This is a genomic window from Riemerella columbina (assembly GCF_030517065.1).
GTDB lineage: Bacteria > Bacteroidota > Bacteroidia > Flavobacteriales > Weeksellaceae > Riemerella > Riemerella columbina_A.
In genome coordinates this window covers 1,441,090-1,556,432 of the sequence record NZ_CP103950.1, presented here as the reverse complement: position 1 = coordinate 1,556,432, position 115,343 = coordinate 1,441,090, and the positions used below count along the sequence as shown (strand labels likewise).

At 41.1% G+C, this 115,343-nt stretch carries 108 protein-coding genes, 1 tRNA gene and 1 riboswitch (2 of these 110 only partly in view); of the genes, 75 read left to right on the top strand and 34 right to left on the bottom strand.

Annotation, left to right across the window (positions count from 1 at the left end):
• The 12 genes from polA to NYR17_RS07345 form a co-directional block, all read left to right on the top strand.
• A protein-coding gene (gene polA, locus NYR17_RS07400; protein WP_302505084.1) for a DNA polymerase I crosses the window boundary here: on the top strand, window positions 1-153 show its 3' end. The gene continues 2,658 nt to the left of window position 1, outside the view; only the last 153 of its 2,811 coding nucleotides appear in the window; its start codon lies off the left edge, out of view; the stop codon is at window positions 151-153.
• Window positions 154-226: 73 nt separating this feature from the next.
• Entirely contained in the window at window positions 227-919 is a 693-nt protein-coding gene (locus tag NYR17_RS07395; protein WP_302505083.1) for a porin family protein, read from the top strand.
• Window positions 920-985: 66 nt separating this feature from the next.
• A complete protein-coding gene (locus NYR17_RS07390; protein WP_302505082.1) occupies window positions 986-1,672 on the top strand; it encodes a hypothetical protein in 687 nt (228 codons plus the stop codon).
• A gap of 486 nt (window positions 1,673-2,158) precedes the next feature.
• Entirely contained in the window at window positions 2,159-2,338 is a 180-nt protein-coding gene (locus NYR17_RS07385) for a hypothetical protein (RefSeq protein ID WP_302505081.1), read from the top strand.
• A gap of 33 nt (window positions 2,339-2,371) precedes the next feature.
• Entirely contained in the window at window positions 2,372-3,385 is a 1,014-nt protein-coding gene (locus tag NYR17_RS07380; protein WP_302505080.1) for a hypothetical protein, read from the top strand.
• Between the two features lie 11 nt (window positions 3,386-3,396).
• Window positions 3,397-4,419 carry a GTPase domain-containing protein gene (locus tag NYR17_RS07375; RefSeq protein ID WP_302505079.1) on the top strand — a complete coding sequence of 341 codons (1,023 nt, stop codon included), beginning with the start codon at window positions 3,397-3,399 and terminating at the stop codon, window positions 4,417-4,419.
• 9 nt (window positions 4,420-4,428) lie between these two features.
• On the top strand, window positions 4,429-6,042 hold the full coding sequence (locus NYR17_RS07370; protein ID WP_302505078.1) for a hypothetical protein: 1,614 nt from the start codon (window positions 4,429-4,431) through the stop codon (window positions 6,040-6,042).
• A 12-nt stretch (window positions 6,043-6,054) separates the two neighbouring features.
• Window positions 6,055-6,645 (top strand): retropepsin-like aspartic protease family protein, encoded by a 591-nt coding sequence (locus NYR17_RS07365; RefSeq protein WP_302505077.1) that lies wholly within the window; start codon window positions 6,055-6,057, stop codon window positions 6,643-6,645.
• A 124-nt stretch (window positions 6,646-6,769) separates the two neighbouring features.
• On the top strand, window positions 6,770-6,946 hold the full coding sequence (locus tag NYR17_RS07360; RefSeq protein WP_302505076.1) for a hypothetical protein: 177 nt from the start codon (window positions 6,770-6,772) through the stop codon (window positions 6,944-6,946).
• A gap of 141 nt (window positions 6,947-7,087) precedes the next feature.
• Entirely contained in the window at window positions 7,088-7,570 is a 483-nt protein-coding gene (locus NYR17_RS07355) for a hypothetical protein (RefSeq protein WP_302505075.1), read from the top strand.
• Window positions 7,571-7,574: 4 nt separating this feature from the next.
• Window positions 7,575-7,784 carry a hypothetical protein gene (locus NYR17_RS07350; RefSeq protein ID WP_302505074.1) on the top strand — a complete coding sequence of 70 codons (210 nt, stop codon included), beginning with the start codon at window positions 7,575-7,577 and terminating at the stop codon, window positions 7,782-7,784.
• 66 nt (window positions 7,785-7,850) lie between these two features.
• Window positions 7,851-8,354, top strand: a complete 504-nt coding sequence (locus NYR17_RS07345) for a thermonuclease family protein (protein WP_302505073.1) — start codon at window positions 7,851-7,853, stop codon at window positions 8,352-8,354.
• Here the strand turns inward: NYR17_RS07345 and NYR17_RS07340 are convergent.
• The 4 genes from NYR17_RS07340 to NYR17_RS07325 are packed head-to-tail and all read right to left on the bottom strand — an operon-like array spanning window position 8,341 to window position 13,478.
• Complete coding sequence (locus NYR17_RS07340) at window positions 8,341-9,321, bottom strand: FAD:protein FMN transferase (protein WP_302505072.1); 981 nt, start codon at window positions 9,319-9,321, stop codon at window positions 8,341-8,343. The genes NYR17_RS07345 and NYR17_RS07340 overlap by 14 nt on opposite strands.
• 1 nt (window position 9,322) lies before the next feature.
• Window positions 9,323-11,494, bottom strand: a complete 2,172-nt coding sequence (locus tag NYR17_RS07335; RefSeq protein ID WP_302505071.1) for a PepSY domain-containing protein — start codon at window positions 11,492-11,494, stop codon at window positions 9,323-9,325.
• 15 nt (window positions 11,495-11,509) lie between these two features.
• Entirely contained in the window at window positions 11,510-11,986 is a 477-nt protein-coding gene (locus NYR17_RS07330) for a DUF2271 domain-containing protein (protein WP_302505070.1), read from the bottom strand.
• A 7-nt stretch (window positions 11,987-11,993) separates the two neighbouring features.
• The gene (locus NYR17_RS07325) at window positions 11,994-13,478 is read right to left on the bottom strand and encodes an ankyrin repeat domain-containing protein (RefSeq protein ID WP_302505069.1); all 1,485 of its coding nucleotides are present in this window, start codon (window positions 13,476-13,478) and stop codon (window positions 11,994-11,996) included.
• A gap of 400 nt (window positions 13,479-13,878) precedes the next feature.
• Here NYR17_RS07325 and NYR17_RS07320 point away from each other — a divergent pair, with 400 nt between their 5' ends.
• Together NYR17_RS07320 and NYR17_RS07315 are read left to right on the top strand one after the other, a co-directional pair.
• Window positions 13,879-14,052: a hypothetical protein gene (locus NYR17_RS07320; protein WP_302505068.1), complete on the top strand. Its 174-nt coding sequence runs from the start codon at window positions 13,879-13,881 to the stop codon at window positions 14,050-14,052.
• A 543-nt stretch (window positions 14,053-14,595) separates the two neighbouring features.
• Complete coding sequence (locus NYR17_RS07315; RefSeq protein ID WP_302505067.1) at window positions 14,596-16,737, top strand: M3 family metallopeptidase; 2,142 nt, start codon at window positions 14,596-14,598, stop codon at window positions 16,735-16,737.
• Window positions 16,738-17,127: 390 nt separating this feature from the next.
• Here the strand turns inward: NYR17_RS07315 and NYR17_RS07310 are convergent, their stop codons facing one another.
• Window positions 17,128-17,646, bottom strand: a complete 519-nt coding sequence (locus tag NYR17_RS07310; protein WP_302505066.1) for a nitroreductase family protein — start codon at window positions 17,644-17,646, stop codon at window positions 17,128-17,130.
• A 21-nt stretch (window positions 17,647-17,667) separates the two neighbouring features.
• The gene (locus NYR17_RS07305) at window positions 17,668-18,141 is read right to left on the bottom strand and encodes a 23S rRNA (pseudouridine(1915)-N(3))-methyltransferase RlmH (protein ID WP_302505065.1); all 474 of its coding nucleotides are present in this window, start codon (window positions 18,139-18,141) and stop codon (window positions 17,668-17,670) included.
• A 58-nt stretch (window positions 18,142-18,199) separates the two neighbouring features.
• Here NYR17_RS07305 and NYR17_RS07300 point away from each other — a divergent pair, with 58 nt between their 5' ends.
• On the top strand, window positions 18,200-19,123 hold the full coding sequence (locus NYR17_RS07300) for a YihY/virulence factor BrkB family protein (protein WP_302505064.1): 924 nt from the start codon (window positions 18,200-18,202) through the stop codon (window positions 19,121-19,123).
• Between the two features lie 174 nt (window positions 19,124-19,297).
• On the opposite strand, the gene NYR17_RS07295 is transcribed toward NYR17_RS07300, so the two are convergent.
• Together NYR17_RS07295 and NYR17_RS07290 are read right to left on the bottom strand one after the other, a co-directional pair.
• Window positions 19,298-20,359 carry a YncE family protein gene (locus tag NYR17_RS07295; RefSeq protein ID WP_302505063.1) on the bottom strand — a complete coding sequence of 354 codons (1,062 nt, stop codon included), beginning with the start codon at window positions 20,357-20,359 and terminating at the stop codon, window positions 19,298-19,300.
• A gap of 11 nt (window positions 20,360-20,370) precedes the next feature.
• Window positions 20,371-22,191 (bottom strand): TonB-dependent receptor, encoded by a 1,821-nt coding sequence (locus NYR17_RS07290; protein ID WP_302505062.1) that lies wholly within the window; start codon window positions 22,189-22,191, stop codon window positions 20,371-20,373.
• Window positions 22,192-22,225: 34 nt separating this feature from the next.
• A riboswitch (cobalamin riboswitch) is annotated at window positions 22,226-22,439 on the bottom strand.
• A 69-nt stretch (window positions 22,440-22,508) separates the two neighbouring features.
• Here NYR17_RS07290 and NYR17_RS07285 point away from each other — a divergent pair.
• The 3 genes from NYR17_RS07285 to NYR17_RS07275 all read left to right on the top strand — a co-directional run bounded on the left by NYR17_RS07285 (window position 22,509) and on the right by NYR17_RS07275 (window position 24,760).
• Entirely contained in the window at window positions 22,509-22,856 is a 348-nt protein-coding gene (locus tag NYR17_RS07285; RefSeq protein ID WP_302505061.1) for a MerR family transcriptional regulator, read from the top strand.
• A gap of 21 nt (window positions 22,857-22,877) precedes the next feature.
• Complete coding sequence (locus NYR17_RS07280) at window positions 22,878-24,206, top strand: helix-hairpin-helix domain-containing protein (protein ID WP_302505060.1); 1,329 nt, start codon at window positions 22,878-22,880, stop codon at window positions 24,204-24,206.
• A 74-nt stretch (window positions 24,207-24,280) separates the two neighbouring features.
• Window positions 24,281-24,760: a cytidine deaminase gene (locus tag NYR17_RS07275; RefSeq protein ID WP_302505059.1), complete on the top strand. Its 480-nt coding sequence runs from the start codon at window positions 24,281-24,283 to the stop codon at window positions 24,758-24,760.
• 3 nt (window positions 24,761-24,763) lie between these two features.
• Here NYR17_RS07275 and NYR17_RS07270 read toward each other — a convergent pair whose 3' ends face one another.
• A complete protein-coding gene (locus NYR17_RS07270; protein WP_302505058.1) occupies window positions 24,764-25,216 on the bottom strand; it encodes a type I restriction enzyme HsdR N-terminal domain-containing protein in 453 nt (150 codons plus the stop codon).
• A 4-nt stretch (window positions 25,217-25,220) separates the two neighbouring features.
• Between NYR17_RS07270 and holA the strand changes: the two genes are divergently transcribed.
• From holA to NYR17_RS07240, 6 genes are read left to right on the top strand one after another with little or no spacing between them, the layout of a single operon-like run.
• Window positions 25,221-26,258 (top strand): DNA polymerase III subunit delta, encoded by a 1,038-nt coding sequence (holA, locus tag NYR17_RS07265; protein WP_302505057.1) that lies wholly within the window; start codon window positions 25,221-25,223, stop codon window positions 26,256-26,258.
• A 55-nt stretch (window positions 26,259-26,313) separates the two neighbouring features.
• Window positions 26,314-27,336: a glutaminyl-peptide cyclotransferase gene (locus NYR17_RS07260; protein ID WP_302505056.1), complete on the top strand. Its 1,023-nt coding sequence runs from the start codon at window positions 26,314-26,316 to the stop codon at window positions 27,334-27,336.
• Between the two features lie 6 nt (window positions 27,337-27,342).
• Window positions 27,343-28,104 carry a hypothetical protein gene (locus NYR17_RS07255; protein WP_302505055.1) on the top strand — a complete coding sequence of 254 codons (762 nt, stop codon included), beginning with the start codon at window positions 27,343-27,345 and terminating at the stop codon, window positions 28,102-28,104.
• A gap of 27 nt (window positions 28,105-28,131) precedes the next feature.
• Entirely contained in the window at window positions 28,132-28,746 is a 615-nt protein-coding gene (locus NYR17_RS07250) for a deoxynucleoside kinase (protein WP_302505054.1), read from the top strand.
• Window positions 28,747-28,757: 11 nt separating this feature from the next.
• Complete coding sequence (gene arsC, locus NYR17_RS07245; protein ID WP_302505053.1) at window positions 28,758-29,102, top strand: arsenate reductase (glutaredoxin); 345 nt, start codon at window positions 28,758-28,760, stop codon at window positions 29,100-29,102.
• 31 nt (window positions 29,103-29,133) lie between these two features.
• Window positions 29,134-29,421 carry a hypothetical protein gene (locus NYR17_RS07240; RefSeq protein WP_302505052.1) on the top strand — a complete coding sequence of 96 codons (288 nt, stop codon included), beginning with the start codon at window positions 29,134-29,136 and terminating at the stop codon, window positions 29,419-29,421.
• Here the strand turns inward: NYR17_RS07240 and NYR17_RS07235 are convergent.
• Window positions 29,399-31,459 (bottom strand): recombinase, encoded by a 2,061-nt coding sequence (locus NYR17_RS07235; protein ID WP_302505051.1) that lies wholly within the window; start codon window positions 31,457-31,459, stop codon window positions 29,399-29,401. The genes NYR17_RS07240 and NYR17_RS07235 overlap by 23 nt on opposite strands.
• Window positions 31,460-31,463: 4 nt before the next feature.
• On the bottom strand, window positions 31,464-32,108 hold the full coding sequence (gene mtgA / locus NYR17_RS07230; protein ID WP_302505050.1) for a monofunctional biosynthetic peptidoglycan transglycosylase: 645 nt from the start codon (window positions 32,106-32,108) through the stop codon (window positions 31,464-31,466).
• 181 nt (window positions 32,109-32,289) lie between these two features.
• Here mtgA and NYR17_RS07225 point away from each other — a divergent pair, with 181 nt between their 5' ends.
• The 19 genes from NYR17_RS07225 (at window position 32,290) to NYR17_RS07135 (ending at window position 59,282) form a co-directional block, all read left to right on the top strand.
• Window positions 32,290-32,643: a hypothetical protein gene (locus tag NYR17_RS07225; protein WP_302505049.1), complete on the top strand. Its 354-nt coding sequence runs from the start codon at window positions 32,290-32,292 to the stop codon at window positions 32,641-32,643.
• Window positions 32,644-32,755: 112 nt separating this feature from the next.
• Complete coding sequence (locus NYR17_RS07220) at window positions 32,756-35,086, top strand: TonB-dependent receptor (RefSeq protein WP_302505048.1); 2,331 nt, start codon at window positions 32,756-32,758, stop codon at window positions 35,084-35,086.
• 33 nt (window positions 35,087-35,119) lie between these two features.
• Entirely contained in the window at window positions 35,120-35,692 is a 573-nt protein-coding gene (locus tag NYR17_RS07215; RefSeq protein WP_302505047.1) for a hypothetical protein, read from the top strand.
• 178 nt (window positions 35,693-35,870) lie between these two features.
• Window positions 35,871-39,419 (top strand): gliding motility-associated C-terminal domain-containing protein, encoded by a 3,549-nt coding sequence (locus NYR17_RS07210; RefSeq protein ID WP_302505046.1) that lies wholly within the window; start codon window positions 35,871-35,873, stop codon window positions 39,417-39,419.
• A gap of 113 nt (window positions 39,420-39,532) precedes the next feature.
• Window positions 39,533-42,493: a tetratricopeptide repeat protein gene (locus NYR17_RS07205; protein WP_302505045.1), complete on the top strand. Its 2,961-nt coding sequence runs from the start codon at window positions 39,533-39,535 to the stop codon at window positions 42,491-42,493.
• A 58-nt stretch (window positions 42,494-42,551) separates the two neighbouring features.
• Window positions 42,552-44,318, top strand: coding sequence for a TonB-dependent receptor (locus tag NYR17_RS07200; RefSeq protein WP_302505044.1), 1,767 nt, complete (start codon window positions 42,552-42,554; stop codon window positions 44,316-44,318).
• Window positions 44,319-44,341: 23 nt separating this feature from the next.
• Window positions 44,342-44,413 (top strand) — tRNA-Arg (locus tag NYR17_RS07195).
• Window positions 44,414-44,604: 191 nt separating this feature from the next.
• Window positions 44,605-49,272 carry a DNA polymerase III subunit alpha gene (gene dnaE, locus NYR17_RS07190; protein WP_302505043.1) on the top strand — a complete coding sequence of 1,556 codons (4,668 nt, stop codon included), beginning with the start codon at window positions 44,605-44,607 and terminating at the stop codon, window positions 49,270-49,272.
• A 115-nt stretch (window positions 49,273-49,387) separates the two neighbouring features.
• Window positions 49,388-49,936, top strand: coding sequence for a C40 family peptidase (locus NYR17_RS07185; protein ID WP_302505042.1), 549 nt, complete (start codon window positions 49,388-49,390; stop codon window positions 49,934-49,936).
• Window positions 49,937-49,976: 40 nt separating this feature from the next.
• Window positions 49,977-50,789, top strand: coding sequence for a 2,3,4,5-tetrahydropyridine-2,6-dicarboxylate N-succinyltransferase (locus tag NYR17_RS07180; protein WP_302505041.1), 813 nt, complete (start codon window positions 49,977-49,979; stop codon window positions 50,787-50,789).
• Window positions 50,790-50,796: 7 nt separating this feature from the next.
• Window positions 50,797-51,966: a glycosyltransferase family 87 protein gene (locus NYR17_RS07175; RefSeq protein ID WP_302505040.1), complete on the top strand. Its 1,170-nt coding sequence runs from the start codon at window positions 50,797-50,799 to the stop codon at window positions 51,964-51,966.
• Window positions 51,967-51,971: 5 nt separating this feature from the next.
• Window positions 51,972-52,901 (top strand): glycosyltransferase family 2 protein, encoded by a 930-nt coding sequence (locus tag NYR17_RS07170; protein WP_302505039.1) that lies wholly within the window; start codon window positions 51,972-51,974, stop codon window positions 52,899-52,901.
• A 2-nt stretch (window positions 52,902-52,903) separates the two neighbouring features.
• Window positions 52,904-53,674, top strand: coding sequence for a polysaccharide deacetylase family protein (locus NYR17_RS07165; protein WP_302505038.1), 771 nt, complete (start codon window positions 52,904-52,906; stop codon window positions 53,672-53,674).
• A 4-nt stretch (window positions 53,675-53,678) separates the two neighbouring features.
• On the top strand, window positions 53,679-54,782 hold the full coding sequence (locus NYR17_RS07160) for a glycosyltransferase family 4 protein (protein WP_302505037.1): 1,104 nt from the start codon (window positions 53,679-53,681) through the stop codon (window positions 54,780-54,782).
• Between the two features lie 143 nt (window positions 54,783-54,925).
• Window positions 54,926-56,011 carry a DNA polymerase III subunit gamma/tau gene (gene dnaX / locus NYR17_RS07155; protein WP_302505036.1) on the top strand — a complete coding sequence of 362 codons (1,086 nt, stop codon included), beginning with the start codon at window positions 54,926-54,928 and terminating at the stop codon, window positions 56,009-56,011.
• 14 nt (window positions 56,012-56,025) lie between these two features.
• Complete coding sequence (locus tag NYR17_RS07150) at window positions 56,026-56,604, top strand: hypothetical protein (RefSeq protein ID WP_302505035.1); 579 nt, start codon at window positions 56,026-56,028, stop codon at window positions 56,602-56,604.
• A 17-nt stretch (window positions 56,605-56,621) separates the two neighbouring features.
• Window positions 56,622-57,713, top strand: a complete 1,092-nt coding sequence (locus NYR17_RS07145) for a chorismate mutase (protein ID WP_302507037.1) — start codon at window positions 56,622-56,624, stop codon at window positions 57,711-57,713.
• Between the two features lie 268 nt (window positions 57,714-57,981).
• On the top strand, window positions 57,982-58,824 hold the full coding sequence (locus NYR17_RS07140) for a GLPGLI family protein (RefSeq protein WP_302505034.1): 843 nt from the start codon (window positions 57,982-57,984) through the stop codon (window positions 58,822-58,824).
• Between the two features lie 74 nt (window positions 58,825-58,898).
• On the top strand, window positions 58,899-59,282 hold the full coding sequence (locus NYR17_RS07135) for a hypothetical protein (protein WP_302505033.1): 384 nt from the start codon (window positions 58,899-58,901) through the stop codon (window positions 59,280-59,282).
• Between the two features lie 34 nt (window positions 59,283-59,316).
• On the opposite strand, the gene NYR17_RS07130 is transcribed toward NYR17_RS07135, so the two are convergent.
• Window positions 59,317-59,472 (bottom strand): hypothetical protein, encoded by a 156-nt coding sequence (locus tag NYR17_RS07130; protein ID WP_302505032.1) that lies wholly within the window; start codon window positions 59,470-59,472, stop codon window positions 59,317-59,319.
• A gap of 243 nt (window positions 59,473-59,715) precedes the next feature.
• On the opposite strand from NYR17_RS07130, the gene amaB reads away from it, so the two are divergent.
• From amaB to obgE, 8 genes are all read left to right on the top strand, one after another.
• Window positions 59,716-61,266: an L-piperidine-6-carboxylate dehydrogenase gene (gene amaB / locus NYR17_RS07125; RefSeq protein ID WP_302505031.1), complete on the top strand. Its 1,551-nt coding sequence runs from the start codon at window positions 59,716-59,718 to the stop codon at window positions 61,264-61,266.
• A gap of 39 nt (window positions 61,267-61,305) precedes the next feature.
• Window positions 61,306-62,643 carry an L-lysine 6-transaminase gene (gene lat, locus NYR17_RS07120; RefSeq protein WP_302505030.1) on the top strand — a complete coding sequence of 446 codons (1,338 nt, stop codon included), beginning with the start codon at window positions 61,306-61,308 and terminating at the stop codon, window positions 62,641-62,643.
• A gap of 85 nt (window positions 62,644-62,728) precedes the next feature.
• Window positions 62,729-62,962 (top strand): putative signal transducing protein, encoded by a 234-nt coding sequence (locus tag NYR17_RS07115; protein WP_302505029.1) that lies wholly within the window; start codon window positions 62,729-62,731, stop codon window positions 62,960-62,962.
• A gap of 65 nt (window positions 62,963-63,027) precedes the next feature.
• A complete protein-coding gene (locus NYR17_RS07110) occupies window positions 63,028-64,056 on the top strand; it encodes a hypothetical protein (RefSeq protein ID WP_302505028.1) in 1,029 nt (342 codons plus the stop codon).
• Window positions 64,057-64,071: 15 nt separating this feature from the next.
• The gene (locus NYR17_RS07105; RefSeq protein ID WP_302505027.1) at window positions 64,072-65,550 is read left to right on the top strand and encodes a lipopolysaccharide biosynthesis protein; all 1,479 of its coding nucleotides are present in this window, start codon (window positions 64,072-64,074) and stop codon (window positions 65,548-65,550) included.
• Window positions 65,551-65,582: 32 nt separating this feature from the next.
• Window positions 65,583-66,140: a hypoxanthine phosphoribosyltransferase gene (hpt, locus tag NYR17_RS07100; protein ID WP_302505026.1), complete on the top strand. Its 558-nt coding sequence runs from the start codon at window positions 65,583-65,585 to the stop codon at window positions 66,138-66,140.
• A 55-nt stretch (window positions 66,141-66,195) separates the two neighbouring features.
• Window positions 66,196-66,771: an adenylate kinase gene (locus NYR17_RS07095; RefSeq protein WP_302505025.1), complete on the top strand. Its 576-nt coding sequence runs from the start codon at window positions 66,196-66,198 to the stop codon at window positions 66,769-66,771.
• A gap of 44 nt (window positions 66,772-66,815) precedes the next feature.
• Window positions 66,816-67,799 carry a GTPase ObgE gene (gene obgE, locus NYR17_RS07090; RefSeq protein WP_302505024.1) on the top strand — a complete coding sequence of 328 codons (984 nt, stop codon included), beginning with the start codon at window positions 66,816-66,818 and terminating at the stop codon, window positions 67,797-67,799.
• An 84-nt stretch (window positions 67,800-67,883) separates the two neighbouring features.
• Here obgE and rpe read toward each other — a convergent pair whose 3' ends face one another.
• A complete protein-coding gene (gene rpe / locus NYR17_RS07085; protein ID WP_302505023.1) occupies window positions 67,884-68,534 on the bottom strand; it encodes a ribulose-phosphate 3-epimerase in 651 nt (216 codons plus the stop codon).
• Between the two features lie 72 nt (window positions 68,535-68,606).
• The gene (locus NYR17_RS07080) at window positions 68,607-69,473 is read right to left on the bottom strand and encodes a sigma-70 family RNA polymerase sigma factor (protein WP_302505022.1); all 867 of its coding nucleotides are present in this window, start codon (window positions 69,471-69,473) and stop codon (window positions 68,607-68,609) included.
• Window positions 69,474-69,610: 137 nt separating this feature from the next.
• Here NYR17_RS07080 and pepE point away from each other — a divergent pair, with 137 nt between their 5' ends.
• On the top strand, window positions 69,611-70,309 hold the full coding sequence (gene pepE, locus NYR17_RS07075) for a dipeptidase PepE (protein WP_302507035.1): 699 nt from the start codon (window positions 69,611-69,613) through the stop codon (window positions 70,307-70,309).
• A gap of 12 nt (window positions 70,310-70,321) precedes the next feature.
• On the opposite strand, the gene NYR17_RS07070 is transcribed toward pepE, so the two are convergent.
• Entirely contained in the window at window positions 70,322-70,735 is a 414-nt protein-coding gene (locus NYR17_RS07070) for an acyl-CoA thioesterase (protein WP_302505021.1), read from the bottom strand.
• A gap of 133 nt (window positions 70,736-70,868) precedes the next feature.
• Between NYR17_RS07070 and dnaA the strand changes: the two genes are divergently transcribed.
• From dnaA to NYR17_RS07050, 4 genes are all read left to right on the top strand, one after another.
• Window positions 70,869-72,332 (top strand): chromosomal replication initiator protein DnaA, encoded by a 1,464-nt coding sequence (gene dnaA, locus NYR17_RS07065; protein ID WP_302505020.1) that lies wholly within the window; start codon window positions 70,869-70,871, stop codon window positions 72,330-72,332.
• Window positions 72,333-72,440: 108 nt separating this feature from the next.
• Window positions 72,441-72,887, top strand: a complete 447-nt coding sequence (locus tag NYR17_RS07060) for a low molecular weight protein-tyrosine-phosphatase (RefSeq protein ID WP_302505019.1) — start codon at window positions 72,441-72,443, stop codon at window positions 72,885-72,887.
• Window positions 72,887-73,618 carry an SAM-dependent methyltransferase gene (locus tag NYR17_RS07055; RefSeq protein WP_302505018.1) on the top strand — a complete coding sequence of 244 codons (732 nt, stop codon included), beginning with the start codon at window positions 72,887-72,889 and terminating at the stop codon, window positions 73,616-73,618. Before NYR17_RS07060 ends, NYR17_RS07055 begins: the two co-directional genes overlap by 1 nt.
• A gap of 102 nt (window positions 73,619-73,720) precedes the next feature.
• Window positions 73,721-74,686, top strand: a complete 966-nt coding sequence (locus NYR17_RS07050) for an NAD-dependent epimerase/dehydratase family protein (RefSeq protein WP_302505017.1) — start codon at window positions 73,721-73,723, stop codon at window positions 74,684-74,686.
• Window positions 74,687-74,689: 3 nt separating this feature from the next.
• Here NYR17_RS07050 and NYR17_RS07045 read toward each other — a convergent pair whose 3' ends face one another.
• Entirely contained in the window at window positions 74,690-75,763 is a 1,074-nt protein-coding gene (locus NYR17_RS07045; RefSeq protein WP_302505016.1) for an anhydro-N-acetylmuramic acid kinase, read from the bottom strand.
• Window positions 75,764-75,887: 124 nt separating this feature from the next.
• Between NYR17_RS07045 and NYR17_RS07040 the strand changes: the two genes are divergently transcribed.
• Both NYR17_RS07040 and NYR17_RS07035 read left to right on the top strand, forming a co-directional pair.
• On the top strand, window positions 75,888-76,712 hold the full coding sequence (locus NYR17_RS07040; RefSeq protein WP_302505015.1) for a CvfB family protein: 825 nt from the start codon (window positions 75,888-75,890) through the stop codon (window positions 76,710-76,712).
• Between the two features lie 2 nt (window positions 76,713-76,714).
• Complete coding sequence (locus tag NYR17_RS07035; protein ID WP_302505014.1) at window positions 76,715-77,074, top strand: arsenate reductase family protein; 360 nt, start codon at window positions 76,715-76,717, stop codon at window positions 77,072-77,074.
• Window positions 77,075-77,148: 74 nt separating this feature from the next.
• Here NYR17_RS07035 and NYR17_RS07030 read toward each other — a convergent pair whose 3' ends face one another.
• The gene (locus tag NYR17_RS07030) at window positions 77,149-77,568 is read right to left on the bottom strand and encodes a nucleoside-diphosphate kinase (RefSeq protein ID WP_302505013.1); all 420 of its coding nucleotides are present in this window, start codon (window positions 77,566-77,568) and stop codon (window positions 77,149-77,151) included.
• Window positions 77,569-77,895: 327 nt separating this feature from the next.
• Between NYR17_RS07030 and kdsA the strand changes: the two genes are divergently transcribed.
• From kdsA to NYR17_RS07010, 4 genes are all read left to right on the top strand, one after another.
• On the top strand, window positions 77,896-78,705 hold the full coding sequence (kdsA, locus tag NYR17_RS07025) for a 3-deoxy-8-phosphooctulonate synthase (RefSeq protein WP_302505012.1): 810 nt from the start codon (window positions 77,896-77,898) through the stop codon (window positions 78,703-78,705).
• 42 nt (window positions 78,706-78,747) lie between these two features.
• On the top strand, window positions 78,748-80,925 hold the full coding sequence (locus NYR17_RS07020) for a TonB-dependent receptor plug domain-containing protein (protein ID WP_302505011.1): 2,178 nt from the start codon (window positions 78,748-78,750) through the stop codon (window positions 80,923-80,925).
• Window positions 80,926-81,055: 130 nt separating this feature from the next.
• Entirely contained in the window at window positions 81,056-81,295 is a 240-nt protein-coding gene (locus NYR17_RS07015) for a hypothetical protein (RefSeq protein WP_302505010.1), read from the top strand.
• A 101-nt stretch (window positions 81,296-81,396) separates the two neighbouring features.
• Window positions 81,397-82,752 carry a DEAD/DEAH box helicase gene (locus NYR17_RS07010; RefSeq protein ID WP_302505009.1) on the top strand — a complete coding sequence of 452 codons (1,356 nt, stop codon included), beginning with the start codon at window positions 81,397-81,399 and terminating at the stop codon, window positions 82,750-82,752.
• A gap of 65 nt (window positions 82,753-82,817) precedes the next feature.
• Here NYR17_RS07010 and NYR17_RS07005 read toward each other — a convergent pair whose 3' ends face one another.
• Window positions 82,818-83,510, bottom strand: a complete 693-nt coding sequence (locus tag NYR17_RS07005) for an OmpA family protein (RefSeq protein ID WP_302505008.1) — start codon at window positions 83,508-83,510, stop codon at window positions 82,818-82,820.
• Window positions 83,511-83,520: 10 nt separating this feature from the next.
• Window positions 83,521-84,009 (bottom strand): lipocalin family protein, encoded by a 489-nt coding sequence (locus tag NYR17_RS07000; RefSeq protein WP_302505007.1) that lies wholly within the window; start codon window positions 84,007-84,009, stop codon window positions 83,521-83,523.
• Window positions 84,010-84,196: 187 nt separating this feature from the next.
• Between NYR17_RS07000 and NYR17_RS06995 the strand changes: the two genes are divergently transcribed.
• The 4 genes from NYR17_RS06995 (at window position 84,197) to NYR17_RS06980 (ending at window position 92,386) form a co-directional block, all read left to right on the top strand.
• Window positions 84,197-85,258, top strand: a complete 1,062-nt coding sequence (locus NYR17_RS06995) for a 3-oxoacyl-ACP synthase III family protein (protein ID WP_302505006.1) — start codon at window positions 84,197-84,199, stop codon at window positions 85,256-85,258.
• Between the two features lie 106 nt (window positions 85,259-85,364).
• Window positions 85,365-87,965 carry a zinc-dependent metalloprotease gene (locus tag NYR17_RS06990; RefSeq protein WP_302505005.1) on the top strand — a complete coding sequence of 867 codons (2,601 nt, stop codon included), beginning with the start codon at window positions 85,365-85,367 and terminating at the stop codon, window positions 87,963-87,965.
• Between the two features lie 12 nt (window positions 87,966-87,977).
• On the top strand, window positions 87,978-91,046 hold the full coding sequence (locus NYR17_RS06985; protein ID WP_302505004.1) for a SusC/RagA family TonB-linked outer membrane protein: 3,069 nt from the start codon (window positions 87,978-87,980) through the stop codon (window positions 91,044-91,046).
• Between the two features lie 26 nt (window positions 91,047-91,072).
• Complete coding sequence (locus tag NYR17_RS06980; protein WP_302505003.1) at window positions 91,073-92,386, top strand: RagB/SusD family nutrient uptake outer membrane protein; 1,314 nt, start codon at window positions 91,073-91,075, stop codon at window positions 92,384-92,386.
• A gap of 25 nt (window positions 92,387-92,411) precedes the next feature.
• Here NYR17_RS06980 and NYR17_RS06975 read toward each other — a convergent pair whose 3' ends face one another.
• Window positions 92,412-92,579: a hypothetical protein gene (locus NYR17_RS06975; protein ID WP_302505002.1), complete on the bottom strand. Its 168-nt coding sequence runs from the start codon at window positions 92,577-92,579 to the stop codon at window positions 92,412-92,414.
• A gap of 216 nt (window positions 92,580-92,795) precedes the next feature.
• Between NYR17_RS06975 and NYR17_RS06970 the strand changes: the two genes are divergently transcribed.
• Complete coding sequence (locus tag NYR17_RS06970; protein WP_302505001.1) at window positions 92,796-93,137, top strand: phage holin family protein; 342 nt, start codon at window positions 92,796-92,798, stop codon at window positions 93,135-93,137.
• 85 nt (window positions 93,138-93,222) lie between these two features.
• On the opposite strand, the gene NYR17_RS06965 is transcribed toward NYR17_RS06970, so the two are convergent.
• Both NYR17_RS06965 and NYR17_RS06960 read right to left on the bottom strand, forming a co-directional pair.
• Entirely contained in the window at window positions 93,223-94,182 is a 960-nt protein-coding gene (locus NYR17_RS06965) for a glycosyltransferase family 2 protein (protein ID WP_302505000.1), read from the bottom strand.
• A gap of 30 nt (window positions 94,183-94,212) precedes the next feature.
• A complete protein-coding gene (locus NYR17_RS06960; RefSeq protein ID WP_302507033.1) occupies window positions 94,213-95,088 on the bottom strand; it encodes a lysophospholipid acyltransferase family protein in 876 nt (291 codons plus the stop codon).
• Window positions 95,089-95,185: 97 nt separating this feature from the next.
• On the opposite strand from NYR17_RS06960, the gene NYR17_RS06955 reads away from it, so the two are divergent.
• Window positions 95,186-95,737, top strand: coding sequence for a thioredoxin family protein (locus NYR17_RS06955; RefSeq protein WP_302504999.1), 552 nt, complete (start codon window positions 95,186-95,188; stop codon window positions 95,735-95,737).
• A gap of 8 nt (window positions 95,738-95,745) precedes the next feature.
• Here the strand turns inward: NYR17_RS06955 and NYR17_RS06950 are convergent, their stop codons facing one another.
• On the bottom strand, window positions 95,746-96,654 hold the full coding sequence (locus tag NYR17_RS06950) for a CorA family divalent cation transporter (protein ID WP_302504998.1): 909 nt from the start codon (window positions 96,652-96,654) through the stop codon (window positions 95,746-95,748).
• 111 nt (window positions 96,655-96,765) lie between these two features.
• Here NYR17_RS06950 and NYR17_RS06945 point away from each other — a divergent pair, with 111 nt between their 5' ends.
• Window positions 96,766-97,788 (top strand): 3-oxoacyl-ACP synthase III family protein, encoded by a 1,023-nt coding sequence (locus tag NYR17_RS06945; RefSeq protein ID WP_302504997.1) that lies wholly within the window; start codon window positions 96,766-96,768, stop codon window positions 97,786-97,788.
• A gap of 165 nt (window positions 97,789-97,953) precedes the next feature.
• On the opposite strand, the gene NYR17_RS06940 is transcribed toward NYR17_RS06945, so the two are convergent.
• Window positions 97,954-98,865 carry a DUF6607 family protein gene (locus NYR17_RS06940; RefSeq protein ID WP_302504996.1) on the bottom strand — a complete coding sequence of 304 codons (912 nt, stop codon included), beginning with the start codon at window positions 98,863-98,865 and terminating at the stop codon, window positions 97,954-97,956.
• A gap of 201 nt (window positions 98,866-99,066) precedes the next feature.
• Between NYR17_RS06940 and NYR17_RS06935 the strand changes: the two genes are divergently transcribed.
• Together NYR17_RS06935 and NYR17_RS06930 are read left to right on the top strand one after the other, a co-directional pair.
• On the top strand, window positions 99,067-101,124 hold the full coding sequence (locus NYR17_RS06935; RefSeq protein WP_302504995.1) for a TonB-dependent receptor plug domain-containing protein: 2,058 nt from the start codon (window positions 99,067-99,069) through the stop codon (window positions 101,122-101,124).
• A 30-nt stretch (window positions 101,125-101,154) separates the two neighbouring features.
• The gene (locus NYR17_RS06930; protein ID WP_302504994.1) at window positions 101,155-101,784 is read left to right on the top strand and encodes an HmuY family protein; all 630 of its coding nucleotides are present in this window, start codon (window positions 101,155-101,157) and stop codon (window positions 101,782-101,784) included.
• A gap of 83 nt (window positions 101,785-101,867) precedes the next feature.
• Here the strand turns inward: NYR17_RS06930 and NYR17_RS06925 are convergent, their stop codons facing one another.
• The 6 genes from NYR17_RS06925 to NYR17_RS06900 all read right to left on the bottom strand — a co-directional run bounded on the left by NYR17_RS06925 (window position 101,868) and on the right by NYR17_RS06900 (window position 109,222).
• The gene (locus NYR17_RS06925) at window positions 101,868-102,833 is read right to left on the bottom strand and encodes a GSCFA domain-containing protein (protein ID WP_302504993.1); all 966 of its coding nucleotides are present in this window, start codon (window positions 102,831-102,833) and stop codon (window positions 101,868-101,870) included.
• Window positions 102,834-102,843: 10 nt separating this feature from the next.
• On the bottom strand, window positions 102,844-104,166 hold the full coding sequence (locus NYR17_RS06920; protein WP_302504992.1) for an FAD-binding oxidoreductase: 1,323 nt from the start codon (window positions 104,164-104,166) through the stop codon (window positions 102,844-102,846).
• 36 nt (window positions 104,167-104,202) lie between these two features.
• On the bottom strand, window positions 104,203-105,087 hold the full coding sequence (locus tag NYR17_RS06915; protein WP_302504991.1) for a decaprenyl-phosphate phosphoribosyltransferase: 885 nt from the start codon (window positions 105,085-105,087) through the stop codon (window positions 104,203-104,205).
• A 765-nt stretch (window positions 105,088-105,852) separates the two neighbouring features.
• Window positions 105,853-107,985: a S9 family peptidase gene (locus tag NYR17_RS06910; protein ID WP_302504990.1), complete on the bottom strand. Its 2,133-nt coding sequence runs from the start codon at window positions 107,983-107,985 to the stop codon at window positions 105,853-105,855.
• Between the two features lie 61 nt (window positions 107,986-108,046).
• Complete coding sequence (locus NYR17_RS06905; RefSeq protein ID WP_302504989.1) at window positions 108,047-108,688, bottom strand: uracil-DNA glycosylase; 642 nt, start codon at window positions 108,686-108,688, stop codon at window positions 108,047-108,049.
• Window positions 108,689-108,700: 12 nt separating this feature from the next.
• Entirely contained in the window at window positions 108,701-109,222 is a 522-nt protein-coding gene (locus NYR17_RS06900) for a TrmH family RNA methyltransferase (RefSeq protein ID WP_302504988.1), read from the bottom strand.
• Window positions 109,223-109,351: 129 nt separating this feature from the next.
• Here NYR17_RS06900 and NYR17_RS06895 point away from each other — a divergent pair, with 129 nt between their 5' ends.
• The 4 genes from NYR17_RS06895 to NYR17_RS06880 are packed head-to-tail and all read left to right on the top strand — an operon-like array spanning window position 109,352 to window position 113,185.
• The gene (locus tag NYR17_RS06895) at window positions 109,352-110,602 is read left to right on the top strand and encodes a mechanosensitive ion channel family protein (protein WP_302504987.1); all 1,251 of its coding nucleotides are present in this window, start codon (window positions 109,352-109,354) and stop codon (window positions 110,600-110,602) included.
• 58 nt (window positions 110,603-110,660) lie between these two features.
• Window positions 110,661-111,380, top strand: coding sequence for a pyridoxine 5'-phosphate synthase (locus tag NYR17_RS06890; protein ID WP_302504986.1), 720 nt, complete (start codon window positions 110,661-110,663; stop codon window positions 111,378-111,380).
• Window positions 111,374-112,171 (top strand): alpha/beta fold hydrolase, encoded by a 798-nt coding sequence (locus tag NYR17_RS06885; RefSeq protein ID WP_302504985.1) that lies wholly within the window; start codon window positions 111,374-111,376, stop codon window positions 112,169-112,171. The genes NYR17_RS06890 and NYR17_RS06885 overlap by 7 nt, the downstream gene beginning before the upstream one ends.
• Before the next feature lie 6 nt (window positions 112,172-112,177).
• Window positions 112,178-113,185 carry an NAD-dependent epimerase/dehydratase family protein gene (locus tag NYR17_RS06880; protein ID WP_302504984.1) on the top strand — a complete coding sequence of 336 codons (1,008 nt, stop codon included), beginning with the start codon at window positions 112,178-112,180 and terminating at the stop codon, window positions 113,183-113,185.
• Between the two features lie 23 nt (window positions 113,186-113,208).
• On the opposite strand, the gene lipA is transcribed toward NYR17_RS06880, so the two are convergent.
• The 4 genes in view from lipA to tyrS are tightly spaced (at most 39 nt apart) and all read right to left on the bottom strand, a layout consistent with a single transcriptional unit that may run on beyond the window.
• Window positions 113,209-114,066 carry a lipoyl synthase gene (gene lipA / locus NYR17_RS06875; protein WP_438826613.1) on the bottom strand — a complete coding sequence of 286 codons (858 nt, stop codon included), beginning with the start codon at window positions 114,064-114,066 and terminating at the stop codon, window positions 113,209-113,211.
• A 39-nt stretch (window positions 114,067-114,105) separates the two neighbouring features.
• On the bottom strand, window positions 114,106-114,654 hold the full coding sequence (locus NYR17_RS06870) for an RNA polymerase sigma factor (protein WP_302504983.1): 549 nt from the start codon (window positions 114,652-114,654) through the stop codon (window positions 114,106-114,108).
• A gap of 38 nt (window positions 114,655-114,692) precedes the next feature.
• Window positions 114,693-115,331 carry an alpha/beta hydrolase gene (locus NYR17_RS06865; protein ID WP_302504982.1) on the bottom strand — a complete coding sequence of 213 codons (639 nt, stop codon included), beginning with the start codon at window positions 115,329-115,331 and terminating at the stop codon, window positions 114,693-114,695.
• Window positions 115,331-115,343: the final stretch of a tyrosine--tRNA ligase gene (tyrS, locus tag NYR17_RS06860; RefSeq protein WP_302504981.1), read on the bottom strand. Its footprint extends 1,280 nt past the window's final position; the window shows 13 of its 1,293 coding nt (coding positions 1,281-1,293); the start codon falls outside the window, past its right edge; the stop codon is at window positions 115,331-115,333. Before tyrS ends, NYR17_RS06865 begins: the two co-directional genes overlap by 1 nt.

Sequence of the window (115,343 nt, the reverse complement as noted above, 5' to 3'; positions counted from 1 at the left end):
CAAGTGCATGATGAACTGGTTTTTGAGGCGCCTATAGATGAGGTAGAACAAGCCCAAGCGCTCATCAAAACAGAAATGGAACAGGCGTATGTTACCCAAGTGCCCCTCCTCACAGAGGTTGGCATCGGCGATAACTGGTTAGAAGCGCATTAGAAGAAATTGTATTGAAAAGTTGGTTATTATTAGAATAAAGTTTATCTTTGTCCAAAATTTTTAATAATAAAACATGAGAAAAACATTACTATTAGGTGCATTAGCACTTTTCGGAGCGGCAAATGCTCAAGTGAAATACGGTGTAAAGGCAGGTTATAACTTGTCTAATGTAAGTGCTAAAGCGGCAGTTTCCAGTGCAAAAGTTCTTTTAGGAAACAAGTCTGGCTTCAGTGCTGGTGCGTTTGTGGAGTACGGTTTAGGGAATAATCTAAGCCTTCAAGGTGAGGTGCTTTATACCAATGTAGGGGCAAAAGCAACTGTGGATCCCTCTAAAATTAGCAAGCAACAATTGACAGAGTTCGGGATTGACCCTGATGCCATTGAGCTAAATAAAGCGGAAGCCACTTTGTCTTTAAATCAAATTTCGGTACCTGTGTCTTTGAAATATACATTTAATCAATTTTCGCTTTTAGGCGGTTTTGATGTAAATTTTAAAGCTGGGGTAAGTACTAAAATTAAAGCTGATGGTCAAGATGTTAAGTCTGAATTAGAGCAAGATGCAGGATTTAAACTTGATGATGCCATCAAAAATGAATTGGCAGGGGCTAACTTTGGTCTTCACCTTGGCGGCGAGTATATGTTTAATAACAATATTTTTGTTGATGCCAGATATAACTTCGGTATTTCAAGTTTAAATAAAAACTATACCGACTATGTGAGCGCTAAACAAAGGTATTTCCAAGTGAGCGTAGGCTACAAGTTCTAATGATAAAAACAACAATCATAAAAGAGGCTGCCCTTTCTTAGGGTGGCTTCTCTTTTTTATAAAAAAATGAAAAAATACGGTATATTTTTCTTATTTCTAAATGTCGGTTGCTTGGTTTTTGCCCAAAATTTGAGGCAAAGTTGGGTGGCAGGTATGCATACTTCTTGGGTAAAAGCGGGGGCGGATGATACCTCGGTTAAGTTGGTTTCTGGTGGTAAAATAGGCTATTTTTTGAAATATCAAAGAAATTATGCCCTGTCTGAAAACACGGGAATAGAAGCTTCCGTTGCCTTAGCCGAAACGGGTGGGAAGGTCAAAAACTCGTTGTACGGCAAGCGAGAATTGCCTTTGGGGATTGCACCGTATCGCCTTGCAAAAATGAAATTAGCAGTTTATGAAGTGAGCACGGCATTGAGTTTTTATTACACCGAAAAGCGCTTCCAAATCTATGCTGGTGTAGAGCCTACACTGATTTTTTATGCCACTTACCAAGAGAAAAATGTCCGAAAAGAACCACCCACAGACCCACCGCCACCTTCTCATGGCGATGATATAGAATCCGAAATTCGGCAGCGGTTTCAAGTTCTACACGCTAAAGGTTTGGTTGGTAGTCGGTTCGCTATTACACCACGCTATTTTGTAGAGGCGAGTTATCATTTTCCACTCCATAGTATCACTTCTTTTACCGTTCCCAAAACAGCCTTCCAACTGCGGTTCACCGAAGCCTTTTTAGCTATCGGTTTTGAGGAATAGCTTTTTTGTCATTAGTATAAAAATAATAGTCTTTTTTTGCGAATAATGATTTTTAAACGAAATGTTAAAAAAATCAAAAATATATTTTGTAGATGTTAAAAAAAGATTAAATTTGTGGCATCATAATAACCATTGAAAAGTGATACAAAGTGTGAGAAATATCCTGTTTTTCTTGTGTAATCTACTGATTTTTCGTATCTTAGTAGTAGATCACGCATCACGCATCACGCATCACGCATCACGCATAATCATTTTATATTTCCCCAAAAAATACCGTCAGTGGAGAGGTTTTTATTCTCGGCCGGCGCTTTCGGCTATGGGACTGTTGGGGAAATTAACCTTGCTCTATCACGATCATCTGGCAACTATGAGAAAAAATTCCCTTAATTTTATAATAGACGGACACCTTTTGTCTGATGCCCCATGTTATTTTGCAGGAGAAAATTTTAAGAAGGCGTTGAAATACAATTATTAAAATTATAAAACATGAAAAAAACAATCATTTTAGGTTTATTAGGCGTGGGGCTATGCCTCGGCTCTTACGGCGTATACGACTATACTATGGGCGGACGCTGCAGTCCCAAAGGAAAATGTACTGCTTGTAAAAACTGTACAGGTTGTAAAAATTGTGCTAAAAACGGCGGAACTTGCAGTGTGTGTAGATAATAAAAACAATCATTAAATAAAATTATAAAAAAAATGAATATTAAAGCAACAGATTTATTTTTGGCTCTATTAGCTATTATGTTAGTAAGTGTAAGTTTTTGGCAAACTTGGTTAGGGCTATCACAGATTTTTGGCGGTGCCTCTTTTGTAATTGCATTGGTACTCTCCTTATTGCTATTATTTTTATGTTGGCTATTAAGAGATGCCAAAATAAAAGGGAAATCTACGAGGGGGCTTGTGGGGATCTATATTTTTATAGCCTCATTTTGTTTTATTGCTAATTTTAATGCACTGTATACTCGGTTTATGAAAACCGAAATCTATTCCACAGAGATTAAAAAAATCAATGATCAGTTCAATGCATTGCAAGCTGATGTAGATAGCCGACTAACCTATAGTGTGGATCCTAAAACCAGACAAGACATTATTAGTGAAGTCAATCAGTTGGTTATTCAGATTCAAGACCCGCAAAATCAGGGTATAGGACCAGAAGCCAGAGCGATTATCAATAGAATTGAGAAAAAATTAGGCAAGCCCATTACCCCACTTACACCAATTAACCAAACCCCTGCGGGGTACAAAGATTTGGCAGAAAGAATGGCAGAGCAGATTATTACTATGATGGAGGTGCTTAATCCAGAAGAAAAAGCATTAAAAGAAGAGATAGATGCCGCCGTGCTTAAGTGGAACCAAAAAACACAAAAACTTTTGGCTTCTACTCCAGAAATTATCAATGGTTCTGCTGTAGCACAAATAGAAGCATCTGTGCAAGAATACAATAAATTAGGCAACAAAGCGCAGAGTATCTTAGGAGCTAAATACCAATTTCAACCCATAGCGTCTAACGCACACGAGGTAGGGAAGATTGGTTATGCATTTAGACACGCTATTGATAATTTTGGAATGTACCAGTTTGTAGTGCTGGCAGGGTGTATATTATTAGATTTCGTGATTGTTATCATTATATTATTGGTAACAGACCAAGATGATAATTCCCGAAAAAAGAATATTTTTAATAAGAAAAAAGGAACAAGTTTAATAAACTAAGATAAAAAATAATGAGCGACGAAATAAAGCCTATCTTTTTCGATGATGAACCACAACATCAAAAAGAAACTACACAAGAAAAAAAATTAGAACCTATTACCTCTTTTTTTGATCATGAAAGAGAAATAAAACCGATTGATTTTGGTGATGAAAAATCGGATTTTATACCAAGTACATCAATTATAGATGATGATGACGATGATTTTGTGTCATCTAAACCTACGACTATTATCAATAAGGAGAGTAATTTTATTAGTTTTTTTGGAAGTGGAGAGTCCGGAAAATCTGTGATTCTATCTTCTATGCTCTATGCTATGCAGACTAAATATGGTGTGCTAAGTCCTAAAATAGGTACACCCAATACAAAAGAAGCAGAGGTTTTATTAGAAGAGTTTTTTGAAAATATCTCAAGAGGTATTCTCCCTGGGCGTACAACCAGAGACCAAGTAACCCGTATGGATTTAGTGTTCAAGCCTAATAACAAATCTAAAAAAGTCCCTCCTATCGATTTAACTTTCTTAGAAACCTCGGGAGAAAACTGGAATGAGATAAGAAGAGCGGGGATGCTACATTCCAGTATAGATGCTTATTTATCCGCTGATATTCCTTTAACTTTTATTTTAGTAACAGGGTATAGAGCTGCCCACAGAGAAGATGCTTTATTGAAAAAATTCCTATTTTTATTAGAGCAGAAAAGGCATAATTTAAATAATACCAATGTTATTTTAGTTATTTCTAAATGGGATCAATCAGGAAGTCAGCATGTGTCATCAGAAGAAGAATTGGATAATTTTGTACAAGAAAAATTGCCCTTAACTCATAATTTTTTAGAAACCAATGGGTTGGCAAAAACTTATTATACGATAGGGGAACTTTATAGCAGAGAAGGAGAAAATAGAGAGCGGATAAAAAATCTCAATTTAGATTCGGCATATAGATTGTCCAAATGGCTGTACAAAAGTATTACAGGTGTAGATGTAGAATATCAAGGTACTTTTGGGGAACAACTCAAGTGGTCTTTAGGATTAAAATAATAGAAGAAGATGAAACAAGATTTTAATATTGCTGTTTTTGGCACATTTGGAAATCCCAATGGCTTCACTCAATCTATTTATTCTCCACATAAAAATGTGCAACTTAATATAGAGCCTAAAACTTTTGATATAAAAACCAATGCTATACAACTGTTTGATAAAACCCAAATGTGGGCACTGAGAAAAGAGGTTAGCCATGGGCAAAAAGTAATTTCCTATGCCGTATATACTTATGCTCAGGAAGTAGGGTCTACCAGAGGAGGTACATTTGTAGGTTCAGCGCTTTTAGGTATCAATACGATAATAGAGGTTAAAGAATCCATCAAAGCATTAGGTGATTTTCATAAAAAACTGATTAAAAATCCTCAAAATATTCAGGCGGGAGATATTCAAGTCAAGCATTCTAATGATTTTAAGGTAGAGGGCTTTAAAGAATTTACAGGGTTAGAGCAAAAAATGCACCCCATAGAAGATGTCCGTTTTGCGATCACAGAAAAAGCATTGTTGGTGTATGATAAGGATTTGTATACTCATCTTACCACCTATTTTGAGCAAGGTCTCCAATTGCTTAGTTTATATGATACGATTTATTTTACTCATAATAAGGAAATTGCAGATTTTACCCATAGCAAAGGTTTGATCCCTGTAATGGAACGAGAGCAACTCAAGGCATTACAAGCCAAAATAGAACAACAAAAGAAAAAAGAGGTGGAACAAATATTCCATCAGGTAAAAAAATGGAGTCAGGAGATTACACAATATCATCAGGATAATAAGGCTAAACTGGAAGAAAATCGGCGTATTCATCAAGAAAATACGGAAAAATTAACGGTTTTAGAAAATGAAAACAATAAATTAGTAGAAAATATCAATGCTAAGAATGAAGAAATTCGTATGCTATTTTCTCGTTTACAAGGTGAAAAACTATCTTATTCAGAAATAGAAAAAGCCAAGCAGCAAATTACGGAGCTCCAACAAGAAGTTCAGGGAAATATTAACCATAACAAAAAACTTCCACAACTTTCAAAACTTAATACACCTTCTCATAAAGTTCCAAAACCAATGAGAGAGGTGCCCGCATTACCGCAACAGCATTATCCGAGTGAGCCTTATGATGGTGATGGCCATGATCGCCCAAAGCATAAAAAAATAAAGCTAAATAAAAAAAATATCATAATTATTGCTTTAGGTTTAGGGCTTTTCTTTGCAATTGTAGGAGGGATGTTGGTAGGAGGGCTTTGGGTTTATAGATATTTTTCTGGCACGAAAAAAACAGAGCAACCTGCAGAAGTTAGAATATATGATGATAAAGCTAAAGTCGTCCCAGTAGAGTCCCATCAAGAACAAGATACTCTAAGTCTTTCACCGGAACCTAATGCACAACTCAATAATGCGGAAATTGAAAAAATGATAGAAAAACAATTTCCTAAGGAAAATTTGCCTATGCCGATTGAGGAAGTGGTCCACCGTATTTTTAAAGCCAATCCTAATGATATTGGAAAACCTTATACTGGAAAAGAACAGGCGTATGGTGAGTTATTACAAAAGAGAAATTCTTATTTATTTAGAGATGGCAAGTTGGTAGACAACCAGTTTAAAGATGTACCGAGTTATAAAAAATAAACTCAAAAATCAATGAAAAAACAGTTGATATTAGGCGTTGTTTTAGCCTTGTGGAGTTGCAAACATCCAGATGCAGAGATTTTTCAGAACGAAGCCCAACAGTCTCCTACGGTTTTAGAGCCTGTCCACGGTGTCCAACTACCAGAAGTGCCTCCACAAAAGCAATCAATGGAATCCATACCAGCGGCAGAGCCCACACCCACTCCTGATAGTGAATATACAATCTTGGAAATGGAAAAAGAAAGTGGTGTACGCTATGTATGGGTGGAAGTGAATGGCATTAGGCTGAGGTTTATTTTTGATACAGGGGCGAGTAATATTTGTATTTCCCAAGCCGAAGCCATTGTTTTATACCGACAAGGCACTTTAAAGGAAGAAGATTTTATTGGAACCCAAGCCATGCAAGATGCTACAGGAGGTATTTCCGAAGGGATGATGATTAACCTAAAAACCGTAAAAATAGGTAATAGAGTATTGCATAACATTACCGCTTTGGTGATTGATAATAATGAAGCACCTTTATTGCTGGGACAGAGTGTGTTAGAGCAATTCGGAAGTATAGAAATTGATAATAAAAATAATCGGATAAAACTCAAAAACTGATTTTTAGTAAAATGAATACCTACATCATATTTAGACCTTGAAATGAAGAAAAAGATCAAATTCGCGAAGGATGTTACTTTTCTCGCTGAGTTTCTTATTACAAAACAAGCGTTAAAAACATTAGATGAATATCAATCCTTCAAAACAATCCCCTTATGAAGAAGATGTGCTTAATGCCGTTTTGGACCAATGGTTTAAAGAAATGGGCGTAGCGAAATACTCGATTTATCAGACCGATATCCCACAAAATACCAAAACTAAAATTAGCAATTTTTTTAAATCACAATTGAAAAAATCATAAAGTGCGATTTTATAGGGTTTATATATTGATTTTTTAGTATATAAACCCTATTTTTATGACTGAATTAAAGTATCAAAAAATAATAACACCATGTTCATTTATCCTCTTTTAATCATTCTGTGTCTTATAGCTTTGCCTGTGATGATATACAGAATCAGCAAGAAATTTCATATTAGCCCTTATTATAAAAGGTGGCTTTATGGATTGAGTTTCAGTATTCTCATTCTTTTTGCCAAAATAAGTTATGATGCCACTACCAATTATTTACCAGAACATTTGCCTCAAAATCAAAAAGAGGAAATTTATAAAAAGTACCCTGTGGTGCTCTCTACCAGCGATATTAAAGTGTATCAAAACACTGAAACAGAGTCGGTTTATGTGGTTTACAAAAAGCCACCATTAGCACAGAGAAGTCCAGAATTTAAGGTGCATACTCAAAAATGGTTTGATTTTGTGATGTACGGTTTAATCGATCTAAGTCAATTCACAGGGATTTCTTACACCTCTATCAACATCTTGATTTACTGTATATTAGTTCCTTTGTTTTTAGGTTTATCCTTTTGGGCGAATAGGAAATTCTTTAAATATTTCAAGGAAAGAAAAAATAAATCCAATAAAAAATAGCATAATGGAACTCATTGAAAATATATTCAAAGGATTATTTGGGATTTGCGTGGTATTTCTCCACTATTTGGGAGGGCTTTTTGGAATGGGCTACACGGAAATCAACTATTGGTTATTTGTGGTTTTGTTGCCTATTATCATCGTGGGGACAGTGGCGCTAAATGTTTATTATATTATTAAATACATTTGGTGGAAAATAATTAGAAAATCGTAAAATTTAAATAAACAAATAAAACTATTTAGAATTTTCTTTTTCCTTCCAAAAACAACAAAAACTAAAATGAAACCGTTACTTTTTTTACTTCTTTATTTTTATTTACCTAATGCATTCCTTAGTGTGGTATCATATCCTCAACAGAAGGTGTATTATAAAGTGATTGGTGTAAAAGATGGCGATACCATTGAGCTTTTGGTGGACGGAAAGCCGATGACCGTGAGGTTAGCGCATATAGACTGCCCAGAAAAAAAGCAGCTTTTCGGCACCAAAGCCAAGCAAGCTACATCGGATTTAGCTTTTGGAAAGCAAGTGCAAGTCCGCCATCATCAGAAAAAAGACCGTTATGGTCGGCTCATTGCAGAAATTATCTTGCCCGATGGGCGCATTCTCAATCAAATTTTGGTAAAGCAAGGGCTGGCGTGGCATTTCAAAAAATATTCCAAAGACCCTACCTATACCCGTTTAGAGCAAGAAGCCCGACAAAAGAAAATCGGCATTTGGTCAGAAGATGCCATCGCCCCCGAACAATGGCGCCAACAAAAAAGGAAAAAAATCAAAAGCCTTTAGATTGTACCACGCGACCACTATCGGTAATGATGTAATAATGATAATCGGGAAATTGCTTCATCAGCTTTTTCCCTTTTTTGAGTCCTAAAACCATAATAGAAGTGCTGAGTCCATTGGCAAATTCAGCGTTGGGGCCTTTAATGGTCACACTTGTGAGCCCTGTGGAGGGATAACCCGTTTTTGGATTGATGATGTGTGCATAGCGCCGACCGCCTAAGATCACATATTTTTCGTAGTCGCCAGAGGTTACGATGGCTTCATTTTGGAGCGAGAGAATTTTGATGCTTTGCTGCGGACGAAAAGGGTTGGTAATGCCTATGCGCCAAGGCTTTCCTTTCGGCGAAAGTCCCCATACTGCCATATCGCCAGAAGCATTCACGATGCCAGCTTTTACGCCCAAAGATTGCATCAGCGCCTTGCCTTTTTCTGCGGCGTAGCCTTTGCCTGTCGCACCAAAACCAATTTTCATTCCCTTTTTTTTCAAGAAAATTGTAGACTTCGTTTCATCTAAAATAATATTCCGATAATCCACATATTGTACTGATTTTCTGATGCTTTCCTCAGGAGGCAAACTTGGCATAGATCCATCAAAACGCCATATTTTGTCCATAGAAGCCGTGCTGATGTCAAACGCACCATCGGTTATTTTAGAAAAATATAAAGCCCTTTGGGTCAGTTCAAAAACTTCGCGGGGCACTACCACAGGGCGAATGCCAGCATTGCGGTTCACTTCGGAGATGATGGTGTGTGGCTGCCACTCGGAGATGAGGTTTTCTATCCGACTAATTTCCTGAATGACAAGGTCTATTTTATGCTCGGCGGCAAGGCTATCTTTATCAACAATGGTGATGTCAAACCTGCTGCCCATAAGGGTTACCGCTCTATGCTGAGCCACTTGTGCGAGCAAAAAAGTATGAAAAAATAAGGCTAAAATCAATCCTAATTTAAAGCGAAATAGCGGTTTCATTTTAATAACAATCGGTTAAAATCTGATGTTGTTCTTTATAGTAAGCCACGGAATGGAGCTGATAATGAGGTAATAGCGTGTCCAATAGCGCTTCCACGTCTTTTTGCATCGCTAAGGCACCACAAATCATCACCACGCCTTGATTTCTCAAAATGGAAGCCACGGTGGCTATATTTTCTCGCACCAAATCTGTAACATATTGAGGCGTTTCGGATTGCGAGTATCCTGTTTTAACCTCTTGAATATGATGGTGTTGTGCAAAATTTAAAGCCTCTTTTTCAATGTTGATTGTGGCTGTTGTGCGGTGCCTAAACCCTGCGTAGAGGTATTTTTTAACAGGCGTAGCGTTGCGGATCATACCCAAAAAAGGTGCGATGCCCGTGCCATTGGCAATCATCAGAACAGCAGGAGCTTGGGCAGGCAGGTGGAAATAAGGATTTTTAATAATTCTACCTTTGAGCTGCGTGCCAACCGTAAGTTGGTGTAAAAACTGAGAACCCAAGCCGTGAGGATGTAGTTTGACCATCAAATGCAAATCTTGACCAACTTTTCCGATAGAGTAGAGGCGTTCTTTTTCGTTGTTTTCAGGGTAAATGGCTAAAATATCACCAGATGAAAAATCCTGATAAGAGGTTTTGAAAACGATTGAAAAGGTCTGATTTTCAGTGTCTAAATCGCTTTTGTTGATAACGGTTAAAGTCTCCGTTGGCACGATGTTCAGGTGGTAATACATCGGATTGCTCATCAGTTGGAGGCGGTGTTTTTCGTTCCACGCGGTTGCCCATTGTGCTATTTCTTCCAAGGAGCGGTCGTTCACGGTGTGGAGTGGCAACAAAGGCTCCGCCCACGGCATTTCTGCAAGACATTGGTCTAAATCTTTCGCGAAACCACAAAAATTAGGATAACTCTTTGAGCCAAAGCCCAAAACGGTATATTGTATCGGTGATTGCTGAGCGGTATTTTTAATTAAGTTGAAAGCCTTTTCGGCGTGATGAGGAGCATCACCATCGCCATAGGTAGAAGTGAAAATGATAAGGTATTTGGCTTTTGGAAAACTTTGAAAATCATTAAGATAAGCTAAAAACACCTTTTGTTTTAAGTTGAGCAATTGTTGATAGATTTTTTCTGCAAAAGCCCAAGTGGTGCCGCCTTCGGAGCCGACTAAAATGATGTATTCAGCCTCTTCGGCAGTGTATTGATTTTTAAGATGTTGTGGTCTTCGATTGAGCCAAAGCCATACGCCAGAGCCCACCATCAAGAGGATGATCCACGAGGATAAAAATAAAACCAACGCCCATGCCCAGTGGATTTCGCCAGTGTGAATGGCTTTGTTATAATACGATAAATGGTGCGTTGCTGGGAATTCTTGCCGAGAAACCACATCACCAGTTTGTTGGTTGATTTTCAGTTTTTGAGTGAGGGTGGTTAGCTCAAAAAATTCTTCTTCATCTTCAAATAGAGGGAAAGTTAATTTCTGAACCTCTTTGACAGGCGTATTTTTAAAAATCGGAAAATCCTGAATGTCAATTTTTTTCGTGTGTTGTGCAGATAGCGCAATGGTGGGAGTTTCTTTTTCTTCTAACCAACCTAAGCGGAACAAAAATAAAATGCTTCCAGTCAGGGCAATGATCATCAGCGGTAGCGAGAACCATTTTCCTCCCAAAAAGTGGATAAAATCGGCTTTGTTACGCATTTCGGAATTGGAGAGCCAGCGGTGCCCTTGCCTGATGTACAGCAAGATGAAGCCACTCAACAAGGAAAAAAGAAATAAAACGGACACGCCACCAACAATGCTTCTACCCATTTCGTGGAGGAACAGCGAGCGGTGGAGCGTGGTCACGGTTTTGATCCATTCTGGAGGTGAGGTAGGAGCGCCCATCAATTGCCCTGTGGAAGGCTCTACCACGGCGGTTACTTCGTTCATTTCATCATCAAAACCTTTAACGATGATTTGCTGATGAACCACCTCTAATTCCGAAATTTCGGAAAGTTGATTTTGAATTTTGGGTACTAATTCCGAGAGCGTTTCTTGCCCAATACGGTGCGGTGTATGGGTAGATTCCCAGAATTGATTAAACGCCAAAATGCCTCCTGTAACGGAGGCGATAATTAAAAACAGAGAAACTAAGCACGCTAAAATCCCATGGATAGAGCGCCACAGCGAGGTCTGCATAAACGATAATCTATATTATACTTTGTTGAGTTTCACAAACCGAATGTAGCCCTTGCCCTCGTATTTTTGGGTAATTTCTGAAGTGCTGAGCGGAATTTCAATGTCGTCTTTATAATAAGGCTCATCTTCCACAGCGGTTTCAAATCTTATTTTATAGCCTTTGTTGAGGAGTTGGTCTTCAATTTTGAACACTTTGGCAGCTCTACTCCCTGGCGAAATGGAAGCCCCCGTGATGGCATCTAACTTCTCTTTTTTCACTTTTTGGAATTTATGCCACTCTTTCACGGTTTTGTACCATTGGTCGTCATCGCCCATTACGGCTAAGGTTTTCACATATTTCCCTTTATCATCTAAGAGGGAAGCCACCACATAAGCCCCTTCGCCTTTGTAGTTTTTCAGCTGAAGCATACATTTGTAAGTGGAGGTTTGAGCAAAGCTCACCGCTGCGGTTAGGAGACTACCTAATATGAAGATCGGTTTTAATAATTTCATTGTTGTATTATTTTAAAATTGCTGTTTCTGTTAATTTTTGACCTAAAATTTCGTTGTCTTTTGCCAAATCATAGGCGGTTTCATCTAAAGAAGTTTTGATGTTTTTATCAGCACCTAAGCGGAGTAGGGCTTCAATAAGTTGCATATCTTTAGACTGCATCGCGGCGAGGTGGAGCGGGGTAAGACCTTCCTCATTTTGAGCATTGATGTCGGTAAAATAAGGTTTTAAAGCCTCTAAAAGCGCCACACTATGCTGATTAACAGCAAGATGAGCTAAGGTGTTGCCATCAGGTTGAGCTTGTGTTATCACGATGCCTTTTTGCTTCAATAATTCTAATTTTTTCAAAATATCCGATACGGCATTTTTATTTCTATCGCTGTAAGAATTGAGGGCATAGAACACGAGACTGTTGCCTTTTCGGTCTTTAATTTGAGCATCTGCCCCTTGGCTAATCAGGTATTCCACCATTTCTGGACTTGCCCTCTGCATAGCATAACTTAGGGCGGAGAGTCCTTTTTTATCCACAGCATTGATGTTTTTAAGCCCTTGCTGAACCATCAATTCTACGAGCGCTTTTTTATTGCGTTGGGCGGCTTTCATCAGTGGCGTAACGCCTTCGTGGTTGGCTTGTTCAGCGCTGATGCCTTGTTTGATGAATTCTGCGGCAAGCGTTTCATTCATATTTCGCCCTGATAGTAGGAAATGAAGTAGGTTGTTGCCCTCATGATCCACCGTTTTAGGCGAAATTTTAAGATCTTGGATTAGGTAATCAAATACAGGCTGTGCCTCCGCGCCGTTTTTAGTGCCTTTGGCAGCAAAGAGGAGGATTTCATCAGTGTATATTCCCCCTTGGGGGATGAGTTTTTTCAGCAATTCAGGGTCTTGACTTCTTGCGGCATAATCTACCACGGTGCGCCCTAAATCATCTTTGGCATTCAGCTGGAAGCCCTTGCCGAGGAAGTATTTTGTTAAAGTGAGGTTGGCATCATCATTCGCGATGGCATAGTGAAAAATCTCGGCACCATCTTTATATTTTTGGTGAAGCGGCACGCCATATTGAAAAAATAAATCATAAAGCGCAGGATTTTTCAACCCCGAGTTAGCCCCAAAAACCAAAGGCGTATAGCCCTTGCTGTCCATATGATTGATGTCCGACTGGTGTTCCAAAAGCCATTTTACCAAATCCAAATTTCCTCTATAAGCTGCCCAATGGAGGTAGATTCGGCTGTCGTGTGTAAGCTTATCCACGGTATTTCCCGGTTGTTGGAGTAGATAGAGCACCACCTCTTGAGGGGCATCTTGCATAATCGCTTGGGTAACCACATCAAAGTTAGCTGGATTAGCCGCTGATGGGCTGTTGCCTTTCGCAATTTCCGCTTTTACGACCGCCACATTGGGACGATTTTGCCAGAAGTTTTTCTCTAAAAGAGTATTTTGCGCCAGTAGGGCATTCACGCTAAGCCCAAGGCTGAGGATGATGTATTTTTTCATAATCTAAATTTTTTATAGTTCTGTTATGTTTAGGGCGTGCCCCTCGCCGAGGCTTATTCCTGCCCCTCGGGTCGGGCTTTCGGCTCTATCTTTTTTTTCGTCGTTCCTCCTCAAAAAAGGATGCCGCCTCTATCCTTCACACACCCATAGATGCTGTAAAAATCAAATGGTTAAATAGCAATCGTATTTTTGTAGACCTTTATACGCTTACCTATTTTCTCCAAAAAACTAAAACGAGGCAAAGTTAGTTTTAATTTAGAATGTTTACAAATAATAAACAATGATAAATATCATTTATGAAAGCGGGAGGGCTCAATTCAAAATCAGAAAAAAGTCTAATTTTTTGATTGAAATATAGAAGTGGAACTTCAAAAAATTATATCTTTGTAAGAAAAAAGATATGAGCACAGCCATTATACAAGCCGAAGTCAATACAAAGGACATTCCTTTGTTGGAGGCATTATTGAAGAAATTCAAAGCAAAATCCATCAAAGTTGAGGAAAAAGACCCTGCCAAAATGAGTAAAGAGGAATATGAAATAATGCTTGAAAACTCTAAAAAAGTGAAAAAGTAGCTCTCTCACCTCAACAAGAAAAGGATTTATTTGCGGTATGAATTATAAAATCATTTATACAAATGATGCGATTAAAGGCATTTAAATGCATAAAAAATCAGGGCAAAAGATTTTAGTAAAGAAAATCTTCGTGTAGATACTGGGAAGCTAAAACAATTGAAGTGAGTAAAAACGAATCGTTTTGATATAGAAACTTGGCATAGAAAAATCAACAAATAGCATCGGCTGACCTACGAAATCTCTGCCGCTGAAAATGATATAGAAAATCTTTCCGTTAAAAATAGCTGTTAAAGTTATTTCTTCAGTCGCTAAATCTGAAATTAAAAATATCTAATCACATAGCGGAGTGTTTCTCTCCTAAAAAATGTAAATAAAGGCGATATTTTACCTTATATTTACTAAAAATCAAAATAGATAAGTCTATTTTAGGCTTTTTTATCAGTTATATTGAGAGAACAAATAAAAAATAAAGCTTTTTATCCAGAGGCTGCCTCCATTTTACCAAAATTTTATTATCTTTACCTTTTAAAATTTAGAAATCTAATGAAAACGATTAAATCTTCACTACTGTTGGCTTCTGCGGGGCTATCGGTGGTGGCTTGTACTACGATGAACAAAACACAAACCCAATCTTCGGAAATCCCCGTGCCGGCGGGCAATCCTTTTCTTAAAAAAAGTACTTTGCAGTATTTTGCTCCAGAATTTGATAAAATTAAAGATGCAGATTTTAAACCCGCTTTTGAGTATGGATTAAAGGTGCAATCATCTGAAATTGAGCAAATTGCCAATAATGCCGAAGCACCGACTTTTGAAAATACCGTGCTGGCATTGGAAAACAGCGGCGAGGTGCTAAAAAGAGCTCAAAGTCTTTTCTACAACCTCACGAGTGCTAATACCAACCAGACTTTGCAGGATTTGCAACAGGAATATGCTCCTGTTTTTTCGGCGCATTCTGACCAGATTTTCCTCAATGCAAAACTCTACCAACGCATTCAGAAAGTCTATGAAAATAGAGGTGCGTTAGATGCTGAAAGTCAGCGCTTGGTGGAATATTATAAGCAAAATTTTGACATCGCAGGGGCAAATCTTTCCGATGCTCAAAAGGCTGAATTAAAGCAAATTAACTCTGAATTGGCAACGCTATCTACCGTGTTTTCCAACAAATTATTAGATGCGCGCAAAAACGGTGCTTTGCTCATTGATGATGTAAAAGCCCTCGACGGACTTACGGAAGATCAGATTGCGGCAGCGGCACAAGATGCCAAAGAGGCAGGGCACGAAGGTAAGTATCTTTTGACCTTGCTTAATACCACGCAACAGCCTCTACTTCAGAATCTTAAAAATAGAGATACGCGTGAAAAACTATTCAAAGCGTCGTGGTTTAGAGCGGAAAAAGGCAATGCCGACGACACCCGAGCGACTTTGGAAAAATTGGCGAGACTTCGCTTGAAAAAAGCCCAACTATTAGGCAAAAAATCTTATGCCGAGTGGAAACTTCAAGACCAAATGGCAAAAAAACCAGAGGCTGCCCTCAATCTATTGGCACAATTGGCGAAACCCGCTGTAGAAACGGCTCACAGAGAAGCGGCAGAAATTCAGCAATTGATAGATGCCCAAAAAGGTGGATTTGAATTGGCACCTTGGGACTGGAATTTCTACGCCGAACAGGTGCGAAAAGCCAAGTATGACCTCGATGAAAACGAGATTAAACCGTATTTTGAGGTGACCACCGTGTTGGAAAAAGGTGTGTTCTATGCGGCGGAAAAATTCTACGGTATCACCTTCAAAGAGCGAAAGGATCTGCCTGTGTATCACCCAGATGTGGTGGCGTATGAGGTGTTTGACCGCGATGGGAAATCAATGGCGTTGTATTATTTGGATTTCTACACGCGCAACAATAAAAATGGCGGGGCGTGGATGAGCAATTTTGTGGAACAATCCTATCAACAGGGGCAAAAACCAGTGATTGTGAATGTTTTCAATTATCAGAAACCTGCACCAGGAAAGCCTTCGCTGATCAGTTATGATGATGTGACCACGATGTTTCACGAGTTTGGACATACACTACACGGACTGTTTGCGAGCCAGCAATATGTGAGTCTTTCGGGGACTAATGTACCTCGAGATTTTGTGGAATTTCCGTCGCAAATCAATGAGTTTTTTGCGTTGGAGCCCGAAGTGTTGAAGAATTATGCACTGCACTATCAAACCAAACAACCGATGCCACAGGCGTTGATCGATAAAATCAAAAAGGCAGCGACTTTCAACCAAGGTTATGCGACTACAGAGCTTGTGGCGGCAGCGACTTTGGATATGGCGTGGCATTCGGTAACAGCGGATTCGCAATTATTGCCAGCGTTGGAATTTGAGCAATCAGCCCTTAAAAAATATGGACTTTTGGTGCCTCAGGTGCCGCCGAGATATCACTCGCCGTACTTTGCACACATTTGGGGCGGCGGCTATTCGGCGGGCTATTATGCGTATATGTGGAGCGATATGCTCAACTCCGATGCGTGGGATTGGATACAGCACCACGGCGGTATGACGCGCGAAAATGGCGACCGTTTCAGAAAATATATCCTCTCGGTGGGCAACACGGTGGATCTGAACCAAGCGTTTAAAGATTTCACAGGACGAACCCCAGACTTGAAGCCTTTGTTGAAGGATAAAGGGTTTGTGAAATAGAGAGGGAGACTTTTAATTTTTTACTTTCGGCGGGGCGAAGCCCCGCCGAAAGTTTTTTATATCCTTTTTCTAATTGTATTCTTTGGTGACTTAGTATTATCAATTCATTGAATAAAAATGAAAAATCATCAAGATGATGAGGTGTTATAGATTAAAATATATGCTGTGAAAGAATACAATATTTTTTCTATATAAATTCATCAGGAAATCGTTTAAGTCATTGTTTTTGTTGCGGTAAGATAAAAAAGTATCGTTTTAAGGTTAGATAAAGAGAATTTTGATCATCAACAAGTTGCTTTAATTATGCTTTAAATTTAAGGTTCATTTTCACTTCTAATCAAAAGAAAAACGACTGAGTTTAAAAACTCAATCGCTATAAAAAATGAATGACTATTCCGCTAAATTCCCAATATAGAATAGTCCCAAACATTTCTCCGATGGCTCCAAAGATAAAAATGAAGATAGATGTTCGGCAAACATTGGGCTACTCCAATAGCATCCTAAGCCGTAGGCGGTGCACATCAGGTACATATTCTGCACGCCCATAGCTACTGCAGCGAGGTCTTCCCACTCGGGGACACTGCCACTGAATGCTGCAGAAATGCTGATGACCGCTCCAGAATGGCGGATTTTGAACTGTATATCTTGGTATTTTTTCTCCTTGAACAATTCTGGCGGGGTATGTGTTTGGTAGAGCGTCGCCATTTCTTCTGCCAACTGGGCTTTTTCTTCATTTTGAAACAGATGAAAACGCCACGGCTTGGTCTTTTTATGATTGGGAGCGAGGCTCGCCACTTCCATAATATCGGCTAAAATTTCAGGGGCGATAGGCGTAGGGGCGTAGTCTTTTGGGTAGAGGCTTCTGCGGCGTTCTATCAGGTTTTTGAGGGTTTTTGCTTCTGTGTTCATCGTGGTTTTGGGGTTAGTGGGTTAATCGTTATGGTAAGGTTTGCCTTGCAAAATTTGGTCGGCACGGTAGAGTTGCTCAATGAAAAAGAGCCGCACCATTTGGTGGGTAAAAGTGAGCTGGGAGAGGGCAAATTTCTCCTGTGCCCGTTGATAAATTTCATCGGAAAAGCCGTAGGCACCACCAATGAGGAAAATAATTCGCTTCACGGAGGTGAGCATCAGTTGGTTGATTTTCTCTGCAAAAAGCCGACTGGTGTACTGTTTCCCTTTTTCATCTAATAAAATAAGGTGGTCTGTGGGCTCTATTTGGTTGAGGAATAATTTGGCTTCTTCCTTTTTGATGAGCGCGGGTGTGTGTTGCTTTTGGTGCTTAATATCAGGGAGTTCCAGCATCTCAAAATTAAAGTGCTTGGGCAATCTTTTCTGATAATACAGCATCAGTTGTTGGATCTCTTTTTGGTCGGTTTTCCCGATGCAGATGAGTTTGAGTTGCATAGTCTGGCAGAGGGGCTAATTATTTTTTAATATATTTGTGTTGCAAATATAATAAGATATGCCCAAGAAATTACCTTCGTTTATCATAAAAATTCATCGGTATTTGGATAGCATCCACATTCCTTTCTTAGGGATTTCGCTTTGGAAGATGTTTGAAATCTATGGTCAAGGATTGTTTAAAAACCAAGTGATTAAACAGGCGTCCAGCATCTCGTGGAGCTTTTTTCTGAGTTTGTTTCCTTTTATTTTGTTTTTGCTCTCTATTCTGCCGTATATGCCGCATTATGACAAGTTGCAATTTTATATTTTTGAAGTGCTGATGCCCAACATCCTCCCTGCTCATATGCAGAGCGATGTATCGGGGTATATCCAAGACAGCATTATCCCCAATATGGAGAGTTTGAGCAAGGTGACTATTCTTTTTGCGTTGGTTTTTGCGACCAATGGCACTTATTCGCTCATCAATGGGTTTAATGAAAATACCGATTCTAAGCGTGGTTTTATTAAGGAATATGCCATTTCTTTGGCGGTTACGGTGGTTTTTGTAGCGCTGATTTTGTTGTCTATTTTTGGGATTTATTATTCCGAGGTGGTGCTGAAACTCTTTAAGCCTCAGTACGATATGAGTTGGCTGGTGAGTAACCTCTCGCAGATTATTGGGTTTATCTCTTTTCCGCTGTTTTACTTTGTGCTTTTGGTGTTGTTTTATTGGGTGGGTTGTGTGAAGATTAAACAATGGAAATATGCGATTCCAGGGGCTATTTTGACCACGGTGCTCTTTGTGCTGACCACTTATGGCTTTGTATTTTATATGACCAATTTTGCCAAATATAATGTGCTTTATGGCTCTATTGGCAGTATTATTTTGGTGATGATTTGGGTCAATCTTAACATTGTGCTGATTCTCTTTGGCAATGAACTTAATCTTTCCATCGATAAGGTGAGGCGAGAAAAAATCATCGGTTTGGAAGAAAAAGCGTGATGCATTTTCCAATGGTTAGTTTTACCGACTGAATACCAAAATGCGAGAAAAAATAGAGATTTGATGGTTTTCTAATTTTTCTGTTCTATATCGTTTTTATACCGATTTTAAAACATAAAAAATCTTCCCATTCTTTAGAACAAGGAGGATTGATGATTAAAAAAATCCGTTGGATTATTCCACAATGCTATTAGGAGTGATACCTGTGGTTGTGGTTTTCTCTAAGCTTCCATTGGTGCGGAAGAAATACGCTTCGCCATCAGATTGGTAATCTTTAGCATCTAAGCCCACCACAAAAAGGTTGCTCAGCTGACTAATGGAGTAGAAATTAACATCTGATATTTTTTCTGACTGCGTTAAGAAATTAGCACCTGCTGCCACTTTGTGGAGTTTGCCATCCATCAAGAAGAAATAAAAACGGTCAACTTTTGTAATATCGCTGATTTTTTCTTTATGGTCAGGTGTGGTATCTGCCCAATCGGAGAGCTTTTCGGTACCTTGGGTATTGAGCGCCCACAAACTGCCATCTACGGTTTGCGGGTCTGGCCATAGCGAATAGTCCCACATACCGCCACAAGAAATCAGCACGCGGTCGTTTTCCACCACAAAGCCGTTCGGGTTGTAGCCTACGGTCAGATATTTTTCCACGGTGTTGGTAATCGGGTTAATCACCGCCACCTTATTATTATGCCCATAAGCCCCTTGGAGCAAGGCGTAGACTTTATTATTAAAGTTGAAAATCTTTTCTACGCCGAAATCTGTTTTAATGCGGGTTTCTTCTTTCAGCGTAACAGGGTCTAACACGGCAATGAAATCATCATCGGCGTTAAAACCATTCCCCCAATTGGTTACAAAAACTTTACCGCTGGCAACGGTAGCATACCTTGGGTTGCTCAATTCTACTGAAGTTTCCGCTTCTTTTTTCAAAGTAAAGCGGTTGACTTTAACCACTTTGTTGCTATAATTGACCACGATGTATAGATCATTACCATGGCGGTAGGCAGATTGTGGTGTATCACCTAATATTTCATTGTTAACCGATTGATAAACATTATTTTGTGTGTTTGTAAACTGGTAAGAAGTGTAGGTAAGGCTGCCATTGTTATGCCCGAAATTACCTTCATTAAGGATTAAAAACCCACTTTCGTAATTGCCTTTTGGCGTGTAGACTTCTCCATCTCTGTTACACGCTACCAATAGCGTAGCGGTGGCTAAAATGCTTAAAAATTTTCTCATAATATCAAGATTTAAAAAATAGTTGTTAAGTTAAGTAAATACTGTCTGCCTGGCATAGGATAGCCCTGCATTGTGTTATAATGTTGGTTCAATAAATTCTTCACGCTCAAACTTAGTGTATAGCGCATTCGCCCTAAAGCGGCAGTGTGGCTCAAGTTGGTATTCCAAAGGTGGTAAGCTGGCAAAAAATAAGAACCATTATTGTCGGTGGATCTCTTGCTGGTATAGAAATGCGTCACCTCCAGCGCGAGGTGCTTTCTTTTGAGGCTTAAGCTATTGTTATAATTCCATTTTGGAGTGTAGAGTAGAGGGTGCCCAGTCCTTTGATTGTGCGTATCGGTATAGGCTACGGTATTACTAAAGTTGATTTTCATTGCCCCCCATTGGAAGGAGTGGAGGCTTCGCAAAGTGCCGCCTTGGGTGGTAACAAAATCTAAATTGGTGGGTGTCCAAAAGCCTAAAGCGTTAGGATACCATAAAATCCAATCTTTAACCTCGCCGTAGTAAGCAGAAAGGTCCAGCTGAAAGGCTTTCGCCAGATTGGCTACGATGCCGATTTCTCCCATTTTGCCTTGCTCAGGTTTCAGTTGAGGGTTACCGCCTTGTTTCCAATACAAATCGTTAAAAGTAGGCGTTCGGTAGGAAGTCGCATACGATGCACGGGCGCTCCATTTGGGGTTAAAATGCCACTGTGCTCCAACATCATAGGTCAGCGGTATTGTAAATTTTGAAGAAAACGAACCTCTTAAATTCGCACTGATGCTCAAAGCGCCTAAACGCTGTTGGTAGTTCAGAAACGAGTGAAGTTCCCGCAAAGGCTCTGTGCTGAGGTTATCGCCACCGCCTGTGGTCAGTCGTGATTGTAGCCCTGCCTTCAATCCGAAATTTTGGCGTTGCCATTCGGCGTAATAGTTTAGGAAATAATTTTCAGCAAAACTGATAGACTGCGGCGATTGCGGCGAGAGCCTAAAATCAAAAAACTCCGAAGTATAGGCAGATTGCAATTGGTGCTTAAACGCTTGGTGGCGGTAGAGCCACGAGAGTTGATAGCGTTGGTTTTGGTCATATTGCCGTTGCTCCGCTTTGGGGCGAGCCTCGGTGGCGCCTACATTTCTATCCGCCCATTGGTTCCAAAGGTTAAAAGTAAGTTGGTGCTTGGCATTGAGGGCGTATGCGGTATTGAGGTACAGATCCACAATATCAAAACCAGCATCTTCGGTGCGGTATTTTTTGCCCCAAGTGTCTTCAAAATCAAATTCGTTATTGGAGCGTAGGTAGTGCGTGCCAGCGCTGATGCTCCATTGCTGATTGCCGTGCTCTACCTGTATGCCGTGGCGGCTCAGCCCAAAACTGCCGATACCTTGGTTCATCGTAATTTGTGTGTGTGGCTGCCATAGGGGTTGATAGTCCATAGAGAAAACGCCACCCAGAGCACCACTGCCAAAATGGCTACTCCCAGCGCCACTACGGTAAGTCATCGTATTGGTGGTATAAGGCGAAATGATATTGGCATCTACCTGTCCATTCAGGCTGGAATTCAACGGAATACCTTCCCAAAGGAATAAATTTTGAGACGCAGAAAGCCCTTTAACGGAGATAGAACTCAACTGCCCAAAGCCATAATCTCTCACCGCTACGCCAGCCGCTTTTTGTAAAGCTTCGGAGAGGAATACGGCAGAATTTTTAGGCTTTATTTTGATAACTTGATGCCCTATGGCGGTGCTTTGTGGCGCAAGAATGCGAATCGCCACCGTGTCTATATTGGTGGTTTGCTCTTGGGCGCTTAATGGATAAATCAGAATTAAACTGATGATGCGGATAAATTTCTTCATACTTAAAAGCCTTTTCCTCCGAAAGTTTTTTAATATTAACATTAAGGCTCTGGCAGGTCTCCTGGCTTTCATCTTTTTTACTGCCTTCTCACTCCTGATAGAGCAATGGCGTATCAGCAAAAAACAAGTCTGATGCACGGTGACGCCAGCGTTGATGATTTACAGTTGCGGGGACAGCTGGAGGTTTGCACTCCATTCCCTTTTCATTTAGAAGGTTTCAATCTAAAACCAAAGTTTTGCAAATATAATCTTTTTTTTGAGGAAATAAAATCAATATTAAAAATGAATGCTTATCTTTGTCCTTATTTCTTAATCCAATGAAAATCAACCTACCCGAAAAGCTGTATTATTCCATAGGAGAAGTGGCAAAAGCATTTGATGTCAATACCTCTCTAATCCGCTATTGGGAGAAGGAATTTCCCATCATTAAACCGAAAAAAAATAAAAAAGGCAACCGCTATTTTACGCCAGAAGACATCAAGCACCTCAAGATGATTTACCACTTGGTGAAGGAGAAAGGTTACACCTTAGACGGTGCCAGAATAGCCCTCTCTACCAACGAAAAAGTGGGCGATACGGTGCAAATGATAGACCGTTTAGAGTATGTAAAAGCCGAGTTGCTCAAACTCAAAGCCTCTTTGCTCGATAAAGATGAGGTGTATTAGAAACCATTAAACCCCTTGACGATGAGACGCCCAATATCACAACTTTTTTTTCAACAGTACAAAACGCAAATAAGAGTATGGATCGCGGTGGGCGTTTTGGTTGTCATCGGTCAGGTTTTATTTTATGTTTGGCGGAGCCAGCACCACGAGGCGTTGCCAGAACTTTCGTTTGAAAAAAAACCTACTGATATACCGTTACTTACTGGTTTTAACCCGAATGATTTAGACCAAAAAGGTTGGGAGCGTTTAGGTTTTTCACTACGGCAAGCACAGACGATTATCAAGTATAAAAATGTGGTGGGAGGTACTTTTGTTTCCAAAGCGCAGTTGGCAAAATGTTACGCTATTTCTCCAGAAAAATTTGAAACTTTAGCGCCTTATATATTGTTGCCAGAAACCGCCACTACGCCGACCTATTCTCGCAAAATGCCGAACCAACAAGGTTATCGCTTAAAAATCCATCGCTCATTCAACCCGAATGATTATAGCGAGGCGGATTGGGTGAAATTAGGCTTGAGCCCCAAGCAAGCGCAGTCTATTATTAAATATCAACATTACCTCGGTGGGCGTTTTTTGAGCAAAGCTCAGCTAAAAGCTTGCTATACGCTAAGTTCCGAGCATTATGCCCAACTTGAGCCTTATCTTTTGTTGCCAGAGCAAGCACCTGAAGAGCCTCGTCATCAGGCTTCATCACCACAGAAGTCAAAAATTCAATACGCTAATTTTGACCCTAATGCACTTGACCAAGAGGGTTGGCAGAAATTAGGATTTTCGGAAAAACAAACCGCTGTCATTATCAAATATAAAGAAACGAAGCTCAAAGGGCGCTTTAAAACTTTGGAAGAAATTAAAAATTGCTTTGTGATTTCTGAAGAGAAATTTTTAGAATTGCAACCTTATATCCAGCTTTCGGAGAGCCAGCAAACAGCGCAGCAGAAAGCTCCAGAGCCAGAGCGTCCTCGATTGGATTTTTCCAAAATAGACCTGAACGACATCAGTGCTGAGCAATTGCAAATTTTCGGTTTCAGCCCTAAAATCGCCCAGCGCTATGTGGCGTTTAGAAGCGGTTTGGGCGGTTTTGTTCATAAAAATCAAGTTTTAGAAATTTATGGTGTGGAGGAGAGTTTGGCACGGCAACTTTTAGAAGTGGCACCTTTGGAAACGGCTAAAATCAAAAAATACCGATTGACAACGGCGCCAGAGGCTTGGCTGAAGCGACATCCTTATTTTAAACGCTATGCGGATAGAATCATCTTCTACCGAATTACCTACACGGATGAGGCTAAAATTTTAAAAATGCTCAACCCCAAACCTGAAGATTGGGCAAAAATGAAACTCTATTTAGAGTAGGGTTGGCAGGCGGTTGGGCTTGTTTATATCAGAAAAAAACTTTAATTTTACACATTCTTATTTTAAGATTAAAAATGCAAAAATCATTACAAATCGCCTTTGAAGTTTTTGAAAATGTAGAGGCGTTAGATGCCATAGAAAAGCAACTTTATGAAGCCGCCTATGCCGCGAGAGAAAAGGCTTATGCGCCTTATTCTGAGTTTTTGGTGGGCTGTGCGGTATGGTTAGAAAATGGCGAAATTATAACGGGTAGCAATCAGGAAAATGCGGCGTATCCTTCGGGGCTTTGTGCGGAAAGAACCACTATTTATTGGGCTTCTGCCAACTATCCGAATGTGAAAATGAAAAAATTATTCGTGATAGGAGCACCCAAAGAAGCCATTACTTCCGTGGCTATTCCGCCGTGTGGCGCGTGCCGACAAAGTATTTTAGAATACGAAGCGAAACAAAATGAACCGATAGAAATTTATTTCGCTTCATTGTCCGGTGAGATTTATAAAACGCAGTGTATCAGAGATTTATTGCCGTTTTCTTTTGATCAGTCGTTTTTATAAGTTTTATAAATCGGCGTAGGGTGAATTTTGAGGGTCGTAGAAAGCGTAATACCCATTTTTATACTTAGCAAAAATATGATGAAGCCCATTGCTGAGAATAATTTCGGGGGCTTGGATAATGCTATTGTAGCGGGCAATTTGCTCAAAAACCTCTTCTGTAAGGAGCACGGAGGGTGCTTTGCACTCAATGAGAATTTTGGGTTGTGTTTTTTCTGTGATCAGCAAATCTATGCGCTTGGTGGTTTGGTTGAGGGGTATTTTTTGCTCAGCGATGATGGCGGAATTATGGTAACCTTTGGTCGTTCGGAAATAATGAATCCAATGCTGTCTAACCCATTCTTCTGGCGTGAGCACCAACCAAGATTTTCGTAGTATATCGTAAATAAAAAATGTATCTTTGTCCTGTTTAAATTGAAAATGATAGGTTTCTTTAAAATTTAGTTTTGTAACTTGCATCGGTATGAAAGACTTAGAAATAATCCTCAAAAATATAAAAAATAAAACATTTCTGCCTATCTATTTCTTTCACGGCGAGGAGCCTTTTTTCATAGATGAAGCGGTAAAGCACCTGGAAAACGAGGTGTTAACGGAAGATGAGAAGGCGTTTAACCAAACGGTGGTTTATGGCAAAGATACCTCGTACGCGGAGGTGTTGTCTTTAGCCAAGCAATTCCCAATGATGGGAGATAAACAGCTGATTATCATTAAAGAAGCACAAGACATCAGACTGACGGAAGCCGATTCTAAAGCGCTGGAACATTATGTGGAGAATCCCGTTCCCAGCACTATTTTGGTGATTGCTCATAAGCATAAAAAGGCAGATGCCAGAAAAAAATTCACAAAGACGCTGTCTAAAAATAAAATGCTCTTTTTGAGCGAAAAGGTTAAAGATTGGCACTTGCCGCAGTTTATTCAAGAGGAAATTTCTAAAGCAGGTTTAAAGGCGGAACCGAATATTGCAACGCTCTTGGCAGAGTATTTGGGGAATGATCTATCCCGAATTTCCAACGAAATCAATAAGTTAAAATTGGTTTTAAAACCAGGCGAACAGATTACCAGCGCTGTGGTGGAGCAACATATTGGCATCAGCAAGGATTATAATATTTTTGAACTTCAGAAGGCGTTGGGTGCTAAAAATGCCGCTCAAGCGATGAAAATCGCTTATTACATCGGTAAAAATCCGAAATCTAATCCTTTGGTGGTAATGTTGGGGAGTTTGTATTCTTTCTTTTCCAATATTATTTTATACCACACGATGAAAGGACAAGCGCCGAATAATATAGCGACAGCCATGGGTGTCAATCCGTTTTTTATAAAAGATTATGAAGCGGCAGCCAGAGTTTATTCCTTAAAACACGCCACCAGAATTATTTCTATCCTCCGCGAGTTTGATATGAAAAGCAAAGGTTTAGGCGCTGTGAATATGACGGATGCCCAACTTTTAAAAGAAATGGTTTATAAAATCATCAATGTAGATAAGGTGAAAGTAAAGCTGTAAAATCAAATTAAGAAAAATAAAATATTTTGCCTTATATTTTAAAAATTATTGAATTATGCAAAAGAAAATTATGACCGCCATTTTGGCTTTGGTATTGTTGGGAGCTTGTCATCAGGATAAAGACCTCCTCAATGCTCTGAACGACTATAATATCTTTATGGAGAGCTCAGGTTATCATTTTGGAGATGCCATAAAACTACCAGAAGAGGTGACGAAAAATGCAGAACAAGTGCGCATTAGTTTTGGCGACCAAGAGACTTCGGATTTGACAATCAATCCGCAATATTTCACTTTGGGTGATAATAATGTGACTTTTATCATCAAAACCAAAGGCGGCGAAGCGCTGACCCAAGATGCCACCATCAATGTCTATGCTAAGCAACCCGAGAAAGACCTCAATTATACCATTGTGGCGGAATATCCGCACGATGCCAATAATTTTGTGCAAGGTTTTCAGTTGGAAGGCAATACCATTTACGAAAGCGATGGGCAAAATGGACACTCTCGGATGATAAAATATCCATTGGGAACCACTAAGGCGACAGTGGCAGTGGCACAGCCTGATGAGGTGTTTTCGGAGGGAGCGACCATTGTGGGGGATAAGATTTATCAACTCACTTGGCAGAATAAAAAAGGCTTTATCTACGATAAAAATTCCTTGAAATTATTAGAAGAATTCCCTTATCCAGGCATTATTGGCGAGGGTTGGGGGATCACTTATGATGGGCAAAATCTCATCGTGTCAGATGGTTCTAAAAATTTGTATTTCCTCAATCCTAAAAACCCTTCCGAGGTGGTGCGTTTTGTTGCGGTGGCTGGGCACGACCAAGCTTATGACCGCCTGAACGAGTTAGAGTACCACCAAGGCTTTATCTATGCTAATGTTTGGCAAAAACCTATTATACTGAAAATCAACCCTAAAAATGGCGAGGTGGTTGCTAAATTTGACTTTTCGGAATTGGCAAAAAAACATACCACTGGCGAAGATGATGTGCTCAATGGCATCGCATTCAAGGGCGACCATATGCTGGTAACGGGCAAAAATTGGGATAAAATTTACGAAGTAGAAATTAAATAATTTCCGTTGAGAGCGTTATTGGGTTTTATTTTGTTCTGTTGTATCGGTGGAAAGGCGCAAACTTATGTCCCCGTGGATAGCCTTTGGGTAGAGCGTATTGATGAGGTGTATTATGATGATTATCAGAATGTTTACCTCTATGAACAAGCCGATTTTAGCCTGACGAAACTCAATGCTAAAGGGGAAGAACAAGGGCGATTGATGCTCGTGTATCCCTTTAAAATTCAGCCGATTCAGAATCCGCTCAATGTGTTTTTATTTTCGGAAGCGGCGCAAGAATTAAGGATTGTAGACCAAAACTTGAATGAAATTCAGCGGTTTAAGGTGCCGTCAGATTTGGGCTATATTAAGGCAGTGGCAGTGCAAAATTTAAGAACGGCGTGGCTGCTCAATATCACCGATAAAACTTTGATTTATTACGATTATAGAGAAGGTAAAGTCTTGAACTCCATAGTTTTACCAATTGATATCGCTGATGTTCAGGAGTTTATGGTTATGGGTTCGGTTTTGTATTGTTTAACGGCGGATCGCCTCGTTCAATATGATATGCAGATAGGGGATAAAACCACGATAGCCATTGCAGGAGCAAAAAAAATCAAAAGGGAAGGTCAGCGCTTGTTTATCCTCACGAATACAGCCGTTTATGAACTGGTCGATGGGGCATTGCAGTTCAAATTTAACCCATCCAAAGCCCGTATTGTGGAAAAAAATTACAGCGGATATTTGGCAGTGATAGGAAACAAAGTCTATCTTTACACCTCGTTTTAATTTTTATCAACATAAAAATAATTCAGTATGCATATTGCAGTAACAGGAAATATTGGGGCTGGCAAAACCACCCTAACCACTATGCTTGCCAAACATTATCAGTGGGAAGCTCAGTTTGAAGATGTGGATCACAATCCGTATTTAGATGATTTCTACCACGATATGTCTAAGTGGTCTTTTGCGCTTCAGATTTATTTCTTGGGGAGCCGTTTTCGGCAGGTTAAGGAAATCCGAGAGAGTGGGAAGAATATTATTCAAGACCGTACCATTTATGAAGATGCTCATATTTTCGCCGAAAATTTGAATGAAATGCAATTGCTGAGCGATAGAGATTATCAAAATTATTCAGCCCTTTTTGACTTGATGAAAAGTTTTGTTTCTGCACCAGATTTACTGATTTACCTCCGTGCCTCTGTGCCCAAATTGGTGGGACAAATCTACAAAAGAGGGCGTGATTATGAAGCGGAAATCAGCATAGATTATCTCTCTAAACTCAATAATAAATACGAAAACTGGATTAAAAACTATAAAGAAGGCAAACTACTCATCATTGAAGTTGATGATTTAGATTTTGTAGAAAAACCCGAAGATTTTGGGTTGATTTTGGAGCGTATAGATGCGGAAATCAATGGTTTATTCTAAAAATTGAAAAAATGAAAACGGTATTATATCATAACAACAGGTGTTCTAAATCCAGATGTGCCTTAGAATTTCTAAATGAACAAAAAGAAGATTTAACTATTGTGAATTTGTTAAAAGATGGTGTGACGCGTGAACAATTGGAGGAGGTTTTAACTTTGCTTAAAATGAAGCCCTCGGAGTTGATTAGGAAATCTGATGCATTTTTTAAAGACCTCTATGGTGAAAAATCAATGCAAGAAGAAGATTATCTACAAGCGATGATAGAGCACCCGCGCCTGATCCAGCGTCCTATTGTAGTTAAAAATGGTAAAGCTGCCATAGGTCGTCCATTAGAAAATATAGAAGCGATACTTTAATAAAAAAACGATTGAATACACAAAAAATCTAATGAAAAAAAGACAATACCAATCCTCAGACTTGGTGAAAACCTTTGCCAAAAAATTTGGTTTTGAGGAAAAATTATTGGCTTTGCAGATTAAAGATTTTTTAGAAGATTATTTGGGAGAGCCTTATTTTAGCGCGATTACATCGGTAGATTTAAAAAATCAACATCTTTTTATTCGGATGAACTCACCGCTCCTTAAACATGAATTTTCCCTAAAAAAATCCTTCTTTTTACAAAAATTCCAAAATACCATCGGAGAAAACCAGATTAAAGATTTATCTTTTTTATAGGTGTTTTCTCCTTTTCCTCGTTACCGATGCCTTCTTTTATCATTTGATGTGCCGTTTGGTCTAAATCTGACTTAATCGGAAAGAAGAATTTAATCGGATTTTTAGCAAATGAACGGAAGATTTCGCGATAAATCAGGCTGACCTCGCCAAAGTTAATTTTCCGTGAGCGGAACGCCAGCGACATAGACAAGCCAAAGCTGACAATAAAGTTAAAAAATCCGATGATAAACACGGTGACAAAACTCGTCCAAAAGACCATATTAGACACCTCAAAGCCTTTACCATAAAGCCCCAGCGCGAAATTGCCAGCCGCAAAGGTAATGTGCCGAATATCTAAATCTAAACCTAAAAAATGCCCAATAGGCGCCGTGGCACCCATAAAAATACCGAACCAAAGGTTGGAGATAATCCCAGCCCAATTTTTAGCGTAGAAAATAGAAATATTGCGCGAAATTCTTGCCCCAAAAGCACGATTAAGATAAGGGCTTTTGGCTAAACGCTCAGGAATTTGATAAAACCTTGAATTATTGGCAATATTTCCCGCAATAATCCCGGAAAAAAATAAAAACACCCCAGCAATACAAGCGTGCAAAATGGCTTTAGATTCCCAAGGATTGAGGTCGAGCAGGAGTTTATCGGCTTTGTCTATGGCTAAGTTTTGAGAAAATAAAACATCTAAACCGTAAACAATCAGTAGAGCCACAGGGAACGCCAGAGCCACATTCCCCACGAATGCAATAAATTGCGTTCTAAATAATTTCGCCACCAAATGGGCAAATTCCACATAATTTTTCGTGGTATTTTTATCTTCAGAAAGCACCTTCGCCATCGTGGTGGCGGTCATTGCAGGCTGTTTGGTCGCCAGTGTGTAGTGCAAAAGGTAAATCAAAATAAAGCCCATCGCGTAGTTGAACGAGTACATAAACGCGTGGGTAAACTCGCTGCCATTGCTGTAACTGTAGAGCATTTTGAGCATGCAGAGAAAGCCGACAATCACGCCGCCGCCTGCCGCTTTCCAGAGCATATTGAGGTATTGCTGAGTATTCAGCGCAATGTAGTGGCTCCCTGTTTGCGCCGTATGTGAGGTAATCAAATGCGAAATTTGCAAAGTACTTTCTGCAAACAATTCTCGGAAGTTGTTACGGTGGGATTTATATCGTAAAATGTTCTTAATCAGCATGATAGATTTTTTGCGTTCGTCCTCATCATCGTCAATAGTTAGGAGTGGTAAAATCTCAGAAATACGCACCAATTGTTGCCGAATCTTCATTAAAGATTGGTTGGTTTTACTGGAAATCCCGTATTTGGAAGTGTTTTTAAACGCAAGGTTGATGAATTCCAAACATTGTTTAAGGTAAATTTTGGCTTGCTTATAATGTTCCTCTTTAGATGAAAGTTGTAGATTAGGGTTTTTCTGATAATATTCCACCAAATAGTCCATTTCGTTTTGTAAGGCAATGAAAGGATTGTCAAAATCTTTATATTCTGGCGCCATTTTTAAAACATCTACATCTAAAGCATTTCCGATAGCACGCCACACCAAAATATTGATGGAGAGCAATAAACTATTTTTAACTTGTTGATTAGAAATCAGCGTGGAAAGTCCCATTAAATCAAAGAACCGTTGCCAGTCTTGGTCAGAGATATAGAGTAAAAACTCAAAATTTTTCTTAGAGTTGAGCAAGACTTTTTCTATGATGAAAGAAACGGAATTTTCATCTTCCACGGCTGGTAATATTTTGGCAATCACCCTTTTTTTTAACTCTGGGAAGAAGGAATTTTCCGAGAGAATATTAGCTTCGGTTAGGGAGAGTTCTATTTTTTTACCCTTAAACACATTTTTGATGTAATGGGCAAGATGTGCTTGATACTCAGGGTGAAGTTCCAAAATCTCTAATAAAGAAGCGAAACCAAGCCGCCGTGTTGCCTCAAATAACTCTGCCAAAGGCTCTGGCGAGGCTGTTTCGTTTTGAAAGGTAAAATACTTTTGGAGCAAGGATTCCAAAGTTTCTACATGATGTTTTTTAAAAAGGTGCATGGTTCTATTTTAAAGAGATATGGTTCATTTGCTGCATCACCCACTGGTGCTTTCTTTTGAGATAAGGTGTGGGGTGGTGCGGATCGTATTTTTTAGGGTTAGGCAGGATAGTGGCAATCCATGCGGCTTCGCTTTTGGTAAGGTTTTTCGCTTCTTTATTAAAGTAATATTGCGCTGCCGCCTCTATGCCAAACACGCCTTGCCCCATTTCAATGGAGTTGAGGTAGCGTTCCAAAATAATATCTTTACTCCAAATTTTTTCAATAATGAAGGTGTAAATCGCCTCTAAACCCTTTCTGAACCAGCTTCTACCATTCCAAAGGAATAGATTTTTGGCAGTTTGCTGGGAGATGGTGCTGCCGCCTTGTACGGTTTTGGCTTGGTTGTTATGCTTGATAGCCCTTTGGATGGCTTTAAAATCAAAGCCGTTATGTTGATAAAAATTTTGATCTTCCGAAGCGATCACCGCCTTTTTTATGGCGTCTCCCATTTCATCAAACGGGATATAATCTCGCTTAAGTTGATGATAAGTCAGTAGTCCATCCAGTTGCGTGATCGTGATGATAGGATTGAAAAAACGCCCACCAATCAGCAATAGAATGTTGATGATGATGAGTGCTCCGATGATTTTTTTAATCAGTTTAAACATATATTTTAACTTGAGATAATCTCTGCAAAAATAAAGATAATTATCAAACTGCCTTATTTCAAATTAAAATAAGCGGTAGTGGCGTAGATTTTTCGGTCTAAGATAGAAATTTTTATCGGTTTTTGGAGATAAAGCAGGCTTTTTTCTTTATGGTTTGGTGGATTTTTGTATCTTTGTCCTAATGATCAAAACCAGACCATATCAAAAAACGCTTAGCGCTGTTCTTTCAGCGTGGTATGTGCTGTTTTTGTTGTTGTTATCGGTTCTGCACCAGCATAAAGACGCCCCAAACTTAGATGACCCTTACCATAAAGTATGGTCTAAGGCGAGTTTTAAATCTAAAACCACAGTTTCCGCTGATGATTGTTTGGTGTGTCATTTCTTTGGTGCAGCGTATTCTTTGGTGCCAGAAAAATTGGAGGTTAAGCCTCAATATTTTGAGGCGTTCTCTGAAGGTTTTGCTAAGATGTCGCTGTCTGTTTGGGTGTCAGAGCCTATTTATTTCTCTCTTAGAGCCCCGCCTTTTTTATCTTAAATTCACCATTTTATTTTGATAATTATTGTTCTACAGCGGGTAGAGCAATGGGTTCTAACATTTTATATTGACTATTCCAATGAGATTTTTTTGGATATGGGTAGGGCTATTTTTGAGTATAAGCCTGGGTGCCCAGCAGTTTCGTATTACGGGCGTGGTGCGAGATTTACACGATAATACGGTATTATCCAATGCCCACATTAGTTTGAATGGCGTAGAGGTGGCGACCACCAATCAGCGCGGCGAGTTTCAGTTGGAGTATCCATCTGGAGATTACCAATTGAAGGTCACCCATTTTGATTGTCAGCCTTTTGTTAAAAAAGTGGCGCTGAATCAGCCATTGCAGATTTCTATTTTCTTGGAGCACCATACCCAAGAGATAGAAACGGTGGTGTTCCACGCTTTGCATAAAAACAAAGGTACCGCCATCATCAAGACTTTAAACCAAGAAGCCATCGCGCAGAATACAACGGAAAATTTAGGCAATATTCTGTCTGAAATTTCTGGCGTGAGCAGTTTGAAAACAGGAAATCGTATCGCTAAACCTGTGATCAATGGGCTTTATGGCAGTAGAATATTGATGATGAACAATGGGGTAAAGATGGCAGAGCAGGAGTGGGGCATAGAGCACGCGCCGAGCATAGATGCCAATGCTTACGAGCATATTGATGTATTGAAAGGAACCGCAGTGCTTAAATATGGCGGCGATGCTATGGGCGGTGTGGTGCTGTTGGAGCCAGCGCATTATCCTAAAAAAGACACGCTGATAGGCAAAATAGCTTTGTCGGGCGTGAGCAATGGGAAGGGGCTGGCGCTCAATGCAGATATAGCTAAAGTTTGGCATACAGGCTGGGCGGTGCATACCCAAGGCAGTGCTAAAAAGTTGGGCGATTTGCAGACGCCTCATTATAGTTTGCAAAATACGGGGATGGATGAAAACGCGTTTCAATTCTCTATTCAAAAGAAGGAATATGCGTACGGCATTGCCGCGTCTTATAGCCATATGAACCAAAATTTTGGAATTTATAAAGGCGCCCATATCAGCAATGCGAGGAACTTTGCCGATGCTATTAACCACGGCTTGGCTTTCTATACAGGAGATTTCGGTTATAAAATTGAAAATCCTCAGCAGGAGGTCAGCCATCAAATAGCCAAGGTGGAGGGGTATCATCGTTTTGGGCAATGGGGAAAACTGAATGCAGAATATGCCTACCAGCACAACCACAGGTACGAGTATGATGTTCGCAGGGGGGCTTATAACGCTAAACCTGCCACAGATCTATTACTCACCACGCAAAGCCTAAGGCTTGATCACCTTTTACAAAGGAAAAATTGGGATTTGCAAACAGGGCTTGTGGGGGCTTTTCAGGTGAATTTCCCAGACCCTAAAACGGAGCGCTCTCGGCTGATTCCAGATTATCATAAATATGATGCTGGGGCGTATGCTATCTTTAAATACCAATTAAAATCTTGGCAATGGGAGGCAGGCGCACGCTATGATTACAACTTTTATGATGCTTATAAATATTATCTTAACCAAGACTGGAAGCCGTTTCAGCAACAATATACGCAGATGGTAATTGTGCGCAACGGTGTGAAAACATTGGTGCGCCCACAGTTGGGGTTTCATAATATGTCAGCATCGTTAGGGTTGGCGTATCAGGCTTCGGATGGGCTAAAAACCAAGCTGAATATTATGCGCAACAGTCGAAGCCCCAATGCAGCAGAGCTCTTTGCTGATGGGCTGCACCACGCGGCTGCCATTATTGAAAAAGGTGATTTGTCACTGCAGCAAGAGGTCGCCTATCAAGTGCAGCTCAGTTTAGATTTTAATCTTAAAGCGTGGCAAATTCGGCTCAATCCTTATGCCTTGTGGTCAGGCTCTTTCATCAACCAAACGCCCGCAGGTGTGGAGAGTACCATTAGAGGCAATTTCCCTGTGTGGAAATACCAACAAATCAAGGCGAAAATGTTGGGGATAGATGCAGAGGTGCAGTGGAACATCGCACCAAAATGGCAGTGGCTGGCTTCGGCAAGCTATGTCTATGGGCAAGATGAAACCCACCGAGAACCCTTGATTTTGATGCCGCCATTGCAGGTTAAAAATACATTGAAATACCAATCTAAAACGAAGAATCCTTGGTCTATCCAAGCGGAACATTTAATTATATTTAAACAACATAGATTTCCTATAAGAACCCTGCCCTACGAGGTTTATGAGAACAATACCGTACACACGGAGTGGCTGGACATCAGTACCCCGCCAGCGGGTTATCATACGCTAAATGTGGTGGCTGGTGTGGCGTGGACTAAAAATCTACAGTTGAATCTGAGGGTTAATAATTTCTTTAATACCGCGTATCGGGATTACCTTAACCGGTTGAGGTTTTTCTCCGATGCTTTGGGGCGAAATGTGATTCTTACCCTTAACTATCATTTTTAAAATTATTATTTAACATTAAAACAAGAAAAAATTATGAAATTATCATTTTTAAAACCAATCGCTTTATCTTTAATTACCATTTTTGCTTTAAACTCTTGTAGAAATGATGAAGCACCAGAGGACATCCACAACCACGATGAGGTGCAATATCTTACCGTAAAACTGACCAACCAAGCCGATAGCACAGAAGTGCAAACTTCCACTTTTAAGGCAGGTGGTGCAGACCAACTGATTACCTTAAAAAATGGAGCGGTTTATAATGTGGAATTGTCCCTTTCGGAGCCTCACGGCGACCATACGCACGATGTAACAGATGAAATTATTGAAGAAAAAGAAGAGCACTTTTTCACTTACCGTTTCGCTAATGTTCAGGTAAAAGTGAAGCGCACAGACCTTGCGGAAACCACCAGAAAAGATGGAACAAAAGTCGGTTTAAAAACCCAATGGACCGTCGTTTCGGCACCAGAAAAAGGCGCAAAAGTGAATGTGATACTTCACCATAAACCAGCTTCCGTAACCGTGGCAGATGCTCAGGGCGATGAAGCGGGAACAGCCAAAGGTGGCGAAGAAGATATTGATGCCATCTTTGATGTTAAAACCAAATAAAACCCTTCATCATCAGATGATAAGATGCGATCCGCCTCGTTTTTGGGGCGGATTTTTTTATTTTTAAGAATCAAATGAACTTTGACCAATTTCATTCCGAGAGGCGGAGGTTTTAATTCATCAAGGGTTTGTGGAACAAAAAATTGGGTAATCTGTATTTTTTTTGCAACTTTGTAAGATGAAAAAATACTTGAGTTTTTATTTCGTTTTTGTGTTGTATATCGCTTTTGGTCAAATCATTAACCAAGACCAAAATGCACCCTTGCCCGCTCATATTTATTTTTGTGATGGCGAGAGTTTTCATTTAAAATTAAGCGATGAAGAGACCAACACTGGCGATTATAGAATAACCAAAATCTCTAATTTTAGACCTTCTAATGGGCATCATTTGGTGCCATTTTCTAATAAACAAGGCAATAATCATTTTAGTAAACCCGTTGATATCGGCTTTAATTTTAGCTTTTTCGGTGAGGAATATTCTCAGGTGGTGGTCAGCTCTAATGGTCGCCTTATTTTCGGTAAAGGTACTGATTTTGAGCATCTCCACGAAGCGAAATATGTAGACCAAGTTTATAACGGTCACCAGTCCGACCATCATCCGCTCCCCAATATTATTTATAATCAATTGGATAGCACCAATCCGAGCGCCACTTTTGATTTTGCCCAAATTTTTGCAGGATTTACGCACTTCAATTATTATAATGACTACGACTATAACAATATTACTTATGGTTCTATCGAATATGATGGCAAGCGGGGATTAATCATTTCATGGTCGGGAATTATCTACGGCGAGTCTAACTATGCGGATCAATTTAGCGCGCAGGTGGTCTTGTTTGAGGACAATACTTTTGTGATCAAAGTCAAAAAGTCTTTAGGGCAGAAAGCCATTTTGGGCGTTCAGAACCAAGATGCAACGCTTTTTCGTGTGGAGGAATCCGTTCATAATAATCAAGACTGGGAGAGCAACGGCGCTGATGCGTTCAGTTTTACCCCTGATTTGCACCTGACACCACAAGTGGAATGGTCGCTCAATGATACCCCAGTTTCTGCGTGGCAAAACCAAACGGAAGTCCACTATACGCCCATTCAGAATGAAGAAACCTTAAAAGCCCAAGTGGTTTTTAAAGATCATAATGGAAATATAGTGGGCACTCCCAAAAATTATGTACATTATTTTAAGAAATTAAGTGCTAATCCGCCACAAATAGCCTCGCCAGAATACGGCACTTGCGTAAATCCAGCAATGTTAAAAATAGTAGTCCCTCAAACCGATATGGTTTATGAATGGTACCGTGTGGGAGAGGCGCAACCGATAGGCACTGGCACGACCCAAGCGGTGGGCAATGGAAAATACATCGTGAAGGCAAAATCCACCTATGGCGGCTGTTCGGTAACCTCTAATGAAATGGAGGTGAACATCAATTCTATTATTCCGCCGATGACCTTTAGGGATCAAGATTTTAAACTATGCGACACGGATTTTAAAACTGAGAAAAGCTTCACGCTTGCTCAAGTGGTCAGTTATCCTAACGGCGCCAATTATACCGTTAAATTTTATCAACCAGATGGCACGGAAGCCTCCACAGCAACCATTAAATCTGGAGAAACCAAAACCTTTAAAATCAAGGTGGAAACCAATGCTGGTGTAACGCCTGCGTGTGCTACAGAAGCCAATTTCAGCATTTCTTACCTTTCGTTGCCAGAGCAAGGTGGGGTAGAGCAGAAGTCGGTTTGTTTTGGGGTGACATCATTTGAAGTGGCTGATTTTGAAGTGAAATGGAGAGGCAGAGGCTATCATTTCAGTTATTCGTTAGATGGTGGGCAGACTTATCAAACATTGCAGTATATCAATCCAGCGCAAACGCCAGTTGTAAAGGTAAAAATCAATCATCCTGATTTTTCATGTGCCAGCATCGTAGATTTAAAGTTGAGTTTTTACCCAGAAGTGGTGGCAAACCAACCGAGTATCGACCCATTTGAATTGCAACAGTGCGCCAGTGATCAATCTTTTAACTTAACCCAATACGAGTCGCTGATTAACCCTGATCCAGAGGTGATGATTAGTTTTTATCAATCTTTAAGTAATGCCCAGCAAGGTATTGATGCTGTTAATAAATCGGCGTTCAGAGCGGGGCGAGGAGTAACGCGCCTGTATGCGAGAGTAGAAAATCGCCAAGGTTGTGTAGCGTCAAATTTTCCAACGATTGATGTGAAAGTTTACTCAAAACCGCATTTAAAAAAGCGAAAAATAGAGCTGACCAATTGTGCAGGCAACACGGTGTTTAGATTAAAACAAGACAACATCGCATTATTTTTTGATAATTTAGATGCAGCCATTACGCCAAGGGTTTCCTATTATGATAGCCAAGACCAACCGCTTACCGAGGCACAGATTGAAAACTATGATGTCGCTATATTAGGCGAGCGTCCGTACCTCAAGGTGGCGTTTAATTCCACTTGTTCAGAGGTGCTGGTTTTTGATTTAAAATACCACCCTCAGCCGCAGGCTGCCGTGCAAGAAATTTTAGTTTGCGAGGGCACTTCTTATCCGCTGGAAGACTTTAAAAAAGCCATCACCAACCGCCCTGAGGATTATGATTTTTTTGATGAGCAAATGTCGCCATTGTCCTCGGATTGGACTTGGATTGCGCTACCTTACCAAGCGAAGTTTTACATTAAAGATAAAAATACAGGTTGTCTTTCGGCTTTACAACAGGTTGATTTTAAACAAAATAGCTCAACGGAAGTTCATTCTGCTATTCCTGTTTTTGAACAATGTGATACGGATTTAGATGGCAAAACAACCTTCAACCTCTTCGATTGGAAACCCCAAATTACGGCAGACACTTCGGCAGAACTGAGCTTTTACCGAGATGCAGCACACACGCAGTTGATCGCCCAGCCAGAGGCTTACCTCAATACTAATTTAGAGGAAACCATTTATGGCGTGGCACGAAATCCGCAGCGCTGTAGCACGCCATTTTCGTTTGATATTAAAGTGAATTTACCACAAGAAATCTACGGCGTGGAGGATAAAAAACCGTGCTACGGCGAGCCTCTTTATACCGAAATTACCAATGCTCAAGATTTTACCCAAATCGAATGGATGCTGCCAGATGGGCAAACGCAGCAAGGGCAAAGCCTTTCTTTGGATTATGAGCATATCCTTTGGGGAACTTATAAAGTAAAGGTGCAGAGCCAAAATGGCTGCCAAATGGAGCAAACTTTTACCGTGTCAGATGAGCAACAACCGAAGATCACCAGCATCAGCACTGATGATGATAAAATAGAAGTGAGCGCAGAGGGAGGCACGCCGCCATATACTTACTCATTTAATGGTGTGGAACAGGCTTCTTCTACGCTTTGGCATCCGCAAGATTCGGTGTACGAAATTCAAGTGAAATCAGCGACAGGATGTTGGGGTGCGCCACAAACGGTTTATTTCCTTAAATTTAACAATGTGATTACCCCGAATGGCGATGGTAAAAATGACACTTGGGTGGTGGAACATTTAGAGGAAATGCAGGAAGTGCAAATTACCATTACCGACCGCTATGGCGATACCGTGTTCTCGGCGCAATCTGGGGAGCCTTTGGCTTGGGATGGCAAAAAAGTTGGGCGCGTATTGCCATCAGCCACCTATTGGTATGTGGTAAAATGGTTAGATCCTGCCACCCAGCGCCACGAAACCAAACAAGGTTGGATTTTACTTAAAAATCAATAGAAATAAAACTAAAAAAAGGGCACATTTTATTGAAGTAACCCCTTAATGAAAACAATAAAAACCGCTTATTATCGTTGGTGTAGAAGATTTGAGCATCACTTTTTAAATGCATTATGAAGAAAAATAAAATATTACTCGCCGCTGCAGCATTTTGGTTTGCAGGGGCAGCGGGGCAGCAGTCCCAAGTATTTAGAGATAAAAACGAATACCGCACACAGTTGGCGCAGCAGTTATTTCAGCAGAAAACCTACGCTGCCGCTCATTATGAATACGCTCAGCAGGCGCTGTACCAAGAGCATCTGACCCACGCCCAGCAGAAGTTTTACGGATTTTATACCCACCTGATGGAGGTGCTTCTCCAATACCCATATGCGGAGCAAGGTTTGGAAGCCTTTTTGGCGCAACATCCTCAAGCCACGGCTTTATCCGATGCTCAAATGCCCTTAGCGGATTATTACCTTTTGAAAAAAGATTTTGGTAAAGCTTTAGAAGTGCTGAAAACCATCAATCCAGCACATTTATCGGCGCAGGAGCAAACGCAATATGCCTTAAAATTGGGCTACGCTCAGTTTATGTCTGGAGATGCGGAGGCTGCGGTGCAGGCTTTAGAAACGGCGTACCAAAATGCGGAAGCGCCAGAAAAAAACGACATCGCTTATATGTTGGGGCATCTTTATTATACGCAGCGCCAGAATGAGAGGGCTTTTCGTTATTTTGATGAAATTAAAAATTCGGAGAAATACGCGCGCGTGCTCAAGCCTTATTATTTGCAAATGTATTACCAGCAAGGCGATTATAACCAAGCCATTTCGGAAGGGCAAAATATACTGAGAGAGGATTTAACCGATGCCTACAAAGCGGAAGTGCATAAGATTATCGGCGAAAGTTATTTTATGAAAGGCGATTATTCTGCGGCGTATCCTCATCTTAAAGTGTACTTCCAAACCAAGCCAGAACCCAGCGAAACCGACCTCTATGAAATGGGATTTGTAGCGGCACAATTGGCATTATTTGAAGAAGCGGTGTCTTATTATAATCAATTGATTAACAGGGATTCTAAGTTGGCACAAAATGCTTACTATCAATTGGGGAACGCCTATTTAGCGAATGGTCAAAAGCAGGAAGCTTTGTCGGCATTTCGGTCTGCACAGCAGATGTCTTATGACGCTAAGGTTAAGCAACTGGCTCATCTTCAGTATGCTAAGTTGAGTTATGATATTGGTAATCCTTACGAAGCATCGCCGAGCGTCATTCAAGATTACATCAGAAAATACCCTAAAGAAGCCAACGAATTGCGCCCTTTATTGGTAAAATCTTACCTCTATTCTGGAAACTATCAAGCCACTTTGGAAGCCTTAAAACAGATGCCACAGCACAACCAAGAGGTGGATAAAATAGAGCAAGAAGCGGCTTATCTACTGGGAACAGAAGAATTTAATAAAGGCAACTTCAAGCAGGCAGAGCATTATTTTAAGCAGAGTTTAAAATTCCGTTTGAACGAAGATTTTTATCTAAAAGCCCAATATTGGCTGGCACAGTCGTATGAGCGCCAAGGCGATTATCCATCAGCGATTGCCCTTTTTGAAACCCTGATGAAGACCCAAACGCCTTTTGATGAACGCCAGCAGCTCCCTTATGATTTGGGGTATGCTTACTTTAAAACCAAAGATTTTGGCAAGGCTAAACAGATGTTTACGCTTTACCTTAAAAATCCAAAGCCTGAGTTTAAGGCAGATGCAGAGTTGCGCTTAGCGGATACCCATTATGCTGATAATGAGCTTAATGAAGCGATTGCAATTTATAACTCGGCGGAAACAGCAGATGATTATACGCTGTTCCAAAAAGCGATGGCATTAGGCTTTAAAGGCGATACCGAGGCTAAAATTTCAGAAATGAAAAAATTGATCGCCCAACATCCCAATTCTGATTATGCAGATGATGCCCTCTATGAAATAGGCACGGCATACGCGGCTAATGAAGAGTATGCTCAATCTAATGCATATTTTGAGCGCGTGATGAAACAAAGTCAAGATGCTCGTTTGGTGGCAGATGCAGAGATTTACCAAGCTCAAAATGCCGTATCAGCTGGCGAGGAAGCGAAAGCCCAATCGATGCTTCAGCATTTAGCAGAAAAGTACCAGCACACGGCATTTGCAGAGAAAGTGGCAGCTGTTGCCAAAGTTTATTTTATGAACAAAGGCGATGTGGCAGGCTATCAAAACTTGGCGCAGCAAATGGGATTAAAGGTAGATGCCACGGAATTAGAGTTGCTGAACCTTTCTACGGCGCAGCAATTTTATGCCCAAAAGCAATACGAAAAAGCTATTCCTTATTACGAAAAATATTTACAAACCCCAGCCAACAGCGGCACGAGCTATCAAGCCCAATATGAATTAGGCGAAAGTTACTATCAAAATGGGCAAGATGAGAAGGCTTTAGCGCAATTTAATGCCGTGGCTTCCTCCACCAATGATTACCGTGAGGAGGCGCAAGTGAGGGCTGCACAAATCTTAATTTCGCAAAATAAAACCCCAGAAGCAGTGGGTTATTTGGAAGGTTTGGCAACTTCTAACCAAGCTAAAATCAAGTCTTTTGCTCAGGTGGAGTTGATGAAATTCTATGCCGAGCAGAAAAATTGGAACAAGGCGGAGCATTACGCCGAGCAAGTTTTAGCGAATACCAAAAACGCGACTACGGTGATAGAGCAAGCCAAAGTCATCAAAGCCAGAAGCTTGATGCTAAGAGGCAAAGACCAAGATGCCAAGCAAGCCTACACGAATTTAGAAAAATCAGCGAACCCAGAGGTGGCGGCAGAGGCGCTCTATGCTAAAGCTTACTATCAAAACCAAGCCAAGGCTTTTAAAAATAGTAATGCTACCATCTTCAAACTCGCTAATAATTATGCCTCCGAAGAATATTGGGGTGCCAAAGCTTTGGTGCTGATGGCAAAAAATTACCTCGCGCTGAAGGATAAATACCAAGCCAGCTACACCTGCGACCAGATTATCGCGAATTATCAAGACTTTCCAGAGGTGGTGGCAGAAGCCAAAGCGGTAAAGAAAACAATAAAGTAAAAAAAAACGATGAAGAAGAGCGGTGATGCCGTATCGCCTTAATTTTAATAAAAAAACAATGAATAGAAATAGCATATTAGCCCTTATATTTTTGGGAATGAGTGGGTTATCTTTGGCGCAGATCAAAGAAGAAAAACTCATTTTGGAACGAAAAAGAGAACCCGAAGTTAAACGAATAGAAAAGAAGAAAACCTCGGTGGAGGCAGAAAAAAACTATCCACCAGAGGCTAAAACCCAAGAAACGGTGGACTATACCATTGTGGATGTGCCTGTGGTTTCGGATTTCCAGCCTTCTACAATCCAAGGGGAGGATGTAGCGCCTAATTTTACGGCACAGTATCCACGCAATTATTTCCGTTTGGGGTATGGGAACTATCAGCAATTTTTAGCTGACGCCAATGTTTCTGGGCTAATCCAAAATCAAGTGGAGGTAGGTGCTGATGTGCATTACCTCTCCAACGAAGGGCTTAAAAAAGAATATCCGTGGAACTCGGCGCAGAAGGAAGCGCGGATTTCAGGGTTTTTGAACCATTATGGCAGCATAGGAAAAGCCAATATTACCGCGAATATAGACCTCCACGATTACCAATGGTACGGCGCCGAGGCGCTACGCCCAGAGGCAGAAACGGATCTCAACCAAACTTATACCCAGCTGCAACTCAACGGTAATTATGATTTTTATAGCAAAGAAATTCTGAATAATATTCAGTTGAAAACATCATTTTTAAAGGATAAATTTGATGCGAATGAAAACAAGGTCGATTTTAAGCTTAATTTATCAAAATACCAAATTCCAATAGGGCAAGAGGTGGCACTCAACTTGGATTTGGGCTTGCCAGTGGGCGTATCTAAAACGAGTTTTAAAGCGTTAGAGGCGCATCAGGCTTCTTATTTCAAAGCTGGACTTTTACCCAAGTTGACCTTCCGAAAAGGTGATTCTTACTTGATGTTGGGTTCGGAGTTTTCAGTCCTTACAAGCGCGCAATCGGCACAGGGAGCAGAGGAGGAAAAAAATAGCCATTGGTATTGGTTTCCAAAGGCGGAAGCCTTGTTGGGCGTGTCTTCGGAACTTCAGTTTTATGCGGGGATAGATGGCGGTTTGAACCTGAATTCTTATGCGGAATATTTGTCGGAAAATCCATATTTGGCACCAGATTTAACCATAAAACCTACCGAAACGAAATATCAGTTTTATATTGGATTAAAAGGGCATTGGAATGAACAAATCAGCTATGATGTTAAAGCTAAATACGCTAAAATCAACGCGATGCCGTTTTATAAAACCAATGGATTGTTCAATAAAGAGATCACCACCAACCGCGCCGCTTACGATTGGGCAAACACTTACAGCGTAGACTATCACAATGGTACGAAGAGCGAGATAGAGGCGAATGTTCATTACACGCCCCTTGCTGATTTGGTGCTTGAGGGCGGTTTGTCTTTCCAAAAATACCAATTGGAAAATGATGAACCTGTATATAATCGCCCATTGTTACAGATGAATGTGGGCGCAAAATACACGATGCTCAACCAGAAATTATTCCTCGGTGCTAAGGCGTTTTTTGTGAGTGATAGAACCACCAATGCGCTGACTATTACGCCAAGTCCATACTTTGTGAACCCTCCAAGGTACGATGTTGTGGAAGAAAAAGAGCAAAAAGTAGGCGGCTATGCTGATATAAATTTGTCTGCGGAGTATAAAATTAACAAAAATTTCAGTATTTTTGCCCTCGCAAACAATTTAGCGGGCGCCAAGTATATGGTCTATCGTCCTTACAAAACACTGGGAACGCAGATTATTGGAGGTTTAAAAGTGAGTTTTTAATCTCCAAAAAATCTAAAAATAATGGCCCTATAGTTTAATGGATAGAATTAAAGATTCCGGTTCTTTAGGTTGAGGTTCGATTCCTCATAGGGCTACAAGCCGCCTTTAAATAGGGCGGTTTTTGTTTTTATATATTCTAAATCCCCCTTTCTTTTTAGAAAAAAATCTAAGTCTTTTGTAATCAGAATTTAAGCATTCATTGTCCAAAATTGAAGCAAAACGCTGGGCAAAAGGCAGCCTTAATCTCAAAAAAAATCACTATTTTTGAAGTCCTAATTTCAGTATTATGTATCTTATTTTTGACACCGAAACCACAGGTTTACCCAAGAATTTTAACGCACCACTCTCAGACTCAGACAATTGGCCAAGGATGGTGCAAATAGCATGGCAGTTGCACGATGATGAGGGGAACTTAGTTGAAAATCAAGACTATATAATAAAGCCCGAAGGCTATGATATTCCCTTTAACGCTGCCAGAATCCACGGGATTACCACAAAAATCGCGATGGAGCAAGGGCGAGATTTGCAAGAGGTTTTGGAGGAGTTTGCTCAAGTGTTGGAGAAAACCAAGGTAGTGGCAGGGCACAACATCGTGTTTGATTACAACATTGTGGGGGCAGAGTTTTTGAGGAAAGGAATGCCCAATGCCTTAGAGCAAAAGCCGTCGGCAGATACGATGATTTTAGGAACCGACTATTGCCAGTTGGGTGGCGGAAAAAACGGTCGGTACAAGTCGCCAAAATTGGAAGAACTTTACGAAAAACTTTATGGGCATAAATTTGATGAAGCCCACAATGCCGCTGCCGATGTGAATGCCACGGCGCAAGTCTTCTTTGAGATGATGCGGATTGGCATTATTCCAGCCGAGGTTTTGCGGATTTCTGATGAACAGCTAAAACATTACCAGCAAACCCACCCAGAGCCTATTCGCCCGTTTGCGATTGTGATTAGAAGGCAGGTAGAAAGTTTTAATAAAAGCAATAAAAAAACAGATTTTGGTGAAGTTAGTGAGGTTGATTTAGGGAAATATTTCAATTTTCATAACCATAGCATTTATTCCTCGTTGCAGTCTACCACCTCCATTTCAGATTTGATACAAAAAGCCAAGGATAACGCCTTCCCAGCCGTAGGAATGGTGGATTTAGGCAATATGATGGGCGCTTTTAAATTTGTGGCAGAGGTGGAAAAACACAATTCTGGCATTAAAAAACTTCATCAAGATTACCAAAATAGAAAAAATGAGGCAGAGGCGCAAGGTCAAGAATTTACGGAAACACCGCCTCAGGAACAGGAGCTGACCGCTGTTTTGGGCTGTGAGTTTTACATCTCCGACCGCCCTGAACAAAAGCAATTTACCAAAGACGACCCCGATAGAAGAACGCAGATGGTGCTTCTGGCGAAAAATTTTACAGGGTACAAAAATTTAGCAAAACTCTCCAGTTTAGGCTTTGTTAATGGGTTTTATTTTGGTGTGCCTCGGATTTCTCGCGAGATGGTAGCCCAATATAAAGAAGGGCTGATTGCCGTATCCTCGGGAATTTATGGCGATATTCCAGATGCGATACTCAACTTTGGAGAGCAAAAAGGGGAGGAGCGCTTCCAGTGGTGGCATCAAACTTTTGGTGATGATTTTTATGTGCAAATCCAAAACCATAGCCTGCAAGAAGAGGAGCATTTAAACGAAGTTTTGGTGGCTTTGGCGGATAAATATGGCACAAAAATCTTAGCCCAAAATGAAACTTTCTATACCCAAAAATCCGATGCTCAGATTCAAGATATTGTGAGCTGTATTAAAGATGGAGAAAAGCTTTCAACGCCTATTGGTAAAGGCTTTGGCAAACGTAGAGGCTTGGGTTCGCAAGAATATTATATTAAAGATGCCGAAGAGCTGAAAACCACTTTCCTCCAATATCCAGATGCCTTTGAGGCTTATTCTGATTTGTTGGCTAAATTTGAAAATTACCCTCTAAAACGCGAAGTTTTATTGCCTAAATTTGATATTCCTGAAGAATTTCAATCAGCGGAAGATGCCCAAGATGGCGGCAAGAGAGGCGAAAACGCTTACCTGAGACATTTGACCTACGAGGGTGCCAAACGCCGCTACGAAACCATTACCGATGAAATCCGTGAACGCCTTGATTTTGAGCTTGAAATTATCGCTAATACAGGCTATCCAGGCTACTTCCTCATCGTTCAAGATTTTTGTAACGAAGCCCGAAAAATGGGCGTTTGGGTGGGACCTGGGCGTGGTTCTGCGGCGGGTTCTGCGGTGGCGTATTGCATCGGAATTACCAATGTAGACCCCATAGCGTACGATTTGCTTTTTGAGCGTTTCCTCAATCCAGAGCGTATCTCTATGCCCGATATTGATATTGACTTTGATGATGAAGGTCGTGATAAAATCATCAAATGGGTGATTGATAAATACGGAAAAACCAATGTGGCGCAGATTATCACTTATTCCGTATTGGGCGGAAAATCAGCGATTAAAGATGCAGGGCGCGTGTTGGAATTACCGATTCCTGAAACCAACAATATCGCCAAATTGGTACCTGGAGTACCAGGGATGAACATCGCCAAAGCCCTTTCTAAGTACGATAAACTGAAGGAAGAAGACAAAATGTTGGTAGATGAGATGAAGGCGGTACTGTCTAACCCTGATGATGAACGCTATGCTGTGTTAGATTCTGCCAAGAAAATGGAGGGCTGCATCAGAAACACGGGCATTCACGCGTGTGGGGTGATTATTACGCCAGAAGATATTTCCAATTTGGTGCCTATTTCCATCGCGGCGAAAGATGCCGATATCCTCGTGTCGCAGTTTGACAACTCGGTGGCAGAGAGTGCAGGGCTCCTAAAAATGGACTTCTTAGGGCTGAGAACGCTAACCATTATTAAAGATGCTATTAAACTGGTGAAGGCACGGCACGGCATAGACATCAACCCTGATGAAATTACGCTGGATGATGCCAAAACTTATCAACTCTTTAAAGAAGGTCGCACCATTGGGATTTTCCAATATGAAAGCCCAGGGATGCAGAAATATATGCGCGAGCTTAAACCCACCGTATTTGCGGATTTAATTGCGATGAACGCCCTCTACCGCCCAGGACCTATTAAGTACATACCGAACTTTATTAACCGTAAACACGGCGTTGAGGAAATCATCTATGACCTCCCAGAAACCGAGGAATACCTTAAAGAAACCTACGGCATTACCGTGTACCAAGAGCAGGTGATGCTCCTTTCTCAGAAATTGGCAAACTTTACTAAGGGCGAGGCAGATACGCTGAGAAAAGCGATGGGGAAAAAGCAAATAGATGTCCTCAACAAAATGTACCCTAAATTTATAGAAGGCGGCAAGAAAAACAACCTTAATGAGGAAAAACTCAACAAAATTTGGAACGACTGGAAGGCATTTGCAGAGTATGCTTTTAACAAATCGCACTCCACTTGTTATGCGCTAATTGCCTACCAAACGGCATATTTAAAAGCCAACTATCCTGCCGAATATATGGCGAGTGTGATGAGTAACAACATCAACAACACGGCACAGATTACGATGTTTATGGAGGATTGCCGCGCGATGGGGGTAGATGTTTTAGGGCCTGATGTGAACGAAAGCCAGTATAAATTCTCGGTAAATGATAAGGGGCAAATTCGTTTTGGATTAGGTGCGATCAAGGGCATCGGCGAGGGACCAAGTGAGGCGATTAGCAAGGAGCGAGAAAATGGAAAATTTAAAAACATTTACGACTTCTTTGAGCGTGTGCCAGCCTCTCAACTGAACAAAAGAGTGATAGAGAGTTTGGTGGTGGCAGGGGCTTTTGATGAGTTGGACACCTACCACAGAGCCCAATATTTTGACGATGCTTCTGGTAAAACCAACATCGAGCGGTTGCTTAAATATGGACAAAGTTTCCAAGATAGTAAAAATCAAGTAGAGCACTCCCTTTTCGCGGATTTTGCAGATGAAATTAAGATAGAACAGCCTAAAATTTTACCATCGCCAGAGTGGCAGAATATGCATAAACTCAACAAGGAGAAAGAGATTATCGGCTTCTATCTCTCGGCGCATCCGTTGGATGAGTATAAGTTTCAGTTTGATTTTATCCAAGGAAATCTGAGCCGAAAAGAAGTGGTAGAGCAACTAAAAGTGGAGGATAGCTTAGAAACTATAGAATTAGGAACACAAATACTGATGCCAGAAGAAGATGCTGATACTGATGCTGATTTGAGTATGGAAATCAGTATAGAAGAAACCGAGATAGAGGAAGAAAAACCCAAACGAAATATAGAGCCCAAGGGGAAATTCAAATTTTTATACTTGGATGATGTAGATGCGTATAAGGACAGAGTGTTTTCTCATGTTGATGTGCAACGACTTATCGGAGATGAAACCACAAGGTGGAAAAATTTAAAAGCGTTAAATGATACCGCACCAGAATATGTGGTGGCAGGGCTCATCACGGAATACACCGTTCGAGATGGCTACAACAGTGGCGACAAGATAGCATTCGTCACTTTGGAGGACTATAGTGGTTCTTATAGTTTCCGTTTGAGGGATAGAGATTATATGCGGCTAAGGGAATACTTGGAAATCCATCGTTTTGTCGTATTCAAAATAAAATATAGCCTTTCCAGATCCAAAGATGGTGCTCCAATGATCTATGTTAATGTAAATGAGGTGATTAATATTAAAGATGTGTTCTCTAAGTTTGCAAAATCACTCTCTGTGGTGGTAGACATTACGGAAATCAAAAAGGAAGATTTGGTCTTTTTCCAAAACGATTTACTCTCCCACAAAGGCGAACAAACGCTCTCGTTTTATCTTAAAAACCCTAAGGATAATAAGATATTAGAACTTCGGAGTTTAAAAACCAATATAGAAATCAGCGGAGACTTGCTAAGGATGCTGAATAGTTATCACAAGTATCAAATTTTTCTCAATTAAACCAATGTGAAGACATAGCCAGCGTGTTACAGCCAAGAGTGTGTGGGGAAATGTGCTTTTTTAATCCCAATAAAAGTTGTACTTTTGGGGCTTAGTTATTGTGTATTGTTAGGGTATGAAAGAAATCAAAAATATCATCTATTTATTTTGTGCTGTATTAGTTTTACACAGCTGTAGCACCACCAAAAAGACTGTGGGTTATAAAAAAACAACCTCGGTTAAAAGCAAAGCCGCACCGCAGAAACCGTTGTATTCATCAGCCAATACTGTTGCGGTTTCTTCAAAGGTTAAAAAATTGCTAAAAAATGCCGAAAAATATTTAGGAACGCCTTACAAATACGCAGGCAACACCTCTTCGGGCTTTGATTGCTCGGGGTTGGTGTGCAAGGTTTTCATTGAAAATGACACCCCTTTGCCACGGCGCTCCGCAGACCAAGCTTTGGAGGGCAGGCGTGTGGCGGTTACTGAAATTCAACCTGGAGATTTGGTTTTTTTTGCCACGGCAGGCGGCGCCAAAGTCTCGCATGTGGGCATTGTGCACGGCATAGCGGCAGATGGCGAGATTACATTTATCCATTCTTCCACTTCCAAGGGCGTGATTATTTCCTCTTTGAACGAAAAATATTGGAACAAAGCTTTTCTCTTTGCAAGGCGCGTTCTTTAGTATAAAAATCAATTTTAATATCAATAAAAATCAATAAAAAATGTCATTACAACAAACCATTGAAAATATTTGGGACAATAGAGAACTCCTCAACCAAGAGGACAGTCAAAAGGCGATTAGAGAAGTCATTGCCAAGTTAGACTTGGGCGAACTCCGTGTGGCAGAGCCTACCGCCGAGGGTTGGCAAGTGAACGAGTGGGTGAAAAAAGCCGTGGTGATGTATTTCCCAATTCAAAAAATGGAAACCATAGAAGTAGGACCTTTTGAGTTTCACGATAAAATGCCACTCAAAAAAAACTATGCCGAAAAAGGCGTTAGAGTAGTGCCACACGCCGTAGCGAGGGAGGGTGCTTACATTGCCCCAGGGGTAATTATGATGCCTTCTTATGTGAATATCGGGGCGTATGTGGACAGTGGCACGATGGTGGACACTTGGGCAACGGTGGGCAGTTGTGCTCAGATTGGCAAAAATGTACACTTGAGCGGTGGCGTGGGCATTGGCGGCGTTTTGGAGCCGTTGCAAGCTGCTCCAGTGATTATTGAAGATGATGTTTTTGTGGGCTCCAGATGCATCGTAGTGGAAGGCGTTCATGTGGAGAAAGAAGCCGTGTTGGGTGCGAATGTAGTCCTCACAGGTTCTACCAAAATTATTGATGTAACAGGTGAAGAACCAGTGGAATATAAAGGTTTTGTGCCAGCGCGCTCGGTGGTTATTCCAGGGAGCTTAACTAAAAAATTTCCCGCAGGAGAATACCAAGTCCCTTGCGCCTTGATCATCGGAAAAAGAAAAGAATCTACGGATAAAAAAACCTCGCTCAACGATGCTCTGAGGGAGAATAATGTAGCGGTGTAAATCCTCATTGATGATGAAAACAAAGGCGTGGCGTTTTTTTTCAAATCCTAAGTGTATTTTTGGGATTTATTTGCTGGCAGCGGTACTTACAGCGGTGAGCAAAATGGGCGAAGGTCGGCATAATAATTATTTGATTTTCAAATATGTATTCCACCACACGCTGGAGAAAACCAACCTCTACGCCCTCTATCCTGAACAGTATTTTGATAGCAACCATTATGGTATTTTTTTCAGTTGGTTGATTATGCCCTTTGCTGTTTTGCCAGATGGGTTAGGGATGATACTCTGGAACTTAGCCAATGCTGCCCTTTTGGTGTATGCGTTTAAAATGTTACCCTTCTCAGCGCCTAAAAAATCCTTTGTGGCGTGGTTGTGTTTGCAGGAATACATCACCGCTGCGGTAAGTTTTCAGTTTAATGTGGCGCTTACGGCATTGCTCATCCTTTCTGCGGTTTATATCCATCGTAGGCAGGAGGTGCACGCGGCGGCGGCTATTCTCATCGGGTTTTTTGTGAAAATTTATGGTATAGCGGGGCTTTCAGGCTTTTTCTTCGTTAAAAATAAACGGAAATTGATTTTCTCAATGTTTGGGCTGAGCTTGCTGTTTTTCATCCTCCCGATGTTGCTTTCTGATGTCCATTTCGGTTGGCACTCTTATGTGGATTGGTACCAATCTCTAAGCGAGAAAAACCTTTCTAACCAAGTGCTGGGCAATCGGCAAGATTACTCGCTGATGGGGATTGTGCGCCGAGTTTTAGGGCGTGCTGAGATTTCTAATTTAACATTTCTAATTCCTGGTATTTTGGTGTTTGCCTTGCCTTATATTAGAATTTCGCAATATCGGCATTTGCCTTTCCAGATGATGATTTTGGCTTCTACGCTACTGTTCATCGTTTTATTTAGCTCAGGTTCAGAGTCGCCCACTTATATTATTGCTGTGGCAGGGGTAATGATTTGGTTTATCATACAAAAAACGCAAACGCCGCTTAGCATAGGGCTAATGTTGTTCGTGATGGTGCTCACTTGCTTTGGGTTTTCGGATTTGTTCCCCAAGTGGATTAAGGAAGATTACATCATAAAATACTCCCTAAAAGCGTTGCCGTGTTGTTTGGTATGGTTCCGCATCATTTATGAATTGCTAACCAAGGATTTTGAAAAAGATTACGCTTTAACCTAACACCTATGAAAACCATTTCCATCATCTTACCCGCTTATAATGAGGAGTTTAACCTCCGTCCGATTCATCAGAAAATCAAAGCTGTATTTGAGAATTTACCAGCCTATGATTTTGAATTGATCTTTGTGAATGATGGCAGTCGCGACCGCACTCAGCAGGAGTTGGAGGCTATGGCAGCGGAATTTCCAGAGGTGAAGTATATAGAGTTTTCCCGTAACTTTGGGCATCAGCCAGCGGTAAAAGCGGGAATGGATTGGGCACAGGGGAATGCCGTAATTTCTATGGATACCGATTTGCAACATCCGCCAGAGCTCATTCCAGAATTGATAAAAAAATGGGAACAAGGCTATGATTTGGTCTATACCATTCGCACTTATCCCAAAGAAATATCGCGTTTTAAAAGGCTGACTTCGCAATGGTTTTACCGTTTTTTGTCTCAACTGTCAGATGTGGATTTAACCCACGGCGGTGGTTCAGATTTTAGGCTGATAGATGCCAAAGTGGTTGACATTATGCGAGAGATGAAAGAAGACGATTTATTCCTCCGAGGCTTGGCCAGTTGGGTAGGCTATCGGCAAACAGGAGTGGAGTTTGTGGCGGCACAGCGTTTTTCAGGAGAGAGTAGTTACAACCTCAAAAAAATGATGAAATTTGCCTTCACGGGCATTACTGCATTTAGTGTAAAACCGCTGTATTTGGCGGCGTATTTGGGATTTATCATTTCAGGACTTTCCATTCTTATTTATGGACTATATGTGGCGTATGCTTTTTGGGCAGGCACAGAAATATCAGGTTGGGCATCTTTAATTATCACCATTGTCTTTTTTGGTGGTATGCAGTTTATTTTGATGGGAATTATGGGGATTTATCTCGGTAAAATTTTCAAACAAGTAAAAGAACGCCCCAATTACATCATCCGAAGCAAAAATTTCTAATTATGATTCTACTTTCATTTGATATAGAAGAGTTTGATATGCCACTGGAGTACCAAGGCAACATTCCCTTTGAGGAGCAAATTGCGGTTTCTACACAAGGGCTTGAGCGGATTTTAGATTTGCTGAAAAAACACCAAGTGAAGGCTACTTTTTTCTCCACTGTTGTTTTTGCAGAGCACGCCCAACCTTTGGTGGAGCGGCTGTTGGCGGAGGGGCACGAGTTGGCGTCTCACACTTGGTACCACTCGGTGTTTCAGGAGGAGGATTTAAAAACCTCACGAGAGCGGTTGCAGTCGCTTTTTAACACCGAAGTTAGAGGATTGCGGATGCCACGAATGAGCCCCGTGCGAGAGCAAGCCGTAGCGGAGGCGGGTTATCATTATAACTCCTCCATCAACCCGACTTTTTTACCAGGGCGATATAATAATCTGAAGGTGCCACGCACTTATTTTCAACAGAGTGGTGTTTGGCAGGTGCCTGCATCGGTGTCTTATTTTAGGGTGCCTTTATTTTGGTTGAGTTTTCATAATTTTCCACAGGTGTTATACCAAGGGCTTTGCCGTTATGCATTGAAAAAAGACGGCTATCTCAACCTTTATTTTCATCCTTGGGAGTTTGTAGATATTCAAAAACCTCAGTATCGGCTGCCCGCTTATACCACCAAAAACACTGGCGATGCTATGGTGGAGCGCTTTGACCAGCTGATTCGTTATTTTAAAAAACAAAATAAAACTTTCGGAACCTTTACCGAGTTTCTGAAAGATAAAAAATAAATTTATGATGCTAAAAATAGCCTATGATGCCAAGCGTTTTTTTCATAATGCATCAGGATTAGGCAATTATTCCAGAGATTTGGTGAGGATATTGGCAGAATATTATCCTAAAAATCAGTATTTTCTATTAGCAAAAAAAGCCTCGGATAGAGGGGAAGATATTGTAGCTCTACCGCAAGTTTCGTTTAAAAAACACTGTAGTAAATGGGGCGCCAGACAACTCCAAATGGGCATAGAGGCACAGAAATTGAGAGTGGATATTTTCCATGGGCTTTCTGGTGAATTACCACTAAAATGGAACGGCAAGGCATTGAAAAAAGTGGTTACCATCCACGATTTGATTTTTATGCGCTATCCCCAATTTTATTCTTTCATTGATAGAAAACTCCACTATTGGAAATTCAAAAAAGCCGCCCAACAAGCCGATTTAATCATCGCCATTTCGGAGCAAACCAAGCAAGATATCATCCATTTTCTCCAAGTGCCAGAGAAGAAGATCAGAGTGATCTACCAAGGTTGTCATCAGGCTTTTAAAGCCGATTTTAGCACGGAAAAATTAGAACTTATCCGAAAAAAATACAACTTGCCTCAGGCATTTCTCCTCAATGTGGGGACCATAGAACCTCGCAAAAATATGCATCGTGTGGTGCAAGCCTTGGCAGGAACTTCTATTCCGCTGGTGCTGGTGGGAAAAACAACGCCGTATGATGATAAAATCCAACAGGAAGCCCAGCGCTTAGGCGTTAGTGTACAGTGTCTTACGGGTGTTTCTATGGAGGATTTGGCGGGCGTTTATCGTTTGGCAAAGTTGTTTATTTACCCCAGTTTATTTGAAGGTTTTGGTATTCCTGTTATAGAAGCTTTGTTTTCGGGAACGCCGGTAATCACGAGCAATGTCAGCAGTTTGCCAGAAGCTGGCGGTACCGATAGTCTCTATATAGACCCTAAAAATATTGCCGACATCCGAGCTAAAATCTTATTCCTTTGGGATAACCCCGCCGAATGCCAACGGCGCATAGAAAAGGGCTTAGATTATGTGCAAAGATTTCAAGATGAAGTGATCGCCGCAGAGCTGATGGGCGCTTATAGAGCCGTATTGGAGCGATGAAAGACAGGCGTTTGATTGTGAAGCGTTGGGATGATGATAACCAAAGTCTTTTTAGATTTTGCTAACCAAGCGAATACCACTAAAATCATCTTTTTTCAGATAAATATTTGCATTGTTAGTCTATTTTTGATTATTTTTGGCGAATGGAAAATTTCATTGTATCAGCGCGTAAATATCGCCCACAAGAGTTTGAAACGGTTGTGGGGCAATCTCATATTACGGATACTTTGGAACACGCCATAGCGGAAAATCAGTTGGCGCAGGCACTTTTGTTTTGTGGACCTCGTGGAGTGGGCAAGACCACTTGTGCCAGAATTTTAGCCAGAAAAATTAACGAAAAAGATGGCTCCACCAGTGAAGACGGCTTCGCGTATAATATATTTGAGTTAGATGCCGCTTCTAACAACTCGGTGGATGATATTCGTGAGCTGACCGACCAAGTGCGGTATGCGCCGCAGATTGGGAAGTACAAAGTTTATATTATTGATGAGGTGCATATGCTGTCTTCGGCGGCGTTTAATGCCTTTCTGAAAACTTTGGAAGAACCGCCAGCACACGCCATTTTTATTTTGGCAACCACGGAGAAGCACAAAATTATTCCGACCATCTTATCCCGCTGTCAAATCTATGATTTTAAGCGTATTACGATAGAAGATATTCAGCTTCATCTCAAAAAAATTGCGGATAAAGAAGGAATTTCTTACGAAGATGATGCTTTGTTTTTAATCGCGCAGAAAGCCGATGGTGCATTGAGAGATGCTTTGTCTATTTTTGACCGATTGGTCACTTTTACGCAGAAAAATATCACACTGGCTAAAGCGGCAGAGGTGCTTAATATTTTGGACTATGACCAATATATCCAGATTGTAGATTTTGCGCATTCTGCCGATATTCCAAAGGTACTCACAGCGTTTAATGATATTGTGAAAAAAGGCTTTGACCCACATATTTTCATCGCGGGGTTGGGCAACCATTATCGAGATTTGATGATGGCGCAAAATCCAACCACTTTAGATTTGATAGAGGTGGGAGAGAATACGAAAGAAAAATTTTCTCAACAAAGCCAAAAATGGACGCCTCAACAATTGGTGGAAGCCATTGAAATCTGTAACCACGCCGATATCAACTATAAAAATTCAAAAAATCCGAGGCTCACGGTAGAAATTGCATTGATGCAATTGGCAAGCCTAACCCAAGGCACGGAGGCGACTAAAAAAAAAAGCATTTAATTATACCGCCGCCAGTGCGTAAAGAGGAAACGGCATCTACACCAACCGCTTCTTCTACCCCCAAAACTAAAAAACCACCCGAAAGAACGGTAAAAACGGCTACGCAGCCTATTGCGCAGGTTCAAAACCATTCGTTGTATAGCATTAAACAAGCGATGGATAAGGTGAGCCAAGTGGAGGAAAAAGAGGATGAGAAGGAAACCGAAGAGCATCTACCAGATGGGCATTTCAGTAATAATGATGTCCTCAGTGAGTGGGAGCATTTTATGAAAAGATTGGCAACGGAGGATAATGTTACCTTTAATGCCGTGCGGAATTTTGAACTTTATAAAAGTAATGAAAACGAAATTACGATAAAATACGCTTCCGAGTCTGCCAAGTTGGAGTTTCAGAACGCAAGTCTTGATTTTTTAAGCCATTTTAAACATAAATACAACAATTATCGGTTAAAGTTGGCGTATGAAAAGCAAGAAAAAATCATAAATCTAACCGCAGGAAAAGAAGAAAGTAAGCGTGAAATATTTAATAAAATGATAGAAGCTAATTCTTTACTTAAAGATTTAGACGATCTTATGAAATTTGATTTTAGTTAGGATTAAGAACACAAATGATGAATTTAAAAGATTTGAGCAATCGTTGGATAGAAGCCTATGCTCAACCGATGATGATCGCAGGGCCGTGCAGTGCAGAGAGCGAAATGCAAATGTTAGAAACGGCAGAAAGGATAAAAAATAGCACACCAAAAGTGGATATTTTTCGTGCTGGAATATGGAAGCCGAGAACCAAGCCAGGCTCTTTTGAAGGAGTGGGTGTAATTGGGCTCAGTTGGCTCAAAAAAGTAAAGGAGGAGTTCGGATTTAAAACCGCTACGGAGGTGGCAAATGCCCACCACGCCTACGCTGCCGTGGAGGCAGATGTGGATATTCTTTGGATCGGTGCCCGCTCTACGGTGAATCCATTTACAATCCAAGAAATTGCTGTGGCACTAAAAGGCACCCAAAAGCCAGTTTTGGTTAAAAATCCCGTGAATCCAGATTTAGCCCTTTGGGTAGGCGCTTTGGAGCGGTTATTGGCGCAGGATATACAGAATTTGGGTGTGATACACAGGGGATTTTCCACTTATCAAAAAACCAAATATCGGAATATTCCGAATTGGCAAATTGCTTTAGATTTTAAAAATCAGTTCCCTAACATCCCGATGTTGGTGGATCCATCGCATATTTGTGGCAATAGAGAAGGTTTGTTTGATGTGACCCAAGAAGCCCTCAATGTAGGTTATGAAGGAGCGATGATTGAAACTCACTGCCACCCAGACCAAGCGTGGAGTGATGCGGCACAACAGATTACGCCAGAGGTTTTAGCCGATATGATTGCCCGTTTAAAAGTGCGGACTTCCGATATTTCGGGCTATAAAGATGAAATGGACAAACACCGAGCGCTCATTTCGGATTTAGATTTTCAGTTGATAGAAATGCTTTCTCAAAGGATGAAAATTTCCGAGAAAATAGGAGCGCTAAAAAAGGAAAATAACATTGCGATATTTCAGCCTGAGCGTTGGAAAATCATCACCGAATATGCCACCCAAAAAGCCGATGAAACAGGGATGGGACAAGGTTTTATAGAAAAAATATTCAAAGCCATCCACGAGGAATCCATAGAGGTGCAGAATAAAGTGATGTTAGCCCCCACCCAACAAGGGTAATATATTGTTAATCATGATTTTAGCCCTAATGCCGATGCGTTGGGGCTTTTTTATTAAAATTACGAATTTTATAAATTCTCCACTGATAAACGGTTTGCTGTTTTTTATTATCTTAAAAGTTGATTTGGTATTGCTTTTTATTATAAAATGATTATATTTGTTGCGTTGAGGTTGGTTTTATCAAGAATTTTGGGCATATCTTAGGTTCTAAATGATTATAAAAACCTCGGTAAATAATATTTTTTAGTAATTCTAATATCTTTTAATAATGAAAAAGTTAATTTTCTTTTGCGCTGTGTTGCTTTGTATCGTTGGGTATAGCCAGAATACCGTTCGGGTGTATTATCAGTTGGAGAGTAAGCCCAATCTTCTCCCAGAAACGCCAGCAGATATTGATGTATATATCCTTGAAATCAACACCAAGACAAATACCTCTAAATTTTTTAATGCCACATATCTATCATTGGATTCGATAAACGCTAAACTATTGGAAGAGTCAAAAATAGTAGGTGGCGTGAGTGTTGATTTTAGTAAAATGAAGTATCCAAAATACAATATTGGCGTGGTAGATGATGGGAAACAATACGAAATATACAGAATTTTTGACGGAGATATCTACAAATATCCAGAGGTTAAAAATACCCAATGGAAAATAGGTGAGGAGACTCAAAATATCGGTAGTTATTCCGCACGAAAAGCCACCGCAAAGGTGAATGGCAGAGATTGGGAAGTCTATTTTACCAGTGATATTCCGCTTTCGTATGGACCTTATATTTTAGGACAGCTGCCAGGATTGGTCTTGGCGGCCCATGATCGCACCAATTCTTATGTGTTTAAAATGATAGGCTTGGAGAACAATGTAGCGGATAATGACTATCTTCCTGGAGTTTTTAAAAGAGCGATTAGCGTTACCAAAGCAAAATATCAAAAAGCCTTTGAGAACCATAAAAAAGATCCTGCACGAAAACTCAGACAAGGGATTATCACCCAGCCAGATGGAGATTATATAACATTAGCCAACCTGCTTTCTGACGATTACATCAGACGAAAAGAAGCCGAGTGGATTCAATATTATAAAGAAAACGATAATGATATTGATAAAAGTAAATAGATATTGGCTTATCTTTTAGGAAGTGTTTGGGATAATATGATTTGTTTGTGTTCTATGTATCAAAACTTAAAATAATGAACAAAAAAGTAAAAATACTTTACTTAATACCCATCGGTATAGTGGTTCTTTATACATTCTATTTATTGTATAAGTTCGAAAATATCCCAGATCTCATCCGAATATACGGATATGGGGATAAAGCAAAATTCGGAAAGAAAATATTGATGTTTGTTCCAATACTATTGAATGCTCTCATTTTAATATGGATTGGGTTTCTAATGAAAAATCCCAAAAACCTAAATTTACCCATAAAAAATGATGATAATAAAGAACTTGATACGAAAATACAAATATCACTAATTGTATTATCAACTGTTATTTCAGTTATTTTTTGTTTATTATTTATAGATGTTTTTAAAGGCTTTGAAGGGTTAGGCTTAATTTTTTGTTTTTATTGAGGTGATTTGTTGCAATAAATATATAGCACAAAAATTATTTCCCCATACAGCCTTCTAAGGCATCTACACCAAAATAAAGCACCACCAACCAAATTAGCCCCTTGATGGTGAAAAATGCCAGTCCTGCCCAGCCTACACGCTTAAACCAGAGTTTAAATTTTGAATTTTTATTCGGTTGTGGCGTTTCCATATTGCCTAAATTTTACTGCAAAAATAGTTATTTAATTTGATTTTAAATACTGAAAAATATGAGTTTTATCATACTTTAAATATCGCATATTGGCATAATGGAACGAAAAAATGAAGGCTTTATTATGGTTTTATCGCTTGTTTTTTGAGTGAAAAAGCCCTTGGATAAGGAGTTTGATGGGCTTTTTGGATAAGTGGTATTTTTTTTATACATTTAGCCAATCAATAAAATAATTATACTAATATGTCTAAAAAGAAAAATGATTTTGGAATCCACCAATCTCTAAAAAAACTTAAAATCAAGAAATCTAATAAAGGCGCTTCAGCAGGCGGAAAATTCTTTGCTTCTGGCGAAGTGATAGAAAGTTATTCCCCAACCGATGGCGCTTTAATAGCCTCGGTGAAGACAGCAACTGAAGAAGATTACCAAAAAATCATTAAAAAAGCCAAGGCGGCATTCAAAGAATTTAGGCTAATGCCAGCACCTAAACGCGGTGAGTTGGTACGGCAGTTTGGCGTTAAGTTGAGAGAATATAAAGAAGATTTAGGAAAATTGGTTTCCTACGAAATGGGAAAATCCCTACAAGAAGGCTTAGGCGAAGTGCAAGAGATGATTGATATTTGTGATTTCGCGGTGGGCTTATCGCGCCAGTTGCACGGTTATACAATGCATTCCGAAAGGGTGGGGCATAGAATGTATGAACAATACCATCCGCTCGGCATTGTTGGGGTGATTTCCGCATTTAATTTCCCTGTGGCTGTTTGGAGTTGGAATACCGCGCTGGCTTGGATTTGTGGTAATGTAACGGTGTGGAAGCCATCAGAGAAAACACCACTATGTGCCATCGCATGCCAAAACATCATCGCAGAAGTTTTAAAGGAAAACGATATGCCAGAGGGGATTTCTTCGCTGGTGGTGGGCGATCATCACATTGGCGATATTTTAGTTAAAGACAAACAAATTCCGCTGGTGTCTTTCACGGGATCTACCAAAGTTGGGCGTATGGTTGGGCGCAATGTTGCAGAGCGTTTCGGAAAATCCATTCTGGAATTGGGGGGTAATAATGCCATCATCATCACGGAAAATGCCGATTTAGATATGAGCATCATTGGTGCCGTTTTCGGTGCAGTGGGCACGGCAGGGCAGCGTTGTACCTCTACGCGCAGGCTCATCATCCACGAGTCTATTTATGATGAAGTGAAAAATAGATTGGTGAAAGCCTATGGGCAACTGAAAATTGGAACGCCACTGAACGAGAAAAACCATATAGGTCCGTTGATTGACCATCAGGCGGTGGAGCAATATTTGGCAGCCATAGAAAAATGCAAAGCCGAAGGCGGAAAATTCATTGTGGAAGGTGGCGTGCTCAAAGGAAAAAATTATGCCTCAGGCTGTTATGTGAAGCCTTGCATTGCCGAGGTGGAAAACCATTTTGAGGTGGTGCAGCACGAAACTTTTGCCCCGATATTATATCTGATGAAATATCAAGATTTAGAAGAAGCTATAGAGATGCAAAATGATGTGCATCAGGGACTTAGCTCAGCGATTATGACGCAGAATTTAAGAGAATCGGAGTTATTCCTTTCGCACGCTGGGTCAGATTGTGGTATTGCCAATGTGAATATTGGAACCTCTGGAGCGGAAATTGGCGGTGCTTTCGGTGGTGAGAAAGAAACGGGCGGCGGTAGAGAGTCGGGCTCAGATGTATGGAAATACTATATGAGAAGACAGACCAACACCATCAACTATACCACGGAACTACCTCTGGCACAAGGAATTAAATTTGATATTTAAAAAATAAAAGTCTAATTAAAAAGTAAATTGATAAACAAAATGAATGATTCAATAGCAACACAGCCTTCATCAGAGGGCAATCCTGTAAAGAAAATATTATCTCAGCATATTTTAGCCGACGGCTTTGATTTCGTTATGGATTTTGAAAAATCCCACGGTTCTTGGATTCACGATAGGCTCACAGGGAAAGATTACCTTGATATGTTCTCTATGTTTGCCTCGGCTTCTGTGGGGTATAACCATCCCGACATCGTTGCGAAGTCCGAGTGGTTAGGCAAAATGGCGATCAACAAACCAACCCTCGCCGATGTTTATTCGGAGGAATATGCCCATTTTATGGAGGTTTTTGCTCGTGTGGCAATGCCTAAGGAACTGCAATATTGCTTCTTTATTTCTGGGGGCGCGCTGGCGGTAGAGAATGCCCTAAAAGCCGCTTTTGACTGGAAAACGAGAAAAAATTTCAGCAAAGGAATAGAGAAAGAAGCGGGCAGCTGCATTCACTTTAAACAAGCTTTCCACGGGCGCAGTGGCTATACGCTAAGTTTAACCAACACGGCGGACCCTCGCAAATATGAGTATTTTCCAAAGTTCAACTGGCCGAGAATTCTCAACCCTAAGTTGACTTTCCCTCAAACGGAAGAAAATCTGGAGGAAACGATAAAAAATGAACGCTTGGCACTTTTGCATATAGAAGAGGCTATTTTATCTCATCCTGATGAGGTGGCGTGCATCATTATAGAGCCTATACAAGCGGAGGGCGGTGATAACCATTTCCGAGATGAGTTTTTTGTGGAATTGCGAAACCTCTGTGATGATAACGAGGTGCTTCTTATCTTTGATGAAGTGCAAACTGGCATCGGATTAACAGGGAAAATGTGGGCATTTCAGCATTTTAGCGTGGTGCCAGATTTGATTTCTTTTGGTAAGAAAACCCAAGTTTGTGGCATTTTAGCCAATAAAGAAAAAATGGACCAAGTGCCTCAGAATGTGTTTAGAGAAAGCTCTCGTATCAACTCTACTTTTGGCGGAAATTTGATAGATATGCTCAGATTTCAGTTGATTTTAGAGATTATTGAGAAAGAAAACTTATTAGACCATGTGCAGCGCGTGGGGGATTATTTGCAATCGGGCTTACAAAAATTATCTGAAAAATACCCAAACCTCATTTCCAATGTGAGAGGGCGTGGTTTAATGTGCGCTTTTGACTTGCCATCAGATGAGGTGAGAAACCAGATGAGGGAGAAGTTGTATCAAGAGCAACTGATTGTATTGGGTTGTGGAACGGCATCGCTGAGGTTCCGTCCGCATCTCACCGTATCGGAAGCGGAGATTGACCAAGCACTAAGTATGATAGACCGCGTGGCAGCACAATTTTAGAACATCAAGCCTCTCTATTCGTTTAGGGAGGTTTGTTTTTACGGATAAAAAATGTTAAATTTGGGGTTTCAAAAAATATGTAATTATGGATGTAACGACTCGAGTATCTGTTTATGAGGGAGATACACCTCAGGAAGTACAATTGATTAAATCAAAATTAGAGGATGCAGGCATAGCTGCAGAGATAGAGAATAATTATCTTTCATTTTTATCTACGCCTACCGCCACAGGGATGCGTGTAAAAGTGAGCCTAGCCGATGAAAAAAGGGCTTTAGATATCATAGATGCTTATTTAAAAGAAACCGAAAACGAAGCCTAAACCACCTAAAAACCTTAGATGAAAAATCTGAGGTTTTTTATTATTATTTTGATTGATAAGAATTTATGCCGTCCACCGCTACTAAAAAAATCGCTTATATAGAGATAGACACCCACGCCGAAATTGCGATGAGGTTTAAGGAACTGATGCAAGATTCTCAGCAATTTTCGGTAGATTATTATTTTTCTGAGCGGATTTGTCATCTGTTGCAGTGCACGCCAGCGGTGCCCAATATCTTTCAAGTGAACCCAGATACGCTTTGGACTACGCTGTCTCAGCACGAGTACGATGGAGTGATTATTGGAACGATGCACCGTTATTTTAACCTTTTTAATGCCGTCACCCAACGCTACCGAACGGGAATTATTGGGCATAATTTTAATTTTATCAAAGCGTCAAATCTTCAATTATTGGGCTCGGTGTTTAAAAAAGAACGCCGCTATAGGCTGAAATTATTGCTGAAAGAAGGTTTATTGCTCAAAAATAAAGTGTATCGGCAGGCGCATCAGATTTGGAGTTTAGATGAAAATTTAACCGCTGTGGTGCAGCCAGAATTACCGCTGTTTTTTACTAAAAACGATTTAAAATTGCCAAAGGCGGCAGAAGAGCGGACGATAGTCATCGCGGGGTCGGTGTCGCAGGGCAGGCGAGATTATCAGGCGGTTATAGAACAGTTGTCGGGTTACCAGGGGCGCTTTTTGAGAGTTGTTTTTTTGGGAAAAGCGGCAGGGCAGGAGTTGCGGTGGCTTCAAGATTTGCAAAAGCAAAAAGCCGAAACTTTGGACCTCGTTTTTTTTACTGAAAAGGTGCCTCAATCTATTTTTGATGAATGGATGGCACGCGCTCAATTGCTTTGGAGCCCCATCCACACGCATACGGCGTTTATGAGCATTCCCGAAATTTATGGACAAACCAAGATGAGCGGTAACCAAGCCGACGGGATCACTTATCACAAAAAAACTTTAACTTCCAAAAATCTATCGCAAGTTTTGGCAGCCTTGGAAGAGGGAAACTCTCAACCCAATGAGAAAGTTAAATCCAAAGAAAAAGTGCTCAAAAATTTAGAAAAAACACTGATAGAATTTTGTAAATAATTACTTTTGCAAAGTATGAATACCGTAACACGCCAAAGTTTAAAATACAGCTTAGTAGGCTATGGAGGCTCTCTATTAGGGATTTTAAGCACTTTTTTTCTCTTCATTTATGATTTAGATTTTTACGGAAAACTGCGGTTTATCCTGCCTACGGCGCAGATGTTTTTGCCGATAGTGGTCTTCGGGATTTCCTTTTCTAATGTGAAATTTTTTCAGATGATGCAGCGCGCAGGTAAGCATCAGAATATGCTCTCGCTGTCGCTGTTGGCTATTGTGTTCAATTTTTTGATTTTTACCCTCGGTTTTTGGCTTTACGGCTATATTTTTCCTCAATACCAAAACACGGAGACTTGGAAACTCAAAAATATCATCTTACCGCTGATTCTTATTTTGGCGCTCTCGGCGGTGTTTAATAAGTATATATCTAATTATAAGCGTATTGCGATTTCTAATTTGTTTGAAAATGTATTCCCAAAATTAGCCAACATCGGGGCATTTAGTTTGTTTTTCTTTATGGGATTTTCGGAACAAGGGGCTTATTATCTCTTTATTTTGGTTTTTTTGCTCGCTTTATTAGGATATTATCATTATGCAAATCGTTTAGAGTCGATCAAGTTTGATTTTTCTACCACTTATTTAAAAGAAGATCAGAAATGGAAGCCTGTTTTGGATTATAGTTTTTATGGTTTTTTAGGCAATTTGGGCAGTTATTTAGCCTTGAATATTGACTATTTTATGATCAGCGAAGGCATTGGCTTTGAGGAAAATGGTGTTTATGCCACGGTGTATTCCATTGTTTCTTTGGTCAGTATTCCCGCTATGGGGTTGTACAATATTTCCGCACCGATCATCAATACGCATTTTGAGGAAGGCACGATGGACGCCTTGCATCGCTATCATCAAAAAACCTCGTTTCATCTTTTTGCGGTGGGCTTGGTGTTGCTGTCGTGTTTGGTGGTTGGTTTTCCTTATCTTACGGTGTATATGCCGAAAAATGGCGCTGCGATATTGTCCGCGCAACCTTTGGTGTGGATTATCGGCTCGGCGGTACTTTTTGAGTTGGCAACGGGCTTCAACAGCCATATTATCTCTATGTCTAAATATTATCGGTTTAATATCGTGGTAATGCTCATTTTGGCATTGTTCACTATTGGGCTCAATTATTATTTTATCCATTATACTACTTTGGGGATTATGGGCGTAGCGCTGGCTTATGCCATTTCTCTCACTTTGTTTAATTTGATTAAAATCAGTTTTAATTATTATCAATTTAAAGTTTTCCCACTGTCAATCAAGATGTTATCGATGTTGTTAGTAGCGGGATTAGGCATTGGCTTGGCAGAGCTTTTACCCGAGTTTAAACAACCATGGCTTAATTTGGGCTATAAACCGCTGGTGGTCATAGCGGTTTTAATGTTGGGGAATGCCGTATGCCACTGGTTACCTTTTTCAGAATTAAGGAAATTTATGAAGAATAATAAGGCTAAACATTAAAAATTTCTTAATTTTGTCTTTTGGAAAAAACAATGGATAAAATTAAAATTCACGACAAAACTTTTGTTCCTTATCTCAAAAATGAGGAAATTCAAACTTACATCAAAGATCTTGCACTCAAGGTTTATGAGGATTATAAAGATGAAACCCCAGTATTTGTAGGCGTGCTGAACGGTGTTATTATGTTTTTCGCCGATTTTATGAAGCACTACCCAGGACCTTGCGAAGTGGCTTTTATTCAAGTCAGTTCTTACCACGGAGGGCTGCAATCTACGGGGATTGTCTATAAAAAAATGGAACTCACTAAGGATATAGAAGGCCGCCACATCGTTCTGATGGAAGATATTGTGGACACTGGAAATACCATAGAAAGTTTATTTGAATATTTTAAAAATACACATCGCCCAAAATCTCTAAAAGTGGCTTCGTTACTACTAAAACCAGAGGTTTTTAAGAAAGATTTTAAAATAGACTATGTCGCCAAAGAAATTCCAGATAAATTTGTTTTAGGCTACGGCTTAGACTATGATGAATTGGGGCGTAATCTCCCAGATTTATACCAATTAGAAGAAGGGAGAATCAACCATTAAAAATTAAAAATAACCAACGCTGGCAACCATTTGCCGCATTCTAAGCAAAAATAAAATGATTAACATTGTATTATTTGGCCCTCCAGGAAGTGGGAAGGGAACACAAGCACAAAACCTTATCCAGAAGTTTAATCTGAAGCAAATTTCTACTGGAGATTTATTTAGATACAACATCAAAAACGGTACAGAATTAGGGCAATTAGCCAAATCTTATATCGATAAAGGGGAGCTGGTACCAGACCAAGTGACCATAGATATGCTGGTAGATGATTTAAGAAAACCTACCGATGCCCAAGGTTTTATTTTTGATGGTTTCCCAAGAACGGCAGAGCAAACCGCTGCTTTAGAAAAGATAGTAAAAGAAGAATTGGGGGAAGAGATCAGCCTCTGCTTAGCCTTGGTGGTAGAAGATGAGATTTTGGTGGAGCGTCTACTAAAACGCGGCGAAACCAGCGGTAGAACAGATGATGCCGATGAACAGATTATCCGCAATAGAATTAAAGAATATTATGCCAAAACGGCAGAAGTGGCAGATTTATACAAGAAACAAGGTAAATATGTAGAAATCAACGGGGTAGGAGATATTGATGAAATAGCGAACAAGCTCTACGCCGAAATAGAAAAACTCTAACCTTTTTTGAAATCAACCCTCACCAAATTTAAAAAATAACCCTTATGTCAAATTTTGTAGATTATGTAAAAATTCACTGTAAGTCAGGGCACGGCGGTGCAGGTTCTGCGCACCTTCGTCGGGAGAAATATATCCCCAAAGGCGGTCCTGATGGTGGTGATGGCGGACGAGGTGGACACATCATTATGAAGGGCAACTCCCACGAGTGGACCCTCCTCCCACTGCGCTACACACGCCATGTGAAAGCCGAAAATGGACAACCAGGCGGCAAAAATCAGCTGACGGGAAGACAAGGGGAAGATGTTTATATAGAAGTGCCCATCGGTACCATTGCCAAAGATGAAAACGGCGATGTGATTGGCGAAATTTTGGAAGATGGTCAAGAGATTATCCTGATGCACGGTGGCAAGGGCGGCTTAGGGAATGAGCATTTTAAATCCTCTACCAACCAAACGCCACGCTACGCCCAACCAGGACTCCCAGGCGAGGAAGGCTACATCGTTTTTGAGTTGAAAATCTTGGCAGATGTCGGCTTAGTCGGCTTTCCGAATGCAGGGAAATCCACGCTACTGGCGGCGGTATCTGCGGCTAAACCTAAGATTGCAGATTATGCCTTTACCACGCTCACGCCCAACCTCGGCATTGTAGATTATAGAAATTATAAATCTTTTGTGATGGCGGATATCCCTGGGATTATTGAGGGCGCAGCAGAAGGCAAGGGCTTAGGACATCGTTTTTTAAGGCATATAGAACGGAATTCTATTTTATTATTCTTGATTCCTGCAGATGCGGAGGATTATTTCCAAGAGTTTAAAATTCTGCAAAACGAGCTCCAAGAGTATAATCCGGAACTTTTGGATAAAGAATACCTGATTGCCATTTCTAAATCTGACCTTTTAGACCAAGAGTTAAAAACCGAAATAGCCTCTCAATTTCCAGAGAATAAAAAACCATTGTTCATCTCTGGCGTTACAGGCGAGGGGCTCACAGAGCTCAAAGATGTCCTCTGGAAAATGCTCCACGGATAATATATTGATGATTTAAACCAATAGAATAAAAATTCAGCCACTTCAATTTTGAAGCGGCTGATGTTTTTGGATAAAGTAGAAGCTCTAAGCCCTTAACAATTCTATGGTTTCTACTGGATTTTCAGAAGCGAAAACGGCATTGCCCGCCACTAAAACATCGGCGCCAGTTGCAAATAACTGCGCTGCATTCTGAGGATTAACGCCACCATCTATCTCAATTAAAGCTTTGGATTGATGTTTTGTAATCAATGCTTTGGTTTGCTGGATTTTTTTATAAGTATTTTCAATGAATTTTTGACCGCCAAAGCCTGGGTTGACGCTCATCAAAAGCACCAAATCCACCTCTTGGATGATGTCTTCTAATACGGAGACAGGCGTGGCAGGATTGAGGACCACGCCAGCTTTGGCACCGTGATCTTGGATGAGTTTAATGGTTCTGTGGAGGTGCGTAGAGGCTTCATAATGCACCGAGACCAAATTGGCACCCGCATTGATGAAATCCACTACATATTTCTCAGGTTCTACAATCATCAAGTGAACATCAATAAACTTGGTGCTGTACTGTTTTACGGTCTTCATTACAGGAAACCCAAAAGAAATATTGGGCACAAACCTGCCATCCATCACATCAATATGGAGCCATTCGGCTTGGCTGTGGTTGATCATTTCAATGTCTTTTTTCAGATTTCCGAAATCAGCGGAAAGTAAGGAAGGAGCGATAATTTTTGTACTCATAAAAAGGATTTTTTTAATGTTGATGAATGAAAAAAAGGTTAAGACAGAGAGTGCTTGCCTTAACCTTTGGGGTTACTTACCGAGGTAAGATTTTAAAATTTTACTTCTTGAATTGTGCTTCAGCCTCTTGATGGCTTTTTCTTTAATCTGTCTCACACGCTCTCTGGTGAGGTCAAAGGTCTCGCCAATTTCCTCCAAAGTCATAGGGTGTTTGCCATTAAGCCCGAAGTAAAGCCTTACCAAATCAGCCTCGCGAGGGGTTAGAGTTTGGAGGGCTCTTTCAATTTCAATTTGTAGAGATTCCAGCATCAGCTCTTTATCAGGACTTGGGGATTCTCCAGAGCGGAGCACATCATAAAGGTTAGAATCTTCGCCTTCTACCAACGGCGCGTCCATAGAGAGGTGTCTGCCGCTGTTTTTCATAGATTCTTTGATGTCTTCTTCGCTCATATCCAGTACCTCCGCTAATTCTTCTGGAGATGGGGGTCTTTCGTTTTCTTGCTCTAAGTGGGCGTATGCCTTGTTGATTTTATTGATAGAGCCAATTTTATTCAACGGAAGGCGCACAATTCTGGATTGCTCTGCCAAGGCTTGTAGGATAGATTGTCTAATCCACCACACGGCATAAGAGATGAATTTAAAACCACGGGTTTCATCATATCTTTTTGCGGCTTTCATCAGCCCTAAATTACCCTCGTTGATGAGGTCAGGCAGCGATAAACCTTGGTTTTGGTATTGTTTAGAAACAGAAACCACGAACCTTAAGTTAGCCTTAATCAGCTTTTCTAATGCGGCTTTGTCCCCTGCACGGATGCGCTGTGCCAGTTCTACCTCTTCATCGGCTGTAATTAAATCTACTTTCCCGATTTCTTGGAGGTACTTGTCAAGAGATGCGGTTTCTCTATTGGTAACCTGTTTTGTAATTTTAAGTTGTCTCATAATATTTTCTCGCTCAAAAAAAGAGTTTCATTTAATTATACGAAAGAAAACCACGAAAGGTTACAAGAGGGGTCAGTGGGTATGTAGATTTTATTTTTTATTTTTGTAGCCTTAATGAAGAAAAGACACTGTTTATGATGAATGTTATTTTAGCCTCCACTTCGGCGGTTTATGGGGGCGCTTATTTAGAATACCTCAAAGAAGAGCTTCAAGTTTTATACCGAGGCATTGATGAATTGCTGTTTATCCCATATGCCAGACCTCAAGGCTTAACTTATGATGAGTATACGGCAAGAGCTGCCGAATTTTTTAACCAATTGGGAATTAAAGTGAAAGGCATCCACGAGTTTGAAAATCCTCAAACGGCGCTCCGTGAGGCGAAGGCTTTCTTTACAGGCGGAGGCAATACTTTTTTATTGGTGAAAACGCTGCACGAAAACCAACTGATGACCGTGCTTAGAGAAGAGATCACGAAAGGAAAACCTTACTTGGGTACCAGCGCGGGCAGTAATATTGGCGGACTGAATATGCAAACCACGAATGATATGCCTATTGTTTTCACTCCGAGTTTTGAATGTATGGGACTGGTGCCTTTTAACCTCAATCCGCATTATTTAGATGCCGACCCTACGCTAAAACACAATGGCGAAACCCGAGAAACCAGAATCAAAGAGTTTTTGTCTCAGAATGATACGCCAGTGGTGGGGCTGAGAGAAGGCAACTGGATTAGAATTCTCGGTGAGGAGATTACGGTGCAAGGGCCACTAACCACACGCATTTTTGAGAAAAATAAAACCCCATACGAAGTAGAGAGTGGCACGGTTTTAACCTTTTAAAGCTATCATCGGTTAAGCTTCAAAATAAGGTTGTATCATCGCCATAAGAAAATCTGGACAGCGGATAATTTTATGTGTTTGGGCATCTAAAAAATAGAGCGTGGTGGAGGCTTGGGTAATTTTTTCTCCTGCAGGATTGTAGATTTCGTAGTCAAAAATAATCCTCACCCCATCTGGTTTTTTCTTGATCACGGTGCGGATTTCTAAGCGCTCATCATAGCGGGCAGGTTTCAGGTATTTGATGCTAAATTCTGAGACTGGGAGCCAGATGCCGCGGCGCTCTATTTCGTCATAAGAAATTCCGATTTCTCTAAATAATTCTACCCTTGCCACCTCCAGATATTCGGCGTAGTTGCCGTAATAGACATACTTCATAGGGTCGGTTTCGCCGTATCTTACTCTAATATAGTGGGTTGTTTTTATCATCTCAAGTTTTGCTTTTATGCATACAAATATATTTCTAAAAAATCAAGAGTGCAAACATTTTTTTTTTTGAATAAAATCTTAGATATTTGCCCTCCCGATTCATTTTAAAGTTTAACAAAAGCAGAGAGATTATATGGAACAAGACTTACCCTTAGTGTGGCAAAAGTGCCTTCAGTTTATGAAAGATAATCTGAATGCTAATGAGGATGAAGACTTGGGGAACTTAAAGGGTTCTTTCCACTCGATGTTTGATTATGTTTACCCTCTCTCTCTGGTAGATTATAACCTAACTTTAGCCGTACCGAGTAATTTCTACAAAGAATATATTGAAACCAATTATATAGCATTACTCTCTTCTGCGCTAAAAAAATACATCGGTAAACGGGTTAAACTTTGGTATGCGGTTTTAGAAAATAATACGGAGGGGCATCCTAATGCCGTGGTTCAGCATATGAAGGGCAATACAACGCCACCACCTAAGCCACAGCCTGTAATGCCGCAGCTTACAGAAAAAATCCAAAATCCGTTATTGGTGCCAGGGATTAAGAAAATCAATGTAGATTCTAACCTTAATCCAGTGCATTCTTTTGACAACTTTGTGGAGGGGGAGAGCAATAAATTTGCCTATTCTGCGGCTAAGATTATTGCGAAACGCCCTGGGGAAACCTCTTTTAACCCTATGTTTATCCACGGCGGTGTGGGCGTAGGGAAAACACACTTGGCACAAGCCATCGGTTTAGAAATTAAAAATACCTATCCAGATAAGGTGGTGCATTACCTTTCTTCTGAGAAATTTATTCAGCAATTCATTAAGGCAGCCAGCGCCACAAGAGGGAATGCCGGAAGCCGAGAGAGTTTTGCTAATTTCTATAAAATGTTGGATGTTCTCATCGTTGATGATATTCAGTTTTTATCAGGAAAGAAAGCCACCCAAGAATCGTTTTTCCACATTTTTGATTACCTTCACCAGAATGGTAAACAAATTATCCTGACCTCGGATAAAGCGCCTGCCGATATTATGGATATTGAGGAGCGTGTGGTTTCTCGCTTTAAATGGGGACTTTCTACCGAAATGAAATCACCAGACTATGGCACCAGAAGAAAGATTATTGAGGATAAACTCAACCGTGATGGCATCGTCCTAAACGAGGAGATGATAGACTATCTGGCAGGGGAGGTGCAGTCTAATGTGAGAGAACTCATTGGCGTAATCAACTCGGTTATCGCCCATTCGATGATTTATAAATCGGATTTAACATTAGATTTGCTCAAAGAAACCATCAATAAAATCTCTACCAACCAGAAAAAAGTGATTGACATTCCACACATTCAAGAAGTAGTTTGCGATTATTTCGGTATCAAAAGGGAACAGTTGTTATCCAAAACAAGAAAAAGAGAAATTGCCCTGCCTCGGCAGTTGGCAATGTATTTCGCCAAGGAACTAACCGACGCTACTTTCTCTAAAATCGGTAAAGAAATGGGCAACAAAGACCACTCTACGGTAATGTACGCCTGCGATGCGGTGAGAGATGGTGCCAAAGTAGACAAGCAAATGCGCAAATACATCAAGGAGCTTAAAGAAAAAATCAATCAATAATATTGAGCGATGAACAATAAATAAAAGAGATAGAGAGAGGATTTTCAGCGATGGGCATTGAGGAAAATCCTTTTTCTTTTTTAATGATAACTTAGGATTTTTTAGACTATGAAAATATTGATGCTTTGTCTCGGTAATATTTGCCGAAGTCCGTTGGCAGAGGGCATACTAAGAGCCAAAATTTCAGAAGAACACGAGGTGGATTCCGCAGGAACCAGCAACTACCACGAGGGCAACCTTGCCGATCCGAGGTCTATCCAAACGGCAGAATTTCACGGTATAGACATCAGAAATCACCGCTCAAGACCGCTCACAACTGCGGATTTCAAATATTTTGATAAAATTTATTGTATGGATGAGCAGAACTATCGTGATGCGCTTAGGTTGGCAGAAAATGAGGAAGAACGGCAGAAATTAACCCTGATTTTAGATGGCGGCGCAGAGGTGCCAGATCCTTATTATGGCGGTGTGGGCGGCTTTGAAAAAGTCTACGCGCTGTTAGACAAAGCTTGTGATAAAATCGCTGAAAAAATCAATACCCAAACGCCATTATAATGCTTTTTTTAATCCCTGCCTACCTCTCCGAAGCCTCGCCAAAAGAGGATTTTGCACCCATCATTAAAGACTATATCCTAAGAACGGATTATTATTTTGTGGAGAATGAAAAAACCGCCAGAAAAGTGATTAAATTCTTTTGTATAGAGAAAAAACAATCCGACTTAAAACTCTATATATTAGACAAATACACTACACTTTCTGACATATCCGAAGCTTTAGATTTATTGAAAAAAGATCAAGATTTTGGGTTGCTTTCGGAGGCTGGCTTGCCGTGCATAGCGGATCCAGGGCATCTTGTGGTGCATTGGGCGCACGAAAATGGCGTTAAGGTGGTGCCCATCAATGGACCGTCATCTATTATTTTAGCACTGATTTCCAGTGGGTTTAATGGACAGCAGTTTACCTTCCACGGGTATTTACCGATTGATAAAAACGAACGCAGAAAGCAAATTTTGTTCTTAGAGCAACAGGTTCAGAAGACGGGTTATTCCCAAATTTTTATGGAAACGCCCTACCGTAATCAGCAATTGTTAGAGGATTTAATCAAAACGCTCAATCCTAATACAGAGCTTTCTATCGCTGCCAATATCAATCATCCAGAGGCGGAAATCATCAAAACTTATCCAATTAAAATATGGCAAAAACAACAGTACAATTGGCATAAAATCCCAGCTATTTTCATTTTAGGAAAACCCCAACCGCCTTTGCTGCGTAAAAAATCTAAGTGATAAGAAAAATGCATTAAAAAATAACTGAGGAATTTCAGGTTTTGTATTGGAATCAAGCGCTTTATTTTATTATATTTGTGGCAAGATAAAATTTTTGAGAATATGAATACGGAGACAGAAAAAATCCTTATTACAGGGGCTTTAGGACAAATAGGTACCGAGCTGACCAGCAAATTAGTAGACTTGTACGGCAAGGAAAATGTGATCGCTTCTGGTATTGACAAATGGCGAGAAGGCATCACCACTGCGGGGCGCTATGAAAGGATAGATGTAACCAACTTTAAACTCTTAGAAGATTTTATTAAAGATAACGGCATTACTACAGTGTACCATTTGGCGTCGCTGTTGTCTGGAACTTCGGAAAAGCAACCTATTTTTGCGTGGAAACTCAATCTGGAGCCTTTGCTACACCTCTGCGAACTGGCAAAAGATGGCTATTTGAAGAAAATATTTTGGCCGAGTTCCATTGCGGTGTTTGGGCGTGGCATTCCTAAAACCAATGTAGGGCAAGAGGTGGTGCTTAATCCAACTACGGTGTATGGTATTTCTAAGCTCGCAGGCGAAAAATGGTGCGAGTATTACCACGAAAAATATGGCGTAGACATCCGCAGTATCCGTTATCCAGGGCTTATTTCTTGGAAAGCACCAGCGGGCGGCGGCACCACGGATTATGCCGTGGAGATTTTTTATGAAGCCGTGGAAAACGGAAAATACACCAGCTTCATCAAAGAAGATACCGCAATGCCGATGCTTTATATGGAAGATGCTATCAATGCCACTATTCAGTTGATGCAAGCGCCAGAAAGCCAACTAACGGTGCGCAGTTCTTATAATTTAGGCGGCTTATCCTTCACGCCGAAAGAGTTGGCAGAGGAGATTAAAAAGGAAATGCCTGAGTTTGAAATTGAATACCAACCCGATTTCAGACAGCAGATTGCCGACTCTTGGCCTGCCTCTATTGATGATAGCGTAGCGAAGCAAGATTGGGGCTTATCGTACGATTATGACATCACCGCGATGACTCAAGATATGCTGAAAAACCTGAAAAAGAAACTCAATAAAGCTTAGATTTTATACCGAGGGCCGTAAAATTTTCCCTGAAGAATGGTCGGTTTTGGCACCAGTGACGGAGGCTAAAACATTGACTTTGTTCTGAAATCTCAAAACTCCTAAAAGGGCGAAAATTAAGGCTTCTTTATATTCAATAATTTCTGCAGAAGGTAAATGGATTTGATGCGGCGTGGCGTAGTGTTGTAGCTGCTCTATCAGATATTGATGATAAGCACCACCACCCGTAACAAGGATTCTTTTAGGGCTTTCGTTTTTAGGTAAAACATTAGAAATCTGAATAGCGATATGCTCCACAAGGCTGGCTAATACATCTTTTGCCGCAATTTTATTTTCATCGATGAAAGCCTCTATCATAGGGATAAAAATAGATTTTACCGACTCTATACCCAAAGACTTTGGAGGTTGTTCCTGGTAATAATCAACAGTGTTGAGCTGTGCGATGAGTGCTGGATGAGGTGCTCCTTGTCTGGCTAAATCTCCATTTTTATCGTAAGGCAGATGGAAGCCTTGCTCCGAAAAATAATTCAGCAAAGTGTTCACAGGGCTAATGTCAAAAGCGATTCTCTGTTGCTGCACCTCAAAGGAAATATTAGAAAAACCGCCCAAATTAAGACAATAATCGTATGCTGAAAACAACAGTCTATCGCCAATGGGCACCAAAGGGGCGCCTTGCCCACCTAATGCCACATCTTGCACCCTAAAATCACAGACTATAGGAACTTTGATGCCTTGGTTGAGAGCATCAAGATTGCCGATTTGCAGCGTATAACCCGCATTAGGATTGTGCCAAATGGTATGACCGTGGCTGGCAATTAAATCCAAATCTTTGATCTGGTGCGTCGCCATAAACCGATGGATCATTTCATTGAGATATGCTGTATAAGTTAAGTTGAGGCGAGCCACCTCTTCGGGGGATTGCTCGGATGCCGAGGCTAAAATAGAAACCCATTCTTGAGGATAAGGTAGTGTTTGAGCCTTTAAAATATCAAATTGATAAATTTCGGTGTCTAAATCTACATAGCAAAAATCAATGCCATCTAAAGAAGTCCCCGACATAATGCCTATAATCTTCATCGGTTTTAAAAATCAAAATCTATGAGCAAAAATAACGATATTCTATGGATTTTGGGCGGTTTTTAATTTTGTGGTGGCTACTTTGGGCGATAAAATCCTTACCTTTGCAAAAAATACCCTTAAAATGGAAATAGGTAAAATTCAAATATTAAAAATTGCAGAAACCACGGAGGCAGGGCTTTACCTCACCGATGAGGCTGGGGCACAATGCTTTCTTCCTAAGATTTTTGTGAGACCAGAAATGCAAGTGGGCGAGGCGGTAGAAGTGCTGGTGTATCAAGATGATGGCGTGCTAAAAGCCACCACAGAGAAACCTTATTGTCAGGTGGGCGAATACGCGGTGCTGAGCTGTGTGCAGGCGTTCCCAAGCGGTGCCTTTGTGGATTGGGGCATCATCAAAGATTTATTTGTGCCATACAAACAGCAAAAAGGCAAGATGGTGGAGGGTAAGCGCTACCTTATTTATGTGTATATTGATGAAGAAACAGGCTTGCTCACAGGGACAACCAAGTTCAAAAGAAATCCGCAATACCATAATATAGACCTTAAAAAAGGCGATGCCGTACAGTTGATTTTAATGAACGAAACCGAACTAGGCTGGAATGTGATTATCAATCAAAAATATATTGGATTGGTCTATGCATCAGATATTTATGAGAAATTATATCCGCTTTCGGAGACCAAGGGTTACATTAAAAACATCAGAGAAGATGGCAAAATAGATGTGGCGCTTCAGCCAGAAGGTTATGCCAATATTGATGAATTTAAACAGCGGATTTTAGATAAATTAGATGAAAATTATGGACTATTGTACCTCTCTGACCAATCTACGCCAGAAGAGATTAAAGAAGAATTGCAGATGAGCAAAAAGAACTTTAAAAAAGCTATCGGCGGTTTATACAAGGACAAAATCATCGAGATTACCGAGGATAAAATTAGATTATTATAACGATGAAAAAGGTATTTTATCTTAAAACTTGCAGTACTTGCAAGCGCATTATGTCAGATTTGGATTTGGAAGGTTGGACTTTGCGAGAACTCAAAACGGAAAATGTGACAGCGACAGAACTGGAAGCTATGCATCAATTGGCAGGCTCTTATGAGGCTTTATTTAGCAAGCGTTCTACGCAGATTAAAGCCCAAGGTATAGAGGTTAGCCAACTAACAGAAGCGGATTATAAAAAACTGATTTTGGAGCATTATAGTTTTCTTAAACGCCCTGTTTTTCTAACCGAAAAGACCATTTTTATAGGCAATAGCTCCAAAACGGTGGAGGCTGTTAAAGCCTATTTTGATGACCAAAAGGTATAGTGAAAACTAAATGAAACACAACGCCGCCGCATCTATAGATGCGGCGGCGTTATGTTTTGTCGGACTTTTTCTAATTAGAAAATCTCTCTTCCCGCAAAGTGGAAAGCGGCTTCTATTTTTGCGTTTTCATCAGAGTCTGAGCCGTGTACGGCGTTTTCTCCTACGCTACGCGCAAATAATTTTCTGATGGTACCTTCCGCCGCTTCTGCAGGGTTGGTTGCACCAATGAGGGTTCTAAAATCTTCTACAGCGTTGTCTTTTTCTAAAACCGCTGCCACGATAGGCCCTGAAGACATAAACTCTACCAACTCCCCATAGAATGGGCGCTCAGCGTGTACTTCGTAGAATTTTTTAGCATCAGCTACCGTAAGTTGGGTGAGTTTCATTGCTTTTATTTTAAACCCAGCCTCTGTTATTTTTCCTAAAATAGCCCCTATATGTCCGTCTGCTACGGCATCGGGTTTAATCATTGTAAAGGTAATGTTTCCTGACATTTTGTTTTAATTTTTTCGCTGCAAAAATACGAACTTATTTTATCTCAAAAAAACTTTTAAATATGTTTTTTTTTGGCACAGTGTTTGTTATAATAAAAGTGATTCTCATGTTTAATTTGAGTTTTCATGGTTATTAGTTTTTACCCCAGCTGTTATGGCTGGGGTTTTTATTTTTAATGCGGTTGAATACAAGCCACTTATAGCATTTAAACCTTTTGAGATAGAACTTAAAATTCAGAAAATAGGGGTGCGTTAAGCCTAGGGTTTCTTCAATTCAAAAAAAATCTTTAATTTTAGCCAATTAAACTATCTATACAAAAAAGGATTATGATACAGCATTTAGAAAATATACACCATAAAGATTCCTCTAATTTTTTCCTTATTGCAGGTCCCTGCGCGATAGAAGGCGAGGATATGGCACTGCGGATTGCCGAGCATATTGTAACGCTTTCTGACCGATACGAGATTCCTTATATATTCAAAGGGAGTTTTAAAAAAGCCAACCGCTCACGGATAGACTCTTTTACGGGCATCGGTGATGAGAAGGCATTAGAAATTCTAAAAAAAGTAGGCGAGACTTTTGGAATCCCTACCACCACAGACATCCACGAAAATGAACAAGCCGCATTGGCTGCCCAATATGTAGATGTGCTGCAAATTCCCGCTTTTTTGGTAAGGCAAACGGATCTATTGGTAGCAGCGGCAGAAACGGGGAAGTGCGTTACGCTTAAAAAAGGGCAATTTCTTTCCCCAGAAGCAATGAAATACGCCGTTCAAAAGGTGCGAGATATGCATAATGATAAGGTGGGCATTATTGAGCGCGGTAACTCTTTCGGTTATACAGATTTGGTGGTGGATTACAGAGGTATTCCCACAATGCAAGAATATGCGCCTGTGATTTTAGATGTTACCCACTCTTTGCAACAGCCCAACCAAGCATCAGGAGTAACGGGGGGCAAGCCTCAGCTGATAGAAACCATTGCTAAAGCGGGGATTGCCGTGGGTGCCGATGGGCTTTTTATAGAGACGCATCCTAACCCTGCGGAAGCTAAATCTGATGGGGCTAATATGCTGCCATTAAGTCAGTTGGAGCCATTATTACAAAAATTAACACGGATTAGAGAGGCCATTCTATAACCTTTGTGTACTGTATTTAAGTTAAATCATAATTTTTTTGCTTTGAAAAAAATAATTTCCACCCTCGCGTTTTTACCCGTGCTGATGCTGGCACAAGAAACCAAAGAAATCAAAGAAGTGGTGTTCCAAAAAAGAGCACAAAAAAAATCAACCGACCTTACCCAAACGCAAATTTCTACGCGCCAAGCACAGCAAGTCGCCACGATTTCTGGTGGGATAGAGGGGCTGATTAAAACGCTGCCTTCCGTTAATTCTAACACGGAACTCTCTTCTCAATATATGGTAAGAGGCGGAAATTATGATGAAAATTTAATCTACATCAATGATATAGAGTTGTATCGCCCTTTTCTCATTCGGAATGCGCAACAGGAGGGGCTGAGCATCATCAATCCAGATATGGTGTCTACCATCAATTTTTCGGCAGGTGGTTTTGAAGCCAGATATGGTGACAAAATGTCCTCTGCGCTAAATGTTTATTACCGAGAGCCTGAGAAATTAGAACTTTCAGGCGAGGCAAGCCTTATTGGTGGGCGCTTAACGGTGGGTGGCGCTTCTAAAAACAAAAAATTAACCGCTATAGCTTCTGCCAGATATAGAAATACTAATCTGGTTCTCAATACTTTAAAAGAAGATACCGATTTTAACCCAAGGTATACTGATGTGCAGACCTTTATCAACTATCATTTTAATCCGAAATGGCAGTTGTCTTTTATAGGCTATTATGCTCAAAATCAGTATCAAATGTATCCTAAACAGCGCAAAGTAGACTTCGGTTCTTTGCAGCGCCCACTAACGCTCAATGTCTTCTATGCAGGTGGCGAAAATGATACTTACAAAACGATGATGGGCACGGCATCGGTTCACTTTAAACCTAATGTCAAATGGCAGTTGTCGTTAGATAATTTTGCGTATCAGAATAGGGAACGAGAGTATTATTCCATATCATCGGCGTACCAGTTGGAAGCGTTAGACCCCAATACTGGCGAGCCTGTGACTTCTTATGATATTGCAGGACAGATCGACCACGCTCGTAATGATTTATTGGTAAAAACCGTGGGGAGCCAGTTGAGGGTGCGCTATGCTCAGGATGTGAATACCTCCTACGAAATGGGCGTAAAATACGAAAAAGAATGGTTAAAAGACCACACGAATGAATGGCAACTATCAGATTCTTTGGGATATAGCGTGCCGAGGTTAGACTTAGCATTGGGACAATTGGACAATTCTGATTTAAAGTTGAAATACCAGATGCGTGGGCAAAATTTTATTCAGCCTCATCGGTTATCGGCATATGCGCAGCTCTCTAAAAAATTCTTTTGGGGCGAAAATAAAATGTTCCTCAATGCTGGGGTAAGGGTTCAGAATTGGAGTTTCAACCACCAGACTTTGGTATCGCCGAGGTTGCAAGTGGCACTCAAACCGAATTGGGATGCCGATATGCTATTCCGTTTATCGGGCGGTGTGTATTACCAAGCGCCTTTTTATAAGGAAATTAAAGATTTAGAAGGGAAATTTAATGAAGATATTAAAGCGCAAAAATCTTTACAACTCGTCCTCGCCCACGATTATGAATTCCAAATGTATGGGCGTCCTTTCAAACTGACTACGGAGGCGTATTACAAGAAAATGAACCATTTAATCCCTTATTATGTGGATAATGTGAGGGTCCGCTATTCAGGGAAAAATAATGCCGATGGCTATGCTTATGGGATTGATGCCAGATTGTATGGCGCATTTGTTCCTGGTGTAGACTCTTGGATTTCTGCAAGTTATGCGCGTGCCTTTGAACAGATAGACGGCAAGGGCTATATTCCACGCCCTACCGATCAGCGGTTTAGATTTTCTATGTTTTATCAAGATTATATGCCGAAATACCCAAGTATGAAGGTTAATCTCACTTTGGTCTATGCCAGCGGCTTGCCGAATGGAGCGGCGGTATTTTCTGATCCTTACCTCTATACCAAACAGTTGCCAGCTTATAAACGCGTAGATATTGGGCTTTCCAAGGTGTTTATAGACCAAAAAGACCACCGTGCTCAGCATCATTTTTGGCGAAATTTCAAAGAGCTGACTTTGGGAGTTCAGGTTTTCAACGCTTTTAATATTAGGAATACCATTTCTAACCAATGGGTGAATGATGCCGCTACGGGGTACGCCTATCCTGTGCCAGTGCGCCTAACAGGACGGTTTTTTAATGTGAAGTTAGAATTTAAACTTTAATCGTTTTTTGATAATCAATCCGTGAAATAGATTAGATTAGTGAAAATGAATAAAAGCATTTTAAATGATAAAAATATCACCATTATAGCTTATGTTATGATGGTGATTAACATTATCATAAGGGCTTATTTTGAATTTATATAGCCATTTATTAAAGAAAAATAAAATCATATTTATTACCAATATAGATCCATTGGATTCAAGGTTGTTGTTTAATTTTATCGTATTATGGTATTTCTTAGTCTTCTCAGCGGTTAAAACCTTGTATCCTCAGCGTTTGAACCTTCTTATTTTAGGTTTAATTTTGTTTAATGTGCTCAACCATTCCATTATTATCATCAATACTCAATCTTTTTATGATTATTGGTAAAACGAATTGAACGCAAAAAAGGTAAACCATAGCGATAATCAACCGATGATGCGGTGTTTAAGCAAATAAATCTCTATCTTTGTATTTTCAATCCTTTTTTAATGATAGAAACCATCACTTTTGCAGATTTTGAACTGCCTGAAAAAATTTTAGATACTTTAGCGGATTTAGAACTTTTCGTGCCTACACCTATTCAGGAGAAAAGTTTCAAGCCTATTTTGTCGGGCAGAGATATTATGGGTATCGCGCAGACAGGGACAGGGAAAACCCTTGCCTACCTGTTGCCGGTACTTAAAAATTGGAAATACAACAAATCTGGCAATCCCACTATCCTGATTTTAGTGCCTACCCGAGAATTGGTGGTGCAGGTGGAAGGTATTGTTAAAAAACTTTGTGAAAACCTGTCAGCAAGGGTGATCGGCGTTTATGGTGGCAAAAATATCAACACTCAGAAGCTCCTATTTAATGAAGGTTGCGATATTTTAGTGGGTACCCCAGGGCGCGTGATGGATTTAGCGATTGACAATGCCATTTCCCTCAAAGAAGTCCAAAAATTGATTATCGATGAGTTTGATGAAATGCTTAATTTAGGATTTCGCCCTCAACTGACTCATATTTTTGAGATGATGAGAGAAAAACGTCAAAATATTCTATTTTCTGCAACAATGACCGATGCGGTAGATGAAATGTTGGATGAATATTTTGCCAATCCTATAGAAATTTCCCTCGTAAAATCGGGGACGCCGTTAGAAAAAATCAAGCAAATAGGCTATAAAGTCAAGAATTTTAATACCAAAATCAACCTTTTACAATACCTATTGGAGGAAAATGAAAACTGGTCTAAAGTCCTGATTTTCTGTAATAATAAAAAACACGCCGACTATCTTTTTACGAAAATTGATGAGGTATTCCCAGAAGCGTTTGATGTGATCCACTCCAATAAATCTCAAAACTACCGCCTCCGTGCGATGAAGAAATTTGAAGAAGAAAACCTGCGAGGGCTCATCACCACAGATGTTATGGCGCGTGGGTTGGATATTTCGGATATTACGCAGGTGATCAATTTTGAAATTCCTGAAGTCCCAGAGCAATACATCCACCGTATTGGGCGGACTGGGCGTGCGGACAAGGCTGGTGAGGCGATCAGTTTCATCACGGAGAAAGAAGAACCTCAGTTTTTGGATATAGAAATTTTGATGAAAAAAGAGGTGGACCTCTATCCAATGCCAGAGGCAGTGAAAATTAATCCGCAGAAAATAGCCTCAGAGAAAGATGAAATCAAAATGAAAAATCCCGTGGTGGTTAAGCTGAATGAAGGTGGTGGCGCTTTTCACGAGAAGAAAAATAAAAATAAAAAAGAAAATTGGGGCGGACCGAGCAAAAGAAAACCACCCAAAAAAGTGGGCGTCAATAGGGCTCAACAAAAAGCTAAAACCAAAGCCAAACGGAAAAAATAAGCCACAAAAAAAAGATGAACCTCATAGAGATTCATCTTTTTTATTGATATACCAATAGACTGAAATTAGTTCCCTTGCTGGGCGTCTTTGATCATTTCTTCGTTAGCGGTAATAGCGAACTCTACGCGTCTGTTTTGCGCTCTACCTGCATCGGTATCATTGCTGGCGATAGGTTCTGCCTCGCCCATACCTTTAGCTTTCATTCTACTTTTAGCAATGCCTTTAGATGCCAAATAAGCCACCACAGCATTGGCTCTTCTATCCGAAAGTTTAAGGTTGTAATCATCAGATCCCTTACTGTCGGTATAGCCATAAATGCTGATGTTGGTATCAGGATTTTCCACGAAAACCTTTGCTAATTTATCCAAATTGGCTTTTGCTGTGTTGGTCAAGTTGGCAGAGTCAAAACCGAAATTCACCGTATTTTCTTTTAATACCAATTTAATTCCTTCGTTCACACGCTCTACCTCGGCGCCTGGCAAGGCTTCTTTAATATCTTTGGCTTGCTTGTCCATTTTTTGACCGATGACATTTCCTGCCACACCACCAATGATACCGCCCAACACTGCACCAGCAGCTGTATTACCACCTTTACCGATGTTGTTTCCTAAAATTCCTCCAATAATAGCGCCTGCAGCCGTTCCGATAGCAGTGCCTTTCTGTTGGCTGTTAGCATTTTGTACAGACTCACAACTGGTAAGGAGGAGGCTACTTGATAAAAATGCAACAGCGATATTCGTTTTATTAAATAGTTTCATATTCTTATATTTATTTGTTGTTTATTTTTTGAAATTGATAATAAACTTTCACATATTCTCCTCCAAATGGAATGTCTTGTGTAAGTGTGAAAGATTGGTCGGTTTGATTAGAAAAACCTAAAACATAACCAGCGGTATTTTGTTTGGCTTTCTCGCCAGCATAGATTTTCTTAAATTGAAATTGATTGCCATTCACCACCTCAAATTTAATCGGTTGGGTTACACTTGGGCAGCCGTTCTCACCGTTGAGGGTATAAGATCCAGTCCAATTGTTAGGCACTAATTTCCAAATGCTGCCTACAAAACACTGAGCATCAGCTCCTTCGTTAAAAGGTTTTACTTTAAAACTTTTGCTATATTCTACACGGGTAATTTGCCAATCGCCTTTAAGTTTTAGGAATTCAGCACGCTGGTTTTGTGCTTGCTGACCTTGCTGTACCGTGGAACAAGAGCCCAAAGTAAGCGCTCCAATAAGTCCGGTAAATAAAAGATTTTTCATTGTGTTGTTTTTATATTTTGGCAGATGATATGTAAAAATCGTGCCAACTGATAGGGGATTTCTAATATTTTTGAGTTTAATGAATAAAGTCAGTTTTAAATCTTTAGAAAAAGGTTTTTTTAGAGCGGTAAGATTTATTTTAGGTTAAATTTATTATATTTGCAGTTACTAATTTTAAAATCAGCATATGCCTAATACCGTCATTATAGGTTCAGGAAGCTATCTCCCTAAAAAAGTGATAGATGGGTCTGCCTTTATGGATTCTATTTTTTTTGATGATAACCGAGAACACATCGATAAACCGAATGAGGAAATCGTCAGCAAATTTGTAGAAATCACCGAAATTAGTGAACGAAGGTACTCGGAGCCAGATGAGTATAACTCTGATTTAGGACTAAAAGCCGCACAAGAAGCCATTGCTGATGCGCAGATTGATGCCGAAGACTTGGATTATATTATTTATGCGAGCAACTTTGGCGAGGTCAGCAATAGCGGCGTGTCTGATTTTATGCCCAATATGGCGGCAAGGCTCAAGCATAAACTCAAGATTAAAAGCTTAACCTGCACCACTTATGATATGATCTTTGGTTGCCCAGGTTGGGTAGAAGCGTTGATTTTGGCAGATACGCTCATCAAGGCAGGGAAAGCCCGACTTATTTTAGTGGTGGGCGGCGAAACGCTCAGCCGTGTAACCGACCCTTATGACCGCAACAAAATGATTTTTGCCGATGGCGCTGGTGCCGTAGTGGTTAGAGCCACCGAAGAGCAAAAAGGCGTAATAGCGGATAACACACTGTGTTTCAATGGTGATGAAATTTGCTATTTAGAAAATGGACCATCGCTCAACCCTGAGTATCCGCAAGGCAAAAATTTTATCCGAATGCGTGGGCGCAAAATCTACGAATTTGCCCTAAAATATGTCCCAGATGCCATTAAAGCTACCATTGACAAGGCAGGACTAAGCATTGAGGATATTGATAAAATCCTGATTCATCAAGCCAATGCCAAAATGGATCACGCAATGATTTCGCGTTTGTATAGGCTCTATGGCATTAAACAATATGATGAATTTGTAGCACCAATGACGGTTCAAAAATTCGGAAACTCCTCTGTGGCAACCATTCCTACGATGTATAATCTCATTAGAAAAGGCAAAATGGAAGGGCACACTTTTAAGGAGGGTGGCTATGTGGTCTTCGCTTCTGTGGGGGCGGGGATGAACATCAATGCCGTGGTTTATAAGCATTAAATAAAACTTAACTTAAAAGATAAAAAGATGATGCTTCAAACCTAATGGAGCATCATTTTTTAGTTATATAGATAGAATAATATCAATTTCTTTGATAATTTAAACAATGAAAAAGACTATAATTAGCATCGTTTTAGTGGTGATGAACGCTGGAATCATAATGGGGCAAACCTCCAAAAAAACAACCACAGAAACGAAAAAAGATAAAACCGAAGCCAAGAAAGACAGCGTAGACCGCCCATCATCTAAAATTGTGGCTTATGAAAAACTCTTGAAAGGCGCCATAACCAAAAAAGGTTTGTTCACGGTACATCAGAAGGAGGATAAAATTTATTTTGAAATTCCCAATCAACTTTTGGGACAAGATCTTCTCATCGTGAATAAAATCTCCTCTGTGCCTGCGCCCATCAACAATGCGGGCATTAACAAGGGAATGAACTACGAAAACAAAATCATTAGATTTTACAAAGACCTTCGGAATAAAAAGGTGTGGGTGAAAACCTTTGACCCGCAGATTCACGCTAATGAGCAGGATAATATTTACCATTCGGTTAAGGACAACTACGGCGAGTCCATTATCCAAGGTTTTGATATTAAAGCCTATGGCACAGACTCTACCGCAGTGGTGCAGGTAAATGATGTTTTTAACGGCAACGCTAAGAGTTTCAACAACCTTTTTGATAATATCGGTATGGGTGGCAGCGTGCGCACCAAAGATTCTTATATTGATCAAGTCAAGGCGTTTCCGAAAAATATCGTGGTTAAAGCTACCCTTACCACCCAAGTGGCAGAGGGCAAAACTTCCAACGAAAAAGCAGACCTCACCGTGGGCACAACCACCAATATTGTACTCTTGCCAGAGCCGATGGTAGGGCGATTTTCAGATGATAGAGTGGGCTATTTTACGGTGCCTAAGCAGTATTTTAACGACCAACAGCAGAAGGTAGAGCAGAGAGAACTCATCACCAGATGGCGGTTAGAGCCCAAGCCTGAGGAGGTGCAAAAATACTTGAATGGCGTGTTGGTAGAGCCTCAAAAACCGATTGTTTATTATATAGACCCTGCCACGCCGAAACAATGGCAACAGTCTATTATAGAGGGCGTGAAAGACTGGAATAAAGCATTTGAAAAAGCAGGATTTAAGAATGTGATCACTGCCCAACTTCCAGACCCTAATGATAAAGAATTTGATGCCGATGATGTTCGGTATTCTGTGATCACTTATGCCGCTTCTTCTATGGCGAATGCTTTGGGACCCTCTGTGGTAGACCCACGAACTGGAGAAATCTTGGAAGCCGATATTATCTGGTGGCATAATGTGATGAAATTGCTCCACACTTGGATGAGGGTGCAAACGGGCATCATAGATCCAGAAGCCCGAGGCAATGTATTCCCAGAGGCTAAGATGGCGCACGCCATTCGCTTTGTATCCTCGCATGAGGTGGGGCATACCTTTGGGCTCAAGCACAATATGGGTGCCTCTCACGCCTTTTCGGTTGAGGAGTTGCGCTCGCCGCAATTTACGGAGAATATGGGCGGCACGGCACCTTCTATTATGGACTATGCAAGGTTCAATTATATTGCACAAGAAGGCGATGGCGTGAAGCAAATCACTCCTAAAATAGGGACATACGATGAGTTCGCAATTGATTGGGGCTACCGCTGGACAGGTGCTAAAACGCCGCAAGAGGAACGCACAAAAACCAACCAATGGATTGAACGGCACCAAGGCGACCCGCTCTATTTCTATGGTGAGCAACAACGAGAAATCATAGACCCTCGTGCCCAAGCCGAAGATTTAGGCGATGATGCGATGAAGGCTGGAGAATACGGTATCATCAATTTGAAAAAAACAATGCCCAACATTATAGCGTGGAGCACTCAAACTGGCGAAAATTATGATGAAGCTAAGGAATTTTATAACCAAATTATCAACCAGTGGTATCGCTATAACAGCCATGTTTTAGCCAATGTAGGCGGCATTTACCTGACGCCAACGGTCAAAGGTGCTACGGCTAAAGCCTACGAAGCCGTGCCATACGAGATTCAAAAGGAAGCTTTGGCTTTCCTTAAAAAACACATCCTCACGCTGCCAGAATGGTTGTTTTTGTCGCCTATCAATGCTCAGATTAGACCCGCCAAAAACACACCGAAAGGCTTGGTAGATCAATCGGTTTATAATGTATTTCGGGAGAAGCAAGCCGCCATTTTATATGGCTTGATGAACGATAACCGCCTATTGAGAATTTTGGAATTTGAGTTTTTAAAACCTCATCATTCATCGGAAAAGATAATGACGGTAACCGATTTGTTTGATGATTTAAGACAGTTTATCTTCAAAAAAACGATGAAGAAACAGCGTTTGGAACTTGCAGAGAGAATGACGCAGAAAAACTACATTGATGCCCTAATTATAGACACCCAAAAAGTCTACGAAAAAACAGAAAAACAACTGGGAACGCACCTGCCGATGCTTTGTGACTACGCAGCAGCGCCGCAAGAAGCCCATCAGGACACGCATTTAGAGTTTTATTTTGATGGAATGAAGCGCCTGTCCGAAGTCGGTTCTGCTAAGCGTGCCGAGCTTATCAAGGTGCGGAATATCATCGCTAAAGCCCTTGGTAGCGGTGATGAGGCAACCCAAAACCATTACCAAGATATGCTCATTAGGCTTAATAAAGCCCTTAATACCGTTGAAAATAATTAAAAATAAATTGATATGAAAACAAGACTATTGCTGAGTCTTTTGCCGGGTGTGTTCTTTGCCCAGCAAAGCCCCAAAGATACCTTAGGAAGAGAGAAAAAGATAGATGAAGTGGTGCTCACGGGGTTTCAGAAAATTGAAAAAAGTAAACTGACCTCCTCGGTTTCTGTGGTTAAAATGAAAAGCATAGAACAGAAAGCCACCGCCTCTGTAGACCAGATGCTCCAAGGAAAAGTGGCAGGGGTGATGGTCAATCCGTCCTCTGGCGCTCCTGGGCAAATCGCACCGATTAGAATTAGAGGTACCGCCTCTCTGTCTGGACCTACCAATCCGCTTTGGGTGTTAGATGGAATGCCTTTGGAGGGCAACCAAGCGCCAGATTATCAAATTGGGCAAGACATCAATTTGTTGAGAAATTACTCTATCGCTGGGGTTAATCCAGAGGATATAGAAGACATCACGATTCTTAAAGATGCTTCGGCTACAGCAATATATGGCGCTCAAGCAGCAAACGGTGTGATTCTCATCACCACGAAAAGCGGTAAAAACGGTAAGATGAACATTAACTTTTCATCTAACACTTTTGTGAATCTTCGCCCTGATTTTGCTCGGCTCAACCTGATGAACGCCACGGAAAAAGTGGATTTAGAACTGATGATGGCTGCCCGTGCAGATTTAGATGGCTACAGAAAAAATAACGGCGAGGTTTCCCGAATATTAACCGCTAACCAAGATTGGGATCATTTAAGAAATGGCGGTTTTGCGGCGCTCAGTCCAGCCTCTCAACAGCAAATTAACCAACTGAAAAATACCAATACCCAGTGGGGCAACTGGCTGTATAGAGACGCCATCAATCAGCAGCACGCGCTGAGCCTTTCTGGCGGAACAGGGCAGTATAATTACTATGCCTCGTTGGGGTATTATGATGAGCAATCCACGGTGATTGGTGCTGGCTTCAACCGCTTTAACCTCACGCTGAAAAACCATTATAAAATCAATGATCAACTGAATATCGGCTTGTCTTTATTCGGTGTTTCCACTAAGCAAACCTCGTTTTTATCAGACTCTGGGAGCTTTACCACACCCACTTATTATTCCCGAACGGCTAATCCTTATTTAGCACCGAGAGATGCCCAAGGGAATTATATTTACGATGAAGACATCAACTATATAGAGCGTGCTAATGGCGATGAGGTGCGCATTCCGTATAACTTTATAGAAGAGAGAGAAAACACGCGCTATACGATGCTCAACCGCAACCTGAGAGCCATTTTAGATGTGAATTACAAGGTGTTGAAACATTTAGAATTCCGCTCGCAATTGGGCGTATCTGTGGGGCATACCAAAACGGAACGCTATGCCTCTGAGGAAACTTATTTTATGAGAAAGCGCATAGAGAACGCTTATCTCTATTCTACGCAAGCCTCGTTTTTGCCGAAAGGTGGCTATTTGCAAACCATCAATTCTGATGATTGGGATTATAACTTCAAGAATATTTTAGAGTACACGCCACGCTGGGGCAAGCACGATGTGGCTGCTTTGGTGGGCTCCGAAATTAGACGCACGCAATATACCGATGTGATGAGCCAAATGTACGGCTACAACGCTCGCAATAAAACCTCGGTGGCGTTTGATATTCCAGATAGCCAGTCGGATAGTGACCTCTACATTCCGAACCGAGACACGAAGGTAGAGAACGCCTATGCCTCGTTTTTTGGAACGCTGTCCTATACTTATGACCGCCGCTATACGCTATTCGGCAGTGTGCGGTATGATGGCACCAACTTCTTCGGTGCAGATACCAATAAACGCTGGAACCCCATTTGGGCAGCTTCTGCCGCTTGGAATGTAAAGAATGAAGCTTTCCTAAAAGATAATGCCACGGTGAGCCGCCTAAAAATCAGGGCTTCCTATGGGTTGCAGGGCAATATTGATAGAAATACCAGCCCTTATTATACTGGGAAATACAAAAACACCAAGATTTTAAATATTAAAGAAAATACCATCAATAACGATGGTGCGCCTAATCCTTTGCTAAGGTGGGAGAAGACCATTACCAAAGATATAGGTTTAGATTTGGGGCTTTGGTCTAACCGTGTTAATATCAGTTTAGACTGGTACGAAAGACAAGGCAAGGACATCATCGGTACTAAGGATTTACCTTTAGAAACGGGCTTCTCTTTGTCTAATATCAACTGGGCGAGCCTTACCAACCGAGGTTTTGAGTTGGGCATCAGCACCACGAATATAGACCATAAAAACTTTAAATGGAGCACCACTTTTAACATCGCTACCAACCAGAGCAATATTGACCAAGTGAATGATGGGCGCTTTGTCTTCCTGCCATCTGGGCAAGGCTATCCTGTGAATGCCGTGTTTGGGATTAGAACGGCAGGCTTAGATGCCAACGGACTGCCACAATTCTATAATGCCAATGGCGAGGTGGTTTCGGCGGTAGATTTTTATAAAATATCGGACCCTTGGGGCATCGGCTTTGTGCAGTCGGAATACAGTAGTGATGAGTTCAGGCAACTCTTTACCTACATAGGCGACCGCGACCCTAAGTACTACGGCGGGATTACCAATTATTTTAATTTAGGACCTTGGGATTTAACCGTTGCCGCCTCGTTTAACATCAAACAGATGATGGTGGGCAAGCCGCCGTATAACTTCACCGCGGTGGATAGAGGGCTCAACGGTTCTAATGCCGTTTTAAAAGCGTGGACACCAGCCCAACCGAATACCGACCTCCCAAGGCTCATCGGTAATGATACCGTGCCAGGGCAAGAGGTGGTGTATGGCTGGTTCTCCAACTGGGATGCCTCGGGGTCTTACCAATATTTTGACCTTTGGATGAAGGAGATGAGCTACCTCCGCATCAACTCGATAAAGTTGGGGTATACGCTCCCTACCAACTTGCTGAAATCCACAGGGATTAAGTCGCTAAGGCTATCCTTAGAAGGGCGAAACCTCTTCGTTTTTGGTAAGGACTATACAGGCTATTTTGACCCAGAAACCTACGGAAATATTTATGCACAACCCATCCAGAAAGCCGTTGTTTTTGGGCTTAATGTAGGATTTTAATTCACTCACTTTAAATTTTGAAACCAATGAAATCAAGAATAATAAAACCCCTATTACTCATTGCCGCACTTTCCGCAGGAGTGACCTCTTGCGAGCGCTATTTAGACATCACGCCAACGGGCAGAGTGGTGCCACAGACCGAGGAAGATTTTAGAGCCTTGCTCACCCGTGCCTACCAACAATATCCGCAGCACAAAGCCTTGCTCAACTTAAAAACCGATGAGGTGAAAGCGGGCAATTCTTCGGAAAGCCTAAAAGCCATCTACACTTGGAGCGAGGCTAATGCGACTTCCGAGTCCATCAATATGCCCTATGCCTCTTTCTACGAGGTGATTTTCAACACCAACTACATCATCAAAAACTTAAAGGTGTATAATGCTAAAAACGCCGTAACAGACCAGATTTTAGGCGAAGCATTGGCGCTAAGAGCCTACACTTATTTTCAACTTTTGGGAATTTATGCCCCAGCGGTTCAGCCTCAAAATGGTGCCGAATTAGCCGTACCATTGGTAACGGATATCAATCTGGAAGGCAGTTTCCCAAGAGCGACTTTGGCGGAAGTCTACCAGCAGATATGGGCGGACCTCAACCAAGCCGAAGGGCTATTGCAACAAGAAAAGTATGAGGCAGGCTACAATTACCGCTTTACCACCACGGCGCTGCACGCCTTTAAAGCCCGCCTACACCAGCATCGGCAAGAGTGGGCGCAAGCGCTGGCAGAGGCAGAGAAAGTCTTGGCGGTTAATGCCGAGTTGGAGGACTTCAACCAGTTCACAGTTTTGCCCAGCCATTACCAATCTAAGGAATCTATTATGAATTTAGATTTGGCGGTCAATGCCACCACCTCTCGCTTTTCAAGGGTGAGTGATGAACACTTGGCGCTCTTTGACCAAAATAACGATTTGCGCTTTGCACACTATTTTAAGAAAAACGGCAATGCTTGGCAAACCACTAAATATAAAGACAACGACTATAAATGTAGCTTCCGTGTGGCAGATCTATTATTGATAAAAGCCGAGGCAGAGGCGCATTTAGGGCAAGAAGCGGCATCTAAAAGCACGCTAATCCAACTGGCAGAAAAGCGGTACAACGCCATAGGCTTGCAGGCTTTTAAGGCGAAAATCAATGCATTATCGGGCGCAGATTACCTGCAAGAACTTTGGAACGAAAGGGCACGCGAACTTTCTTTTGAAGGTCTTCGTTGGGGCGATTTAAGGCGCACCACCCAACCTGAAATTACCCATATTTTTGATGGGCAAACCTATAAACTTTCCGCCCAAGATGCACGCTACACCACGCCTTTCCCTAAAGAAGCAAGGCTCAAAAACCCACAGTTGTAGGCTTTTGTGGAGGAAATAGCGCGGCTTAATATCGGTTGAATGTGCTCTTCGTGAGAACCGCCCACCGAGAGGGTGCATTCCTCAATGCAGCGCCATTCTCCATCTTATAGTGATAAAAAAAATTTCTATGCTTATCGGATTTTTTTCTATAAGCATAGAAATTTTTTTTATAAGCATCGGATTTCTGTTCCATAGGCATAGCCTTTTTATTTAATAGGCATAGCTTTTTTATGCCGTGCGGAAAGGGGAGGGGGCGAGCGCTGATCCTCATCTGTGATTAAGCCAGTCCAAAGGGTAAAAAAGTGTGATGAGGGAGAAATTTAAAATCGTTTTAAATGAGGTTTAAAACAGACAAAAGAAGATGAGGTTAATGTTTTTTTATTACCTTTGCTTCACAAAAAATAAAGAAATGAATTTGATTATTAGACTTTTAGTTACGGCAGTATCTGCCTTTTTGTTGCAAAAAGTAATGAGCGGCGTTCACATTGATGATTTTGGTACTGCTATCTTGTTTGCTTTGGTATTAGGGATTTTCAACATTTTTGTGAAGCCCCTATTAGAGATGATCGGCTTACCGCTGACTATCCTCACGCTGGGGCTATTCTCTTTGGTGATCAACGCTGGCGTTATCCTTATGGTAGACTATTTTGTTGATGGAATGAGCATTGATAGTTTCTGGTGGGCATTAGGCTTTAGCATTTTGCTGTCTTTTGTAACCTCCTTGCTCAATAGCCTTCTCCTCAGAGACTAAATTTTTAAAGAAAACCACTAAAAAAATAAACCGCCTAATCAAAGGCGGTTTTTTTGTTGAATGTATAGGTTGGCTTTTCCTCTCCTTATAAAAAATGTTTAAAAACCAACCATTTGGTTTGGTAGTAATTTCGTTTTTGATGTGGAGCGCGGCGGCGCCAAGTTTCGGGGGCTTGGGCATAGAATGCAAAATGCGCCCTAACCACCGCCCACAGATGGGGTAAACCATTTTTTAAACCAAAATAAATCCCAGCAATGCCATCTAAACAAAGCCTAAAAAAGATAAGCCATAACAGATGTTTAGGTAAGTTTTTGAGCAACATTGAGAGATTATTTCTAATATTGAGGTAAGTTTTTTGCGGATTTTGTTTATTTAAAGTACCGCCTCCCACATGGTAAACGGTAGAAAACCCAGTGTAATAAATTTTTCGTCCTTGGTTCCTCAGTCGCCAGCAAAGGTCTATCTCTTCCTGATGGGCAAAAAAGCGCTCATCAAAACCGCCACAACGCCAAAAATCTTCCCGTCTGATGAAGAGGCAACAGCCTGAAGACCAGGATATTTCTTGCTCATCATCATATTGTCCGTGGTCTTTTTCCAATTGTTCAAAAATCCGACCTCGGCAGTATGGATAGCCTAAATTATCGATAAGTCCGCCCGCTGCCCCTGCAAATTCAAAATAGCCTTCTTGGTTAAAATCTCGGATTTTAGGTTGCACTGCCGCAATGGTTTCATCACGATTAAAGAGGCGAAGGACAGGGGAAAGCCAGCCTTCGGTTACCTCTACATCAGAGTTCAGCAAGCAATAGAGTTCGGCAGAGATGTGCTTTAAGCCCTCGTTATAGCCTCCTGCAAAGCCTTGGTTGGTTTCATTCCTGATGATGCGAACTTCGGGGAAATTTGTGGTCAAAAACGCAATGGAATCATCGGTAGAGGCGTTGTCTATCACATAAATTTCGGCATTTGGAGAGTGTTTGATGACATTCGGAAGAAACCGCTTGAGCCAATGTTTGCCGTTCCAATTGAGAATAGCGATAGCGAGGTTCATAGGATGCAGATTTTAGGGTTTTATGAGGTTTTATTTTTTTAAAGCGTGTTGATATTTCCAGCGTCTATGGCTCCACAACCAGTTGTCAGGGTGCTTTCGGATGGTGTTTTCTAACAATTGATGAAAGCGATTAACCACTTCGTAAGTTTCAAATTTCTCTCCATTTTTAGGGTAAATTCTGTGGTAATTCACTTGGTAGTAGCCTCTTTTAACTTTCTTCATTTCGCAATAAATAAAGATGAGATCCATTTTGGTGGAGAGCTTGTCGTAGCCGATAAAGGTAGGTGTATCTTGGTTGAGAAATTTAAGCCCATAGTGGATTTCCGAAATATGCGGTGACTGGTCAGCCACAAACATATAGATAGAATTGCCATCGTTCGGCGTTTTGAGCATTTGACGGATCACCTGTCCTGCCTCCAGCGGTGTATTCCCAAAGCGCCCACGCACCAACTTAATTTTTTCTTCCCAAAATTGATTTTGAATTTTACGATAAACAGGGTAGGAATGTTGCTGAGGAACTACCGTTGCCAAAGCGTTAAACCATTCCCAATTGAACACATGCCCAGAGAGGAGAATGACATTTTTGCCCTCTTGTTTGGCTTGGTGGAACCAATGTTGGTTAAGGTGCTGCACCCGAACGCGAAGTTCCGTTTCCGAAATGGTAAAAGCCTTCAGCGTTTCCACAAGATAGTCCGAAAAATCACGATAAAATTGTTTTGCAATAGCGTTGATTTCCGCTGATGACCGCTCTGGGAAGGCATTACTGAGATTTTCTAAAACCACTTTTTTTCTATAGCCTAAAATAAAATAAAGCAACACAAAAATGACATCAGCAAAGAGATAGAGCACCCGCAGTGGCAGTTTTGATATTAAAATGAGAATAGAAAATAAAATACGATTCAAAATAAAATAATTTTTCGGCAGCAAATTTACAAATTGTAAACTATTTAACATCTCTAAAATTTAATTATCTTTGGGCTCTAATCTTAAAAATTTCAAGACAATGAAAAAATCCATTTTGATATTAGGCGGTTTATTATTCGCTAACTTGGCACTTTATTCTTGCCAAAGTAAAACAGAAACGGCACCTGCCACCACGCAAGATTCTATAGCGCTGAAAAAACAAAAAGCCGCAGAGGAAAGAGCGCGCTTAGAAAAGCCTTACCACCCTGAGGAAGATGCAGAGGCGAAGCTTCAAGAATTGGTAAAACAAGCCCAAAAGGAGCATAAAAATATTATGATACAAGCGGGCGGCAACTGGTGCATTTGGTGTTTAAGGTTCAATGATTTTGTGAAGAAAACACCAGAACTTCAGTCTATTGTAGATGAAAACTACTTGTACTATCACCTCAACTATTCCAAAGAAAATAAGAACGAAGCCATTTTTGCTCGTTTTGACAACCCAGGGGCTAAATATGGCTATCCTGTTTTCATCGTTTTAGATGAAAATGGCAAAATGCTCCACATTCAAGACAGTGCTGTTTTAGAAGATGGCAAAGGTTATGGCGTGGAGAAAGTTAAGACATTTTTCAACCAATGGAAGCCTAAAAAATAAGGCAACAATTAGAATTTTTTCTTTCTAAAAAAGATAAAGGTCGCGAGGACAATGGCTGCCATCACCGCAAGTGTGATAAAGTACCCCAACGGATGGTGGAGCTCTGGCATAAACTCAAAATTCATCCCATAAAGCCCTGCAATAAAGGTAATAGGGAGAAAATACACCGAGTAAATGGCTAAGAGTTTCATCACTTGGTTGGCTTTTTGGTCAGAAAGTGCAATATACATAGAGATCAGGTTGGTAATCTGCGAGTTGAGGTGGTCAAAATCTGCCATCACATCTTTCTGTTTGTCAATTAAATCTGCAATCTCTATATCTTTGAGGTTGAGGTATTTAAAGGCATTGATCCAATCTGAAGACATACTGAGCACGCGCGTGTTGAGTCCTGCCTTGCGCTTGATTTTGTAGAGCTTTTTAATCGGGTTATAGTTGGGATTATTCTGTAAAAAAATCTCGTTTTCTATCTTATCCACAATTTCTACCAGCCGTTTACTCTCATCATCAAAAGATTTCATCACCTTTAGCCCAAGGATCAAAGCGAGCTGGTCTGCCGTGGTGTTTTGAAACTGATAAAGATGATCTTTAATGCGGTTGATGAGCTCTTTCGTACTATTATTATCCGCTCTGTGGATGGTGATGAGCGTTGTTCCCACGATGAAAATCCCGAGTTTGGTGCTGATATCGTTCACGCCGTTAAGATTTTTCCGTTGCAACTCTATATTCTCCCGAGTGAGGAAGAATTTAACCCCGTCTACTTGTTCAAATTTAGGGAGATGGCTGGGGTCTATGGCATCTTCTAAGTGGAGCTTATTGATTTTATAAGTTTGGTGTAAATATTCCAAATCCTCTCTATCAGGGGATTTTACATCAATCCATTCACAAAAAGGGTTGCTGAAAATAAGTGCTCTTGCCATCTTGCAAAAATAGAAAAAATATCATTTCTAAAACACCTATTCATCAGATTGGCGTTTTATTTTGGGAGATAAATAAGGAAAGTCTTATTTTTGCAGCCTAATTTTTTTGATATGCCAAAAACGATAATCAAAGGAATGGGCTACTATGTCCCAGACCATGTGGTAACCAATGATGATTTATCCCAGCGGATGAACACCAGTGATGAATGGATTACCGAACGCACAGGAATTAAGGAAAGACGCCACCGCAAAAATAAAATAGACGCCGAAGAAACCACGGCATATTTAGGCTACCAAGCTGCTACAAAAGCCCTTGACAAAGCGCAACTTACCGCTAAAGATATAGATTACATCATCTTTGCCACGCTGTCGCCAGATTATTTTTTCCCTGGTTGTGGGGTGATATTGCAAGAGATGTTAGGTTGCGATACCGTTGGCGCCTTAGATGTCCGCAACCAATGTTCGGGCTTTGTGTATGCTATGAGCGTGGCAGATGCCTTTATTAAAGCGGGTGTTTACAAAAACATCCTTGTGGTAGGCGCCGAAATTCATTCTTTTGGATTGGATTTTTCAGATGAAGGGCGTAATGTTTCTGTAATCTTTGGTGATGGTGCAGGGGCAATGGTCTTATCCGCTACCGAAGATGAAAACGCAGGTAATATTTTAGCCGTAAATATGCACTCCGAAGGGAAATACGCCGAAGAATTAGCCGTGAAATTCCCAGGAACGAAATACGGCTGGAGCGATAGACTTCTCACAGAGCCAGAAGCCATTACCAAGAAAGAACTTTACCCTTATATGAATGGTAATTTTGTCTTCAAACACGCCGTTACGCGCTTTCCAGAAAGTATTTTGGAGGCTTTAAATAAAGCGGGCAAAACCATAGAAGATTTAGATATGCTGATTCCGCACCAAGCCAACATCAGGATTGCGCAATATGTACAGCAATTGCTCAAACTACCAGAGGACAAAGTCTTCATCAATATCCAAAAATATGGCAACACCACGGCGGCATCTATTCCAATTGCCCTCTGCGAAGCCATAGAAGAAGGCAAGGTAAAACGCGGCGATTTGGTCTGTTTATCTGCCTTTGGCAGCGGCTTCACTTGGGGAAGCGTGTTGTTTGAGTATTAGGAATAGGAATTTTATCAACTCTATTTTAAGGACAAATTGAAAATATATTATTCCTATAGATTTTTCAATTTTAAGTTATGATAGAACGACAATAATTGACGAAGCCTCAGCGTACGCTGAGGCTTCTATTGTTGCGGTGCATCAAGCCAACACCACACGCTAAAATTATTTTAGAATATAGCGGTTCACTAAATCTTGAGCTTCTTTGGTTTGGTTGGGCTCTAATTTCATCAGAGGACCGTAGAGGTGCACATCTTTAGTTTTAGGCTGTGTGTAGAGGTCTTTTTTCTGGTCTAATCTGGTTTGCCACGCTTGGCGTACGGCAGCCCACAGTGGAGCATATTCCTTCCAGAATTTTTGTGCAGGCAGGCAGCGGGCATCATCTACTTTGGTGTATTTTTCCTTTCCAATTTCTTCCGCGATGATGGTATCAGGCTTGCCGTCTTCTCTTAAAATTTTAGTATTGTCTTGAAAATGAAGCCAGCCCCAAGGCATAATTTCTTGTCTGTTGGTACGGTTCAGTACATTATAATCTTTCCTTGTGGTGTACTCTCGGCGGGGTAGTGGCGCATCAGCATTGGCTTCCCAGTAGTTTTTGCCATCGGCGTGTATCCAAGTTCCAGAAGCCGAATAGCGTGGCGCATCATCAACTTGATAAACCACTTGCGTCCATTGTCCCTTTACGGCATCTGCAGGTAAAGATTGGAATTTCCAATGGTTTTCTTTGTCAAAGGTATAAAAATCAGTGTTTTGATAGAGCCAATCTTGTCGCCAGTGTTTGACTATGGCATCTTTACCTTCGCCCTCTGGATTAACGACAAGAATGTGCTGTAGCACAACTTTGCCAGGTTTTTCATCCGCAACGGTAATCCATTCTAACGCACGAGAGTGATAGCTGTCCGTTTTTTCGTAGTCTTTGTTAGGGGAGAAAGTTTCTGCAAAGTTGAAGGATACCTTGTAGCACCCCGTCATCGCCTTGATGGCGTTCACATCTTCTTGTTTTTGAGCGTAGGATAAACCGCAAGCGAGGAATAGCCCCAGCGCTAATTTCTTTTGAGCTAAAATAGTATTAAACATAGTTTGATAATTTTTCGTTGCAAACTTAATTAAAATTATTCTAAATAAAAACTGACAAATATCATTAAAACTTATTTAGAATGTTTAAAAATAATAATTTACTTTTGCCTCGTTCTTATTCTTAATGATGAAGATAAGAGAAAGAAAATGAGCGGATCAGCTTATAAAACTATCAATCCGAGATGTTGTAAATGCAAGATTATGAAGAAGCCTAATGCTACCATAGCCGTTGTATTTTTGTTGCCCTCTTTGGTTTGGGGGCAGTTTAAAAAAGATACGATTAAAGAGATAGAGCCTGTTGTGATCTCGGGCAATACCTTTGAGCAAAAGGCTTCCGAAGTGCCCATTCCGATTCGGATTATCGACAAAAAACAAATCCAACAATCAGGGAGCAGGCGGCTGAGCCAAGTGCTTTTGGAGCAAACAGGCTTGGTGATTACGCATAATCACGGCACAGGCGTTCAAATCCAAGGGATGGGCGCCGAGTATGCCCTAATTTTAGTGAACGGAATGCCGCTTTTGGGCAGAATGGCAGGGACTTTAGACCTATCCCGAATTACCGTGAATGACATCCAACGCATTGAGGTGATTAAAGGTCCGAGTTCCTCGCTGTATGGCTCTGATGCTTTGGCTGGCGTGATCAACATTATTACCCAAGAGCCTAAAACCACGCAGGGAAGTTTGAGTATTAAAGGCGAAACCAATACCACGCTGGACATCAGCGGCAACCTGAGTTGGGTGAAAAACCGCCTTTCCGCCGAGTTTTCTGCCAATAGATATTCATCGGAAGGCTATGGTTTTCAAGATGATGAATATGCCAAAACCGTGAATCCCTTTGAAACTTATACCTATGCCACCAAATGGACTTATACCTTTAACCCCAAGTGGAAAATGCAAGTCTATGGGCGTTGGTACAATGAGAAAATAGATACAAAATCTCGCTATCAGGGCGAAAAAATAACGGGCACCTCTAACACGGTGGATTATAATATCGCACCCACGCTCACTTGGCAGCCATCGGAGAAGGTAACCTCTGTGCTAAGACTCTACCACACAGGGTTTCAGAATAATAGTGAACTTCGGTTTTTGTCCGACCAAAGCCTTTTTGATGATACTTTCTACCGTGAGCATTACCACAAAGCCGAAAATTTTACCGAACTGAAATGGATGCCTCAACTGCAAACCACTTTTGGCGCAGGGGTAATCTGGCAAGACATCGCGGCAACAAGGTATGATGATACCAAACACGCTACGCAATATTATGCATTGGCTCAGGCTTCTATCAAACCAATGGAGCGTTGGACTGTTTTGGCAGGGTTCCGCTGGGATAGCAATAGCATTTTTGGTTCGCAGTTTAACCCTAAACTCTCCACCGATTTTAAATTCTCCAAAACCATCACGCTAAGGACATCGGTGGGCAGAGGTTTTAAGGCACCAGATTTCCGCCAACTGTACCTTAATTTTACCAATAGTTTGGTGGGATATTCGGTGTTGGGAACACAAGAGGTGCAAACGATGATGGCAAAAATGCAGCAACAAGGGCTGATTAGTCAAGTGCTGATTTCTCCAGAGCACATTGCAGATTTAAAGGCGGAGAGCTCTTGGGCGTGGAATTTCGGTGGTGATGTTAAACCGATAAAAAACTTGAAAATCAACCTCAATATTTTTAGAAATCAGATTAAAAATTTAATCAATACCGCGGCAATTGCCAGAAAAACCAATGGTCAAAATGTGTTCTCTTATCGTAACCTTGACCGCGTGTTTACCCAAGGTATAGAGGCGGAACTAAGTTGGCAAATAGCGCCTTACCTTAACTTTTCAGGCGGTTACCAATACCTTGAAGCCAAAGATGAAACGGTATTAGAAAAAATTAAAAATGGCACCATCAGTAGCGGCGAGAATGATGCTGGCGTGCTCATCAAGCTCAAGCCTCACCATTATTTTGGAATTATAGGTCGTAGCAAACATACCTTTAATGCTAAAATTTTCTATCAAGACCAAAATGGCTGGCTGGCAAATGTCCGCACCATCTACCGAGGGCGTTATGGCTTTGCGGATTTAGATGGCAATGGCATCATCAATAATAAAAAGGAAACGGCGCCAGGGTATGTTCTGATGAATACCTCGGTGGGGAAAACTTGGCAACGCCGATACACCGTGCAGGTGGGCGTAGATAATGTGCTCAATTATCGAGATGCCTATTACAACCCCGAGTTCTATGGCAGGTTGTGGTGGCTTAATTTCAAAATAGATTTATAAGAGAATATTAACAATTAAAAAAGATTAGCAATGAAAAAAATCCTATTCGGCGTATGTGCAGCTATGGTGCTGTATTCATGCTCAAGCGACAGAGACGAGCCTATTGTAGAAAATCCAGCGGCTACGGTACAAGTCAAAGAAGTGAAAAACCTTAAAGTCCACAGTGCTTATAGCGATGGCGATGCCAAAAACTTTACGCTCTACAGCCTGAAAGAGAACAAACAAGTAGATGATAAAGAACTTGCCACTGCCAAATGGGATATCGGTTTTAACGGCACTACCATTATCGTGAATAGTTATACCAGAAATAAAGATGCCAAAGGTGCTGCAGCGCTTATTGAAAAAGCCTATGAGGAAGTAAAAGAAGCGCCAGAAGATGCTCAAATGAAGATAGACGAGTTGGTAAATGGCAATTATGTTCTCGCTATCCCTACAGGGTCTGGCAAAGGTTGGTACAATTATGATTTTTCTACCCATACCATTACGCCTATCAAAGCGAAAACCATCGTTATTAAAACGGCAGAGGGTAAGTATGCAAAATTGAAAATTGCCAGCTATTATAAAGATGCACCAGAGCAACCAACCAACCCTAAAGATTTAGGCTACTATACCTTTACCTATGCCTACCAAACCAACGGCAGCAAGGTTTTTAGTAAATAAAGTTAATGTGTTATCATAAGAGAAAAACCGCTTCGGCATTGGGCTGAGGTGGTTTTTTATTTTGATGATGAAATTCAAAGGGGTTACTTCCTTTCTTCTTTAAAAATAGGAAAAGAGACTTTGGCTTGCTGTTGAGCCATTTTTTGTTTTAGTTGGTCTAAAAACCGAGTGTAAGCCTCATCTTGCAGAAGAGGGCGGTGCTGTAGTCCATTCAAAATTTTAAAATTCTCTTTGATGAAATCGCGGGTTTCTGGTGCTGCATAAGCCGCCATAAATTGCTCAAAGATATAATCCACAGCTTGTGGCGTGGGGTGGATCATATCCGCCTTGTAGAAACGGTAATCCCTTAGATCATCTACCATAATTTCATAAATGGGGAGGTAGTGGGCGTGGGGCAGCTCGGCAATCACTTGGTGGAGTTGGTTGATGAGTTTCGCTTTGCTCCATTGGTTTTCTATCATGCCTTCTTTGGTGTGTCGCACTGGCGAAATACTGAATAAAATCTGAACATCCTCTGGCGCAATGTTTTGGATACAAGCGATGGTTTCTGCCATAGCGTTTTGGATTTCTGCATCGGAGAGGAGGCGTTTAGAAAACCGTTGTTGGGGGATTTTATGACAGTTGGCTACAGGCTGGCGCGTGGGGAGGTATTCATAAATAAAACTGGTGCCATAAGTGATGATGACCCACTGTGCCTCTTTAAGAAAATGATGTGCCGACTGGATATTCTGGTTGATGTTCTCTAAAACCAAAGTTTCATCTTGGTGGTCAAAACTGGTGTGATGGTCTAACGAGAGGTAGCGCCCATTTTCAAAAATCAAATCAGAGGCGGTGTAGTGGTGGTTGGCGGTAATCCGTTGCATCGCTTGGTGGATAGAATACGGATTAAAAATAGTGCCGAAGGGGTTGTGCAAAGTCCGCAATTGCCCATCAGAAAGCCGTTGGCTCATCTCGGAAGCAAAACAAGAGCCGATAGAAAACACTTGATGCTCTACCTTAATGCGCTGTGCCGTGGTCGCCACGATGTTCACTTCCGTTCTGAGTTTCATCTTGATGCTGTTATCCTATGCTTCGCCCTGTGATTCTCTTTCTTTGGAGGGATACATATTTATAACTCTCCACATTTTTTAAATAATTGGTCAGCTCTGGGCTACTCATACTGTCTTTGGTGAGGTAGATACGGCCGCCAAATTCTTTAACAATCTGGTCTAAATCAGCCACCAATTTCTTCAGTTTTTTATTCACTTTAAAGTCTAATGCCAGCGTATAGCCCTCAATAGGAAAGGAGTTATAAGCCTCAGGATTGTTCTTGCCAAAGAGCTTGAGCACGGCTAAAAAAGAGCCATTGCCACTATGCGCTATGGTTTCTAAAATCTTGGACATTCCTGCCTTGCCTTGGGCTTTGGGGATCACCATTTGGTATTGAATAAACCCACTTTTGCCGTAGATTTTATTCCAATCTTTAATGGCATCTAAGGGATAGAAAAAGGTTTCATAATCCACAAAGTTCTTCACCATTTTTTTAGATTGTTTTCTATAATAGAGCCAATTAAAAACCTTAACGCTCCACTGGTTGAGCACAAAATTAGGGAAGTAAAACGGTACCGTAGGGCTTAGTTTGGGTTTTAGTTTTAGTGGGGTTTGAGCTTTCTTTTCAGGGAGTTCCATTTTCAGTGCATGCTCGCCACGCATTAAAATAGAGCGCCCGATGTTTTTCCCTTTTTGTAGGCAGTCTATCCACGCCACGGTGTAAGTCCAATCTTCGCTCTCCTCAAAGAGTTGAAAGATCTCATCTAAATTTTCAGCTTTGATGCTCTCTTGGCGGATGTAGGCGCTATCAATAGTTTTAAGCTTAAATCTGGCGGAGAGGATAATCCCCGTGAGCCCCATACCTCCAATGGTCGCCCAGAACAAATCTGCATTCTCCGTACGAGAGCAGGTAAGGACTTGGGCATTATGGTTGAGGAGCTTAAATTCGGTAACATATTCAGAGAAGCAGCCCTCGGCGTGGTGGTTTTTGCCGTGGACATCAGAGGCTATAGCACCGCCCACACTCACCAACTTGGTGCCTGGCGTTACATAGAGAAAATAGCCCTGTGGCACAATCACTTCTAAAATCTCCGAGAGCAAGACCCCAGATTCACATTCTATAATGCCGTTCAGGCGGTCAAACTCAATGAACTTATTCAGCCTTTTGGTAGAGAAAATAGCCTCCCCAAGCGAGGCATCACCATAGCATCTGCCATTACCTCTGGCAATGAGTTCTGGCTTGCTCAGAACATAGTCTTGGATGCGGTGCAGCTGGTCTTCAGCCACCATTTCTTTCTCCACTACAGGGTAGTTACCCCAGTTAGAAACCTTTTGAATATAATTTTTTTTCATTGTCTTTTTAGATGATTTTGTTTTGGGTACATCGCTTTATTTCGCGTAGATTTGGTAGAGAAAAGCTACCAGCCACAGCACCAAGGTCACTTGGATATAGCGGTCTTTGTACACAATTTTAGTTGGAGATTCCGTTTTGTTATACACCAAAGTCTGTTGCAGATACCTCAGGAAAGCGAACATCACGAAAATAACCGTATAGAACACTCTGGGGTGGAACCGCTCCTGCACCTCTGGGGAGAGGGTAAACATAAGATAACAAACAATAGCGAGGGTACAACTGAGCGAGAGGGTAATATCCGCAAACTGAATGTTGTAGCCATCCAGCGCTTTCCGTGTTTTGCCTGTCAGTTGGGCATTGATGAGCTCCCCACGGCGCTTGCCTATCGCCAATACTAAGGCTAAAACAAAGGTCAGGAGAATTGCCCATTGGGTAATGATAAGCCCCGTAATATAGCCCCCAGCCAAGACCCTGAGTACAAAACCGATGGCAATAATGGTAATATCAATAATCGCGATGTGTTTCAACTTAAAAGTATAAGCGAGGTTCATCACGAAATAAGTTAAAATAATGGTGGCAAACTGAAACATCGTGCCAATTTGAGCATAAAATCCAGAGCTTATTCCTACCAAAACGCAGAGCATCAGAACCCCTAACAATACCTTTGCCGAGGTTTTAGAAATGGCACCACTGGCAAGCGGACGGTGTTTCTTTTCAGGATGTTTCCTATCGGAAGCGATGTCCATATAATCATTGATGATGTAGATGCTACTGGCGGTAAGGGAGAAGATGATAAACGCTACGCAACTAAGAGAAAATAAGTGTAGGTTAAGAATTTGACCAGAGAAAAATAGCGGCACAAAAACGAATAGATTTTTTACCCATTGTTCTACTCGCATCAGTTTTAGATAGTTCTTCATACGCTGAATTTGAAGCCACAAAAATAAGCATAAAAATAAAAATACACACGATAACAGCGGGTTTAATTGTGATGAGGTTCGTTTTATCTCGAACTGTGGTGCCGAACAGTTTTGCGTTTATGATCTTCACTTCCTTCCGAAGGGGTCGTGTATCCCTTTTTTAGAGGTCGTTACCCCCTTCTGAAGGGGTCGGATACCCCTTCTTTAATGGTCGTTGCCCCCTTCCGAAGGGGTCGTATATCCCTTCTTTAATGGTTGTTACCCCCTTCTGAAGGGGTCGGATACCCCTTCTTTAATGGTCGTTGCCCCCTTCTGAAGGGGTCAGATACCCCTTCTTTAATGGTCGTTACCCCCTTCCGAAGGGGTCGTGTATCCCTTCTTTAATGGTCATTACCCCCTTCCGAAGGGGTTGTATATCCCTTCTTTAATGGTCGTTGCCCCCTTCTGAAGGGGTCAGATACCCCTTCTTTAATGGTCGTTACCCCCTTCTGAAGGGGTCGGATACCCCTTCTTTAATGGTCGTTACCCCCCTTCTGAAGGGGTCGGATACCCCTTCTTTAATGGTCGTTGCCCCCTTCCGAAGGGGTCGTATATCCCTTCTTTAATGGTCGTTACCCCCTTCCAAAGGGATCAAAGGTATGACCAAAGTATAAGGAACACTGATATCAAGGGAGTGGGCAGGGCTGACTTTCTTCATTTAATGAAATAAAGCCCCACTGCGAACGGTGGGGCTTTGGGCTTTTGGTTGGTTACCAACCTTTGGAATTATAAATTGTTGAGGATAAACTGGGTCATCTTTTGGTAAAGCTGTGGGCGTGTTTTGCCACCATAGATGCCGTGGTTTTTATCAGGATAAGTCATAAATTCAAACGATTTATTCTGTTGGATAAGGGCTTCCGCAAAGACCGCCGAGTTCTGGTAGTGCACATTATCATCAGCGGTACCGTGGATGAGGAGGAAGTTGCCTTTGAGTAAGTGGGCAAATTCCGTTGGTGAGTTGTCATCGTATCCCTTAGGGTTTTCCTGCGGCGTTCTTAGGAAGCGCTCGGTGTAGATGCTGTCATAAAAACGCCAGTTGGTAACAGGGGCTACGGCAATGCCCATTTTGAAAACATCAGCACCTTTGGTCATGGCTAAACTCGCCATATAACCGCCAAAACTCCAGCCGAAAATCCCAATTCTACTGGCATCAATATAAGGCTGTTGCCCCAGCCAACGGGCAGCGGTTATTTGGTCTTCTATCTCGTATTTACCTAAGTTCAGATAGGTAGCTTTTTTGTAAGCGGTACCTTTGTAGCCCGTGCCTCTGCCATCTACGCAAGCCACAATATACCCCTGTTGCACCAAGACATTAAACCAGAGTCCATTGCCGCCATCCCAAGCGTTGCTCACTTGCTGAGAGCCAGGTCCTGAATATTGGAACATCAGGAGTGGGTAGGATTTTTTAGGGTCAAAATCTTTAGGCTTCATGATCCAAGCATTCATCTCATCGCCGTGGGTATTGGGGATAGTAAAGAATTCCTTAGCCACCCACTGGTCGGTTTTTAGCTTCGTGAGGAGGGCATCATTATTTTGTATTTCTTTGATGGTGGTGCCATCGCCAGATTTTAAAATATAGCGGTACGGCATTTTAGCGGTAGAGGTGGTATTGATGAAATACTTAAAATCTGGACTAAAGGTCGCCGCGTTATGCCCTTCGGGGGCAGAGATCAAAGTGGATTGTCCTGTTTTAATATTGATTTTAGAAATCACCCGATTGATGCTGCCTTTTTGCGTGGTCTGCACCAAAACTTCCTGCGTTTCTGGGTGGTAGCCGTAGTAGTCGGTAATTTCCCAATTGCCTTTGGTCACTTGTTTTTTTAACTTCCCCGAGGCATCGTACCAATACAGATGGCGGTGTCCATCTCGCTCCGAAGCCCATAGAAAGCTCTGGTCAGGCAAAAACTCTAAGGTCAGTTGGTCGGTTTCTATCCACGCAGGGTCTTTCTCGGTGAAGCGCTTTTGAGCTTGGTGGGTGGTGGTATTGATGGCGAGTAGATCCACCTGATTCTGGTGGCGGTTAGCGGTTGCGACTAATATTTCTCCATCTCGGTGGGCTTTAAATATTTTGGGAATATAATCATTCTGAAAAGCGGCGAGGTCTACCGCTGCGGTTTGCGCTGTTGGGAGGTGGTAAATCCATAAACTCACCACAGAGTTGGGCTCCCCAGCCTTAGGGTATTTAAATTTGAAATCTTGAGGGTAGAGGGTTTTGCCGTAAATGGGCATATTCATCTCTGGTACTTCGGTTTCATTGGATTTAACGAAGATGAGGGCATCGCTCTTGTAGCTCCATTCGTACTGTCGGGCGTGTCCAAATTCTTCCTCATAAACCCAATCTGCCAAACCATTGAGGATTTTATTTTGGGCGCCATCTTGGGTAACGGTCGTTATTTTTCCAGAGGCTAAGTCTTGGTAATACAAATTATTTTCCGAGATAAAGGCGACTTTGGTGCCATCAGGAGAGAAGAGGGGCTCTTGCACTGGCTGCCCATTAAAAATGCTTGTGGTAGCGCCAGTGGTCAAATCTTTCACTTGGAAAACGCCGAGGAAAGAGTGTCTATAAATGGGGCTGCTGTCCAGCTGTAGCAAGATTTTAGAGCCATCATCAGAGAGGGTGTAGTCTTCAAAATGCCCCTGGATGAGGTAGTCTACTTTTTCTAAATTTTTGTAGGCGTATTTAGCGATACCTTCGGGCTCTATCACGGCATAATACTCATTGCTCTTGAGCGGCGAAATCCCCGAAATGCCCTTGGCACGGTATTGTCCAGAATAAATTTTCTCTAAACTTATCTGCTGGGCTTGCAGTCCTCCAGAAAGTAGGGTAGTGCCCACGGCTACTATTAAGATGTTTTTCATTGTTTCTGATTTTATATAGGTTTCAAAAATAGGATTTTTATTGGAAAATCAAAGCTTTTCCCTACCATTCTATTGGTTTTTGGTGGGTAGCTTCTAAATATTGGTTGATTTTAGAAAAAGGGCGACTGCCCAAAAAGCCACGGTGTGCCGAGAGTGGCGAAGGGTGCGCCGATTGGATGATGAGGTGCTTCTGCGGATTGATAAGTGTGGCTTTCTTTTGCGCAAAAGATCCCCATAGCACAAAGACCACATTTTCCTTTTGGTCGGCTATTTCTTTAATGATGAAATCGGTAAAGGTTTCCCAACCGAGGTCTTTGTGGGAGTTGGCTTGGTGGGCTTTTACGGTAAGTGTGGCGTTGAGCAATAACACGCCTTGTTTAGCCCAAGCCTCCAGCTCGTTAGAGGTTTTTCTGATGCCTAAATCATCGTGGAGCTCTTTAAAAATATTCCTCAACGAAGGCGGTGCGGGCACTTGGTCGGACACAGAAAAGCAAAGCCCATTGGCTTGGAAATCGTTATGGTAAGGGTCTTGCCCTAATATAACCACCTTAACTTCCTCAAAAGGGGTGAGCTCCAGCGCTCTAAAAATTTGATGCTTCGGCGGGAAACATAGGCTGGTGGCATAGGCGTGTTTCACCTTTTGCCATAGTTCTTTGAAATAAGTGGAATGTTTAATAGGGGCTAAAATATCTGTCCAATTCATCTTTTATAGTTTTTAAAGGGTAGAGGGTGAGGCGACCATTTGAGCCAAGGCAATGCCCGTAGCCATAGCGACATTCATAGAAGTGTTGCGTCCATACATAGGGAGATGCAGGTGCTTTTCGCTCAGTTTTAATGCCTCTTCAGAAACGCCATAGCGCTCGTTGCCACAGATGAGCACACACGGAAATTTATATGAAACACTTCTATAATCCACGCTGTGGCTGGTTTTTTCTAAGGCATAGAAGTGAACCTTTTCAGGAGTGAGGCGCGCCAAAATTTCCGACCAATCTTGCACGAAAATAACCTCTATATAATCCTCTGTAGCGCGTGTGATGGCTTTTATTTTGGGGTTTAGTTGTTGGTATTTCTCGGATAAAACGAAGATTTTTTGTACGCCCATAGCCTCGGCAGTACGGATGATAAGCCCTATATTCTGCGGCGATTGCAGATGCTCCAGCACCAAGCTGATTTCAAGGTTGTGTTTTGAATTTTCTATCTCAGAATGCTCCAACTGCATCATAGGTCTTTTGAGCAAAGATAAGGAAAAATTGATATACAGCAGCGGGGGATGAGGGCGAAAATGAAGTTTTGAGATGAAAAAATATGAGGTCAAATTCCTTCCCCACATACAAAAAATACAGTTAGATTTTAGTATTTTTGCCCTATGAATGATGATTTTAAAGATACCAAAGATTTTTTCCAGAAAATCAGCGACCAGCTGCACTTTTGGATTAAAGGCCAGTTCCCAGATGAATGGATCCTCACCACACAGATTGTATTCAAATTAGCTCTGATCCTACTGATATTATTGGCGGTAGATTTGGTGCTAAAAGTAGGGTTCAAAATAGTATTCGCCTTACTAAAAAGACACTCGCAGAAGCCGATCATCAAGGCTTTATATGAAAGCAATGTTTCTAATTCTGTGGCTAATTTTTTTGCTGTGGGGCTGGTGCAAGAGATGATTTATTCCATCTTCTACCGCCACCCGAAGAGCCATAGTTTTTTGGAAACCATTTTCTCGCTGATGTTTGTGGTGGTCTTTGCGATGCTCTATGTGCGCTTGCTGAAGGCGGCGGAGCGTTACTATGTGCTCAAAGGCGATTTCTACCGCATTACAGGCATCCGTGCCGTTACACAATCCCTGAAGATTGTGGGCTATATCATCTTCACATTTATTGGTATTTCGGTGATTTTCCACATTAAGGCAGGTACCATTTTAGGGAGTGTAGGGGCAATGACGGCGGTGATTCTCTTGGTGTTTAGAGATACCATTCTCGGTTTTGTAACGGGCATCCATGTGTCCACCTCTAAAAACCTTAAAGTGGGCGACTGGATCGGTATTCCTAAGTACAATATAGAAGGGACGATAGAAGATATTAACCTATTGACCACCAAGATTTTAAACTTTGATAAAACCATCTCCACCATCCCGACTTATGACCTCCTCTCCACCGAGATTAAAAACCTCCAACGGATGTCCGAAACCAATACCAGAAGGATCAAGCGGGTGATTTACTTCAACATTAAATCCTTTAAATTCTTAAATGATCAAGAAATCAAAAAGCTCTCCGAAGTGAATCTTCTCAAAGATTATATTAAAACCAAAGAAAGCCAGATAGAGCCCCAAAATTTGGAAACCAATGATTTGAATAAACGTCAGCTGACCAACATCGGTACTTTTAGAATTTATACTTTCAATTATCTAAAACACCACCCCAATATAGACCAAGAAAGTCCGATTATGGTGCGGCAGTTGGAGAGTTCGCCCCAAGGTTTGCCGTTAGAAATTTACTGTTTTACCAACGATTCTAAATGGGAAACTTATGAGGAAATACAAGCCGATATTTTTGACCATTTGCTTGTGGCAGCACAGAAATTTGATTTAGAAGTGATGCAAGTGAGCATAAAGTTGTAAATTTGACCATTCATAAAGGTGTTTAAAGCCTAAAAAACGCTAAAATAAAAGCATAACGATGACAAAATTAAGTGTAAATATCAATAAAATAGCCACCTTAAGAAATGCACGAGGCGGCGATGTACCCAGCGTAACGCAAGTGGCAATAGATACGCAAAAGTTTGGAGCACAGGGAATTACCATTCATCCACGCCCAGATGAGCGCCATATTACCAGACAAGATGTCTATGATCTAAAACCGCTGGTGACCACGGAGTTTAATATTGAGGGCAACCCACACCGCCCATTTATAGAAATGGTGCTGGAGGTAAAGCCTGAGCAAGTGACTTTGGTGCCAGATGCTGATGATGCCATCACCTCTAATGCTGGCTGGGATTGCAAAACGCATTTGGATTTTTTAAAAGAAACCATTACAGAATTTAAAGCCGCAGGCATCAGAACTTCCATATTTTTAGATCCTAATCCAGAAATGGTGAAATACGCTGCCCAAACGGGTACCGACCGCATAGAACTCTACACCGAGGCTTATGCCAAAGGCTACACCGAGGATAGAGCCGCCGCCATAAAACCTTATGTAGACACGGCTCAAGAAGCGTTAAAGTACGGCTTAGGCATCAATGCTGGGCACGATTTAAGTTTAGAAAATCTCCGTTATTTTGCAGATCAAATACCTCATTTACAGGAGGTTTCCATAGGTCATGCGCTCATTTCGGAGGCGTTATATCTCGGTTTAGAAAACACAATACAAGCGTACCTCAAAAGATTAGCCCAATGGTAGAAGAACAAAAAACCCCCATTCTCCATTCCAAAATTTATGGACAAGATTTACCCCAAACGCCACTCTTGGTTTTTCATGGTTTGTTTGGAATGCTGGACAATTGGGGCAGTTTCGGTAAAGAATTTGGCACCCTGATGCCCACCCACCTTATCGATTTGAGAAACCACGGCAAGAGTTTCCACTCCGAATCTATGTCGCACGATGATTTAGCCGATGACATCCGCCGATATATGGCAGCACACCATATCGAAAAAGCCCATCTGTTGGGACATTCCCTTGGTGGCAAAGCTGTGATGCAGTGTGCCATAAAATACCCCGAGTTGGTGGAAAAACTCATCGTGGTGGATATTTCGCCGAAGTCCTATCCGCCGCACCATCAAGGGATTATCAAGGCTTTAAAAAGTGTGGATTTCAGCTTAGTTAAATCCAGAGCCGAAGTAGAAGAGGCGCTCAACCAATATATTCCCGAGAAATCCGTGGTGCAGTTTTTAGCCAAAAACCTCTATTGGATAGAGCAAAAACAGCTCAATTGGCGCTTTAATTTGGATACTTTAGCCGAAAAATACAGCGATTTTGTGAGTAAAGCCATTCAGTTTGGTGTATTTCAAGGGGAAACGCTGTTCATTGCAGGGGAGAAGTCCAATTATATTTTGCCTCAAGATGAGTTTTTGATTAAGCAACAGTTCCCGCATTCTAAAATAGTGCCGATAGCCCGTGCAGGACACTGGGTGCAAGCCGAAAATCCTCAAGATTTTAGCGCAACGGTTAAAGATTTTTTACTTCAAAACTGATTTTTTATGGTATTGGTAACAGGCGGCACAGGGATTTTAGGTAGCACTATTCTCTTAAAATTATTGGAAAAAGGCTACTCGGTGAGGGCAACTTATCGCGCGCGGAGCAAGACCACAGCGGTGCAAGAGGTGTTCCGTTATTATACGGAGGATGCCGAGCGGCTTTATCATCAAATTGAATGGGTAGCGGTAGATTTTGATGATTTGGATAGTTTAAGGTGTGCATTGGTTGGCGTTTCTCAGGTTTATCATTGTGCTGCCGAGGTCAGTTTTAATCCTAAGGATAAGCACACGATGTACCATACCAATATAGAAGGCACTAAAAATTGGCTTTATATAGCGGCGGAAATGCAGGTGCAGAAATTCCTATTTGTGAGTTCTATTGCGGTTTTAGACCAAGTGAATCCAGAGGGAATGATTGATGAAGATTCTGCTTTTAACCCGAAACAACCCCATTCTGCCTATGCGGTGTCTAAGCATTTTGCGGAGATGGAAGTTTGGCGCGCCTCGGCGGAAGATCTGCCGGTGGTGGTGCTCAACCCTGGGGTGATCATCGGTTCTGGGCATTGGCAACAGAGTAGTGGCGCTTTGTTTGGAAGTTTGAAAAAAATGCCGTTGAGTTTTAGTGGATGCACTGGCTATGTAGATGTGAGGGATGTCGCCAATATTGCGGTACAACTTATGGAAAATCAACAAGTTAATGAAAGGTATATCATCATTTCCGAAAATAAAACTTATTTAGAAATAGCCAACCAAGTGCGGCAAAGTTTAGGGCTAAAACCAGTGAAGGCAATAGCGCCTTTTTGGCTCCATTTGGGCGGCGTGATCCATACGCTGTTCGGGTGGCTTTTCCCTGTACTCCGATGGTTGAATAAAGCGAATAGAATGGCGGTAATGACTTGTACTCCAATAAGTAACAAAAAAATAGTAGAAACCTTAAACTATACTTTTATCCCTGTGGCGGAAAGCCTTGATTTTCACCTTAAAAATTGGAAGAAAGATCAAGAAGCGTAAGGTTTCTACTATTTCAATATTTTTTAGTGAATGTGCTTTTCGGCGTGGTAGGAACTTCTGACCAAAGGCGAACTTTCCACATGCCTGAAGCCTAAACTCTTAGCAAAAGCACCGTATTCATCAAACTCTTCTGGCGTGATGAATTTTTTCACGGGTAAGTGCTTTTTGGTCGGTTGTAGGTATTGCCCTAAGGTAATCACATCTACATCGGCGTTTCTGATGTCTTCTATGGTTTGGAAAACCTCCTCTTTTTCCTCGCCTAAGCCGAGCATAATGCCTGTTTTGGTGCGGCGTTGCCCTGCAGATTTTAGGTATTTAAGAACCTCAAGGCTGCGTTCATATTTGGCTTGGATGCGGACTTCTCTGGTGAGGCGTTTTACGGTTTCCATATTGTGGGAAATGACCTCTGGGGCAACTTCAATCATTCGATCAAGATGTTTGGTAATACCTTGAAAATCTGGGATTAAAGTTTCCATAGTGGTGCCTGGGGATATTCTCCGAACGGCATTTACGGTTTCTGCCCAAAGGATGGAGCCCATATCTTTTAAATCGTCTCTGTCTACGGAGGTGAGCACGGCGTGTTTGATTTTCATCAACTTGATGGAGCGCGCCACTTTTTCGGGCTCGTCCCAGTTGACATCCAGCGGTTTACCTGTTTTTACGCCACAGAAGCCACAGCTGCGGGTGCAGATGTTGCCCAAAATCATAAATGTGGCAGTGCCTTCGCCCCAGCATTCGCCCATATTAGGGCAGGAGCCGCTTTGGCAAATGGTGTTCAGTTTATATTTATCTACCAAAGAGCGGAGTTCTCTATAATTTTTTCCAGTGGGTAGTTTTACCCTGATCCACTTTGGTTTTTGTGTTACGGTGTTGGTTTCCATCATTTTATTTGTTATTATAACAAGTCTGTGTTGATATTTTTAATCTTTTTTAAGCAACTCTGCCAGTAGTTTTTTGGCTCTCATAATCCTTACCTTAGTGTTAGAGATAGAGAGGCTGAGTTGTTCTGCAATTTCTTTAATGCTTTTTTCTTCAAAAAATCTTAATCTTATAATATCTTGATAATGAATATCTAAGCTCTCTATAATTTTAATGATTTCCTTTTCTTCTTCATCAGAAATGAGGAGTTCTTCGGGAGATTTTACCCATTCATTTTTAGGATCGCTCAGATATTCTGTGGTGGTTTCTGTATCTTTATTTTTTTTTCGCCAATGGTCTATTATGGTGTTTTGGGCAATGGTGAGCACCCAAGTTTTGAATTGAAAATTGGGGTCGTAGAGCTCCAACTTGGCTAAGACTTTTGAGAATACATTAACGGTAATTTCATCAGCCTCGGTCTCGTTTTTTACCTTTTTCATCACAAAAGAAAACACGCTTACCCAGAATAAATTGATAAGCTTGGTTTGAGATTTTTGGTCTTTTTGCTTCGCTTTTTCTATCAGCTGTAAAAGGTGTTCTTCTTCTGTCACTGTCGTCCAAATATTTTACAAATATACAGAAGAATTTTTTATGATTCTTCCGCCATAAATGCCATAAGGTCTATATAATTTTTCTGATTAACGCTATGCCCGCTCATATACTCCCTAAAAGTGAAATAACCGCCTAAATCATAGAGTAAATCTGCCGCCTTTTGTCCCCATTCTATTGGGATGATGGCATCATCTGTGCCGTGAGAAATGAAAAATCTAAGCGCTTCCATTTCCTTTTTAAACGGTCGCTCTTTGATGAGCTGTTCCTCTGGATAGGTGCTCAGGCAGGCTACTTTTTGATACCACTGTGGGCGGTTGAGCGCCAGAGCATAGCTGAGCATACCGCCTTGGCTAAAGCCACAGAGGTGCGTTCTGCTTGTTAATCCATATCGGTTTTTAAGTTGTTCTATTTCGGTGGAAACCAGATTAACGGCTTCTTTGGCTTGGGCAATGTCAATAAAATTTTCAGGGTTATTGAGGTTGATATCAAACCAAGAATAACCGCCATAAAGGGTACTTTTAGGCGCACGAAAACTCACGATAAGCCAATGCTTAGGTAGGTTAGGCACAAAGGAAAATAAATCTTCCTCGTTGCTGCCATAGCCGTGTAATAGCACCAATAATGGGGTTTTTGGCGATAGATTTTGGGGCTCTCTGATGAGGTAGTGTAAGCTCATTAAATTGCTTTT

Coding starts and splice junctions, on each gene's coding strand:
- NYR17_RS07395 (WP_302505083.1), top strand. CDS start 227: ATGAGAAAAACATTACTATTAGGTGCATTAGCACTTTTCGGAGCGGCA.
- NYR17_RS07390 (WP_302505082.1), top strand. CDS start 986: ATGAAAAAATACGGTATATTTTTCTTATTTCTAAATGTCGGTTGCTTG.
- NYR17_RS07385 (WP_302505081.1), top strand. CDS start 2,159: ATGAAAAAAACAATCATTTTAGGTTTATTAGGCGTGGGGCTATGCCTC.
- NYR17_RS07380 (WP_302505080.1), top strand. CDS start 2,372: ATGAATATTAAAGCAACAGATTTATTTTTGGCTCTATTAGCTATTATG.
- NYR17_RS07375 (WP_302505079.1), top strand. CDS start 3,397: ATGAGCGACGAAATAAAGCCTATCTTTTTCGATGATGAACCACAACAT.
- NYR17_RS07370 (WP_302505078.1), top strand. CDS start 4,429: ATGAAACAAGATTTTAATATTGCTGTTTTTGGCACATTTGGAAATCCC.
- NYR17_RS07365 (WP_302505077.1), top strand. CDS start 6,055: ATGAAAAAACAGTTGATATTAGGCGTTGTTTTAGCCTTGTGGAGTTGC.
- NYR17_RS07360 (WP_302505076.1), top strand. CDS start 6,770: ATGAATATCAATCCTTCAAAACAATCCCCTTATGAAGAAGATGTGCTT.
- NYR17_RS07355 (WP_302505075.1), top strand. CDS start 7,088: ATGATATACAGAATCAGCAAGAAATTTCATATTAGCCCTTATTATAAA.
- NYR17_RS07350 (WP_302505074.1), top strand. CDS start 7,575: ATGGAACTCATTGAAAATATATTCAAAGGATTATTTGGGATTTGCGTG.
- NYR17_RS07345 (WP_302505073.1), top strand. CDS start 7,851: ATGAAACCGTTACTTTTTTTACTTCTTTATTTTTATTTACCTAATGCA.
- NYR17_RS07340 (WP_302505072.1), bottom strand. CDS start 9,321: ATGAAACCGCTATTTCGCTTTAAATTAGGATTGATTTTAGCCTTATTT.
- NYR17_RS07335 (WP_302505071.1), bottom strand. CDS start 11,494: ATGCAGACCTCGCTGTGGCGCTCTATCCATGGGATTTTAGCGTGCTTA.
- NYR17_RS07330 (WP_302505070.1), bottom strand. CDS start 11,986: ATGAAATTATTAAAACCGATCTTCATATTAGGTAGTCTCCTAACCGCA.
- NYR17_RS07325 (WP_302505069.1), bottom strand. CDS start 13,478: ATGAAAAAATACATCATCCTCAGCCTTGGGCTTAGCGTGAATGCCCTA.
- NYR17_RS07320 (WP_302505068.1), top strand. CDS start 13,879: ATGAGCACAGCCATTATACAAGCCGAAGTCAATACAAAGGACATTCCT.
- NYR17_RS07315 (WP_302505067.1), top strand. CDS start 14,596: ATGAAAACGATTAAATCTTCACTACTGTTGGCTTCTGCGGGGCTATCG.
- NYR17_RS07310 (WP_302505066.1), bottom strand. CDS start 17,646: ATGAACACAGAAGCAAAAACCCTCAAAAACCTGATAGAACGCCGCAGA.
- NYR17_RS07305 (WP_302505065.1), bottom strand. CDS start 18,141: ATGCAACTCAAACTCATCTGCATCGGGAAAACCGACCAAAAAGAGATC.
- NYR17_RS07300 (WP_302505064.1), top strand. CDS start 18,200: ATGCCCAAGAAATTACCTTCGTTTATCATAAAAATTCATCGGTATTTG.
- NYR17_RS07295 (WP_302505063.1), bottom strand. CDS start 20,359: ATGAGAAAATTTTTAAGCATTTTAGCCACCGCTACGCTATTGGTAGCG.
- NYR17_RS07290 (WP_302505062.1), bottom strand. CDS start 22,191: ATGAAGAAATTTATCCGCATCATCAGTTTAATTCTGATTTATCCATTA.
- NYR17_RS07285 (WP_302505061.1), top strand. CDS start 22,509: ATGAAAATCAACCTACCCGAAAAGCTGTATTATTCCATAGGAGAAGTG.
- NYR17_RS07280 (WP_302505060.1), top strand. CDS start 22,878: ATGAGACGCCCAATATCACAACTTTTTTTTCAACAGTACAAAACGCAA.
- NYR17_RS07275 (WP_302505059.1), top strand. CDS start 24,281: ATGCAAAAATCATTACAAATCGCCTTTGAAGTTTTTGAAAATGTAGAG.
- NYR17_RS07270 (WP_302505058.1), bottom strand. CDS start 25,216: ATGCAAGTTACAAAACTAAATTTTAAAGAAACCTATCATTTTCAATTT.
- holA (WP_302505057.1), top strand. CDS start 25,221: ATGAAAGACTTAGAAATAATCCTCAAAAATATAAAAAATAAAACATTT.
- NYR17_RS07260 (WP_302505056.1), top strand. CDS start 26,314: ATGCAAAAGAAAATTATGACCGCCATTTTGGCTTTGGTATTGTTGGGA.
- NYR17_RS07250 (WP_302505054.1), top strand. CDS start 28,132: ATGCATATTGCAGTAACAGGAAATATTGGGGCTGGCAAAACCACCCTA.
- arsC (WP_302505053.1), top strand. CDS start 28,758: ATGAAAACGGTATTATATCATAACAACAGGTGTTCTAAATCCAGATGT.
- NYR17_RS07240 (WP_302505052.1), top strand. CDS start 29,134: ATGAAAAAAAGACAATACCAATCCTCAGACTTGGTGAAAACCTTTGCC.
- NYR17_RS07235 (WP_302505051.1), bottom strand. CDS start 31,459: ATGCACCTTTTTAAAAAACATCATGTAGAAACTTTGGAATCCTTGCTC.
- mtgA (WP_302505050.1), bottom strand. CDS start 32,108: ATGTTTAAACTGATTAAAAAAATCATCGGAGCACTCATCATCATCAAC.
- NYR17_RS07225 (WP_302505049.1), top strand. CDS start 32,290: ATGATCAAAACCAGACCATATCAAAAAACGCTTAGCGCTGTTCTTTCA.
- NYR17_RS07215 (WP_302505047.1), top strand. CDS start 35,120: ATGAAATTATCATTTTTAAAACCAATCGCTTTATCTTTAATTACCATT.
- NYR17_RS07210 (WP_302505046.1), top strand. CDS start 35,871: ATGAAAAAATACTTGAGTTTTTATTTCGTTTTTGTGTTGTATATCGCT.
- NYR17_RS07205 (WP_302505045.1), top strand. CDS start 39,533: ATGAAGAAAAATAAAATATTACTCGCCGCTGCAGCATTTTGGTTTGCA.
- NYR17_RS07200 (WP_302505044.1), top strand. CDS start 42,552: ATGAATAGAAATAGCATATTAGCCCTTATATTTTTGGGAATGAGTGGG.
- dnaE (WP_302505043.1), top strand. CDS start 44,605: ATGTATCTTATTTTTGACACCGAAACCACAGGTTTACCCAAGAATTTT.
- NYR17_RS07185 (WP_302505042.1), top strand. CDS start 49,388: ATGAAAGAAATCAAAAATATCATCTATTTATTTTGTGCTGTATTAGTT.
- NYR17_RS07180 (WP_302505041.1), top strand. CDS start 49,977: ATGTCATTACAACAAACCATTGAAAATATTTGGGACAATAGAGAACTC.
- NYR17_RS07170 (WP_302505039.1), top strand. CDS start 51,972: ATGAAAACCATTTCCATCATCTTACCCGCTTATAATGAGGAGTTTAAC.
- NYR17_RS07165 (WP_302505038.1), top strand. CDS start 52,904: ATGATTCTACTTTCATTTGATATAGAAGAGTTTGATATGCCACTGGAG.
- NYR17_RS07160 (WP_302505037.1), top strand. CDS start 53,679: ATGATGCTAAAAATAGCCTATGATGCCAAGCGTTTTTTTCATAATGCA.
- dnaX (WP_302505036.1), top strand. CDS start 54,926: ATGGAAAATTTCATTGTATCAGCGCGTAAATATCGCCCACAAGAGTTT.
- NYR17_RS07145 (WP_302507037.1), top strand. CDS start 56,622: ATGAATTTAAAAGATTTGAGCAATCGTTGGATAGAAGCCTATGCTCAA.
- NYR17_RS07140 (WP_302505034.1), top strand. CDS start 57,982: ATGAAAAAGTTAATTTTCTTTTGCGCTGTGTTGCTTTGTATCGTTGGG.
- NYR17_RS07135 (WP_302505033.1), top strand. CDS start 58,899: ATGAACAAAAAAGTAAAAATACTTTACTTAATACCCATCGGTATAGTG.
- NYR17_RS07130 (WP_302505032.1), bottom strand. CDS start 59,472: ATGGAAACGCCACAACCGAATAAAAATTCAAAATTTAAACTCTGGTTT.
- amaB (WP_302505031.1), top strand. CDS start 59,716: ATGTCTAAAAAGAAAAATGATTTTGGAATCCACCAATCTCTAAAAAAA.
- lat (WP_302505030.1), top strand. CDS start 61,306: ATGAATGATTCAATAGCAACACAGCCTTCATCAGAGGGCAATCCTGTA.
- NYR17_RS07115 (WP_302505029.1), top strand. CDS start 62,729: ATGGATGTAACGACTCGAGTATCTGTTTATGAGGGAGATACACCTCAG.
- NYR17_RS07110 (WP_302505028.1), top strand. CDS start 63,028: ATGCCGTCCACCGCTACTAAAAAAATCGCTTATATAGAGATAGACACC.
- NYR17_RS07105 (WP_302505027.1), top strand. CDS start 64,072: ATGAATACCGTAACACGCCAAAGTTTAAAATACAGCTTAGTAGGCTAT.
- hpt (WP_302505026.1), top strand. CDS start 65,583: ATGGATAAAATTAAAATTCACGACAAAACTTTTGTTCCTTATCTCAAA.
- NYR17_RS07095 (WP_302505025.1), top strand. CDS start 66,196: ATGATTAACATTGTATTATTTGGCCCTCCAGGAAGTGGGAAGGGAACA.
- obgE (WP_302505024.1), top strand. CDS start 66,816: ATGTCAAATTTTGTAGATTATGTAAAAATTCACTGTAAGTCAGGGCAC.
- rpe (WP_302505023.1), bottom strand. CDS start 68,534: ATGAGTACAAAAATTATCGCTCCTTCCTTACTTTCCGCTGATTTCGGA.
- NYR17_RS07080 (WP_302505022.1), bottom strand. CDS start 69,473: ATGAGACAACTTAAAATTACAAAACAGGTTACCAATAGAGAAACCGCA.
- pepE (WP_302507035.1), top strand. CDS start 69,611: ATGAATGTTATTTTAGCCTCCACTTCGGCGGTTTATGGGGGCGCTTAT.
- NYR17_RS07070 (WP_302505021.1), bottom strand. CDS start 70,735: ATGATAAAAACAACCCACTATATTAGAGTAAGATACGGCGAAACCGAC.
- dnaA (WP_302505020.1), top strand. CDS start 70,869: ATGGAACAAGACTTACCCTTAGTGTGGCAAAAGTGCCTTCAGTTTATG.
- NYR17_RS07060 (WP_302505019.1), top strand. CDS start 72,441: ATGAAAATATTGATGCTTTGTCTCGGTAATATTTGCCGAAGTCCGTTG.
- NYR17_RS07055 (WP_302505018.1), top strand. CDS start 72,887: ATGCTTTTTTTAATCCCTGCCTACCTCTCCGAAGCCTCGCCAAAAGAG.
- NYR17_RS07050 (WP_302505017.1), top strand. CDS start 73,721: ATGAATACGGAGACAGAAAAAATCCTTATTACAGGGGCTTTAGGACAA.
- NYR17_RS07045 (WP_302505016.1), bottom strand. CDS start 75,763: ATGAAGATTATAGGCATTATGTCGGGGACTTCTTTAGATGGCATTGAT.
- NYR17_RS07040 (WP_302505015.1), top strand. CDS start 75,888: ATGGAAATAGGTAAAATTCAAATATTAAAAATTGCAGAAACCACGGAG.
- NYR17_RS07035 (WP_302505014.1), top strand. CDS start 76,715: ATGAAAAAGGTATTTTATCTTAAAACTTGCAGTACTTGCAAGCGCATT.
- NYR17_RS07030 (WP_302505013.1), bottom strand. CDS start 77,568: ATGTCAGGAAACATTACCTTTACAATGATTAAACCCGATGCCGTAGCA.
- kdsA (WP_302505012.1), top strand. CDS start 77,896: ATGATACAGCATTTAGAAAATATACACCATAAAGATTCCTCTAATTTT.
- NYR17_RS07010 (WP_302505009.1), top strand. CDS start 81,397: ATGATAGAAACCATCACTTTTGCAGATTTTGAACTGCCTGAAAAAATT.
- NYR17_RS07005 (WP_302505008.1), bottom strand. CDS start 83,510: ATGAAACTATTTAATAAAACGAATATCGCTGTTGCATTTTTATCAAGT.
- NYR17_RS07000 (WP_302505007.1), bottom strand. CDS start 84,009: ATGAAAAATCTTTTATTTACCGGACTTATTGGAGCGCTTACTTTGGGC.
- NYR17_RS06995 (WP_302505006.1), top strand. CDS start 84,197: ATGCCTAATACCGTCATTATAGGTTCAGGAAGCTATCTCCCTAAAAAA.
- NYR17_RS06990 (WP_302505005.1), top strand. CDS start 85,365: ATGAAAAAGACTATAATTAGCATCGTTTTAGTGGTGATGAACGCTGGA.
- NYR17_RS06985 (WP_302505004.1), top strand. CDS start 87,978: ATGAAAACAAGACTATTGCTGAGTCTTTTGCCGGGTGTGTTCTTTGCC.
- NYR17_RS06980 (WP_302505003.1), top strand. CDS start 91,073: ATGAAATCAAGAATAATAAAACCCCTATTACTCATTGCCGCACTTTCC.
- NYR17_RS06975 (WP_302505002.1), bottom strand. CDS start 92,579: ATGGAACAGAAATCCGATGCTTATAAAAAAAATTTCTATGCTTATAGA.
- NYR17_RS06970 (WP_302505001.1), top strand. CDS start 92,796: ATGAATTTGATTATTAGACTTTTAGTTACGGCAGTATCTGCCTTTTTG.
- NYR17_RS06965 (WP_302505000.1), bottom strand. CDS start 94,182: ATGAACCTCGCTATCGCTATTCTCAATTGGAACGGCAAACATTGGCTC.
- NYR17_RS06955 (WP_302504999.1), top strand. CDS start 95,186: ATGAAAAAATCCATTTTGATATTAGGCGGTTTATTATTCGCTAACTTG.
- NYR17_RS06950 (WP_302504998.1), bottom strand. CDS start 96,654: ATGGCAAGAGCACTTATTTTCAGCAACCCTTTTTGTGAATGGATTGAT.
- NYR17_RS06945 (WP_302504997.1), top strand. CDS start 96,766: ATGCCAAAAACGATAATCAAAGGAATGGGCTACTATGTCCCAGACCAT.
- NYR17_RS06940 (WP_302504996.1), bottom strand. CDS start 98,865: ATGTTTAATACTATTTTAGCTCAAAAGAAATTAGCGCTGGGGCTATTC.
- NYR17_RS06935 (WP_302504995.1), top strand. CDS start 99,067: ATGAAGAAGCCTAATGCTACCATAGCCGTTGTATTTTTGTTGCCCTCT.
- NYR17_RS06930 (WP_302504994.1), top strand. CDS start 101,155: ATGAAAAAAATCCTATTCGGCGTATGTGCAGCTATGGTGCTGTATTCA.
- NYR17_RS06925 (WP_302504993.1), bottom strand. CDS start 102,833: ATGAAACTCAGAACGGAAGTGAACATCGTGGCGACCACGGCACAGCGC.
- NYR17_RS06920 (WP_302504992.1), bottom strand. CDS start 104,166: ATGAAAAAAAATTATATTCAAAAGGTTTCTAACTGGGGTAACTACCCT.
- NYR17_RS06915 (WP_302504991.1), bottom strand. CDS start 105,087: ATGAAGAACTATCTAAAACTGATGCGAGTAGAACAATGGGTAAAAAAT.
- NYR17_RS06910 (WP_302504990.1), bottom strand. CDS start 107,985: ATGAAAAACATCTTAATAGTAGCCGTGGGCACTACCCTACTTTCTGGA.
- NYR17_RS06905 (WP_302504989.1), bottom strand. CDS start 108,688: ATGAATTGGACAGATATTTTAGCCCCTATTAAACATTCCACTTATTTC.
- NYR17_RS06895 (WP_302504987.1), top strand. CDS start 109,352: ATGAATGATGATTTTAAAGATACCAAAGATTTTTTCCAGAAAATCAGC.
- NYR17_RS06890 (WP_302504986.1), top strand. CDS start 110,661: ATGACAAAATTAAGTGTAAATATCAATAAAATAGCCACCTTAAGAAAT.
- NYR17_RS06885 (WP_302504985.1), top strand. CDS start 111,374: ATGGTAGAAGAACAAAAAACCCCCATTCTCCATTCCAAAATTTATGGA.
- NYR17_RS06880 (WP_302504984.1), top strand. CDS start 112,178: ATGGTATTGGTAACAGGCGGCACAGGGATTTTAGGTAGCACTATTCTC.
- lipA (WP_438826613.1), bottom strand. CDS start 114,066: ATGGAAACCAACACCGTAACACAAAAACCAAAGTGGATCAGGGTAAAA.
- NYR17_RS06865 (WP_302504982.1), bottom strand. CDS start 115,331: ATGAGCTTACACTACCTCATCAGAGAGCCCCAAAATCTATCGCCAAAA.